The sequence below is a fragment of the Lysobacter sp. Root916 genome (assembly GCF_001429785.1).
Lineage (GTDB): Bacteria > Pseudomonadota > Gammaproteobacteria > Xanthomonadales > Xanthomonadaceae > Lysobacter.
The window spans coordinates 59,629-172,113 of record NZ_LMJF01000001.1 but is presented as its reverse complement, the minus strand read 5'-3'; the positions used below and the strand labels follow the sequence as shown (position 1 = coordinate 172,113).

The 112,485-nt window shown below is 68.4% G+C and carries 101 protein-coding genes and 1 pseudogene (1 of these 102 only partly in view); 38 read left to right on the top strand and 64 right to left on the bottom strand.

The features are described from left to right. Positions 1-411, top strand: partial view of a formate dehydrogenase accessory sulfurtransferase FdhD gene (gene fdhD / locus ASE35_RS00805; RefSeq protein WP_057162681.1) — the 3' portion only. The gene continues 390 nt to the left of window position 1, outside the view; the window shows 411 of its 801 coding nt (coding positions 391-801); the start codon falls outside the window, past its left edge; the stop codon is at positions 409-411. A 15-nt stretch (positions 412-426) separates the two neighbouring features. Here fdhD and ASE35_RS00800 read toward each other — a convergent pair whose 3' ends face one another. Then, a complete protein-coding gene (locus ASE35_RS00800) occupies positions 427-2,331 on the bottom strand; it encodes a S9 family peptidase (RefSeq protein ID WP_082611057.1) in 1,905 nt (634 codons plus the stop codon). Between the two features lie 166 nt (positions 2,332-2,497). Between ASE35_RS00800 and ASE35_RS00795 the strand changes: the two genes are divergently transcribed. Next, complete coding sequence (locus ASE35_RS00795) at positions 2,498-4,318, top strand: DUF885 domain-containing protein (protein ID WP_057163377.1); 1,821 nt, start codon at positions 2,498-2,500, stop codon at positions 4,316-4,318. A 232-nt stretch (positions 4,319-4,550) separates the two neighbouring features. Here ASE35_RS00795 and ASE35_RS00790 read toward each other — a convergent pair whose 3' ends face one another. Further along, on the bottom strand, positions 4,551-4,901 hold the full coding sequence (locus ASE35_RS00790) for a GFA family protein (protein ID WP_057162680.1): 351 nt from the start codon (positions 4,899-4,901) through the stop codon (positions 4,551-4,553). Positions 4,902-5,012: 111 nt separating this feature from the next. On the opposite strand from ASE35_RS00790, the gene ASE35_RS00785 reads away from it, so the two are divergent. From ASE35_RS00785 to ASE35_RS00775, 3 genes are all read left to right on the top strand, one after another. After that, positions 5,013-5,915, top strand: a complete 903-nt coding sequence (locus tag ASE35_RS00785; RefSeq protein WP_082611056.1) for a DUF72 domain-containing protein — start codon at positions 5,013-5,015, stop codon at positions 5,913-5,915. Between the two features lie 113 nt (positions 5,916-6,028). Beyond that, a complete protein-coding gene (locus tag ASE35_RS00780) occupies positions 6,029-7,012 on the top strand; it encodes an aldo/keto reductase (RefSeq protein WP_057162679.1) in 984 nt (327 codons plus the stop codon). A gap of 7 nt (positions 7,013-7,019) precedes the next feature. Continuing rightward, positions 7,020-8,339, top strand: coding sequence for an MFS transporter (locus tag ASE35_RS00775; RefSeq protein WP_057162678.1), 1,320 nt, complete (start codon positions 7,020-7,022; stop codon positions 8,337-8,339). 6 nt (positions 8,340-8,345) lie between these two features. On the opposite strand, the gene ASE35_RS00770 is transcribed toward ASE35_RS00775, so the two are convergent. From ASE35_RS00770 to ASE35_RS00755, 3 genes are all read right to left on the bottom strand, one after another. Continuing rightward, positions 8,346-8,978: a CatB-related O-acetyltransferase gene (locus tag ASE35_RS00770; protein WP_057162677.1), complete on the bottom strand. Its 633-nt coding sequence runs from the start codon at positions 8,976-8,978 to the stop codon at positions 8,346-8,348. Between the two features lie 58 nt (positions 8,979-9,036). Then, positions 9,037-10,422: a hypothetical protein gene (locus ASE35_RS00765; RefSeq protein ID WP_157489196.1), complete on the bottom strand. Its 1,386-nt coding sequence runs from the start codon at positions 10,420-10,422 to the stop codon at positions 9,037-9,039. A 638-nt stretch (positions 10,423-11,060) separates the two neighbouring features. Continuing rightward, positions 11,061-11,699 carry an NAD(P)-dependent oxidoreductase gene (locus ASE35_RS00755; protein WP_057162675.1) on the bottom strand — a complete coding sequence of 213 codons (639 nt, stop codon included), beginning with the start codon at positions 11,697-11,699 and terminating at the stop codon, positions 11,061-11,063. Positions 11,700-11,780: 81 nt separating this feature from the next. Between ASE35_RS00755 and ASE35_RS00750 the strand changes: the two genes are divergently transcribed. Then, the gene (locus tag ASE35_RS00750; protein WP_200956283.1) at positions 11,781-12,683 is read left to right on the top strand and encodes a LysR family transcriptional regulator; all 903 of its coding nucleotides are present in this window, start codon (positions 11,781-11,783) and stop codon (positions 12,681-12,683) included. Here the strand turns inward: ASE35_RS00750 and ASE35_RS00745 are convergent, their stop codons facing one another. Continuing rightward, positions 12,684-13,595: a cyclase family protein gene (locus ASE35_RS00745; RefSeq protein WP_057162674.1), complete on the bottom strand. Its 912-nt coding sequence runs from the start codon at positions 13,593-13,595 to the stop codon at positions 12,684-12,686. It abuts the gene before it with no gap. A 13-nt stretch (positions 13,596-13,608) separates the two neighbouring features. Continuing rightward, positions 13,609-14,505, bottom strand: a complete 897-nt coding sequence (locus ASE35_RS00740) for a DMT family transporter (protein ID WP_057161445.1) — start codon at positions 14,503-14,505, stop codon at positions 13,609-13,611. Between the two features lie 243 nt (positions 14,506-14,748). On the opposite strand from ASE35_RS00740, the gene ASE35_RS00735 reads away from it, so the two are divergent. Next, the gene (locus ASE35_RS00735; protein ID WP_057162673.1) at positions 14,749-15,633 is read left to right on the top strand and encodes a LysR substrate-binding domain-containing protein; all 885 of its coding nucleotides are present in this window, start codon (positions 14,749-14,751) and stop codon (positions 15,631-15,633) included. Between the two features lie 475 nt (positions 15,634-16,108). Here the strand turns inward: ASE35_RS00735 and ASE35_RS00730 are convergent, their stop codons facing one another. The 3 genes from ASE35_RS00730 to ASE35_RS00720 form a co-directional block, all read right to left on the bottom strand. Next, positions 16,109-16,477: a TfoX/Sxy family protein gene (locus ASE35_RS00730; RefSeq protein ID WP_056172659.1), complete on the bottom strand. Its 369-nt coding sequence runs from the start codon at positions 16,475-16,477 to the stop codon at positions 16,109-16,111. A gap of 120 nt (positions 16,478-16,597) precedes the next feature. After that, on the bottom strand, positions 16,598-19,015 hold the full coding sequence (locus ASE35_RS00725; protein WP_057162672.1) for a TonB-dependent receptor: 2,418 nt from the start codon (positions 19,013-19,015) through the stop codon (positions 16,598-16,600). 123 nt (positions 19,016-19,138) lie between these two features. Then, complete coding sequence (locus ASE35_RS00720; protein ID WP_057162671.1) at positions 19,139-19,831, bottom strand: Pr6Pr family membrane protein; 693 nt, start codon at positions 19,829-19,831, stop codon at positions 19,139-19,141. Between the two features lie 106 nt (positions 19,832-19,937). On the opposite strand from ASE35_RS00720, the gene ASE35_RS00715 reads away from it, so the two are divergent. Next, complete coding sequence (locus ASE35_RS00715; RefSeq protein WP_056172650.1) at positions 19,938-20,879, top strand: DMT family transporter; 942 nt, start codon at positions 19,938-19,940, stop codon at positions 20,877-20,879. 30 nt (positions 20,880-20,909) lie between these two features. Here ASE35_RS00715 and ASE35_RS00710 read toward each other — a convergent pair whose 3' ends face one another. The 8 genes from ASE35_RS00710 to ASE35_RS20880 form a co-directional block, all read right to left on the bottom strand. Beyond that, positions 20,910-21,611, bottom strand: coding sequence for a Sir2 family NAD-dependent protein deacetylase (locus tag ASE35_RS00710; protein ID WP_057162670.1), 702 nt, complete (start codon positions 21,609-21,611; stop codon positions 20,910-20,912). Positions 21,612-21,630: 19 nt separating this feature from the next. Then, a complete protein-coding gene (locus tag ASE35_RS00705; RefSeq protein WP_200956977.1) occupies positions 21,631-22,029 on the bottom strand; it encodes a hypothetical protein in 399 nt (132 codons plus the stop codon). Between the two features lie 60 nt (positions 22,030-22,089). Next, positions 22,090-22,434, bottom strand: a complete 345-nt coding sequence (locus ASE35_RS00700; RefSeq protein WP_057162669.1) for a hypothetical protein — start codon at positions 22,432-22,434, stop codon at positions 22,090-22,092. A gap of 232 nt (positions 22,435-22,666) precedes the next feature. After that, positions 22,667-23,221 (bottom strand): zinc chelation protein SecC, encoded by a 555-nt coding sequence (locus ASE35_RS20885; RefSeq protein WP_157489195.1) that lies wholly within the window; start codon positions 23,219-23,221, stop codon positions 22,667-22,669. A gap of 94 nt (positions 23,222-23,315) precedes the next feature. Beyond that, on the bottom strand, positions 23,316-23,534 hold the full coding sequence (locus tag ASE35_RS00695; RefSeq protein WP_057162668.1) for a hypothetical protein: 219 nt from the start codon (positions 23,532-23,534) through the stop codon (positions 23,316-23,318). A 63-nt stretch (positions 23,535-23,597) separates the two neighbouring features. Further along, the gene (locus tag ASE35_RS21430) at positions 23,598-23,984 is read right to left on the bottom strand and encodes a hypothetical protein (protein WP_162259003.1); all 387 of its coding nucleotides are present in this window, start codon (positions 23,982-23,984) and stop codon (positions 23,598-23,600) included. A 90-nt stretch (positions 23,985-24,074) separates the two neighbouring features. Next, a complete protein-coding gene (locus ASE35_RS00690; protein WP_057162667.1) occupies positions 24,075-24,356 on the bottom strand; it encodes a hypothetical protein in 282 nt (93 codons plus the stop codon). A 101-nt stretch (positions 24,357-24,457) separates the two neighbouring features. Further along, positions 24,458-25,120, bottom strand: a complete 663-nt coding sequence (locus ASE35_RS20880; RefSeq protein WP_157489194.1) for a HEPN domain-containing protein — start codon at positions 25,118-25,120, stop codon at positions 24,458-24,460. Between the two features lie 429 nt (positions 25,121-25,549). Between ASE35_RS20880 and ASE35_RS00685 the strand changes: the two genes are divergently transcribed. Then, complete coding sequence (locus tag ASE35_RS00685) at positions 25,550-25,945, top strand: DoxX family protein (protein WP_056172634.1); 396 nt, start codon at positions 25,550-25,552, stop codon at positions 25,943-25,945. A 9-nt stretch (positions 25,946-25,954) separates the two neighbouring features. Here the strand turns inward: ASE35_RS00685 and ASE35_RS00680 are convergent, their stop codons facing one another. Together ASE35_RS00680 and dbpA are read right to left on the bottom strand one after the other, a co-directional pair. Next, positions 25,955-27,016, bottom strand: a complete 1,062-nt coding sequence (locus tag ASE35_RS00680) for a sensor domain-containing diguanylate cyclase (RefSeq protein ID WP_057161454.1) — start codon at positions 27,014-27,016, stop codon at positions 25,955-25,957. A 109-nt stretch (positions 27,017-27,125) separates the two neighbouring features. After that, positions 27,126-28,508 (bottom strand): ATP-dependent RNA helicase DbpA, encoded by a 1,383-nt coding sequence (gene dbpA / locus ASE35_RS00675; protein ID WP_056172627.1) that lies wholly within the window; start codon positions 28,506-28,508, stop codon positions 27,126-27,128. A 148-nt stretch (positions 28,509-28,656) separates the two neighbouring features. On the opposite strand from dbpA, the gene ASE35_RS00670 reads away from it, so the two are divergent. The 6 genes from ASE35_RS00670 (at position 28,657) to ASE35_RS00645 (ending at position 33,212) form a co-directional block, all read left to right on the top strand. Beyond that, positions 28,657-29,229: a hypothetical protein gene (locus ASE35_RS00670; protein ID WP_057162666.1), complete on the top strand. Its 573-nt coding sequence runs from the start codon at positions 28,657-28,659 to the stop codon at positions 29,227-29,229. Between the two features lie 18 nt (positions 29,230-29,247). After that, positions 29,248-29,739 (top strand): hypothetical protein, encoded by a 492-nt coding sequence (locus tag ASE35_RS00665; protein ID WP_057161456.1) that lies wholly within the window; start codon positions 29,248-29,250, stop codon positions 29,737-29,739. A gap of 156 nt (positions 29,740-29,895) precedes the next feature. Then, complete coding sequence (locus tag ASE35_RS00660; RefSeq protein WP_200956976.1) at positions 29,896-30,879, top strand: acyl-CoA desaturase; 984 nt, start codon at positions 29,896-29,898, stop codon at positions 30,877-30,879. Further along, entirely contained in the window at positions 30,876-31,880 is a 1,005-nt protein-coding gene (locus tag ASE35_RS00655; RefSeq protein ID WP_157489193.1) for an SRPBCC domain-containing protein, read from the top strand. The genes ASE35_RS00660 and ASE35_RS00655 overlap by 4 nt, the downstream gene beginning before the upstream one ends. Before the next feature lie 116 nt (positions 31,881-31,996). After that, positions 31,997-32,494: a sigma-70 family RNA polymerase sigma factor gene (locus ASE35_RS00650; RefSeq protein WP_057163375.1), complete on the top strand. Its 498-nt coding sequence runs from the start codon at positions 31,997-31,999 to the stop codon at positions 32,492-32,494. Between the two features lie 43 nt (positions 32,495-32,537). After that, positions 32,538-33,212 (top strand): hypothetical protein, encoded by a 675-nt coding sequence (locus ASE35_RS00645; protein WP_157489192.1) that lies wholly within the window; start codon positions 32,538-32,540, stop codon positions 33,210-33,212. Between the two features lie 85 nt (positions 33,213-33,297). On the opposite strand, the gene ASE35_RS00640 is transcribed toward ASE35_RS00645, so the two are convergent. From ASE35_RS00640 to ASE35_RS00630, 3 genes are all read right to left on the bottom strand, one after another. Continuing rightward, complete coding sequence (locus tag ASE35_RS00640) at positions 33,298-33,612, bottom strand: metalloregulator ArsR/SmtB family transcription factor (protein WP_057162665.1); 315 nt, start codon at positions 33,610-33,612, stop codon at positions 33,298-33,300. Positions 33,613-33,837: 225 nt separating this feature from the next. Continuing rightward, entirely contained in the window at positions 33,838-34,278 is a 441-nt protein-coding gene (locus ASE35_RS00635) for a hypothetical protein (RefSeq protein ID WP_175489039.1), read from the bottom strand. Positions 34,279-34,575: 297 nt separating this feature from the next. Further along, on the bottom strand, positions 34,576-35,595 hold the full coding sequence (locus ASE35_RS00630) for a fatty acid desaturase (protein WP_200943917.1): 1,020 nt from the start codon (positions 35,593-35,595) through the stop codon (positions 34,576-34,578). Positions 35,596-35,722: 127 nt separating this feature from the next. On the opposite strand from ASE35_RS00630, the gene ASE35_RS00625 reads away from it, so the two are divergent. Continuing rightward, on the top strand, positions 35,723-35,986 hold the full coding sequence (locus ASE35_RS00625) for a GIY-YIG nuclease family protein (RefSeq protein WP_056172611.1): 264 nt from the start codon (positions 35,723-35,725) through the stop codon (positions 35,984-35,986). Positions 35,987-36,670: 684 nt separating this feature from the next. On the opposite strand, the gene ASE35_RS00620 is transcribed toward ASE35_RS00625, so the two are convergent. Further along, positions 36,671-37,669, bottom strand: coding sequence for a zinc-dependent alcohol dehydrogenase family protein (locus ASE35_RS00620; protein ID WP_057162664.1), 999 nt, complete (start codon positions 37,667-37,669; stop codon positions 36,671-36,673). A 130-nt stretch (positions 37,670-37,799) separates the two neighbouring features. Between ASE35_RS00620 and ASE35_RS00615 the strand changes: the two genes are divergently transcribed. Together ASE35_RS00615 and ASE35_RS00610 are read left to right on the top strand one after the other, a co-directional pair. After that, positions 37,800-38,021 (top strand): RNA-binding S4 domain-containing protein, encoded by a 222-nt coding sequence (locus tag ASE35_RS00615; protein ID WP_056172605.1) that lies wholly within the window; start codon positions 37,800-37,802, stop codon positions 38,019-38,021. A 91-nt stretch (positions 38,022-38,112) separates the two neighbouring features. Next, positions 38,113-39,039 (top strand): CPBP family intramembrane glutamic endopeptidase, encoded by a 927-nt coding sequence (locus tag ASE35_RS00610; protein WP_057162663.1) that lies wholly within the window; start codon positions 38,113-38,115, stop codon positions 39,037-39,039. 12 nt (positions 39,040-39,051) lie between these two features. Here the strand turns inward: ASE35_RS00610 and ASE35_RS00605 are convergent, their stop codons facing one another. After that, positions 39,052-40,029: a hypothetical protein gene (locus ASE35_RS00605; protein ID WP_057162662.1), complete on the bottom strand. Its 978-nt coding sequence runs from the start codon at positions 40,027-40,029 to the stop codon at positions 39,052-39,054. Positions 40,030-40,386: 357 nt separating this feature from the next. On the opposite strand from ASE35_RS00605, the gene ASE35_RS00600 reads away from it, so the two are divergent. After that, a complete protein-coding gene (locus ASE35_RS00600; protein WP_056172595.1) occupies positions 40,387-41,367 on the top strand; it encodes a CsgG/HfaB family protein in 981 nt (326 codons plus the stop codon). Positions 41,368-41,425: 58 nt separating this feature from the next. Here ASE35_RS00600 and ASE35_RS00595 read toward each other — a convergent pair whose 3' ends face one another. Then, positions 41,426-42,586 carry an AAA family ATPase gene (locus tag ASE35_RS00595; protein ID WP_057162661.1) on the bottom strand — a complete coding sequence of 387 codons (1,161 nt, stop codon included), beginning with the start codon at positions 42,584-42,586 and terminating at the stop codon, positions 41,426-41,428. A gap of 157 nt (positions 42,587-42,743) precedes the next feature. Between ASE35_RS00595 and ASE35_RS00590 the strand changes: the two genes are divergently transcribed. After that, a complete protein-coding gene (locus tag ASE35_RS00590; RefSeq protein WP_056172590.1) occupies positions 42,744-43,103 on the top strand; it encodes a DUF1428 domain-containing protein in 360 nt (119 codons plus the stop codon). Here the strand turns inward: ASE35_RS00590 and ASE35_RS00585 are convergent. After that, positions 43,081-43,785 (bottom strand): response regulator transcription factor, encoded by a 705-nt coding sequence (locus ASE35_RS00585; protein ID WP_057161464.1) that lies wholly within the window; start codon positions 43,783-43,785, stop codon positions 43,081-43,083. The two genes, ASE35_RS00590 and ASE35_RS00585, sit on opposite strands and share 23 nt — an antisense overlap. 470 nt (positions 43,786-44,255) lie before the next feature. On the opposite strand from ASE35_RS00585, the gene ASE35_RS00580 reads away from it, so the two are divergent. Both ASE35_RS00580 and ASE35_RS00575 read left to right on the top strand, forming a co-directional pair. Beyond that, positions 44,256-44,912 carry a carbonic anhydrase family protein gene (locus ASE35_RS00580; protein ID WP_057162660.1) on the top strand — a complete coding sequence of 219 codons (657 nt, stop codon included), beginning with the start codon at positions 44,256-44,258 and terminating at the stop codon, positions 44,910-44,912. 79 nt (positions 44,913-44,991) lie between these two features. Further along, entirely contained in the window at positions 44,992-46,458 is a 1,467-nt protein-coding gene (locus tag ASE35_RS00575) for a hypothetical protein (protein WP_057162659.1), read from the top strand. A gap of 61 nt (positions 46,459-46,519) precedes the next feature. Here ASE35_RS00575 and ASE35_RS00570 read toward each other — a convergent pair whose 3' ends face one another. Further along, positions 46,520-47,965: an MATE family efflux transporter gene (locus tag ASE35_RS00570; protein ID WP_082611053.1), complete on the bottom strand. Its 1,446-nt coding sequence runs from the start codon at positions 47,963-47,965 to the stop codon at positions 46,520-46,522. 532 nt (positions 47,966-48,497) lie between these two features. Here ASE35_RS00570 and ASE35_RS00565 point away from each other — a divergent pair. Beyond that, complete coding sequence (locus tag ASE35_RS00565) at positions 48,498-48,941, top strand: SRPBCC family protein (protein WP_056172571.1); 444 nt, start codon at positions 48,498-48,500, stop codon at positions 48,939-48,941. A gap of 198 nt (positions 48,942-49,139) precedes the next feature. Here the strand turns inward: ASE35_RS00565 and hutU are convergent, their stop codons facing one another. Beyond that, a complete protein-coding gene (gene hutU / locus ASE35_RS00560; protein ID WP_057163374.1) occupies positions 49,140-50,810 on the bottom strand; it encodes a urocanate hydratase in 1,671 nt (556 codons plus the stop codon). A gap of 144 nt (positions 50,811-50,954) precedes the next feature. Here hutU and ASE35_RS00555 point away from each other — a divergent pair, with 144 nt between their 5' ends. Next, a complete protein-coding gene (locus ASE35_RS00555; RefSeq protein ID WP_056172568.1) occupies positions 50,955-51,536 on the top strand; it encodes a TetR/AcrR family transcriptional regulator in 582 nt (193 codons plus the stop codon). 292 nt (positions 51,537-51,828) lie between these two features. Here ASE35_RS00555 and ASE35_RS00550 read toward each other — a convergent pair whose 3' ends face one another. Continuing rightward, positions 51,829-52,236: a hypothetical protein gene (locus ASE35_RS00550; protein WP_157489191.1), complete on the bottom strand. Its 408-nt coding sequence runs from the start codon at positions 52,234-52,236 to the stop codon at positions 51,829-51,831. A gap of 110 nt (positions 52,237-52,346) precedes the next feature. After that, positions 52,347-52,931 (bottom strand): DUF4440 domain-containing protein, encoded by a 585-nt coding sequence (locus ASE35_RS00545; RefSeq protein ID WP_235569973.1) that lies wholly within the window; start codon positions 52,929-52,931, stop codon positions 52,347-52,349. A gap of 112 nt (positions 52,932-53,043) precedes the next feature. Between ASE35_RS00545 and ASE35_RS00540 the strand changes: the two genes are divergently transcribed. After that, a complete protein-coding gene (locus tag ASE35_RS00540) occupies positions 53,044-54,294 on the top strand; it encodes an ectonucleotide pyrophosphatase/phosphodiesterase (RefSeq protein ID WP_057162656.1) in 1,251 nt (416 codons plus the stop codon). On the opposite strand, the gene ASE35_RS21425 is transcribed toward ASE35_RS00540, so the two are convergent. Next, entirely contained in the window at positions 54,291-54,713 is a 423-nt protein-coding gene (locus ASE35_RS21425; protein WP_057162655.1) for a protease inhibitor I42 family protein, read from the bottom strand. The two genes, ASE35_RS00540 and ASE35_RS21425, sit on opposite strands and share 4 nt — an antisense overlap. Positions 54,714-54,843: 130 nt before the next feature. Between ASE35_RS21425 and ASE35_RS00530 the strand changes: the two genes are divergently transcribed. Beyond that, the gene (locus ASE35_RS00530) at positions 54,844-56,436 is read left to right on the top strand and encodes a DNA-3-methyladenine glycosylase 2 (RefSeq protein WP_057162654.1); all 1,593 of its coding nucleotides are present in this window, start codon (positions 54,844-54,846) and stop codon (positions 56,434-56,436) included. Positions 56,437-56,497: 61 nt separating this feature from the next. After that, positions 56,498-57,025, top strand: a complete 528-nt coding sequence (locus ASE35_RS00525; protein WP_057161534.1) for a methylated-DNA--[protein]-cysteine S-methyltransferase — start codon at positions 56,498-56,500, stop codon at positions 57,023-57,025. Positions 57,026-57,245: 220 nt separating this feature from the next. Here the strand turns inward: ASE35_RS00525 and ASE35_RS00520 are convergent, their stop codons facing one another. Beyond that, complete coding sequence (locus ASE35_RS00520; protein WP_057162653.1) at positions 57,246-58,598, bottom strand: formimidoylglutamate deiminase; 1,353 nt, start codon at positions 58,596-58,598, stop codon at positions 57,246-57,248. Positions 58,599-58,711: 113 nt separating this feature from the next. On the opposite strand from ASE35_RS00520, the gene hutI reads away from it, so the two are divergent. After that, on the top strand, positions 58,712-59,995 hold the full coding sequence (gene hutI / locus ASE35_RS00515) for an imidazolonepropionase (protein WP_057162652.1): 1,284 nt from the start codon (positions 58,712-58,714) through the stop codon (positions 59,993-59,995). 33 nt (positions 59,996-60,028) lie between these two features. Next, on the top strand, positions 60,029-61,237 hold the full coding sequence (locus ASE35_RS00510) for a dipeptidase (RefSeq protein WP_057162651.1): 1,209 nt from the start codon (positions 60,029-60,031) through the stop codon (positions 61,235-61,237). Positions 61,238-61,997: 760 nt separating this feature from the next. On the opposite strand, the gene ASE35_RS00505 is transcribed toward ASE35_RS00510, so the two are convergent. Then, positions 61,998-62,189 (bottom strand): 30S ribosomal protein THX, encoded by a 192-nt coding sequence (locus tag ASE35_RS00505; protein WP_056172544.1) that lies wholly within the window; start codon positions 62,187-62,189, stop codon positions 61,998-62,000. Positions 62,190-62,329: 140 nt separating this feature from the next. Further along, on the bottom strand, positions 62,330-62,740 hold the full coding sequence (locus ASE35_RS00500) for a MerC domain-containing protein (protein WP_056176324.1): 411 nt from the start codon (positions 62,738-62,740) through the stop codon (positions 62,330-62,332). 105 nt (positions 62,741-62,845) lie between these two features. Between ASE35_RS00500 and ASE35_RS00495 the strand changes: the two genes are divergently transcribed. Next, the gene (locus ASE35_RS00495; RefSeq protein ID WP_057162650.1) at positions 62,846-64,867 is read left to right on the top strand and encodes a TonB-dependent receptor; all 2,022 of its coding nucleotides are present in this window, start codon (positions 62,846-62,848) and stop codon (positions 64,865-64,867) included. Between the two features lie 140 nt (positions 64,868-65,007). Here the strand turns inward: ASE35_RS00495 and ASE35_RS00490 are convergent, their stop codons facing one another. Then, the gene (locus ASE35_RS00490; protein ID WP_157489189.1) at positions 65,008-66,711 is read right to left on the bottom strand and encodes a hypothetical protein; all 1,704 of its coding nucleotides are present in this window, start codon (positions 66,709-66,711) and stop codon (positions 65,008-65,010) included. Between the two features lie 243 nt (positions 66,712-66,954). Between ASE35_RS00490 and ASE35_RS00485 the strand changes: the two genes are divergently transcribed. Then, a complete protein-coding gene (locus tag ASE35_RS00485; RefSeq protein WP_235569972.1) occupies positions 66,955-67,464 on the top strand; it encodes a MarR family winged helix-turn-helix transcriptional regulator in 510 nt (169 codons plus the stop codon). Then, positions 67,461-68,705: an MFS transporter gene (locus tag ASE35_RS00480; protein ID WP_056172535.1), complete on the top strand. Its 1,245-nt coding sequence runs from the start codon at positions 67,461-67,463 to the stop codon at positions 68,703-68,705. Before ASE35_RS00485 ends, ASE35_RS00480 begins: the two co-directional genes overlap by 4 nt. Positions 68,706-68,842: 137 nt before the next feature. On the opposite strand, the gene ASE35_RS00475 is transcribed toward ASE35_RS00480, so the two are convergent. Beyond that, positions 68,843-69,334 (bottom strand): transcriptional repressor, encoded by a 492-nt coding sequence (locus ASE35_RS00475; protein ID WP_056172532.1) that lies wholly within the window; start codon positions 69,332-69,334, stop codon positions 68,843-68,845. 32 nt (positions 69,335-69,366) lie between these two features. Continuing rightward, positions 69,367-70,767 (bottom strand): glutamate--tRNA ligase, encoded by a 1,401-nt coding sequence (gene gltX, locus ASE35_RS00470; protein WP_057161477.1) that lies wholly within the window; start codon positions 70,765-70,767, stop codon positions 69,367-69,369. A 173-nt stretch (positions 70,768-70,940) separates the two neighbouring features. On the opposite strand from gltX, the gene lpxH reads away from it, so the two are divergent. After that, the gene (lpxH, locus tag ASE35_RS00465; protein ID WP_057162648.1) at positions 70,941-71,675 is read left to right on the top strand and encodes a UDP-2,3-diacylglucosamine diphosphatase; all 735 of its coding nucleotides are present in this window, start codon (positions 70,941-70,943) and stop codon (positions 71,673-71,675) included. Between the two features lie 166 nt (positions 71,676-71,841). Here lpxH and ASE35_RS00460 read toward each other — a convergent pair whose 3' ends face one another. After that, a complete protein-coding gene (locus tag ASE35_RS00460) occupies positions 71,842-74,091 on the bottom strand; it encodes a TonB-dependent receptor (RefSeq protein ID WP_057162647.1) in 2,250 nt (749 codons plus the stop codon). Positions 74,092-74,492: 401 nt separating this feature from the next. On the opposite strand from ASE35_RS00460, the gene ASE35_RS00455 reads away from it, so the two are divergent. Further along, positions 74,493-75,935, top strand: coding sequence for a phosphatidylinositol-specific phospholipase C domain-containing protein (locus ASE35_RS00455; protein ID WP_057162646.1), 1,443 nt, complete (start codon positions 74,493-74,495; stop codon positions 75,933-75,935). A gap of 99 nt (positions 75,936-76,034) precedes the next feature. Here ASE35_RS00455 and ASE35_RS00450 read toward each other — a convergent pair whose 3' ends face one another. From ASE35_RS00450 to serA, 15 genes are all read right to left on the bottom strand, one after another. Continuing rightward, the gene (locus ASE35_RS00450; RefSeq protein ID WP_057162645.1) at positions 76,035-76,841 is read right to left on the bottom strand and encodes a ferritin-like domain-containing protein; all 807 of its coding nucleotides are present in this window, start codon (positions 76,839-76,841) and stop codon (positions 76,035-76,037) included. 95 nt (positions 76,842-76,936) lie between these two features. Further along, the gene (gene purF / locus ASE35_RS00445; protein ID WP_056172513.1) at positions 76,937-78,406 is read right to left on the bottom strand and encodes an amidophosphoribosyltransferase; all 1,470 of its coding nucleotides are present in this window, start codon (positions 78,404-78,406) and stop codon (positions 76,937-76,939) included. A 30-nt stretch (positions 78,407-78,436) separates the two neighbouring features. Continuing rightward, positions 78,437-79,213: a CvpA family protein gene (locus tag ASE35_RS00440; protein ID WP_057162644.1), complete on the bottom strand. Its 777-nt coding sequence runs from the start codon at positions 79,211-79,213 to the stop codon at positions 78,437-78,439. An 11-nt stretch (positions 79,214-79,224) separates the two neighbouring features. After that, positions 79,225-80,292 carry an SPOR domain-containing protein gene (locus tag ASE35_RS00435; protein WP_057162643.1) on the bottom strand — a complete coding sequence of 356 codons (1,068 nt, stop codon included), beginning with the start codon at positions 80,290-80,292 and terminating at the stop codon, positions 79,225-79,227. A 202-nt stretch (positions 80,293-80,494) separates the two neighbouring features. Further along, complete coding sequence (locus tag ASE35_RS00430; protein WP_057162642.1) at positions 80,495-81,415, bottom strand: DUF2167 domain-containing protein; 921 nt, start codon at positions 81,413-81,415, stop codon at positions 80,495-80,497. A 168-nt stretch (positions 81,416-81,583) separates the two neighbouring features. After that, complete coding sequence (locus ASE35_RS00425) at positions 81,584-82,981, bottom strand: c-type cytochrome (protein ID WP_057162641.1); 1,398 nt, start codon at positions 82,979-82,981, stop codon at positions 81,584-81,586. A gap of 3 nt (positions 82,982-82,984) precedes the next feature. Next, entirely contained in the window at positions 82,985-83,578 is a 594-nt protein-coding gene (locus tag ASE35_RS00420) for an SCO family protein (RefSeq protein ID WP_057162640.1), read from the bottom strand. After that, entirely contained in the window at positions 83,565-84,245 is a 681-nt protein-coding gene (locus ASE35_RS00415) for an SCO family protein (RefSeq protein ID WP_082611048.1), read from the bottom strand. Before ASE35_RS00415 ends, ASE35_RS00420 begins: the two co-directional genes overlap by 14 nt. Positions 84,246-84,267: 22 nt before the next feature. Next, positions 84,268-86,190 carry a PQQ-binding-like beta-propeller repeat protein gene (locus ASE35_RS00410; protein ID WP_082611047.1) on the bottom strand — a complete coding sequence of 641 codons (1,923 nt, stop codon included), beginning with the start codon at positions 86,188-86,190 and terminating at the stop codon, positions 84,268-84,270. After that, positions 86,187-93,131, bottom strand: a complete 6,945-nt coding sequence (locus tag ASE35_RS00405) for a hypothetical protein (protein WP_157489187.1) — start codon at positions 93,129-93,131, stop codon at positions 86,187-86,189. The genes ASE35_RS00410 and ASE35_RS00405 overlap by 4 nt, the downstream gene beginning before the upstream one ends. Positions 93,132-93,507: 376 nt before the next feature. Next, positions 93,508-94,797 (bottom strand): bifunctional tetrahydrofolate synthase/dihydrofolate synthase, encoded by a 1,290-nt coding sequence (gene folC, locus ASE35_RS00400; RefSeq protein WP_057162636.1) that lies wholly within the window; start codon positions 94,795-94,797, stop codon positions 93,508-93,510. A 91-nt stretch (positions 94,798-94,888) separates the two neighbouring features. Next, positions 94,889-95,692: a TonB family protein gene (locus tag ASE35_RS00395; protein WP_082611046.1), complete on the bottom strand. Its 804-nt coding sequence runs from the start codon at positions 95,690-95,692 to the stop codon at positions 94,889-94,891. A gap of 235 nt (positions 95,693-95,927) precedes the next feature. Further along, complete coding sequence (locus tag ASE35_RS00390; RefSeq protein ID WP_057162634.1) at positions 95,928-96,338, bottom strand: energy transducer TonB; 411 nt, start codon at positions 96,336-96,338, stop codon at positions 95,928-95,930. 69 nt (positions 96,339-96,407) lie between these two features. Then, positions 96,408-97,052 carry a histidine phosphatase family protein gene (locus tag ASE35_RS00385; protein ID WP_057162633.1) on the bottom strand — a complete coding sequence of 215 codons (645 nt, stop codon included), beginning with the start codon at positions 97,050-97,052 and terminating at the stop codon, positions 96,408-96,410. A gap of 1 nt (position 97,053) precedes the next feature. After that, complete coding sequence (gene serA, locus ASE35_RS00380) at positions 97,054-98,619, bottom strand: phosphoglycerate dehydrogenase (RefSeq protein ID WP_056172477.1); 1,566 nt, start codon at positions 98,617-98,619, stop codon at positions 97,054-97,056. 389 nt (positions 98,620-99,008) lie between these two features. On the opposite strand from serA, the gene ASE35_RS00375 reads away from it, so the two are divergent. Together ASE35_RS00375 and ASE35_RS00370 are read left to right on the top strand one after the other, a co-directional pair. Beyond that, positions 99,009-99,239 (top strand): DUF6289 family protein, encoded by a 231-nt coding sequence (locus tag ASE35_RS00375; protein ID WP_056172473.1) that lies wholly within the window; start codon positions 99,009-99,011, stop codon positions 99,237-99,239. 122 nt (positions 99,240-99,361) lie between these two features. Then, positions 99,362-99,589, top strand: coding sequence for a DUF6289 family protein (locus ASE35_RS00370; RefSeq protein ID WP_056172470.1), 228 nt, complete (start codon positions 99,362-99,364; stop codon positions 99,587-99,589). A 115-nt stretch (positions 99,590-99,704) separates the two neighbouring features. On the opposite strand, the gene ASE35_RS00365 is transcribed toward ASE35_RS00370, so the two are convergent. From ASE35_RS00365 to ASE35_RS00355, 3 genes are all read right to left on the bottom strand, one after another. After that, complete coding sequence (locus tag ASE35_RS00365; RefSeq protein ID WP_157489186.1) at positions 99,705-100,010, bottom strand: hypothetical protein; 306 nt, start codon at positions 100,008-100,010, stop codon at positions 99,705-99,707. Between the two features lie 133 nt (positions 100,011-100,143). Then, a complete protein-coding gene (locus ASE35_RS00360; protein WP_057162631.1) occupies positions 100,144-102,315 on the bottom strand; it encodes a S46 family peptidase in 2,172 nt (723 codons plus the stop codon). A 103-nt stretch (positions 102,316-102,418) separates the two neighbouring features. Beyond that, a complete protein-coding gene (locus tag ASE35_RS00355) occupies positions 102,419-104,572 on the bottom strand; it encodes a S46 family peptidase (RefSeq protein ID WP_057162630.1) in 2,154 nt (717 codons plus the stop codon). A gap of 144 nt (positions 104,573-104,716) precedes the next feature. Here ASE35_RS00355 and tdh point away from each other — a divergent pair, with 144 nt between their 5' ends. Next, on the top strand, positions 104,717-105,751 hold the full coding sequence (tdh, locus tag ASE35_RS00350; RefSeq protein ID WP_200943915.1) for an L-threonine 3-dehydrogenase: 1,035 nt from the start codon (positions 104,717-104,719) through the stop codon (positions 105,749-105,751). A 111-nt stretch (positions 105,752-105,862) separates the two neighbouring features. Beyond that, a complete protein-coding gene (kbl, locus tag ASE35_RS00345) occupies positions 105,863-107,056 on the top strand; it encodes a glycine C-acetyltransferase (RefSeq protein ID WP_057162629.1) in 1,194 nt (397 codons plus the stop codon). A 69-nt stretch (positions 107,057-107,125) separates the two neighbouring features. Here the strand turns inward: kbl and ASE35_RS00340 are convergent, their stop codons facing one another. The 7 genes and pseudogenes from ASE35_RS00340 to ASE35_RS21815 all read right to left on the bottom strand — a co-directional run. After that, positions 107,126-107,620, bottom strand: a complete 495-nt coding sequence (locus ASE35_RS00340) for a hypothetical protein (protein WP_057161496.1) — start codon at positions 107,618-107,620, stop codon at positions 107,126-107,128. 466 nt (positions 107,621-108,086) lie between these two features. Then, a complete protein-coding gene (locus ASE35_RS21825) occupies positions 108,087-108,587 on the bottom strand; it encodes a hypothetical protein (protein WP_162259001.1) in 501 nt (166 codons plus the stop codon). Positions 108,588-108,816: 229 nt separating this feature from the next. Next, positions 108,817-109,563, bottom strand: a complete 747-nt coding sequence (locus tag ASE35_RS00330) for a pseudouridine synthase (protein ID WP_056172446.1) — start codon at positions 109,561-109,563, stop codon at positions 108,817-108,819. A 67-nt stretch (positions 109,564-109,630) separates the two neighbouring features. Beyond that, positions 109,631-110,146, bottom strand: coding sequence for a hypothetical protein (locus ASE35_RS00325; protein WP_056172443.1), 516 nt, complete (start codon positions 110,144-110,146; stop codon positions 109,631-109,633). A gap of 224 nt (positions 110,147-110,370) precedes the next feature. Next, positions 110,371-110,962 (bottom strand): annotated as a pseudogene (locus ASE35_RS00320) (OmpA family protein); the annotation flags it as partial. 466 nt (positions 110,963-111,428) lie between these two features. After that, positions 111,429-111,854: porin family protein (locus tag ASE35_RS21820; RefSeq protein ID WP_235567119.1), on the bottom strand; the 426-nt coding region annotated here is incomplete at its 3' end. Positions 111,855-112,091: 237 nt separating this feature from the next. Further along, the coding region (locus tag ASE35_RS21815; RefSeq protein ID WP_235567118.1) for an OmpA family protein at positions 112,092-112,485 on the bottom strand (394 nt) is incomplete at its 5' end.

Genomic DNA, 112,485 nt, shown 5'->3' with positions numbered 1-112,485 from the left:
CTTCGCGTCGGTCGCGCCGAGATCCGCGCCGCCCTCGACGCGCTGGCCGCACAGCAACCCTTGAACGCGCGCAGCGGCGGCGTCCACGCCGCCGGCTTCGCACACCCCGACGGCCTGCTGGTGCGCGAGGACGTCGGCCGCCACAACGCCCTCGACAAGCTGATCGGCGCGATGGCGCGCTCGGCGCCCGCGCTGGACCCGCGCACGGGCTTCCTGGTCATGACCTCGCGCGCGTCCTACGAACTGCTGCACAAGGCCGCCACCGCCGGCATCGGCCTGGTCGTGGCGATCTCGGCCCCCACCGACCTGGCCATCCGCACCGCCGATGACGCCGGCATCACCTTGGCCGCGTTCGCGCGCGGGGACTCGTTGAACGTCTACACGCGGCCCGAGCGCATCGTCTCGGACTGAGGAGCGCGCACGGGCTCAGCGCAGATGCTTGTCGAGGAACCCCAACACGCGCTCGTAGTACTGACGCTTGGATTTCTCGCCGTAGAAGCCATGGGTTTCCTGGGAGGGGAAGTAGCCCTCGTAGGGCTTCCCTGCCTCCTCGAGCGCACGCTTCATCATCCGCAGATGCTCGGGCGACACGCGCTCATCGCGCATGCCCTGCACCAACATCAGATCGGCCTTGATCTTGGCCGCATGCGCGGTCGGCGACTGACGGCGCAATTCGGCCATGTCGTCGCCCAGGGTCCGATCCAGGTAGGCACGGCCCCAGCGCGAACGCTGCACGTCGCCCCAACGATGCATGGTGGGCAGATCGTAGGGGCCGGCGAAACCGATCGCGCAGCGGTAAAGGTCGGGCTCGCGCGCGGCCGCCATCAGCGCCGCATAGCCGCCATAGCTGGCGCCCCAGAGACAGATGCGCTCGGCGTCGACGCCGGCGTCCGCGATGGCCCAGCGGGTGGCGTCGTTGAGATCATCGATCATCTTCGCGCCCCATTGGCGATGGCCCGACTCGACGAAGTCGCGCCCCCGTCCTCCCGAACCGCGGAAATTCACTCGCAACACCGCATAGCCGCGCGTCGCCAGCATCTGTACCTCGTCGTCGTAGCCCCAGTCGTCCTGGATATCGAAGGGGCCACCGTGCGGCATCACCACTAACGGCAGCGGCGCCGCGTGCGACTTGGTGGGGGCGGTCAACCAACCGCGCAAGACCACACCGTCGCGGGTCTTGAGCTCGATCGCGCGCGTGGGCGCCATCTGCGCCGCCGTCAGCCAGGGCCGGCGCTTGGCGAGCAACTTCAGGTCGCCGCTGGCGGTGTCCAGCAAGTAATAGCGATCGGGTTCGCGCGGGCTGCTGACGGTGACCACCGCCGACCGGCCGTCGCGGGTAGCGCTGGTCACACGTGCGAATTCGCCCGGAAACGCGGTTTCCATGTCGGCGGTGAGCGCCGCATGCGGATGCGAGGCGTCGAAGAAGCGGGCCTTGGGATGCAGGCCGCCGTAGACCGCGCCGATCGGTTCATGACCATCGAACGACCAGACCAAACGCTGCGGGTCGCTGTCGGGGTCGCTGGCGACGACGCTGCGTTCGCCGCTGGCCAGATCGATACGTTCGATCACATCCGGCCCTTGTTTCCGCTCGCTCCACAGGTAGCCGTAGCGGCCGTCGTAGCTGGTGCCCACCGGCAGGACTTCGACGCCGCTGATGGTCTCGTCGTTGATCTGGGTCCATTCCTCGCCGCGCAGCAAATAGACCTGCTGGCGATCGTCGGTTTCCCAGGCCCAGCTGAAGCGCACCGTACCCTTGCGGTCGGCAAGGAAATCGGCGTTTGGGATCGGTGCGTCGACGATCTCCTCGCGCTTGCCGGCGCCGTCCTTGCTGACCCGGACCACGCGGGTCCAGCATTCCTTGATCGTGACCTTGCGGCAATCCGAAATCAGCATGCGCTCGGGATCGTCGACCAACGCGTCGATCACGTTGCCGGCGAAGGCGCGCCCCTTGCTGTTGTCCACGTCCAGCGAGCGCAGCACGCCCAGGCTGTAGGGCTGATCGCGCGTGCCCCAGCGCACCGAGGTGGAGGCGAACAAACGCGTATCCGACACCCAGGTTTCGCTGTCGACGAAACCGTCCTTGCCCGGATCCAGCTGAGCGGCGATCTGCATGTCGCTGCGACGCACCACAACCAGCACGGTGCGGTCGTCCAGAGGCACGCGCGCGGCCAGATAGTCTCCGCGTGGCGACAGGGTCAGCGACTCGTACTGCGGCCGGCGCAGGAACTCGCCCAGGCGATCGGTAGTGGAGGCCGGCATGGCGGGCGCGGCCCCGGCCATGCCCGCGGCCAGCGGCAGCGCGCAGGACGCGGCCAAGAGTAGTAGGCGCATCGATGTCCCCGTGGCCGCAGGTAGCGCGGCCGTCGTCGCGCACGATAACGCAGCCGCATCGGCAAAGCCCGGGGGCGACCAACGGCCTATGCGGAGCGCCCCGGGCGCGCGATATCCTGCGCGGATCGCGGCGTCCGCCGCCCCCTCGAGACCCCGTATGCGCCTGTTGCGTAAGTCGCCGCTAGCCCTGGCCCTGCTGGCCGTCACCCTGGCCGCCTGCCAGCCGAAGACGGCCGACGCGCCGCAGGCGCCCGCGGCCGCCGCCAGCGCCGCGGCGACCACTTCCGACGCCGCCGTCGACGCCCGCTTCGCCGAACTGTCCAAGCAGTGGCTGGACGGCTGGCTGAAGCTGAACCCGGTGTCCGCGACCCAGATCGGCGAGCACCGCTACGACAGCGAGGTCGACGACCTCAGCGAGGCCGGCCGCAAGGCCCAGGTCGATTTCGCCAAGAAGCTGCTGGGCGAGTTGGACACGGTGGATCTGAGCAAGCTCTCGCGCGAGAACCAGATCGACGCGGCGATCCTGCGCAACCAGCTGCGCTCGGACGTGTGGGGCATCGAAACCCTGCAGGGCTGGGCCTGGGACCCGCAGGTCTATAGCGGTCTGGCCGGCGGCGCGATCTACAACCTGATGGCGCGCGAGTTCGCGCCGATGCCGCAGCGTCTGAAGTCGGCGACGGTGCGCATGGAGAAGATCCCGCAGATCTTCGCCCAGGCGCGCGCCAACCTCGACCCGACGCGGGTGCCGAAGATCCACGCCGAGACCGTCGCCAAGCAGAACGCCGGTGTGCTCAGCCTGGTCGACACCTTCATCGTGCCCAATGCGGGCCAGCTGCAGGGCGCGGACCGCAAGCGCCTGGACGCGGCCGTCGCCGGCCTGCGCAAGGCCGTGGCCGAGCAGCAGAAGTGGCTGGACGAAACCCTGGTGCCGAACGCCAAGGGCAACTTCCGCATCGGCCAGACCCTGTACGACGAAAAGCTGCAGTACTCGCTGAACTCGTCGCTGTCGCGCGCCGAAATCAAGCAACGCGCCGAGGCCGAGCTGGTGCGCGTGCGCGGCGACATGTACGCGATCGCGCAGCAGGTGCTCAAGGACAAGCCAGGCGCGCCGGCGCTGCCGGACAAGCCCAGTGCGCCGGAGCAGCAGAAGGCGATCGAAGCCGCGCTGGAGCTGGCCTACGCCGAGAAGCCCGCGCGCGACAAGGTGGTCGATTTCGCCAAGCAGACCCTGGCCGACGCCACCGCGTTCACCCGCGCCAAGGACCTGGTCACGGTGCCCAACGATCCGGTCAAGATCATCCTGATGCCGGAGTTCCAGCGCGGCGTGGCGGTGGCGTACTGCGATTCGCCGGGCCCGCTGGATCGCGGCCTGGACACCTACTATGCGATCTCGCCGATTCCGGACGACTGGAGCGACAAGCAGGTCGACTCGTTCCTGCGCGAATACAACAACCGCATGATCCACCTGCTGTCGATCCACGAGGCGATGCCCGGCCATTACCTGGAAGGCGCGCACTCGGCCAAGTCGCCGTCGACGTTGCGCGCGGTGCTGCGCTCGGGCCTGTTCGCCGAGGGCTGGGCGGTCTACACCGAGGACATGATGGCCGACGCCGGCTATCTGGATAACGACCCGCTGTTCCGTCTGGTCCAGCTGAAGTTCTACCTGCGCACCATCGCCAACGCCATCCTCGACCAGGGCGTCCAGGTCGACAACTGGACCAAGGAACAGGCGATGGAGCTGATGACCCAGCAGGCCTTCCAGCAGGCCAGCGAGGCCGAAGGCAAGTGGGTGCGCGCGCAGCTGACCTCGGCGCAGCTGCCGACCTATTTCGTCGGCGCGCAGGAGCACTTCGACATGCGCAAGGCGGTGGAGACCAAGCTGGGCGCGCAGTTCAACGCCAAGACCTACCACGACCAGGTGCTGTCCTACGGCGCGCCGCCGGTGCGGTTCGTGCGGCAGATGATGTTGAACGAACCGATCAAGTGACGCGACGGGCCGTGCGCAATGCGCACGGCTTTGCCATCGCGTCATCCCCGCGAAAGCGCGGATCCATCGGCTTTAGTACGAGGCCAGCAGCGCATCGCTAGCGACACCGAAGACCGGCGCATTCATGCGCCGGTCTTTTTTTGCCCGTTCGATCGACGGCAGGGTCGGTCGGCGATTCCCAAAGCGCGACGGTGGCGGGGCGCTGACCGTCCCCGGCCCCGCCGATCGCGGCTCAATGATCGCGCCCGTTCCACGGCACGATCTTCAGCGTCGTCAGGTCGACGCCGTCCAGGCAGCGCACATTGATGCAGCCCATCGCCGAACCGTCCGGCCCCTTGCCTTCGCTGAAGGGCGAGATCCCGCAGTTCGGGCAGAAGTGGTGCGCGATCACACCGGTGTTGAAGCGGTAGGTACCCAGGTCGGCTTCGTCGGTGGTAAGGCGCAGCGCCGCGCGCGGCACGAACCAGAGCAGACCGCCGCGACGGCGGCACATCGAGCAATTGCAGTCCAAGGCCTGATCGATATCGCCGTCGACTTCGTAAGCGACCTTGCCGCAATGGCAACTGCCGGTGTGGGTGGTCATCCTGATACTCCCTGTGCCTGTCGCGCCACCGTCGGCGCGACGTGAGCTTAACGTTTCGGCGCTATGCTCGCCTGCGTTCCGCACCTATCACTCTCGGACGGCGAAACACCGATGAGCCCCACGCGCAGCAAGAAGCCCGCCCCCGCCGGCGATCTGTTCTCCGCGCCTCCCGCCGACGACGGCAGCGGCGGTGACACGCGTCATGTCCCGCCGGTGGACGGCATCCGCGTCGGCATCGGCGGCTGGACCTACGCGCCCTGGCGCGACAACTTCTATCCCAAGGGCTTGGTGCAGCGGCGCGAGCTGGAATACGCGAGCCGCGAGTTGAGCAGCATCGAGATCAACGGCACTTTCTACAGCGCGCAGAAACCGGCCACTTACGCCAAGTGGGCGGCGGAAACGCCGAACGTCTTCACGTTCTCGCTCAAGGCCCCCGGGCGGATCACCCAGTCCGGCGCACTGGCGCGCAACATCAAGGCCGCGCAGGCCTTCATCGACGGCGGCCTGGCCGAGTTCGGCCAGCGCCTGGGCCCGATCCTGTGGCAGCTGGCGCCCAGCCGCAGTTTCGACGCCGACGACGTCGCCGCCTTCCTCGACGGCCTGCCGCGCGAGCTCGACGGCCGGGCCCTGCGCCACGTGCTGGAAGTGCGCCACGACAGCTTCCGCGATCCCGCCTACCTGCGCCTCGCGCGCGAGCGTCGGGTCGCCACCGTCTACACCGACTCCAGCGACTACCCCTCGCTGGCCGACATCACCGGCGACTTCGTGTACGCGCGGCTGATGCGTTCGCGCGCCGAAGTCGCGACCGGCTATCCCGAATCCGAGCTCGACGATTGGGCGCGACGCGCGCGCGCATGGGCCGAAGGCGGCGATCCGGCCGACCTGGCGCATGTCGGCGCCGTCGGCGAGGCCGGCGCGCGCCCGCGCGAGGTCTATCTGTATTTCATCAGCGCCGCCAAGGCGCGCAATCCGGCCGCGGCGATGGCCCTGTTGCAGCGTCTCTGCGCGCGCTGAGTCCCGCGACGGCGACGCCGCCGCGGGCACATGGCTAACGGCACTGTCCGCAGCCCGCGCCACAGGCGAGGCTGCGGTCTGTCCACGTCTTCCCCGCAACGCGAGTACGCGCCATGGCCAGCCGTCGGGATTTCCTCGCCACCGCCACCCTCACTGCCACCGGATTGGCGCTGGCGCCTCTGGCTGCGTGCAGCCAGGATACGCCGCGCCCCCTGGGCAACGGCCCGAACAAACCGGCCGGCGCGCTCACCGCCGAGCAACCGTTCCGCGGCCCGCTGCTGAAACGCGCCATTCCCTCCAGCGGCGAGCCACTGCCCGTGATCGGCATGGGCACCTCGGGCAGCTTCGAGGTCGGCGCCGGCGCGGACGCGCGCGAGCCCCTGCGCGAGGTGCTCAAGCGATTCATCGATGCCGGCGCAACAGTGATCGACACAGCGCCGACCTATTCCAGCGCCGAGGACGTGCTCGGCGACCTGCTGGCCGAAACGCGGGCGCGACCCAAGCTGTTCCTGGCCACCAAGCTGTCCGGCGTGAGCGGCCGCGATGAAGGCCTGGCCCAGTTCGGCGAATCCCTGCGCCGCCTGAAGACCGACAAGATCGACCTGCTGCAGGTGCATAACCTGCGCGATACCCGCACCCAGCTCGCGCTCGCGCGCGAACTCAAGCAGCAAGGCAAGCTGCGTTACGTCGGCCTGACCCACTACCGCGACGATGCCCACGCGCAACTCGCCCAGGACATGCGCGCGCTCAAGCCCGAGTTCGTGCAGATCAACTATTCGCCGGTCTCGCGCGCCGCCGAACGCACGATCTTCCCGCTCGCGCGCGAGCTGGGCATCGCGGTGATCGTCAACCGCGCCTTCGAGGACGGCCGCTTGTTCGCGCAGGTACGCGACAAGCCGCTGCCGGAGTGGGCGGCGGAGGTCGGCGCCGGTTCCTGGGCGCAACTGTTCCTGAAGTTCGTACTCAGCGAACCGGCGGTGACGGTGGTGATTCCGGCCACCTCCAAGCCCAAGAACCAGACCGACAATCTTCAGGCCGGCGTCGGCGCCTTGCTGGACGCCAAGCAGCGTGCGGCCCTGATCGCGGCGATCGGTTGAAGCGGGCATGAGCGCGGCCGCGCCGACGCGTCAGCTGGCCCGCCTGTTCGGCATCGACCAACGCGAGGCCGAGCCCGCGGCGGCCGGCGCACTGTTGTTCTTCCTGCTGTTCGCCGGCTATTTCATGCTGCGTCCGGTGCGCGAGACCATGGGCATCGCCGGCGGCGTGGACAACCTGCAATGGCTGTTCACCGGCACCTTCGTCGCCACGCTGGCGGTGATGCCCCTGTTCGGCTGGCTGGCCACGCGCGTGCAGCGCCGGCGCGTATTGCCGTGGACCTTCGGCTTCTTCGCCCTGAACCTGGCCGGGTTCGCGCTGGGCTTCCACTGGGCGCCGGACAATCTGTGGTTCGCGCGCAGCTTCTACATCTGGCTGTCGGTGTTCAATCTGATCGCGATCTCGGTGGCCTGGAGCGTGTTGGCCGATCTGTTCCCGACCGCGCAGGCCAAGCGCGTGTTCGCGCTGATGGCATCCGGCGCGAGCTTCGGCGGCCTGCTCGGCCCCTTGCTGGGCGTGGTCCTGGTCGGCCGCATCGGCCATGCCGGATTGTTGTGGCTGTCGGCGGCGCTGTTGGTCGCGGCGATCTATGTCGCACGGCGCTTGCAGCGCTGGCGCGACGCCCACCCCCTGCATGCCGAAGCCAGCGCCGCGGCGCGCGCGCGTCCGCTCGGCGGCAGCCCCTTCGCCGGCTTCACCGACGTGCTGCGCTCGCCCTACCTGCTCGGCATCGCCGCCTTTGTGTTGTTGCTGGCCAGCGTCAGCACCTTTCTCTATTTCGAGCAGGCGCGGCTGGTCGAACTCACCTATCCCGACCGCGCCGACCAGACCCGCGTATTCGGCACCATCGACGTGCTGGTGCAGAGCCTGGCGATCCTGTCGCAGTTGTTCCTGACCGGTCGCCTGGCGCAGCGGCTGGGGATAGGCGTGCTGCTGGTGGCGGTGCCGGTGGTGACGGTGTTCGGCTTCCTGTGGCTGGCGCTGGCACCGACCTTCGCCGTGCTGGCGGTGGTGATGGTGGTGCGCCGCGCCGGCGAATACGCCTTCGTGCGGCCGGGCCGCGAGATGCTGTTCACCTCGGTGCCGACCCAGGCCAAGTACAAGGCCAAGAACTTCATCGACTCGGTGGTCTATCGCGGCGCCGACGCGGTCAGCGGCTGGGCCAAGGCCCTGGTCGACGCGGTCGCCCAGCAACCGGCCCTGGCCGCCCTGATCGGCGCGGCGATCGCGCTGGCCTGGGCCTGCACCGGCTTCGGGCTAGCCCGCGCGCAAGCGCGCCAGACCGCCACCGAGGCACTCCTGCCCCAGGACGCCTCGGCTACGCGCTGAGCGCACTCATTGCGCCGCTTCCAGCGCGTCCAGGTCGGCGCCCACGATCAACTCCAGATTGCGGCTGACCTTGTCCGCGCCCCAATCCCACCAGGCGATGCGCAGCAAGCGTTCGATCTGCGCCGGCTCGTAGCGCATGCGCAGCACCCGCGCAGGGTTGCCGCCGACGATGGCGTAAGGCGGCACGTCCGCGCTCACCACCGAGCGCGCGGCGATGATGGCGCCGTCGCCGACGCGCACGCCGGGCATCAGCATGGCCTGGTAGCCGATCCAGACGTCGTTGCCGACCACGGTGTCGCCCTTGTAGGGCAGCTCCTCGGGCAGCGGCGTGCTGCGCTCCCAGCCGTTGCCGAAGATGTTGAAGGGATAGGTCGAGAAGCCCGACATGCGGTGGTTGGCGCCGTTCATCACGAAGGTCGCGCCGCGCGCGATCGCGCAGTAGCGGCCGATGATGAGGCGGTCGCCGATGAAGGGGAACAGGTACAGCACGTTGCGGGCGAACCCTTCCGAATCCTCGGGATCGTCGTAGTAGCTGTACTCGCCGACCTGGATCTGCGGGTTGTCGACGGTATTGCGGATGTAGCAGATCTGCGGAAAACCGCGCATCGGATGCGGGTCGTTGGGATCGGGGCCGTGCATGCGGGCTCCTGCGTGCGTGACGAGGCGGAAGTATGCCAGCCACCTGTCGACACCGGATTCACCGCATTTCGTTCATACCGTAGACGTCGTAGCGTTCGATACGGCCCACGCGCGCGATCGCTTCCTGCACGCGCCTGCGCGCGATGAGTTCGGCCTTACCTGCGCACCAGGTGCGATCGCCCGGCAGAGGTTCGGCTTGGCGGTAGGCCTGCAGCCACTCCAGAATGTCGCCGCGCTCTTCCGGCGAGGCCAGCAGTTCCAGCAGCGCCAACTCGGCCTCGTCCAGGCGCGCGGCAATAAGCAGCGCATCCAGATAGGTCTCCTGCGAATCCTTGCGATGCTCGCGCAGATAGTTAAGCGCGCGCTGTACGCCATCGGCATCATGCTTTTGCAGCGCTCCGCGCAGTTGCACCGAGACCTGGACCATCCTCCCGTAACCGCTGATGTCGTCGCCCGCGCGCGCCGCCGCGGCCAAGGCTTCATCGGAGCGGCCCAGGGAGGCGTAGAAGTCGCCCAGGTTCAAGGTCTGGCTGACGTTGGCGCCGCCGTCTTCGGTGTGAAGCGAGGCGCGGCGCAATTCCAGCAGCGCCTCGTCTAGATGGCCGAGACGGCGCAGGGCGATGGCGCGGTTGTTCATCAGCCAGACTTCGTCACCCAGATTCTTATACGGCGCCTGGCCGGCCGGCGCTTCGGCGATGCTCGCCAACACTTGACTGGAATGGGTCAGCGCCGCCTCGGTCCGGCCCGCGGTCAGCAGGGCGTAGCTAAGCTGCCTGCTCAGTTCCAGCGAATCGGGCTGTACCTCGGATAGCGAGCGGTAGAGCTCCACTTCCTGCGCGGCCGCGTTTTCGACGTCGAACGCCCCGGCATCGCGATCCACGATCGCGTCGAAGCGCTTGTCGGCGCGCAGCTTGACCAGTTCGATCGGCGTGGACACGCGCCGGATCGCCGCAGTTGCGGCATCGGCCTGCCCACGGTCGATGCGCATCACCGCCAGCTCGTACCAGGCCAGACTTGCACCCTGCCCTTTGCGGCGCCAGTTGGCGTCGTACAAGGCCTGCAACAAATCCAGGCGCACCTGCGAACGCGGCTCCAGCCGGAAGATCAGCGGGAAGATATGCTGGTCGTCGAGGTTGTCCAGTAAGTCCGGCCAATGCTCGATCAAATGGATCAGCGATTCGGCCGCCGCCGTGTTGTCGCCCTGCATGCGCGCCAGGATCGACAGGCGAAACCAATCGTCGGCGTCGCCAGGATCGGTGGCGACGGCGCGCCGGTGCAGTTCCAGCGAATGCTGGTACTGCTCCAGGCGCCAAGCGTTCAGGCCGGCGATCGACAAGGTGCGGCGTTGCTCTTCGGCGGACAGGCGGGCGAACCGCCTATCGCCGATGGCCGCGCTCAAGGCACGGTCGGCTTCCTTGCGGTATGCGCATTCGGCCAGGGTCAAGGCGGCAATACGGCGCTTCTCGTAAGTCCGGAAGAAGAACGGCTTGCGTGCTTTCTCCGCGATGACGGCCTGTGCGCCAAGATGCTCGCATTCGCTTTGCGCGAACGCCGTCGGACCGAAGCACAAGATCAGAGTCAGTGCGACACCAGTCCTGCGAAGTGTGCCGCGCATGTCGTTCCCCTACCGGCGCGCTGCGCCGACGGCTCTCCAAGATACGGGCAGGTTAGCCGAAGTAGTACCGCCGTTGGCGGACCGCGCAGGACGTATACACGCGTCGGCACGGCGCCGGCGCGCTCAGCGATACATCGGCTGGCGCTCGATACGCCCCACTTTCGACACCGCTTCCTGCACATCTTTGCGTGCCCCCGATCTCCAGACCCTGCCCGCACCAGGCGCGCTCGGAAGGCTGCGACGCAGGCACCTCGAAGTCCTGCAGCATTACCAGCATGTCGATGCGGTCCGTGAGCGACCGCAACTGCTCGATCAGGACCTGCGCGATGCAACCGCACACTGGCCTGGACCATCTTCCCCTAGCCGCTCATATTCGATCCGGCGCGCACGGCCGTGGCCAGGGCCATGCTTGCGCGCTGCCTTCCAACGCCGACGCGCGGTGGGCGATCCACCGCGCGCCGTCAGGCTCAATACGCGATGCTGAAACGACGTCGGCTATGCGCCGGCTGCTCCAGTTCGTCGATCAAGGCCAGCGCGTAGTCCTCGACCGAAATCGCGGAATTGCCGGCCTCGTCGACCAGCAGTTGCTCGCCGCCGAGGCGGAAGCGGCCGGTGCGCTCGCCGGGCGAGATCAGGGCCGCCGGGCTGAGGAAGGTCCAGTCCAGGGTGGGCTCGGCGCGCAGCGATTCGAGCACGTCGCGGCCGCCCAAGGCGGCGCCCTTCCACTGCGCGGGAAAGTCCGGGGTATCGACCAGTTGCACGCCGGGCGCGACCTCGAGGCTGCCGGCGCCGCCGACCACCAGCAGGCGTGGCACGCCGGCCTGCTTGGTCGCGGCGACGATGGCGGCCGTGCCGCGGTTGAAGTAGTCGCGCACGTCGTCCTGGGCGTGGCCGCTGAAGGCGCTGATCACGGCCTCGTGGCCGGCCAGTTGCTGGGCCAGGCGGTCCTGGTCGAGCACGTCGGTGGCGAACACGCTCAGGCCAGCTTGCGCGCTCAGCTTTTCCGGGTGGCCGACCAGGGCGGTGACCCGGTGGCCGCGCGACAGGGCTTCGTTACGCAGCGCCGAGCCGATGAAGCCGCTGGCGCCGATCAGGGCGATGTGCATGGGAATGCTCCGTTGGGGTTAGGTGGCGCTAGTATTCCCACTGCAAGATCGCCCGATAAGACGCGTATATGGACTAGAACTATGAAGCTAGACTTCACGATAGACCGCCTCAAGCGTATGGCCCTGTACGCCCGCGTGGTCGAGCTGGGCTCGATGAGCGCGGCCGCGCGGGAGCTGGACATGACCCCGTCGGCGGTGAGCCAGCAGTTGCGGCGGCTGGAAGAAGAGATCGGCGTGGTCCTGCTGCACCGCTCCACCCGCAAGCTCACCACCACCGAGGCCGGGCAGGCCTACTACGAGGATTGCGCGGGCATGCTGCACGCCGCGCGCGCGGCCGAGCGCCGGCTCGGCGATCTGCGCGACGAACCGCGCGGCGAGTTGCGGGTGGCGGTGCCGGCGGGTTTCGCCAGCCATCTCGCCGGCGCGTTGGCGCCCTTGTTGCGCGCGCATCCGGCGTTGTCGCTGCGCCTGTTCGCCGAGGATCGCCAGATCGATCTGATCGGCGAGCGCATCGATCTGGCGGTGCGCGTGGGCCGGCTGGTCGACTCCAACCTGGTCGCACGCCGCCTGGCCGAGTGGAACTATCTGCTCGCGACCACGCCCGCCTACGCGCAGGCGCACGGGCTGCCGCGCACGCCGGAAGAGCTGGGCCAGCACCCGATGCTGATCCTGAGCGTGATCAATCAGCCCGAATACGTGGAACTGCACCGCCCCGGCGAGCCGATGCGGCGGGTGCGCGTGGGCGGACGCATCGTCGGCAACAGCGCTGAGGCCCTGAAACAGATGATGCTGCAAGGCCTGGGCATCATGCGCCTGCCCGGCCCCGACGCGGCGCCGCTGCTGGCCGACGGCCGCGCGCTGCGGGTGCTGCCGGAGTGGTCGATGGCACCGCTGGGCGTGTACGCGGTGACCGCCCAGCGCGATTCGCAACCGGCCAAGGTGCGACTGGCGATCGCCGCCTTGCAGGCCTATCTGGCCGAGTGACTAGTCCAACCGCGCCAGCGCGCGCACCGGGAAGGTACCGGCGCCGCGCACCTTGGGCGGCACCGCGCTGAAACGGAAGCCCTCGTCCGGCAGCGCGGCCAGATTGCGCAGGTGCTCGACGATCAGGATGTCGGCGCCCAGCAAGGTGCTGTGCACCGGTCGCGCGCGGCCGCGGGTGTCGTCGATGTTCATCGAATCGATGCCGACCAGCTTGACCCCGCACTCGCGCAGATACACCGCCGCGTCCTCGGTCAGGAACGGATGCCCGACCGCGTAGGCGGGATCGGCCCAATGCGCGTCCCAACCGGTGTGCACGAGTACGGCGCGTCCGCGCAATTCCTTGTCGCGGAACCAGGACGCGTCGATCGCGTTGACCTGGCGATGGTCGGCGCGCACCACGATGCCCTCCAGATCCGCGCAGGCCTCGGGCTTGAGCTCGGACAGATCGTGGCCGTGCGCATAACGGTGCGAGGGGCAATCGATGTAGGTGCCGGTGTTGGCGACCATCTCGATGCGCGCGATCTGGAACTCGGTGCCTTCCTCGTAAATCGCCCGCGAGGCCTCGCGGCTGAGGTAGTCGCACACGCGCGCGGCAGGCATGCCCGGATAGGTCACCAAACCGTCTTCGATGGTGTGGCTGAGGTCGACGTAGATACGCCGCCCCGGATCGGCCGCATCGGTCTTGCGCTTGTGCGCCTCGACGATGATCGCCTTGTTGAGGATGCGCGCCTGGCCGACCATCAGCAGGCGCAGATCCTGCACGATGTAATCGACCAGGGCGGCGTCGGCGATGTGGTCGCCGTCGATGTCGAGGCGGAAATCCTGGCCCTGGATGCCGCCGCCGTTGGTGAACTCGATTTCGAAATCGAAGCGGACGCGGTGCTGCACGGGATCGCGGTGGCTGTCGTTCATGTCCCAGGCTCCCTCAGCGCGCGCTGCGCTGGCTGATCGCGACGCTGCCCAGAATCATCGCGCCGGCGATGCCCATGGTCAGGGTCAGCGGCTCGTCCAGCAGCATCCAGGCCCAGGCCACGCCGAACACCGGGATCAGATACGTCACGGTGGACGCGCGGTTGGCGCCGATGCGCGCGATCAAGCGGTAGTACATGACGAAGGCCGCGCCGGTGCAGAGCACGCCCAGCATCGCCGCCGAGAACCAGGACTTCATCGGGATGTCGTGCGTGGGCCAGCTGCTGAGCGCGAACGGCAGGGTCAGCAGCGCCGCGGAACCGAGCGTGGCCGAAGCGACCGCCGCCGGCGGCAGGCCACTGAGATGACGGCGCACCAGGTTGATGCCGATGCCGTAGAGGAAGGCCGCACCCGCACCGGCCGCCACCGCCCAGCTGATGCTGGCGCCCGCGGTCTTGCCGCTGGCCAGCACCACCACGCCAGCGAAGCCGACCAGCAAGGCCACGCTGCGGCGCGCGCCGATCTTCTCGCCGAAGAACAAAAACCCGACCAGCGCGGTGAACAGCACCGTCATCGCATTGGCGATCGCGCCGATGCCGGCCGGCGCGCGCTGCGCGGCCCAGGCGAACAGCATGAAGGGCACCGCCGAATTGATCGCGCCGATCAAGGCGATCTTCGGCCAGATCCTGGCCGGGAACTGCGCGCGCGAGCGCCACAGAAACGGCAGCAGCACCAGCGAACCCAGGGCCAGTCGCACTTCGACCAGCGGCATCGCGCCGAAGTCTTGGACGGCGATGCGCATGAACAGGAACGAGGCGCCCCAGATCGCGCCCAGCACGCCCAGTTCCAGCGGGGTCAGCCAGGCCCGCGTCGCGGGGGTCGGCAAGGAGACGGCGGTGTCGATGGAAGGCATGACGGGGCTCGCGTGGGGGCGGAGGGAGGTGCGCGTGGTTCGAATGCCGAAACTGATCGATGCAGGCCGGGTAAGGCCGGTACGGGGATGCCTGCGGAGCCGCCAGGCGGTCCCGCCGCACCGTGCCACCGCGGCCGGCCCGGGCAACAGCCAAATTGCTGGCTGAGACCATTGTCCTCACCCGTATCGCCATCACAAGCGCATACTTTGGAGGTCAGGCACAAACAGGATTTGAGGCTAACCATGGCCCTGCGTTCCGACTTGCTGCCGGCGCTGGCGGCGTTCGAAGCCGCCGCCCGTCACCAGAATTTCGCCCATGCCGCCGAAGAGCTGCACCTGACCGCCAGCGCGGTCAGCCACCACGTGCGCAAACTCGAGGCGCGGCTGGAAGTCAGCCTGTTCCAGCGCCATGCGCGCGGGGTTTCGCTGACCGCCGAAGGCCGCCAGCTCGCCGACGCCGCGGGTTCGGCCATGGCCGACATGGAAGGCGTGCTGCGCAGCCTGCGGGTCGCGCGCGCCGAGCACGACAAAGTGCGCATCACCACCCTGCACTCGCTGGCCTACACCTGGCTGCTGCCGCGCCTGCCCTCGTTCGTCGCCGCGCATCCGCAACTGCGCTTGAGCGTGGACACCGAGATCGCGCTGACCCGGTTCGACGAAGGCGGCCCCGACCTGGGCATCCGCCACGGCCCCGGCCACTGGCCCGGCCTGACCGCGCATCACCTGATGGACGACTACCTGTTCCCGGTCGCCTCGCCCCAGCTGCCCGGCGTGTCCGAACTGGACGAGGCAGCGCATGTCGCGCGCCTGCCGCTGATCTCCGACCACGCACGCCAAGGCTGGCACGACTGGTTCCGCGGCGCGGAAGTACACGGCGTCAAGTTGGACGAACGCTACAGCTTCAGCGACACCACCGACGCGCTGGCCGCCGCGGTCCACGGCCTGGGCGCCGCGCTGGCGCGCCAGCAAGTGGCGGTGCCGTACCTGGCCTCGGGCCAGTTGGTGCGCCTGCCGGGCCCGGCAATCAAGGCGCGCTGGGGTTATTACGCGGTCTACCCCGCGCACCGCCGCCTGCGCGCCTCGGCGCGCTTGTTTCTGGAGTGGCTGCTGGCGGTGGAGAAGGACTGAGGCCGCGTCGCCGCATCTCGCTTCTACCCCAAGACCAGGCCCCAAGCTCGCGAGACCGCCACGCCCAGCTTCCTGTGGGAGCGGCGTGAGCCGCGATCGGACCCCACGTGCCATCGCCGGTTTCGTCGCAGGCGCGATGCGCGGTCGCGGCTTACGCCGCTCCTACCCCAAGGCCACGCCCCAAGCTCGCGAGATCGCCGCGTCCAGCTTCCTGTGGGAGCGGCGTGAGCCGCGATTGAAACCACACCCGCCATCGAAGGTTTCGTCGCAGCCATGCAGGCGCGGTCGCGGCTTACGCCGCTCCTACCCCAAAGCAACGCCCCAAGCTCGCGAGATTGCCGCCCAACTCCCTGTAGGAGCGGCGCAAGCCGCGACCCGGAACCCACTCGCCGTCGTTGGTCTCGTCGCAAGCGCGAATACGCGGTCGCGGCTCACGCCGCCCCTACCCCATGGCAGGCGCGAACGATCCTTGACGCTACCTAGCCGGACGCTTCGCGCGCGGCTTCTTCTTCGTCGGCGCATTCGCCTTGCGCAAGGCGGCGGCGTAGGCCAGGTCCAGCCACGGCCGCAGTTCCTCGGCCGAATCCAGCGCCGACTCCGGCACCGACCAATAGCTCAGCGCGACGAGTTCCTTCTGCTTGTGATAAACGAACGCCGCGCAGCCCGCGGCCTCGAACTGCGCGCGGCTGACGTCGTCGACCTTGACGTACAGCGCGTCGTCGTCGACCAAGGCGAAGATCACGCCGTCGCGGTACAAGCCATGCCCGCCGAACATGCGCCGCGACGTGACCGTGCCGAAGCCGGCCATCAAGTCGCGCAGATAATCGAGATAGTCGTTGCTCATGCCTGCTGCGCTCCTTCCGACGCGAACGTCGGAAGGATACGCCGGCCGGCGCCCCGGAATTGCGCCGATCGGGACCGATCGGCGCATGCCGACCGGACCCTGCCGATCAGACCATGCCTATTAAAACCGGTGCCACAGCCTCACGAAGTAGGCCGCGCCGTTGAGGCCGAACTGCACGCTGTCGAACACGTGGCCGTTGTCGGTCTCGTTCGGGTCCTGACGGGTCGGCTTGACGTCGAACACGTTGGCGCCGCCGACGGTGAGCTTGGTGTTCTCGCTGAAGGCGTAGGTCACGCTGACGTCGGCCGAGGTCTTGGCCTCGTAACGCGCGTTGGGCACGCCGCCGGCGGTGCCGGTGAAGGTACCCAGGGTCTGCGCACCGAAGTAGATCACCTTCAGGTCGCCTTCCCAGGCGCCGCGCGAATAATCGAAGCCGACCACGGCCTTGGACTTGGGCGCGCCCTGCTCGATGAACAAGCGCTCGCGCTCGGACAGCAGCACGTCCTCGCGCCCGACCAGGGCGGGCGGCGCGTGGATGCCGGTGACCTTGGTGCGGTTGACATTGAGGGCGACGAAGGTGCCCAACTTGCCGCCGCCCCATTCGGCCTCGTGATTGAAGGTCAGGTCCACGCCCTCGGTCTTGGTATCGACCGAATTGACGAAGAACTGGGCCTGGCCCACGCCCAGGGAATCCAGGATCGCGCCGATGGTGGGATCGCTGGTGTCGAAGCGGCCGCTGAGCACGATGCGGTCGTCGATGTTGATGCGATAGGCGTCGAGCGTGAACGAGGTGTTCGCGGTCGGCGACCAGGTCAGGCCGAGGGTGTAGTTCTTCGAGGTCTCGTCCTTCAGCAGCGGCAGGCCCGCGGCGTTGGCGATGGTGCCGCCGTTGGGCGCGATCACCACGTCGACCGGTTCGCCGTTGATGAAGTCGGTGATGGTCGAGGAGAAGTACTTCTGCTGCAGCGATGGCGCGCGGAAGCCGGTGCTGGCCGAGGCGCGCAGCATCAGGGTGTCGGTGGCGCGGAAGCCGGCGGCGAGCTTGCCGGTCAGGGTGTCGCCGAAGTCGCTGTAGTCCTCGTAGCGCAAGGCGAAGCCGGTGGTCAGGCGATCGCTGAAATCGGCTTCCAGGTCGACATAGGCGGCCCAGCTGTCGCGCTCGTGGCTGCCCGCGTCGCTGGGCTGGAAGCCCGGGAAGCCCTGGCTGCCCGCGTTGCCGCCCACGCCGACGCCGTCGGCGTCGATGTAGGAGCCCGGCTCGCCGGCGAAGATGCTGTAGCGCTCGTCGCGACGTTCCAGGCCGAAGGCGGCGTTGAAGCCGTGGAAGACCGTGTCGTAGTAGCGGCTGACGTCGAAGTTGTAGGTGTTCTGCCGGAACGAGAAACCGCCCGCATCGAAGCTGCTCGCGCTGATGCCGCGGCCGCCGTTGAGCAGGTCGAGGTTGGCGATCGAGGCGTTGAGGGTGTGGTTGATGTCGTAGCGCAGCTCGTTGTAGCCGTAGGTGGCCGACAGATCGGCCTGCCACTCGCCCATGCCCCAACGCAGGCCGACGGTGCCGAAGCGGTCTTCCAGATCGCCGTCGATGAAGGGCACGAAACCGTTCGGATACATCGCCTCGGAGTTGCGCGAAGGGATGTCTTCCGAACCGATGCCCTCGCGCGCGAACGCGGCCGAGGACGCATCGCGGTTCTGCAGGCCGGCGGTGAAGTACAGGGTCGCGTTGTCGGTCAGCGGCTTTTCGCCGTTGAGGAACAAGGTCTGATTGCGGATCTTGGAGTCGCCGATGATGCGCGGGCTGCCCTTGGGCTCGGAGCGGTCGGAACGGCCGCGGTCCTGATACTCCAAGGTGATGCCGAGCACGCCGTCCGTGCCCAGGCCGACGCCGCAGTAGCCCGACGCCAGCCAGTTCTCGCCGTCGCCGCGCGAGTACTGGCCCCAGCCGGCCACCGCTTCGCAGCCCTTGCGCTTCTTCAGGGCGATGTTCATCACGCCCGCGATCGCGTCCGAGCCGTACTGGGCGGCGGCGCCGTCGCGCAGGATCTCGACGCTGTCGATCGCCATCAGCGGGATGGTGTTGAGGTCGGTGCCGGTGTTGCCGCGATTGCGCGCGCCGAACAGGTTGACCAGGGCGGTGGTGTGGTGGCGCTTGCCGTTGACCAGCACCAGGGTCTGGTCCGAACCCAGGCCGCGCAGCGCGGCCGAGTCGATCAGGTCGGCGCCGTCGGCGCCGGTCTGACGGGTGGAATTGAACGAGGGCGCCGCGTACTGCAGCGACTGCGCCAGGTCGAACTGGGCGCCTTCCTCGGTGGCCTGCGCCATCGGCAGCACGTCCACCGGCGAGATCGAGGCGGTGTCGGACGAGCGCTGGCTGCGGCGCGAGCCCAGCACGGACACGGTGTCCAGAGTTTTGGCCTCGCTGGCCGGCTCGGCCGGCGTTTGCGCGTCCTGGGCCAGGGCCGGCGCGGCGACGGCGAGCCCGCCGGCCAGGCAGATCGCGTAATGGACGGCACGGAACAAACGAGTGCGGTGTTGCGTCATTGGCCTGACCCCAGGTACCGGAATTGGCACCTAGCCTAAGCCGACTCGCCCCCGAATGGCCAAAATTCGTAAAGATTCCGCTAAGAATCTGCAAAGCAGTTCCGGTATACGCGGCCGCCCGACTCAGTCCGACCCGCGCCGGCGCCCCAGCAGCCGGTCGACGCCGAGCAGACCGGCACCGAAGACCAGGAACAGGATCAGCACTCCGACCGAGTTGCGCAGCACCACCGGCCAGCCCAGCGCGCCCACGTCCAGGAACGGATACGGGTACTCGTGCACGACCTGCCCGCGCAGGAAGGCCCAGACCACGTACAAGGCCGGGAACCACAGCCAGCGCCCGAGATCGCGCCAGCCCAGGCCGCCGTGCGGCAGCGCCGCCAGCCACCAGGCCAGATACAGCGCCGGTGTCGCGTAGTGCAGCCCGCTGTCGACCCACCACTGCGCGCCCTGCGGCTGCCAGAGGTGGCGCAGGACGGTGACGTAGACCGTGCCGGTCACCCCGATCGCCAGCGCGATCCCGCCGCGCACGCGCGCGCTGGCCAGCCAACGCGCCAGGCCCGAGCCGCCGCCGAACACCGCCACCGCGCAGGTCGCGCTGACCAGCAGGTTGCTGAGGATGGTGAAGTAGCTCAGGTAGCGCACCGTCGCGAACGCCGGCCCCACCGTGTCCCAGGTGTTGGCTATGAGCAGCCAGTACTGGCCGACCAGGGAGGCCAGCGAGACCGCGCCGACCAGCGCGGCGAAGGCGCGCCCCGACGGGCCGATCGGAGGGGCGGCGCCGACGCCGGACGCGGAACGGGTATCGCTGACTGGCATGGCCGTGCGCTCTCCGCTGGTGTGCGGCGCAGCGTCGCATGCGCGCGCCCGCGGCGCATCCGCGCCGAAGGGCGATAATACGGCTCACCCCACGACCGCGAAACCGATGACCCCGACCGCCAAGGCGCAAGTCCAGATCCACTTCTGCGTGCTGCTGTGGGGCTTCACCGCGATCCTGGGCAAGCTGATCTCGCTGCCGGCGCTGCCACTGGTGTGGTCGCGCATGCTGATCGTGGTGGTCGCGCTGGCCCTGCTGCCCAAGGTCTGGCGCGGCCTGCGCGCGATGCCGGCGCGGCTGCTGTGGTCCTACGCCGGCATCGGCGTGCTGGTGGCGCTGCATTGGCTGACCTTCTACGGCGCGATCAAGCTAGCCAACGCCTCCGTCGCCGCGACCTGCATAGCGCTGGCGACGGTGTTCACCGCCTTGATCGAACCCAAGCTGGCCAAACGGCCGTTCTCCAAGCGCGAACTGGCGCTGGGTGTGGCGGTGCTGCCGGGCGTGGCCCTGGTGGTGGGCGGCGTGCCGCACGAGATGCGCGCGGGGATCGCGGTCGGCGCGGTGTCCGCGCTGCTGGTGGCGTTGTTCTCCTCGCTCAACAAGCGCCTGGTCGAGCACGGCGATCCGCTGACCGTGACCGCGCTGGAGCTTGGCGCCGGCACCCTCGCCCTGACGGTGCTGGCGCCGGTGATGCCGCTGCTGTTCCCGGCCTTCGCCGGCGATCTGCTGGTGCTGCCGGGCCTGCGCGACGCGGTGCTGCTGGTGATCCTGGCGCTGGTGTGCACGCTGCTGCCGTTCGCGTTGTCGCTGGTGGCGCTGCGCCACATGACCGCGTTCGCGGCCCAGCTCGCGATCAACCTGGAACCGGTGTACGCGATCGTGCTCGCCATCGCCCTGCTGGGCGAACAGCGCGAGCTCAGCGGCCTGTTCTATGTCGGCGTGGCGATCATCCTGTCGGCGGTGTTCGTGCACCCGCTGATCAGCCGCCCGCGCGCGGTCTCGCAGCCGGAGTTGCTGGGGACGGCCGAGGCCAAGAACCTGTCCGAGTAGGAAACCACGGTCCGTACTGGGCTCGCCCGCTCACTCGCGCTCAAGCCACGCCTTCGCCAAGCGCGGAACGGCTTGGGCCGCATTGCCGCGAATGAACTCGAATCCATAAGGTATCTCGTCCATCTCCAGCGAGATCAGCACTTTCTCTGCCGAGTCCGCAGCCGCGTCGACTAGCGTGGCGGCCGGATAGACCGTGAGCGAAGTGCCCACCACCATCACCTTGGCGGCGGTGGCGATGTGTTGCCAGGCTAGCTCGATGTGTTGGGTCTGTTCCCCAAACCACACGATATCCGGCCTGAACTGACTGCCCTCCTCGCACACCTGACCAAGCAGGATAGGAGCGTCCTTGATGCGATACCGCTTGGGCGTGTCCGAGGTGCTGCGCGCGTACGCGAGCTCCCCGTGCAGGTGGATGACCTGGCTGGATCCTGCGCGCTCATGAAGTTCATCGACGTTCTGGGTGACTACGACGACTTCATAAGCCGACTCCAGAGCGGCGATGGCGAGATGGGCCGGATTCGGCTCGGCTGCCCAGGCCTTGGCGCGGCGCTCGTTGTAGAAAGCCAGCACCGCTTCCGGGCGTTTCCTCCAGCCTTCGAGGCTTGCGACCTCCTGCCAGGAGTAGTTGTTCCACAGGCCCTTCGAATCGCGGAACGTGGGCAGACCGCTCTCCGCGCTCAGGCCGGAGCCCGACAGAACCACCACTTTATTCGCTTGAATCTCTGGCTTCATGGGGGCTGGAACACCTGATTTATGTCGTTCCACTGGACGGCTGGTCTACAAACGACCCGCCGCCGTCATGCCGGAAGGCCTCAAACGGCAGCTGTACCGGCGAAAGAAGGAAGGAAACCCCATCCTCTTCTTGTTTGACATGCCATAGCACCAGTCCCTCGGGCTTGATGCCGGCATCGAACCGGAATACGAAGGGCGGAAGCCAGAGCAACTCGATATCCCCGTCGCCCTCCCAGCCCATGGCCAGAAAACGGTCTTTGGCCGCTGCGGTGTAGGCCGCCGCCTGCGACCCGACGAACGCGGAAGGCGCCTGGGTGAAGTGCAGATTGTCGATCCACTCGAAAATGTAGCCGTGGAAGGAACGCAAGGCGTCGGGGCCGTAGGAGATCGCGTTCTGCTTTGGGATCGAATAGCCCACCGATGACACCCCCGCCCTTATCTACGCTTGACCGAATTCACGCTGCCGCTGGCGCGGGGCTCAAAGCTGCCACAAGCCATGGTCGTTGCCGCCCTGCAGATAGATGGCGAAGGTGCCATGGCCCGGTATCGGCGTGGGCTCGACCGCGACGAAGCCACCCGCCTGCACCACTGCGGCGACTGCTGCTTCGATGTCCGCCACCAACCAGTACGGTCGGACCACCGATGCTTCGTTCGCCCGCAAGGGCGTGCGTACGCCGACCAGGCCGCCGCCGGCCAGCAACGCGGTACGCGCGTAACCCAATCTGGCATCGGGCTCGCCGAATTTCACACCGTCAGCCGCCTCGTATGCAGCGCACACGGCATCCACGTCCGGGGTCACGACTTCGAGATAATGGATCTGCATAGCACTACACCTCTGACACCACAAATTGGGCCGAGCTAATGAATAGCTGGCCTCCAGAGCGCACCGTAGGCAGCGAGCGCGAGTCTTAGTAGACGACGACCGGTCGAGTTACCAAGTGTATATGAAGAGATCCAACTCCTTATTTAAACCGACCCGATTTGCGGCAGCGGTCGCACCACAATCTTACGAGAAACTGGCAACGCCGCGAAGCGCTGCCGGCTAGAATGAATTATTAGAAATCACTTGCTTTACACCGACGACTGAGCCTCTTGTGGAGCGCATGCATTTCTTTTTCGATGCGATTCAATTCTTTAACCTCGCTCTCACGCAACAAAATCGCGCCATGTTGATAAGCTCGCTCCCCACGATTGAATAAAGCAAATCTTTGCTTAGCGAGAAAGATAAATCTGACGATGTCATTATCCTTAGACAGTGGGTGTCGAACGTTATCAACCTGCCTTCCTTCGTACCGGGCGGCCGCGGAAGGGAGAAAGGTTATTTCGTCGAATGGAATAGGGCGTGGCGCCAAGCAAATAAGCTCTCCTTCCGGGCTCTTCCAGACGGAATGAAATTCAGCCTCCACCATTACGCTAGGCCACTCCCATATGGCCCAACCGATCACCTCTGATCCGCCTTGTTGCGATATGTGCTTTGAGACAATTTCAAAGCAATCATTGATATTTTCAGCATGGAGCGGCCTGCATGGGATAGTCGTAGGGCTTGATCCTGGCTCCACATCCCTGCATAGCAGAACTACGTGCTCATCTTGAATGATGCCGGCGCGCATAATTGTGGCTTCGAACGCTTGAATTAAGCCGATCCGCTAAGCAGCTTCAGCTTGAATGAATTGCTAGGCTTCAATGGGCCTGTCAGTAAGTCGCTCATGACGCCACGATGATTGCAATCACAGCAAGCGCCGTACTGATGATCCACTGCCAGTGCGCGAGGTAGAAGCGGCCAAGTGCGCCCAGCAGTTTGGCGAGGACTGGCTGTTCGTAGCGCCCCAGAGACAAGAAGAAAATCTGGTTACTTGGATCACTGGGTGGCGGCGGAATGTATCGCCCCCGACGCCATTCTTTGAGCTTCTCGATGATTGCCATAGTCTTCAACTTAAGGACTTGAATTTGGCCCCGCCGCGAGGCGGCGTCGCCTTGAATAAATTATTATTTTGCTTGCAGCGTTGCAGCGAACCACAGTAGGAAGCCAAGACCCGCCAAAAAACTGATAGCTGATAGCCAGAACAACCAGTCTAGAAGTCGCTCAAGGGCGCGAGCCGAGTGAACGGTAGTGCCGCCGTGAGCGTTCTTAAGCCACTTGGCAGATACGTACTGGAATAGAACTCCGAAGAAGATTGCTGCGCCTAGAAGCACCCACGAAGCGTATACAGCGCAGGTAAGGTATGGGAGGAGAGGCTTGCCGTCTCCGAGGCCAGCCAAGTCGCGAATAAAGAATAAGGGTAGTACGAGCGAGGCTGTGGAGAGCACTGTGACTGATGCAACAACTTTTTGATACTCGGCATTTGCCAAAGACTTCCAGTCTTGATCTGCCATGAACTCTCCCCCAGCAATCTAACGCCTGAATTAAGCTGACCCACGAAGCGGGTTCGGCTTGAATAAATTTTTAAGCCTCATTGCCAGACCTTACATCCCAACGGTCACTTCCGTGTAGTTACCGTCCTTTTGGCTGATCCGGATGGTCTTCTCTGCCACTGAAATCTCCATAGTCTCGCGGTGACCGACCAGATCAAGATCGTCTAGCCCAAAAAAGTCCTTCAATGTCTCCACATTGAGCGTGAAGTCACCAGCAAGCGAACCTAACGCTTTGATATCTGCGACAGACGAAATAGTAAACCCATATGCGACTCCTTCAAGCCCAGCGACCTGAGCCTGGAGCGCATGGGGCAGTTCTTTGAAATGCACCATATCGCCAAATGAAGTTAGTTGCGCGAATCTGTCATACGGGGGTCTAATACCTAAACTAAGCCACGCCACCAAGTGGCGTCTGCTCGAATTAATTGCTGCCGTCATGCCGTGGCCATGTAGGTCATTTCATCCCACGGATATCGGCTGACACGGGAATGAATAAAAGCCCTAATTTCATTGTTGCTGCGAATTGATAACCGGCCGACAAGATCGAATGCATTCATTACATCCTGCTTGCGGACACTTGCTGAGTGCTTGACCCGATGAGCGATGCTGCCGCGAAGTGTGACTAACGAATCTAACGCGGACACTGCCTGAGTAGAAGTTCTACCGGACCATCTCCAAGTCTTTGAAATGTCCTTGCGCCCAATGGTTTTAGCAAACAACTCGTCAACCTGTGCGGCTCTCGGTGTGTTTAGGGTTCCAGTAGTCTTTGCCAAAACTTCTGCAAGATTGTCGGAAAGTGCTTGCTTCCATCCATCGCCTGCCAAGGCCCAAGCCTTGAGTCCGTTGTTCTTTGAAGCGACACGCTCCAGCACAGAATCAGGGAAGGCATGATGATCCGCTGCGTGCTTGATCATGAATTCCAGAGAAGTCTTGGCAAGGTCTTCCACATACGCTTCCCAGCAGGCAACCACTAATACAATGGCGCTCTTATTGAGCACCTCGATTCCACGCCGTCTGCCGGGACCCGTTCCTCCAACTGAAGCGTGGATATCAAGAAGGCTTGCTGTCTCAGAGACATTGCTGAGCAACTCTTTCAAGTGTGGTGGCGGATTCGAGACTGACATTTGTGCCCCCCTGATGCGAGATTCCTACGCCTGATAGCTAACTAAGATTAGCCCCAAAAATGGGGCGTCGCACAGATTGTGGGCATGGCACCAGAACCCAGTCAATCAGGATTTTCAAAAGCCATTCAAGGGGTTATTAACAGGACCCCCAACCAGGCAGGAAGTGAAACATTGTGAATTTAACTGCGTGGCTACCGTCCGGCACCCAATACCGAATTCTTGCAGTCATAGGCACTTCGCGGGCCATGCCAACAAGGCCCCGGCTGTTCGAAAAATTCGACGCACCGGAAAGCTCCACGTTCGGAAGCAGGAAGCCGATACTCCCGCGCCCCGCAGACACGACCGCTTCCGCCGACTATCCTGCGGTTCGTCCACGCGCCCCAACCTCGTCCAGGAACCCCGATGAACCCGAATACCCAACAGGATCTCGCCCGACTGTTCATGCGCATCGTCCTGGGCGCGCTGATCCTGCTGCACGGCATCGCCAAGCTCAAAGGCGGCATGGGCGGCATCGTCGGCCTGGTCGAGTCGCACGGGCTGCCCGGCTTCCTCGGCTACGGCGTGCTGCTGGGCGAGGTGCTGGCGCCGATCCTGTTGATCGTGGGCTGGCACGCACGCGTCGGCGGCGCGCTGATCGCGGTCAACATGCTGTTCGCGATCTTCCTGGTCCACCTGGGCCAGCTGAACCAGCTCAACGACCAGGGCGGCTGGGCCCTGGAGCTGCAGGTGATGTTCCTGGTCTCCGGCCTGGCGATCGCCCTGCTCGGCCCGGGCAGCTTCAGCGCCAACGGCAAGTAAGCGCGGCGCTCATTCCTCGGACGCGACCACTCGGTTGCGTCCGCCGCGCTTGGCCGCGTACAGGGCCTGGTCGGCGCGGGTGAACAACTGCTCGGCGGTTTCGCCGGCGCGCGCCACAGCGACGCCGATGCTGGTGGTCACCGCCAGGGTCTGGGTGGTGTGTTCCACCGACTCGCGCAGGTATTCGCATTGCAGGGCCGCGTCGCTGAGGCCGCGGTCGTGGATCAGCCACACGAACTCCTCGCCGCCGTAGCGCGCGACCAGGCCGCTGCCGCCACTGGCCGAACGCAGCACGCGTGCGACGTCGCTGAGCACCTCGTCGCCGACCGCGTGGCCGTGGACGTCGTTGACGATCTTGAAGTGGTCGATGTCCAGCACCGCCACCGCGACCTGGCGCCCCGCCAGCAGGGCCTGCTCCAAGGCGACGCCGAACGCACGCCGGTTGGCCAGCCCGGTCAGGGCGTCGGTGCGGGTCTGCTCGGTGAGGTCGGCGTTCTGCGCTTCCAGTTCCTGCTGGTAGTGCTGTAATTGCTCCTCGTACCAGGCGCGCTCATTGAGCTGATGGCTGAGTTCGCGACTGACCCGGCGCAGTTCCATCAGGTGGGTGACCTGGCGCGACAGCGCCTGCAGCGCGGCGATCTGGAACGGCGCCAACTCGCGCGGCTGGTCGTCGAGCACGCACAGGGTGCCCAGCGCGTAGCCGTCGGAACTGACCAGCGGCGCGCCGGCGTAAAAGCGGATATTGGGGTCGCCGGTAACCAGCGGGTTGCCCTGGAAGCGCGCGTCGTCGCGCGCGTCGGGCACCACCATCACGTTCGACGGCTCCAGGATCGCGTGCGCGCAGAAGGCGTAATCGCGCGAGGTCTCCTCGGTCTCCAGGCCACGCCGGCCCTTGAACCATTGGCGGTCGGCGTCGATCAGCGACACCGTGCTCATCGGCGTGGCGCAGATCGCGCCGGCGATCGCGGTCAGGTCGTCGAAGGCCGAGTCCGGCGGCGTGTCCAGGATCGCGTAACGCTGCAGCGCGGCCAGGCGCTCGGCTTCGTTGGCGGGCTTTTGCGGCTTGATCATCGTCACTCTCGTAGCCAGTGGCGGCGTCGCGGCCGTGACGCGGCGACCGCCGCAGCTTCGCGCAAACGCGCGTGCCCCGCCAGTCTCCGCCGTTTCCCGTATCGGTTTCCTACAGTTTATGCACGCGGAACTTGCGCCCCTTGATCTTGCCTTCACGCAGACGCGCCAGCGCCTGCGCGGCCTGCGCGCGCGCGACGGCGACATAGGAGCGGGTCGGAAACACGTCGATCTTGCCGACCTGATCGGCCTTGAGCCCGGCATCACCGGTGAGCGCGCCGAGCACGTCGCCGGGGCGCAGCTTGTCGGTGCGGCCGGCGTCGATGCGCAGGGTCGCCATCGGCGCCACCGGCACGTTGCTGGCGCGGCCGGCCAGCGGCGCGGCGCGTTCCCAACGCAACGGCCGGCCCTGGCGTTCTTCGATCGGCTGCGCGCGCGCGATCTCGCGCGGGCTGCACAGGCTCAGGGCCACGCCGCCGCGGCCGGCGCGACCGGTGCGGCCGATGCGATGGATGTAGACGTCCGGATCGGTCGGCAGTTCGTAGTTCACCACCGCGGCCAAGTCCTGCACGTCCAGGCCGCGCGCGGCCACGTCGCTGGCGACCAGCACGTTGCAGCTGCGGTTGGCGAAGCGCACCAGCACTTCGTCGCGGTCGCGCTGCTCCATATCGCCGTGCAGGGCCAGCGCGGTGAAGCCGTAGTGGCTCAGCGAGCCGACCACTTCCTCGGTGTCGCGGCGCATGTTGCAGAACACCACGCAGGAATCCGGGCGGAACTCCAGCAGCAGCGCGGCCAGCAGCGGGGTCTTCCTGGCCGGCTCGACTTCGTAGAAATGCTGCTCGACCACCGGCTGCCCGGCGGCGCCTTCGACCGTGACCTCGACCGGCTCGCGCATCATCTTCGCGGCCAGGGTGCGGATCGCGTCGGGGAAGGTGGCCGAGAACAGCAGGGTCTGGCGCTTGCGCGGGGTCTTGCCGACCAGCTCGCGGATTGGCTCCTCGAAGCCCATGTCGAGCATGCGGTCGGCTTCGTCCAGCACCAGCACCGACACCGCATCCAGGCGCAGGGCCTGCTTGCGCACCAGCTCCTGCAGGCGGCCGGGCGTGCCGACCACCACGTGCGGTGCGTGCTCCAGCGAGGCCAACTGCGGGCCCAGCGGCATGCCGCCGCAGAGCACCGAGACCTTGAGGTTGGGAATCGCGAAGGCGAGCTTGCGCAGCTGGCGACCGACCTGGTCGGCCAGCTCGCGCGTGGGACACAGCACCAACGCCTGGGTGCGGCCGTCGGCGGGGTCCAGTCGGTGCAGCAGGCCCAGGCCGAAGGCGGCGGTCTTGCCGCTGCCGGTCGGGGCCTGCGCGATCAGGTCGCGGCCCTCCAACAGGGCCGGCAGGCCCTGGGCCTGGATGGGGGTCATGCGCTCGTAACCGAGCGCGGCCACGCCCTGCAACAAGGCGGGCGACAGCGGGAGGGAGGCGAAATCGTCGTTCTGGCTCATGCGCCATGATCGCAGCATTGGCCCGAGCCTGCGCTCCAACCTCGCCGCGCGGCCCCGGCGCGCCGTATGCTGCCGGCGCCGGCACGGCCCAGGGAAGGCCGCCGCCGGGAGACCGGCCGCAAGATCTGTCGCCACACGGAGCGCGCGCATGGAACCGCAATTCCTCCATATCCGGGTCCTGCTGGGCATCATCCTGGGCCTGGCGATCACCACCCTGCTCAAGGGCCTGGCGCGCTTCGTCCAGCACCCCGGCCGCGATCGCATCTACTGGGTGCACCTGGGCTGGGCGGTGTCGATGTTCATCCTGCTCATCCATTTCTGGTGGTGGGAGTTCCGCCTGATCCACGTGCATGCCTGGACCATCACCGCCTACGCGTTCCTGATCGTCTACGTGGTCGTGCTGTTTCTGTTGTGCACCCTGCTGTTTCCCGACGACATCGGCGACTACGGCGGCTGGCAGGATTACTTCCAGTCGCGGCGCAAGTGGTTCTTCGGGATCATGGCGCTGAGCTACCTGATCGATTTCATCGACACCGCGATCAAGGGCAGCATCTACTTCGAAAGCCGCGGCCCCGAATACCCGCTGCGCAATCTGGGCTTCGTGCTGATGTGCCTGATCGCGATGCGCACGCGTTCGGAGTGGTTCCACCGTGCGTTCGTGGTCGCGGGCATTCTCTACGAGCTGTCCTGGATCTACCGTCTGTACGACTTCGTCGACTGAAGCATCGGAGCGCAAGGCATGGATGCAGAAACCCTCAAGGTGCTCATCGCGGTGGTCGGCGCCAGCGCCTCGTTCTGCTGGGGCGTGTGGACCTGGCGCACCGCCCGCCGCGATCAGCTGCAGGCCATGCGCGAAGAAGGCGAGCGCAAGGCCGAGGCCCGGCGCATCGAGGCGACCCGGCCGTTCCTGGAGAAACAGCTCGAGCTGTACGCGGAAGCGGCGCGGGTGTGCGCGCGCATCGCGTCCGCGCACGACCACGGCGACGCGGTCGCGCGCTTCTGGGAGCTGTATTGGGGCGAGCTGGCGCTGGTCGAGAACCGCGAGGTCGAGGCCGGCATGGTGCTGTTCGGCCAAGCGTTGCAGTACATGCCCGAGGACCGTTCGGAGCTGCGCCATCGCGCGCTGGAGCTGGCGGCCGCCTGCCGCGCCTCTCTGGCCCGCTCCTGGGGCGTGGACGCCTGGGTCGCGCCGGACCTCGCCTCCGAGCGCGGCGCGCCGCCGCGGGCCTGACGCCCGCGGGCCCGCGAGCGCCGCATCGCCGCCTGTCGGCGGCCGCTTGACAAGCGTGGCGCTCGCAAATAAACATTTAGCAAATTAGTTAAATGCTGAATACCGCCGACGTCGCCCCAGCCTGGGAGCGGTCCGCGCCCAGACCAGGGGATCGCCATGAACGCACTGCCCGACAGCCTGAGCACCCATCGCGTGCGCGCTCACCCCGATGCCGAAGCCGCGGTGCGCGCGGTCAGCGCAGGGGCGGTGGTCTGGGAACCGGTGCGCTCGGTGTGGTTCAGCGCCATGGTGCTGGGTGCGATCGTCGGCGGTGCCTGGTACTTCAGCTGGTCGGCCCTGGCCCTGTTCGTGCTCAGCACCGCCACCGTGCTGCTGCTCGGCCACTCGCTGGGCATGCACCGCAAACTGATCCACGACAGCTACGACTGCCCGAAGTGGCTGGAGTACCTGCTGGTCTACTGCGGCGTGCAGGTCGGCCTGGCCGGGCCTTTAGGCCTGGTGCGCACCCACGACCTGCGCGACTACGCCCAACGCCTGCCGCACTGCCACGACTACCTCGCCCACCGGCAACCGTTCCTGATCGACGCCTGGTGGCAACTGCACTGCGAACTGCGGCTGGCCGATCCGCCGCAGATCGCGATCGAAGCGCGCATCGCCGACGACCGGTTCTATCGCTTCCTGCAGCGCAGCTGGATGGCTCAGCACCTGCCTTGGGCGCTGCTGTTCTTCGCCCTGGGCGGTTGGGGCTGGGTGTTCTGGGGCGTGTGTGCACGCGTGAGCGCGGGCGTGTTCGGGCACTGGCTGATCGGCTACTTCGCCCACAACCATGGTGGCATGCACCACGAAGTGCGCGGCGCCGCGGTGCAGGGCCACAACGTGCGCTTCGCCTCGCTGCTGAGCATGGGCGAGAGCTGGCACAACAACCATCATGCGTTCCCGGGCTCGGCGCGTTTGGGGCTGTATGCGGGCGAATGGGACCCGGGTTGGTGGACGCTGCGCGCGTTGGCGCGTGTCGGCCTGGTCGGTCGCCTGCGCGAGCCCGCCGACCTGCCGCCGCGTCCGGAGCTGCACCGGCTGCCCGAGCCCGCGCCGACGCCCTGCATGTTCTGCCAGGGTCTGCGCGCGCGGGGGCTGTCATGAGCGCGGCGCCGCCGATCGGGAAAGTTCGTTGGCTGTACGGCAATTGGTTATGGCCGCTGCTATGCGGTGTGCTGGTCGGTCTGGGCTTACGCTTGATCTTCAGCGCGGACGCCGGAGAGCCCTACGCGACCATGCTGATTTCGTTCCTGCTGCTCGCGCCGTTTGTGGTCGGCATGGTGGCCGTCTATGTGGTCGAGCGGCAAACCCGCAAGGACTTGGGTTTCCACTTCGGCATGGGCGCGCTCGCCAATGTGTTCTTCGTGATCGGAACCATGGCCGTGGGCCTGGAAGGCGCGATCTGCGTCGTCCTCGCAGCCCCTATCTTCGCGATCATCGGCGCGCTCGGCGGCTTGTGCATGGGCCTGATCTGCCGCCTGACCAAATGGCCGGGCACCTCGCTGTACGGGGCCGCCTTGCTGCCGCTGGTGCTGGGCGCCGTGGAGAACCCGCATCCCCAAGGCCGCATCGAACGTATCGAGCGGGAGGTTTTCGTGGCCGCGCCGCCAGCGGAAGTCTGGCGCCAGCTGATGACCGCGGACGCGATCCGACCCGATGAAGTCGATGCCGCCTGGACCTACCGCATCGGCGTGCCCAAGCCCCTGGCCGGCATCGTGCGCCAGACGCCGACCGGCCTGGTTCGCGATGTGCGCATGGGCAAAGGCATCCACTTCCAGCAGATGTCGACCGACTGGCAGCCGCAGCGCTACGTGAACTGGCGATACCATTTCGACGACGATTCCGTGCCCCCCGGCGCGCTGGACGATCACGTGCGCATCGGCGGCGAGTACTTCGACCTGCTCGACACGCGCTACACCCTGACCCCGCGCGACGGCGGCACCGAACTGGCGATGAGCCTGGACTACCGCGTCAGCACCGCCTTCGATTGGTATGCCGCGCCGCTGGGGCGCTGGCTGCTGGGCGGCCAGAGCGAGACCCTGCTGTCGTTCTATCGGCGCCGCGCCGAAGCCGGCCACCGCCCGGCCGCGCCGCCGCCCGGCTGACCGCCCCGCCCTCGGCCGCGCCCGGCTGTGATGTTTCGCCCCTCCCCGCGAATCATGTGTTCGACTAGGGCGGAAGCGGCGGCATCGGCATGAAGGGTTTGGAGGGGGCGGTCGGCATGGACAACGCACGGCAACGCTTCGGCGAACTGCTGGATGCGCATCGCAAAATCGTCTTCAAGGTCGGCAATACCTATTGCCGGCACCCCGACGATCGCGCCGACCTGGCCCAGGAGATCGCGACCCAGTTGTGGCGCGCCTATCCCGGCTACGACCCGTCGCGGCCGTTCTCGACCTGGATGTACCGGATCGCGCTGAACGTGGCGATCTCGTTCGTGCGCAGCGACGGCCCGCGCCAACGCAATGCGGTGCCGCTGGACGAAGACCTGCACGAACTCGCCGACGAATCCGCCGGCGACCACGAGAGCGCGCAGCGCGTGCGCGACCTGCACCGCTTCATCGGCCAGTTGGAACCGCTCAACCGCGCCTTGCTGCTGCTCTACCTGGAAGACCGCAGCTACCGCGAGATCGCCGAGGTGCTCGGCATCAGCGAGACCAACGCGGCCACCAAGATCAGCCGCCTCAAACAACGCATCCGCAGCGAAATGCCGGACTGACGGCGGCGCGCGCACTTCTTTCCACCACGCGATACACGACACGATGAGCGCAACGACGATGGAACTGGACGATCTCAAACAAGCCTGGCAGGACCTCGACCGCAAGCTCGAGCGCCAACACGCCATGGACCTGCTGCGCTTCCGCGAAGAACGCGGCAAGCGCCTGAAATCCGGCCTGTGGCCGCTGGTCGTGGGCCAGGGGCTGCAGATGCTGATGGGGCTGGCGGTGCTGCTGCTGGGCGTCGATTTCTGGACCAGCCACCGCGAGGTCCCCCACCTGTTCGTGTGCGGCCTGATCCTGCACGTCTACGGCGTGGCCCTGATCGCCTGCGGCGGCATGGTGCAGGCCATGATCGCGGCGGTGGACTACTCGGCGCCGGTGCTGGACATCCAGAAACGCCTGGCGCGGCTGCGCAAGTTCTATGTGCGCACCGGCATGGTCGTGGGCCTGGCCTGGTGGCTGATCTGGATGCCGTTCATGACCGTGGTCTTCATGGTGCTGTTCGGCGCGGACATGTACGTCAATGCGCCCTCGGTGTTCGCGATCGGCGGGGCGATCGGCGTCGTCGGCCTGCTCGCGACCTGGTGGTTGCACCGCTGGTCGCGCCACCCCAGCCGGCCGCGCCTGGCCAAGGCCATGGAAGACAGCATCACCGGCCGCAGCCTGCGCCGTGCCCAAGCGATCGCCGACGAGATCGCGCGCTTCGAGCGCGATTGAAGCAGGGTCGGCCGGCGCGTCGCGCCGGCCCGGATCGAATGCGATACCGCGCCGCGACAGCGGCGCCATTCCCCCAGCGGCCGGCTCAACCGGCCGCTTTTTTCGCGCGCCGGCTCTCGCGCTTGAGCGGGCCGCCGACCGGGCAGATCTCGAACGCGAACTGGGTCAGGGTATTGACCAGGTTGTCGGGCACCAGCTTGTACACCACGAACTGCCCGTGCCGCTCGCTGGAAATCAGGCCGGCGTTGACCAGCACCGACAGGTGGCGCGAGACCGCCGGCGCGCTCATGTTGAAACGCGCGGCGATGTCGCCGGCCGGCAGTTCCTGCTCGGACAGATAGGCCAGAATCTGCCGCCGCGGCGTGGACGCCAGCGCCTCGAAGATCTTGTCCTGTTTCATAACTGAGCGCTCATGGCTGGGCTTTCATGGTCGGAACGACGACGGCCCGCGAGGGCCGGCGCGCACGGTCGATGCGGTGCGGGAACATCATAGCCTTCCGCACCGCGCGGGTATGAGCGCGGGCGAAACCGGCCCCGCGCGGCGCCGCACGCGCGCAAGCCGCGGCGGGTGCGCGCACCCGTCGCGGCCTGGACTTGCGGCGTGGTCGCGCGTCGCAAGCCGGCCTCAACCGCGGCCCGGCAGCGGCGGCGGCGCGCCGCGCGCGGCGGCTTCGGCGACGCGCTCTTCGTAGCGCTGCTCGTTCATCCAGCCCGACACCACCCGGCCGTAGCGCGAAATCATCATCATGTTGAAGAAGTGCATGGCGCCCAGCATCAGCACCGACACGCCGATCTTGCTGCCGATATGGGCGATCGGGTTGCTGAGCAGGGCGTCGGCGTTCCAGCCGTCCAGGCGGATCGCGATCACGCCGATGTTGATCAGGTAGAAGCCCACCACGAGCAGATGGTTGGTGGACTTGGCCAGCACTTCGTTCTGGCCGAAGCACATCACCAGGAACACCTCGCCGTTGCGAGACAGGGTGCGGGCCACCCAGATCGTCATGGCGACGGAGATGGCCAGGTAGGCGAGCAGGCCGACTTGGGTGACTAGGGCTTCATCGATCATGGCGGTACACCTCTATGGTTTAGTCATTTGCTTATTTAACTAAAATGCTAAATCAATCGAAGACGAAGTCAAGCGCCGTTCGTCGGCCTGCGTCGGGCCGAGCGGCCGGGCCGTGGGCCTCGTGGAAGCGAAGCGCCGGTCGAGGCCGGGAGCGTGGGGCGGTACGCGAGGGACGGCGCTGAAGCGCTGGGGCGCCCGCTTGCGGGCGGCGACGCCCGCCGGATCGGTCACGGCGGAGCGCTGAGGGCAGGACGTCGCGCGCTGCGGACGCCCTGCCCGGTGCTTGCTAGACGCGGATCAGGCCCGCGCGCGCTTGGGGAAACCGACCATGCGCTTGAGGTCTTCGTCCCACAGCTTCAATCGCGCGCACTTCAGGCTGGACCACAGGGTCAGCTTGGGCGCGGCCTGCAGCAGCGGGCTGGACTCGTAGGCCTCGCGCAGACGGTAGTTGGGGATGCGGCTGGCGAGGTGGTGGATGTGGTGGTAACCGATGTTGCCGGTGAACCAATGCATCACCCGCGGCAGGTCGTAGAACGAGCTGCCGGCGATCGCGGCCTCGTGCGAGTTCCAGTCGTCCTTACGGGTCCAGTAGGCATCCTCGAAGGTGTGCTGCACATAGAACAGCCACACGCCCATCGCGCCGGCCAGCAGCACGATCGGCAGGTGCACCAGCAGCACGGTGTGCCAGCCGATGGTGAAGCCCATCGCGACGAAGGCCACGATCAGCATCAGGTTGTTGAGCAGCACGCTCGCCCATTCCTTCTTCCAGGTGAAGGGCAGATCGAACGGGAAGCGGTGCTTGAGCACGAACTGGTACAGCGGGCCGATGCCCAGCAGCACCGGCGTGCTGCGGTAGAAGCGGTAGCTCATGCGGCCCAGCCAGGAACGCGCGCGGTACTCGGCGACGGTCAGGGTCTCGATATCGCCCATCTCGCGGCGGTCGAGGTTGCCCGAGGTGCCGTGGTGCACGGCATGGGTCTTCTTCCAGTAGCCGTAGGGGAACAGGGTCACCAGACCCAGGCAGCGGCCGACGATGTCGTTGGCGCGGCTGCTGGCGAAGAAGGAGCCGTGCCCGCAGTCGTGCTGGATGATGAAGATGCGCACGTATAGGCCGGCGGAGGGCAGCGCCAGCAGCAGCGTCCAGCCGTAGCCCCATTGCGCCACCACGCTCCAGGCCATCAGGGTCCACAGTGCGGCGAACGGAATCAGGGTGTTGATCAGTTGCCAGACCGCCCGTCCCAGGTGCGGTTTGGCGAAGCGCGCGCACAGTTGGCGCAGGTTGGTTACGGCGGCGTGCGATTCGTCTGCGGCGCTCAAGCGGATTCTCCAGAGGAAGACCCATTGTCGGCGTCGCTACGTGTCCTAGCAATGACGTTCGTTGGCGTATGGTTGTGATGGCCATTCAGATTCGCGGCGCCGGCGCGATCGCCGCTACCCTATCGGCATGGCCGTCTGGCACGTCTACCTCATCGAATGCCGCGACGGCAGCGTCTACACCGGGATCGCGGTGGACGTGGACCGCCGTTACGCCCAGCACGCGGCCGGCAAAGGCGCCCGCTACACGCGCTCGCACCCGCCCCTGCGACTGCTGAACAGCTTCGCCTACCCCGACCGCTCGACCGCCTTGCGCGCGGAATACGCGATCAAGCAGCTCAGCCCCGAGCGCAAACGCGCCCTGGGCGCCGGCGCTCAGGCGCCGCCGGGCTGAACCTGGACCTGAACCGAACCGGGTCGGTCACTCAGACAACGCGGCGACGCTCTACCACCGAAACCACCGACACCCTGCTCCACTACGCCCTGAAGTTGATCCCCGCCTACACCGAGATGACAGCAAAAAGCCGCCTGCTGCCATTGCGGTCGCAGTTGCGGTTGCGGTTGCGGTTGCGGTTGCGGTTGCCGTTGCCGTTGCGGTTGCGGTTGCCGTTGCCGTTGCGGTTGCCGTTGCCGTTGCCGTTGCATTCAAATCCAAAAGCCCCGCACTCACCCGACCAACCGTAGACCCGAAGGGCGGCGCGCAGGACGCGCGCCGTTTTTCGAATGGACAGGGATGTCCATTCGAAAAANCCAAAAGCCCCGCACTCACCCGACCAACCGTAGACCCGAAGGGCGGCGCGCAGGACGCGCGCCGTTTTTCGAATGGACAGGGATGTCCATTCGAAAAATCCCGGCGAAAGCCTCGAATTCGCAGGGGAGGGTTGGTCACGCTAGCCCTTCTCTTTGGTTACTTTCTCTTGGGCTAGCAAGAGAAAGTAACCCGCATGCGCAGCAGGCGGAAGCCTTTGACTTCCGTAAAGAACCCACGCAAAGCAAAGCAACAGCAAATCCTCCCCAACCCTCCTTTTCCAAAGGAGGGAGTCAAAAGCAAACGAGCGGATCAAAGACGAAAGCGAACCTACTCGCGGTAGGACGCGTTAGGAATCAACACAATCTTCCCCGCCCGCTCCCCCGCGGCCGCCGCCGCAACCGCCTGCTTGATCTGATCGATCCCGTAGGTCGCCTGCACCCGCGCATGCAACTTGCCCTGCGCGATCAGCCCCGCCAACTCCGCGAACACCGCCGCACGCCGCTCCGGCGGCGCGGTGCGATACCAACGCGCCAACCAGAACCCGCGCAGCGCGACATCGCGGAATACCAGCGAAGCCGGCGACAGCGCACAGGCCTCCCCGCTCATGGCCCCGTAGTTGACCAACACCCCACCCTCGCCCAGCGACTGCGCCAAACGCTCGGTCGCGACGCCGCCCACCGCGTCCACGCCCAGCCGGATCGTCGCCCCACCGGTGACCTCGCGCACGCGCTTGGCCAGATCGTCGCCGTCGACCAGCACCGCGTCGGCGCCCAGCGCCAGCACGTCCTCGCGCGCCGACTCGCGCCGCACCACGTTGACCGTCTTCAGACCGCGCAGCGCCGCCAACTGCACCAGATAACCGCCGACCGCCGAATTGGCCGCGTTCTGGATCACCCACTCGCCCGGCGCCAGATCGACGAACTCGGACAGCAACAGGCTCGCGGTCGGCGGATTGACCGTGATCATCGACAGCTGCACCGGATCGGCATCGTCGGGCAAGGGCAGCAGCGCGCGCGCATTGACCACCATGTGGGTGGCCCAGGTGCCGCCGCTGGGCGGCAACAACACGGTGCGCCCGACCGCGGGCGCGCTCACGTCGTCGGCCAGGGCCAGCACCCGGCCCACGCCTTCGTTGCCGCCGACCGCCGGCAAGGGCGGCAGCAGCCCGTACTGGCCGGTCAGGGTCAGCAGATCGGAGGGATTGATCGGCGCGGCCAACACCTCGACCAGGGCCTGCCCCGGCGCCAGCGCCGGCAGCTCGCTATCCATCGCTTCGATCACGTCCTGCGGCACCGGGCCGCGCGTCGCATACCTGGCCTGTTTCATCGCCGCCTCTCCCAGTGATCGCCCGTCGAGGGCCGGAACGCTCACGTTACCGCGCCCGGCCGCGCTCGTGCGGCTTGCGCGCGGACGCCGGCGCTGCGACCCTGCCCGTCGTTCTCCAAGCACCGGTGCCATGTCCCCGATCGAATTCGAACTCGACCGCGATCACGTCGAACTCAACCAGTTGCTGAAGCTGGTCGGCCTGGCCCACAGCGGCGGCACCGGCAAGGCCATCGTCGCCAGCGGCGCGGTCAGCGTCGACGGCCAGGTCGAGCTGCGCAAGACCTGCAAGATCCACGCCGGCCAGGTCGTACGCCTGCAGGGCGTGGAAATCCGGGTGATCGCGCCGCGCTGAGGCGCCGATTCGGCACGCCGATCGCCCCCTGACTTTGGTTGGGCGACGAACGGCAGCGGACCCGGCGACGGCCATCGCGCACCATGCGCCGATGCACAGCCCGTCCTCGCCCGGCACCCGCCGCCGCCACGCCACGATCGCCCTCGCGGTCGCCGCTCTCGCCTATCTGGCTTCGCTGTACGTGTTGCAGCGATTGCCGGGCGCGAGCCTGGCCGATCCGCTGTTCCTGTTCGCCGTGATCGGAATCGCGTTCCCCGCGCTGGCCTGGGCCTTGACCCGCAAGCCGCGCCACCCGCCGCGTCCGCAGGGCCGCGCGCGCCTGCCGGGCGTGCTGGTCTATCTGGCGGCGTTCTCGCTGCTGATCCTGGGCTGGGGTTTCAGCGCGCTCAACCAGGCGGTGCCCGAGGATCCGGCGCAGTCGATCGCTAAGCTCGCCTTGAAGCTGCTGACCATGGTGGTGCTGCCGGCCTGGCTGTTCCTGCGTCTGCGCGAGCGCGGCCAGGCGCCGTTCGGCGCACGCCGGCTGTGGCTGGCGTTCGTGCTGATGTCGCTGGCCTATCTGGCAATGCAGGCGGTGTTCGGGCGCGGCCTGATGTCGCTGTCGCAGCTCGCGCCGGCCGCGACCACCTTGGCGTGGGCGATCCCGCTGTGCTTCGTCTGGCAGACCGTGGAAGCGGGACTGTGCGAGGAACTGCTGTTCCGGCGCGTGCTGCAGGAGCATTTCGCGCTCGCGACCGGCTCGCAGGTCGCGGCGATCGCCTGGGCCTCGTTGCTGTTCGGCCTGGCCCATGCGCCCGGCTTGTACCTGCGCGGCGCCAGCCTGCTCGAAGGCGTCGCCGCGCCGACGCCGGGCTGGGCCATCGCCTATTCGATCGTGATGATCGCGCCGGCCGGCATCGCCTTCGGCGTGCTGTGGGCGCGCACGCGCTCGCTGTGGCTGATCGTGCCGCTGCACGGCATGGTCGACCTGATCCCGCAGCTGGCGCCTTTCATCCGCGAGTGGACCGGTGCCGCCTGAGGAACGGCGGGCTCAGGCGATCGGCAGATCTTCGTCCGCGCGGCACAGGGCATCGTGCAGCTGGCGTATGTCGTCGGCCTTGGGATCGGCGACGCCGGAGCCGAACGTCGCCACGTAGCGGCAGGCGCCGTAATTCAAGGCGGCCTGCGCGTACTCGGCCAACCACGCCTGGCGTTCGCGCAGTTGCGCGTGCTCGGAGGTCCACACCGCCTTGGGCGGCACGATCTTGCGCTTCAGGCCCACGCGCCAGGGCTTGGGGCTGACTCGCGCGCGGAAACAGTTCTGCACCGCGCACATGGTCGCGTACACCGGGTCGGCGCCGAGCGCGCGGAAACTTTCGACGACTTCCGGCTCGCGCGGTCCGAACGTGCGGTGCAAGGCCAGCAGACGAAAACCCGCCGGAGTCCGATACAGGCGCAGCAGCCAGTCCGGGCGCGCGGCGACGAAGGCATCGATGCGATGACGGGCGCGCGCCTCCGGCCCGCCGTTGGCCGCGTGAGCGCGCTTGCGCAACCACCCGACGATGACCCTGGCGACGATGAAGCCGGCGAACAAGGCGCCGATGCCGTAGCCGATGGATCGCGTCCACAGCCCCAGCGCCAGCGCGACCGCGGCCACCACCGCCATCGTCATCTTCGACAGTCCGTCGTTGGCCGGCTCGTCGAAATCGACGTCCGCGAACAGCACGTCCGGGGTGTTGAGGCACAAGGCGCCGTAGCTGTTGCGGGTGATCACCGCGTCGCCGTGGCGGTCGACGATCTCTTCGCGGATCGGCAGGCCTTGGGCGCCGCCGTAGCCGACCTTGCGCTCCAGGCGCGGCAGGGGTTCGCCGGCGACGATGCGGTCGAAGGCCTCGCGCACGCGCGCATCGGCATGCGCCTGGGCCTCGGCCGGGCCGATGTCCGACCAGCCGAAGCGGCGCACGGTGAACTGGCGGCGGTGCGTGCGCTGCTGCAGGCGCGCCTCCGCCCAATAGGCTGGAACGATCATTCGTACTCGCGGTCCCCGGTTCGTTCGCCGATTCTAGCCTCGACGGGCGCGGTCACCGTGGCCACGCCCGAACCTGCATCGGATGGCACAGACTTTGCACGAACACGCCACAAGGCCCGGGCTGCGCCCCGAATCGATGCATTCGCCCCACGGACGCGTCCTGAATCCGACGCCGGTCACGTTATCATGGGCTAGTGAGTCGCCACGCCCGACGGTCCGCCGTCGGCACGCTCGCTTGGGGATCGACCCTCCGCCCGATGGCCCGCCATCGCGGCGACGGCCGGACAGGACGAACGGACTCCACTGGGTGCCGGCACACGCCGGCTTTTTCGTAGTCGTTGAAGGAATAACCGCACAATGAAGACCGCACACAGGGGAATCTCGCTCGGCAGCGCCTCGCTGCTGGCATGCGCGCTGGGCCTGGGCCTGACGCTGACCGCCACCCCCGCTTCGGCACAGCGCAAGAGCGCACAGGAACAGCGCGCCGAGAAGACCGCGCAGATTCCGACCTGCAGCAAGAGCCTGGGCACGATCTCGGTCATCGAACCGGAGGACTCGGTCAATTGGTGGACCGGCCAGCAGCTGCCCGCACCGAGCAAGCTGATCAAGGTGTTCGTGAACAAGTCGCGCTGCTTCACCCTGGTCGATCGCGGCGCCGGCATGGACATGGCCATGCGCGAACGCGAACTCGCCGCCAGCGGCCAGCTGCGCGGCCGCTCCAACGTCGGCAAGGGCCAGATCAAGGCCGCCGACTACGTGCTGGTGCCCGACCTGATCGCGCAGAACAACGACGCCGGCGGCAACGCCATCGGCGGCCTGCTCGGTGGCCTGATCGGCGGCAAGGCCGGCGCGGTCGCGGGCAACCTCAACTTCCGCAAGAAGACCGCGGACGTGGTGCTGACCCTGACCGACGTGCGTTCCTCCGAGCAGGTCGCGATGGCCGAAGGCCACGCCAAGAAGACCGATATCGGCTTCGGCGCCAGCGGCGCGCTGTTCGGCAGCAGCGGCCTGGGTGGCGCGGGCGTGTCGGGTTACGCCAACACCGAGCTGGGCCAGGTCATCACCCTGGCGTATCTGCAGGCCTACACCGACCTGGTCGGCGAACTCGGCGGCGTGTCCGGCAATGCGTCGGCATCCAACGCTCAGCAGGCCGTGACCGTGGTCAAGCCCGGCCGTCTGTACACCGATGCCAGCGGCAAGGGCAAGGTGGTGCGTTCGCTCGACGTCGGCATGATGCTCTACCCCACCGGCAACAAGCAGGGCGCGATGTGGGAAGTCGAGGACGAGATGGGCAACAAGGGTTGGGTGACCTCGCTGGCGCTCGAACTGTCCAAGTAAGTCCATCGCCGTCGCGATGAAGCAGGGGCCGCCGCGAGGCGGCCCTTTGCTTTGCGGCTCAGCGTTCCGGCCAATGCCAGGCCGGCGCGTCCAGCAGGCCCTGCCCGGCCAGGGTAGTGCGGCTCATCGCCTTCTCCAGCCGCAGGGTGTTGCAGCCGGGTTCCTGCTCCAGCGCGGCGATCAAACGGGTCGCGTGCGAGACCACCCAGACCTGAGTGCGGCGCGCGGCGTGCGCGATCAGACGCGCCAGCGCCGGCAGCAGATCCGGATGCAGGCTGGTCTCGGGTTCGTTGAGCACCATCAGCGGCGGTGGCCGCGGCGTATGCAGGGCCGCGATCCACAACAGATAGCGCAAGGTGCCGTCTGACAGCTCGGCCGCCGACAGCGGCCGCAGCAGGCCGTGCTGGCTGAACTCCAGACTGAAGCGGCCGTCGGCGCCGACCACGTTCACATGCGCGCCCGGGAACGCGTCGGCCACCGCGGCGTGCAGCGCCTGCGGATCGCCGATCTCGACGATGGTCTGCCAGGCCGCGGCGAGGTCGCGGCCGTCGTGACTGAGCACCGGCGTGCGCGTGCCCAGCTGCGGCAGGCGCGCCGGCGAGTCGCCGTCGGCGCGGAAATGATCGTAGAAGCGCCAGCCGCGGATGGTCTCGCGCAGGCTCAGCACCTCCGGCGCGCCGACCGGGTCGGCGATCTGGCCGTACAGGCTCTCGAAGGCATTGAGGTGTTCGGCGACCACCCGCCAGCCGCGGCCGTCGCGCACGCGCGCGGTCGCGCCGCGACGATCGACCAGCAGATTGGATGCGCGCAGGAACGGCCCGCTCCAGATCGCCTCGCGCTTGATTTCGGGATCCAGCGAAAACGCCGACAGCGACGGCGGCGGCAAGCCCAGATCGATCGCGTAACCGAATTCGTCGCCGGCGAAGCCCAGGCGCAGCGACACCGCTTTCTGGCGCGCCACGCCCTGCACCGGCACTTCGCCGCGCTGCATGCGCGCCGACAATTCTTCGGGCCCGGCCCAGAGCGTGGAACGCAGGCCGCCTTCGCGCGCCAGCGCCGGCACCACCCCGCCCTGCGCGGTCTCGGCGAGCAGGCGCAGCGCGCGGTACAGGTTGGACTTGCCGCTGCCGTTGGCGCCGGTGACCAGGTTCAGTCGCCCCATCGGCACGATCAGGTCGTGCAGGGAGCGGTAGTGGGCGATCGCGAGCGTGCTCAGCATGGGCGCAGGGTATCGAATCGGAAGGGCATTGGAGCCCGGCCGCATCTCAGGCCCTGCGACCTGCCGGCGGCGTTTCATCCGACCTTGAGCCCGGCGCTGGCATGATCCGCCGGCCAGTCGCCACGGCTGCGCACCTGTCCCCAGACACGGAGGATGTATGAGCTACGTCGATGGTTTCGTCCTGGCGGTACCGCGCAAGAACCTCACCGCCTACAAGCGCCTCGCGCGCAAGTCGGGCAAGGTCTGGCGCGAGCACGGCGCGCTCGCCTACGTCGAATGCGTCGCCGACGACGTCAAGCCGGGCAAGGTCACCTCCTTCCCGCAGGCGGTGAAGCTCAAGACCGACGAGGTGGTGGTGTTCTCCTGGGTGGTCTACAAATCGCGCGCCCAGCGCGACAAGGTGGTGGAAAAGGTCATGAAGGACCCGCGCCTGGGCGACACCATGGACCCGAAGAAGCTGCCCTTCGACGGCATGCGCATGTTCTGGGGCGGGTTCAAACCGATCCTGGAGCTGTGAACGCGCGCGCCTGCAGCCCCGCGCCCGGCGTGTCGGGATTGCGCGGCGGAGGCGCCAGCCCCAGCGCGGCCGAACGCACCGCGGCCTGGGTGCGGTGGCGCACGCCCAGCTTGGCGAGGATGTGCTCGACATGGGTCTTGGCGGTGCCGCAGGCGATGCCTAAGCGATCGCCGATCTGGCGGTTGGTCAGCCCTTGCGCCAGCAACGCCAGCACCTGGCCCTCGCGCTCGGTGAGGCGCTCGTCGATCGGAAAATGCGCGGCCTCGACATCGCCGCGCGGTCCCTTGCGCTGCGGACGCTCGCGCCACGCGCGCTGGATCGCGCCCAGCAGTTCGGTGCGCGTGGTGTCCTTGAAGACATAGGCCTGTGCCCCCGCGCTGCGCGCTTCGCGTACGTGCTCGAGGCTGTCGTGCAGGCTGATCACCACGATATCGCGCGTGAGCGGCTGCCAGGCCAGATGGCGCAGCACCTGGCAGCCGTCGATACCGGCCATGCGCACGTCCAGCAGGATCAGATCCGGGCGCAGGCGCTCGGCCAGTTCGATCGCGGCGCCGCCGTCGCCGGCTTCGGCGATCACCTGCAACCAGCGCAAGCCGCCCAACAGCGTGCGCAGGCCGGCGCGCACGATCTCGTGATCGTCCACGATCAACACACGCAAGGGCAGGTTCAAAACGATCGGCATGCGGCTTCCCTCCGGCAACCTCGGCGTGCGGACGCGCGCCCCGTCCGGCGTTACGCCGCGACGAGCGCACGGCCACCGACGTCCCCGGGTCGCGGCGGTCCGCAGCGGCCATCCACGCCAGCATCGCGCGAAACCCCGTCCGCAGCCGATCTTCCGGCCGCGCGATCGGCGAGAACAGCCAAGCGAATCACACTACGGTCGAGGACATGGCCCGGCATACGCCGATCGGCAGAGCCGCGCTCCGCTGTTCAGCGGGCGTAGGCGCCGCGGGCGGCGGCTAGTTTGCGGCGGCCGCGATGGGAATTTGGTGCGCGTCGCGGCGCCACCCAACCCTTCCGGAGCCCGAAATGACACGTCGTCTGATGTTTTTGTCCACCATTTGTGCGTCTTTTTTACTCACATCCGCGGGCGCTAGCGCTGCCGGGTCCACGCCTTGGGGCTACGAGCACGGCACCGTCGACTGGGGCAGCTTGGATCCCGACTACGCGCTGTGCTCCTCCGGCACGCGCCAATCGCCGATCGACGTGATCCGCGCCAACGCGCGCGTCATGAGCCTGCCCAGCCTGAACTTCAACTACTCGACCTCCGCTAACGTCACGGTCCACAACGACGGCCACACCATCCGCACCGGGGCGCCAGCCGGCAACACGCTGACCATCGCGGGCAAGAGCTACACGCTGGTCCAGTTCCACGTCCACACGCCCAGCGAGAACTACATCGACGGCGAGCAGTACCCGCTGGAACTGCATTTCGTGCATACCGCCACCGACGGTTCAGGCGCGATCGCGGTGGTGGGCGTGCTGTTCGACGAGGGCGCTCGCGATCCGCAGCTGGACAAGATCATCGCGGCGATGCCCGCGCACGAAGGCCAGTCGGCACCGGCCCAGGCCCTGAACCTGCGCGCGCTGATCCCGAGCGGACGCAGCTATCGGTTCAGCGGCTCCCTGACCACGCCGGACTGTCGCGAGAACCTCGCCTGGCACGTGATGGGCAGGGTTCGCACCGCCAGCCTGAGCCAGTTGGCCGCATTCTCGGCGCGCTTCAGCGGACCCGAATTCCCGGAAGGCAACCGCCGCCCGGTGCAGCCGCTGAACGGCCGAGTCGTCAGCACCGAAGCCGGCGACTAAGCGCGCTCGGCCGCGGCTTTACCCTGCGCGGCCGTGCTGAAACAATCGGGCGCATCCGCACTACCGTCGGGGAGGACGGATGCGCTCGAATCTCAGCTGGTGGCTGGCGTTGTTGGCGACACCCGGCCTGTCCTCTTGCGGCGAACCTCCGGCGGGCGCGCCCGCGGCCGACGGCACGGGCGCACGCGTCGCGTTCGCCGATCCCGCCGCCAGCCGCGTCAGCGTGGAGCGCGGACCGTTGCCGCCGCGCTACACCGCGGCGCTGCCGTCCACGGCCGCCGACCTGCAAGGCTGGTGGGAGGACCGCGGCCGCTTCCCACCGATCATGCATGCCAGCGACGGCATCGCCAGCGGCGATGCGGGCTGGATCGCGCGCCTGCGCCGCAGCGCCGACGAGGTGCCGGCCGCGGACGTCGCCGCCTGGACCGCGCAATGGCAGCAGCAGCTGCGCTATGGCGAAGCCACGCCGGCGTTCTGTACGGCCACGCGCGCGATCGCTGGCGAAGTCGATTCCACCTTGCGGCGCGCGCTGATGCCGAGCTTCGCCGAGCGCTGCGCCGGCCCCGCCGACAGCGCCGCGGTGCTGCGCGCCGACACGCCGGACGCGGCGGTGCTGGCCTACTACGACAGCCACAACGGCGGCACCGGCCCACGGCCACCCTTCAGCCCGCGTCTGGAGCGCACCGCGCGCGCGGCCATGCTGGGCGAGGACGAAACGATCGCGCGCCAGGCCGCGTTCGTGCTCGCGGAACTGCACCAGCCTGAGGCCACGGCCGCGCTGGAACGCCTGCACGCGCAGATCCGCGACCCGCAACGCGCCGACGAGGTCGCGATGGCGTTCGCGCGCACCGACCAGGGCAGCGGCCAGTCTCAATTGCAGGCGGCCTGTGCGCGCCGCGTCGACGATCCGATCTGCACCGGGCTGGGCAAACCGCCAACTCCGAAGGAGGCCGCGACGCCCAAGCCCGCCGCCCTGGCCCAGGTGCGCGCGCGCATCGACCAGTTGCAGGCGCTGGGCTTCGTGCGCGTCGGCGAGGTCGATCCGACCCAGGTCGAAGGCGCGGACACCGAGGCGGTGCTGCAAGCGGCCGGCTACGCGCACTGGTTCGATGTCGAGACCGGCCAGTTCCCGAACGCGCACGACAGCCTGCTGCGCGAACTCGCCGCGCTGGTGCGGCCGTCGCTGAGCGGCGTCGTGTTCGAGGAGCTCGCGCCCGAGGACGACGAGGGCCCCTACCAGCTGGTCGCCTACGCCGACGGCATGATCTACCGCACCCGCGCCGAGAACCAGGGCGATTGGTACGACGTCGATGCCGTGCTGCGCCTGCTGGACGCGCTGCTGCAGGCGCGCAAATCCCAGGACCGTTATCTGGCGCTGGACACCGGCGACCAGACCCTGATCGTGGTCGGCGGACCGCGCGCCGCGATCGACGCGGCGCTGCGGCAGAAGCTGCTCACGCCGGGCGACCCGGCCGAGGCCGAGCGCGCGGGCAAGGCGTTTGAGACGCAGGTACTGCAGCAGTTGCGCAGTAAATCCGCCGACTGAAAGCCCGGTGTCGTAAGCGCGAACGGCCCGCGAGCGCGGGCCGTTCGCGTTTGCGCTTGGATCAGACCTGCACCGTCTTCCAACGCCCGCGCGCGAACAACCACAGCGTGAACAGACCCACCGAGGTCTCCGATACGAATACCGCCCAGAACACGCCGGACTGCTGCCAGTTCAAGCTGATCGCCAGGAAATACGACAGCGGGATCTGGATCAGCCAGAAGAACACCACATTGATCTTGGTCGGGGTCATGGTGTCGCCGGCGCCGTTGAAGGCCTGCACGGTGACCATCCACCAGCCGTAGACGAAGAACGAATAGGACAGGATGCGCAGCCATTCGGCGCCGACCGCGATCACCTTGGCGTCTTCGGTGAACAAGCCGATCAGCTGCTGCGGGAACACGAAGAACAGCACCGACACGATCACCAGGTAGGCCATGTTGTACCAGCCGATGCGCCACACCGCGGCCTCGGCGCGCTCGGGTTGTTCGGCGCCCAGGTTCTGTCCCACCAGCGTCGCCGCCGCGTTGGACATGCCCCAGGCCGGCATCATCGTGAACATCATCAGTCGGATCGCGATGGTGGCGCCGGCCACCGCCTCGCTGCCGACGCTGGCCAGGATGCGCATCAGGAAGATCCACGAGGTCATCGCCACGATCATCTGGCCGATGCCGCCCAGCGAGGTGCGCACCACATGCCACAGCAGCGCGCCCCGCCAGACCAGTTGCGCGGCCACGACGCGGATGTGCTTGCCGCCGTGGAACAGCACCCACAACTGGAACGCCACGCCCGCGCCGCGGCCGATGTTGGTGGCGATGGCAGCGCCCTCGATGCCCAGCGCCGGCACCGGCCCCAGGCCGAAGATCAGCAAGGGGCACAGCAGGATGTTCAGGCCGTTGGACAGCCACAGCACGCGCATCGCGATGGCCGCGTCGCCGGCGCCGCGGAAGATCGCGTTGATGACGAACAGCAGCATGATCACCGCGTTACCGCCCAGCATCCATTGGGTGTAGCGGTAGCCGTGCTCGATGCTCCAGGCATCGGCGCCCATCAGCCGCAGCAGGTCCTGGGCGTAGACGATGCCGAGTATGGCCGGCAGCACCGACACCAGCACGGCGACGAAGATCGCCTGCACCGCGGTTACCGCCGCGTCCTCGCGCTTGCCCTCGCCGATGCGGCGCGCGACCAGCGCGGTCACCGCCATCGCCAGGCCCATCGCGACCGCGTACAGCAGGAACAGATAGCTTTCGGTCAGGCCCACCGTCGCCACCGCGGACGGGCCGAGCTTGGCGACGAAGAAGATGTCGACCACCGCGAAGGTCGACTCCAGCACCAGCTCCAGCACCATCGGCACCGCCAGCAGGAACACCGCGCGCCGCAGCGGGATCTTGGTGTAATCGGCGTTGGTGCCGCGCACGGCCTCGCGGATCTCGCTCCACAGCGAGCCGGTGGGCACGTGCGGCGCGGCGGCCGGATCGGATTCTGAAACGGTTGGGGTTTGCTGACTCATCGGGACCTATCCATGCACTGGAGGGACGGGAGTACGGCGGAGGCCGTCGTACCTGCTTACGGGTACGACGAACCAGGAGCGGCGAATTCGACATGCGACGAACGATTCATCGTCGCTCGCCCCCGCAGCCGACCCATCGTCCCGCGCATCCTGGCGCGCGGTCGTCTCAAAGGCTGGGACGGCGCCCCTATTCAGCCATGCCGCGACGAATACGGAAACTGTCGAAAAGTTCGAAACGTTGCGTCGCAAGGCGTCGATCAATGCGCGCACCGACGATCGGAGCACACCCAACGCCCGCTCATCGTGCTCTCCAGGTCGTCCGACCACACGCATCGGCGGCTGGTGCGTCACGAGAGCACGCAGCACCGATACGACAACCGCGCCGTTCTCACCCTCTTGCGATCCGCACGGCTACCGGAACCAGAATGCATACACCGGCCCCACGCCGAAAAAGGTATAGACGCGATGTCGATCCCAGCCCCGCTCGTTCGTCGGACACAGTGAGGGCTACACCTCGCCTAGGAGACTACCCATGACCGGCACCGTCCGTTTGCACCGCGTCTTCACCGCCCCGGCCGAGCGCGTTTATCGCGCCTTCCTCGATGCCGCGGCCCTGTCCAAGTGGCTGCCGCCCGACGGCTTCACCTGCACCGTGCACGAGCTGGACGCGCGCGTCGGCGGCAAGTACCGCATGAGTTTCAGCAATTTCTCGACCGATCAGGGCCACAGCTTCGGCGGCACCTATCTGGAGTTGGTGCCGAACGAGCGCATCGTCCACGACGATCGTTTCGACGCCCCCGAGCTGCCCGGCACCATGGTCACCACCATCAGCCTGCGCCCCGTGTCCTGCGGCACCGAGCTGCAGGTGGTCCAGGAAGGCATCCCCGATGCGATCCCGCCGGAGCAGTGCTATCTGGGCTGGCAGGAATCGCTGACCCTGCTGGAACGCCTGGTGGAACCGACGATACCGGGCTGATCGCGGCCGCCCGGCGCGAACGAAGACGGCCCGAACACCGGGCCGTCGATTCGCTCGCTGCTCCCCCGCAACCCCTGTAGGAGCGGCGCAAGCCGCGACCGCGCCAACCCAACTGCGGCGAAACTGACGCCGTGCGCGGTTACCTCGCGGTTGCGGCTCGCACCGCGCCTGCCAGAGGCAGCCGAGGCTGCCGCAGGCTCACAGCATCGGCAGCTTCAGGCCCTGCTCCTTGGCGCAGGCCTGGGCGATCTCGTAACCCGCATCGGCATGGCGCATCACGCCGGTGCCGGGGTCGTTCCACAGCACGCGCGCGATGCGCTTATCGGCCTCGACGCTGCCGTCGCAGACGATGACCACGCCGGAGTGCTGCGAATAACCCATGCCGACGCCGCCGCCGTGGTGCAGCGAGACCCAGGTCGCGCCGCCGGCCACGTTGAGCATGGCGTTGAGCAGCGGCCAATCGCTGACCGCATCGCTGCCGTCCTTCATCGCCTCGGTCTCGCGGTTGGGCGAGGCCACGCTGCCGCTGTCGAGGTGATCGCGGCCGATCACCACCGGCGCCTTGAGCTCGCCGTTGCGCACCATCTCGTTGAAGGCCAGGCCGAGCTTGTGGCGCAGGCCCAGACCGACCCAGCAGATGCGCGCCGGCAGGCCCTGGAAGCTGATGCGCTCCTTGGCCATATCCAGCCAACGGTGCAGGTGGGCGTCGTCGGCGATGATCTCCTTGACCTTGGCGTCGGTCTTGTAGATGTCCTCGGGATCGCCGCTGAGGGCGACCCAGCGGAACGGGCCGACGCCGCGGCAGAACAGCGGGCGCACATAGGCCGGCACGAAGCCCGGGAAATCGAACGCGTTTTCGCAGCCCACGTCCTGGGCCATCTGGCGGATGTTGTTGCCGTAGTCGAAGGTCGGGATGCCTTGGCGCTGGAACGCGAGCATCGCCTCCACGTGCACGCGCATCGATTGCTTGGCCGCATCGCGCACGCCCTCGGGATCGGTCTTCTGCGCGGCCAGCCACTGCTCGACGGTCCAGCCGATCGGCAGGTAACCGTGGACCGGATCGTGGGCGCTGGTCTGGTCGGTGACCGCGTCCGGCCGCACGCCGCGGCGCACCAGTTCGGGCAGCACTTCGGCGGCATTGCCCAGCAGCGCGATCGAGCGCGCCTCGCCGGCGGCGGTGTACTTGGCGATGCGCGCCAGCGCGTCGTCCAGGTCGCTGGCCTGCTCGTCGACGTAACGGGTGCGCAGGCGCATGTCGATGCTGCTCTGCTTGCATTCGATGTTCAGCGAACAGGCGCCGGCCAGCGATGCCGCCAGCGGCTGCGCGCCGCCCATGCCGCCCAGACCCGCGGTCAGGATCCACTTGCCCTTGAGATCGCCGCCGTAGTGCTGGCGGCCCATTTCGACGAAGGTTTCGTAGGTGCCCTGGACGATGCCCTGCGAGCCGATGTAGATCCAGCTGCCGGCGGTCATCTGGCCGTACATCATCAGGCCCTTCTTATCGAGCTCGTTGAAATGCTCCCAGGTCGCCCAGTGCGGGACCAGGTTGGAGTTGGCCAGCAGCACGCGCGGCGCGTCCGCGTGGGTAGGGAACACGCCGACCGGCTTGCCCGACTGGATCAGCAGGGTTTCGTTGTCCTCCAGCTCGCGCAGCGATTTCAGGATCGCGTCGAACGAAGGCCAGTCGCGCGCGGCGCGGCCGATGCCGCCGTAGACCACCAGCTCGGCCGGGTTCTCGGCCACTTCCGGATCCAGGTTGTTCTGGATCATGCGGTAGGCCGCCTCGCTCAACCACGACTTGCAGGTCTTGTCGCTGCCGCGCGGGGCGCGGATGACGCGGGTGGGGTCGTTGCGGCTGGCTGCGGACATGGCGGTTTCCGGCATTCGAGGGTGTAGGAAATTATCGCGCCGCGTTCCGAGCGCCCGCCAGCGCGGGCGACGCGAATGCGCGCCCGCGCCCGCCGATTTCGCCCCGATTTGCCACGCCAGAGGGAAAATGTATACGCTGTATACATGAGCGCGCCCGCCACCGCCGACCGGATCCTGCGCGCCGCCCGCGCCCTGTTCGAGCGCGACGGCGCCGCCGCGGTCAGCATGCGTCGGGTCGCCGAGGCGGTCGGAATCACGCCGATGGCGATCTACCGCCACTTCCCCAATCGCGAAGCCCTGCTCAAGCGCATCAGCGACGACAGCTTCCAGGAGATCGCGCACCACTGGAGCGCGCGCAAGGAAGGCGGCGACGTGATCGCGCGCCTGATGGCGATCCAGCGCATCTACCTCGACTACGCGCTCGCCCATCCGCATTTGTTCGACCACGCCTTTTCGATCCGGCGCGAGGACGCGCGCCGCTACCCCGACGATTTCCGCGCGCGCCGCTCGCCCACCTTGAACGTGGCCGCCGACGTGGTGATCGAGGCGCAGCAGGCCGGCCTGCTGAAAGCCGGCGACCCCTGGGACATCGCGATGACGCTGTGGGCGCAGTCGCACGGCCTGATCTCGCTCTACCGCGGCGGCCGTTTCAACTACGACGACCGTCAGTTCCGCACCTTCTACGAGGCTTCGCTGGGACGAGTGCTGGATGGGCTCAGGGCTTGAGCGTTGGCAGAAGTCCCTACGGGCCTCGCCCACGCAGACGCCGTTGCGCGGCCGTGGGGTAGGAGCGGCGTAAGCCGCGACCGCGCTGCTGCGCCTGCGGCGAAACTGCCCACTTATCGAGACAGGGAGGATCAGCTAACTGCATTGCGCCGGCCACTGTGAGATCACGGTCGCGGCTCACGCCGCTCCTACCCCAAAACCAAGTTCGGTCCGAAGCCTGATCGATACTGCGTGAACCAGATACGAAAACGCCCGGCCGGAGCCGGGCGTCGCGGAAATTGGCAGGCGCGTATCAGTGGATCGACGGATCCAACTGGCGCAGTGCCTCGGCGATGTCGGTCTGACCGGTGCGATCGATGTCCTCACGGGTGTAGACGCGGCCGTTGGCGGCGACGCAGCCCTTGCGTCCCTTGCCGTTGCTCGCCGAACGGTCGCGGATATGCGTGCCGGTCTGGCGCAGGCAGTTGCGATCGACTTCGGCCTTGGACTGGGTGTCGGCCTGGGTACCGGAGGTACCGTCGGTACGGACCTGCGTCGACACGTCGGTCCGTGCCGAAGTCGTTTGGCCCGAGGTCGTCTGGGCCGAAGTCGTTACGCCCGCCGTCGTGTGGCCGGACGTGGTCTGGGTCGGAGCGGTGGTCTGCGCCGAGGCCGCGAAGGCGCAGGCCGCGAGCAGGCTGGCGAGCAATACACGTTTCATACGACACCTCGAACGCGCTGGGGAGATCGACGGCCGTAGCCGTCGTAAAGCCACCATACGCCTCCGGGCACGCTGGGTGCGTGCTATCCCCGCCCGCGTTTAGGCGTTCGTCAGCCTCGCGGACAGGTCGTACGCCGGGCGTCGCGGAACGCCATCGCTTCGGCCGAGGTCACCGGCCGGCCTTCGATGCCGTCGTCGAACAGGACCCGCCAGACGCCGTCGCGATCGCGGTGCCAGACCGAGTGGAAGCTGCCGATCGAAAAGCGCTGCTTGGCGTCCGGTGCGCGGTCCTCGAACAAGGACGGCCCACTGGACCAGGCCACGTCCGCGGCCCCACCGATGGTCACGCGCGTGGGGTACCACTCCAGCCGCACCGCCTTGCCTTCGATGATGCCGGCCCAACGCTCGGCGATGGCCTTGCGGCCGCGCGTGGGCGCGCGACGACTGGCGCCGAACGCGGCCCCGGACTGCAGGTGCTCCGCGAATGCGGCCGCATCGTGGTCGGCGACCGACTTGGCGAAGCTGAACTCGCGCGCCCAAACCTCGCATTCCTTGGCACTGAGCTCGGGCAGCGTGCTCGGCGGCGGCGGAGGGTTCTCCATTACCACCGGCGCGGGCCCGGTCTGCGCCCAAACCGGCGCCCCCACGGCCAGGAATAGCGCCGCGACGGCGCAGCGAACGGCGGTACGGCGCATGGCGACTCTCCGGGCAAAGGGCCAGGCCACTATCGGCACAGGCGCCCGGCGCCGCCAGCGACGGAAGTCATGCCGACGTCTGGACGCAATCTGCGCCCGTTATGATCCGGCCATGCGCTCCTATCTGCCGGCGGCCGCGACCGCCCTGCTCGCCCTTTTCCTCGCCGCCTGCGCCACCCGCGCGCCGCAACCGGCCGCGGCCGAACCCGCACCGGTGCTGTTGATCTCGATCGACGGCTTCCGCAACGACTATTTCGAGCGCGGCATTTCGCCCAATCTCGAACGCATCGCGCGCGACGGCGTGCGCGCGGCGTGGATGAATCCCTCCTATCCCTCGCTGACCTTCCCGAATCACTACACCATCGTCACCGGCCTGCGCCCGGACCACCACGGCATCGTCCACAACAGCATGTGGGAAGACGGCCTGGGCGATTTCCGGGTCGCCGACCGCAAGGCCGTGGGCGACACCCGCTGGTGGGGCGGCGAGCCGATCTGGGTCGGCGCCGAGAAAGCGGGCCTACGCAGCGCGACCTTGTTCTGGCCCGGCAGCGAGGCGCCGGTGCAGGGCCGTAGGCCGACGCGCTGGCGGCCGTTCGACGAAACCGTCTCGGCCGATGCGCGCGTGGACGAAGTGCTGGGCTGGCTGGGCGAACCGGCGGCGACGCGGCCGCGCGTGATCACGCTGTACTTCGATGCCCTGGACAAAGCCGGACACGAGCACGGCCCGGATTCGGACGAGGCGCGCGACGCCATCCGCACGATCGACGCCGCGATCGGACGCCTGCTCGACGGCCTGGCTGCGCGCGACCAGCTCGAACGCGTGAACCTGATCGTGGTCTCGGACCATGGCATGGCCACGGTCGCGCGGGGCCACGCGATCGCGGTCGAGGACATGGTGTCGATGCAGGAGGCGACCGTGGTGTCGATCGGACAGTCGATCGGCATCGTGCCCAAGCCCGGCCAGGAAGCGACGGTGGCGGCGAAGCTGGTCGGCCACCACGAACAATACGACTGCTGGCGCAAGCAGGACCTGCCCGCGCGCTGGCACTACGGCCGCCATCCGCGCGTGCCGGCGATCGTATGCCAGATGCACGAAGGCTGGGACGCGATCCAGCGCTCGGCGCTGGCGAAACGTCCGAACGCGAACCGCGGCTCGCACGGCTACGACCCGGCGCTGCCGTCGATGCGTGCGATCTTCCTCGCCCGCGGCCCCGCGTTCCGGCGTGGCGCGACCCTGCCCGCGTTCGACAACGTCGACGTCTATCCGCTGCTGGCGCGCCTGGTAGGCATTCGTCCGGCGCGCAACGACGGCGACATCGCGCCGCTGCTGCCGGCCCTGCGCGACGACCAGCAGCGGCCTTAGCGGACCTCGATCGTCCAGGCCACGTTGCGCACGGGCGGCACGTCCTTTTCCCAGGCGCGGCGGTAATCCATGCGCAGCTCGCCCTGGCCCTTGGCGACGGCGCGGAAGCGCCAGGTCTGGGTCCCGCCACCGCCGACCGCGCCGGGATTCGACAAGGCCATCGCGGGCTCGCCGACCTGTTCCAGCGTGCCCGCCGCGGCGGCCTGATCGACGATCCAGCCGTAGCCGGTGCTGGGATTCGCCTCGACCTGGACCACGACGGTTTCGCCCACGCTCAACACCACCGGCGCGGCGCTGTCGGCGGCGCTGAGCACGCGCTCGGCGCCGGAGGCCGGCGCGGAGCCTGCGCCGTTACCGCTGGCGCAGGCCGCCAGGCTCAGCGCGAGCGCGCAGCCGACAAACAGATGACGAGAATTCATGGCGGAGCTCCCTGCTCGGACGGTGCCGCGGAGTATGCATCGCGGTCGCCGAAACCGCCGTGACGCGGCCTCCACGTCCATGTCCGAATCCGGCGAGTCCAGGCCCCGCGACGGTGCTAGCCTGGGTTCCATGCCGACCTTCCCCGCCCCCGTCGCCCAGGACAGCCTGCCGCACTGGCGCGTCTGCGAACAGGCGCGTCTGAGCCGCGACCCGCGCTTCGACGGCCTGTTCTTCACCGCCGTCACCAGCACCCGCATCTATTGCCGGCCGGTGTGCCCGGCGCCCGCGGCCAAGCGCGAGAACGTCCTCTATTACGGCAACGCCGCGGCCGCCGAAGCCGCCGGTTTCCGGCCTTGCCTGCGCTGCCGCCCGGAGCTGTCGCCCAGCGACGGCGCCTGGCGCCGCGGCGACGCCGCGGTCGCGCGCGCGCTCAAACTGATCGACCAGGGCCTGCTCGCCGAACACCCGCTGTCGGCGCTGGCCGAACGCGTCGGCCTGGGCGAGCGGCAACTGCGGCGCTTGTTCGTGGAGCGTCTGGGTGCGGCGCCGATCGGCGTGCACGGCACGCGCCGTTTGCTGTTCGCCAAGCAGTTGTTGACCGAGACCGCGCTGCCGATCACCGAAGTCGCGATGGCCGCCGGCTTCGGCAGCCTGCGCCGCTTCAATGCCACGTTTCTCGAGGCCTACCGCATGGCCCCGCGCGATCTGCGCCGGCGCCCGAACGAGAACGCCGGCGCCGGCGACGACGTGCTGACCTTGCGCCTGGGTTACCGCCCGCCCTACGACTTCGCGACCATGCTGGATTTCCTGCGCGGTCGCGCCCTGCCCGGCGTGGAAAGCGTCGACGAGCACAGCTACGCGCGCGTGATCGGCCCGATCGAACGGCCGGGCTGGCTGCGGGTGAGCGCCTGGCCCGGCGGCGAACACGCGCTGAAACTGGAACTGCACGGGCCGGCGCCCTCGCGGTTGTTGGAGATCATCAACCGCCTGCGTCGCATGTTCGATCTGGACGCCGATCCGAACGCGATCGCCGACGCGCTGTCGGTGGACCCGCGCCTGCGCCCATTGTTGAAGAAGCGCCCTGGGCTGCGCCTGCCCAGCGGCTGGGACGGTTTCGAAATAGCGGTGCGCGCGATCCTCGGCCAGCAGGTCAGCGTGGCCGCCGCGCGTACGCTCGCCGCGCGCCTGGCCCAGCGTTTCGGCCAGGCCCTGCCGCATCCGTTCGCGCCGGGGCTGGAGCATCTGTTCCCGACCCCGGACGCGCTGGTCGACGCCGACCTCAGCCAGATCGGCCTCACCCGCGCGCGCGCCGACACCGTGCGCACGGTCGCGCGCGCCCTGCTCGACGGCCGCGTCGACAGCGGCGTGGGTTTCGGCGCCGAGCGTACCCTGGACGATTTCGCCGCGCGCTGGGTCGCGCTGCCCGGCATCGGCCCCTGGACCGCCAACTACATCGCGATGCGCGCGCTAGGCCACCCCGACGCCTTCCCCGCCGACGACCTGGTGCTGCAGAAAGCCGTGCCCGAGGATGGCAGCCGCATGAGCGCGAAGGCGCTGATCGCGCGCGCCGAGGCTTGGCGGCCGTGGCGCGCCTATGCGGTGATCCATCTGTGGCGCGATTCCATGGGCGCGCCCAAGCCGGCCGCCAAGCCGATCGCGCCACGCGCACGCACGCGCAGCCGCGCGCAGGCCGCCGCCGAAGCGAGGAGCGATGCCGAATGATCCCGCAACGCCGCGAGCGCCCGTCGCGCCGCGCCGTCGCCGCAACCGCGAGGCCGCGCGCATGAGCCAGATCCGTCTCAAGGACGGCCCGATCACGTATCGGCACATCGACAGCCCGGTGGGCCCGTTGCTGCTCGCCAGCGGCGACGACGGCCTGCGCCTGATCGAGTTCGAAGCGCCCTGGCACCCGGCCGCGATCGATGCGCGCTGGCAGCCAGGCGACAACGCCGTGCTCAGCGAAACGCAGAAGCAGCTCGACGAATACTTCGCCGGCACGCGGCGCGCGTTCGACTTGCCGTTGGCGCCGCACGGCACCGCGTTCCAGCTGCAATGCTGGCGTACCCTGGCGCTGATTCCCTGGGGCCAGACCTGGAGCTACGGCCAGATGGCGCGGCACCTGGGCCAGGCCAGCGCGATGCGCGCGGTCGGCGCCGCCAACGGCCGCAACCCGCTGCCCATCGTGCTGCCCTGCCACCGCGTGATCGGCGCCGACGGCAGCCTCACCGGCTTCGGTGGCGGCCTGCCGACCAAACGTTTCCTGCTGGAACTGGAAGGCGCGCTCGCCCCGGCGAACGATTTGTTCGGCTAGTCACCGCGCGTCTCCGGCTCCCGCCCCCTGTGGGAGCGGCGTAAGCCGCGATAGCGAGACCGCACTGTCGACGAATGTCGCGCCACGTGACGAACGCCTCCTTGCGGGGGCGTTCTCGCTTGCAGTGCGTTGCGGATCGTCGGTTTCGTCGCGCGTTGCGGTTGCGCGATCGCGGCTCACGCCGCTCCCACAGCAAGCGGGTTGCGGGCGCCGGTCGCGATCAGGCGGTTTCCAACAACACCCGCATCGCGCGCCGGTACGCGGCCGCGACCGCGTCGCGATCTTTGTGGCGCCCATCGGCGACGACGCGGCGGCCGCCGACCCAGGTCTCGCGCACCGCCGGTCGGTTGCCGGCGAACAGCCAGCGGTCCAGCGCATCCTCGTCCTGCGCACCGGCGAAGATCGGCGCCTGCGCATCCAGCACCAGCGCATCGGCGTACTCGCCGACCGCAAGGCTGCCGATCGCGTGCCCGGTCGAATCCGCTGCGCTCGCGGCGACCCCGCGCATCAGGGTTTCGCCGACGCTGGGCACCGCCGCGTCCACGGCGATATTGCGCCGGCGCGTGATCAGGCGCTGGCCGTACTCCAGCCAACGCAGTTCCTCGATCGGCGACACCGAGATATGCGAGTCCGAACCCACGCCCCAGCACCCGCCCGCGTCCAGATAGTCGCGCAAGGGGAACAGGCCGTCGCCTAGATTGCCCTCGGTGGTGGTGCAGATCGCCACCGTCGCGCCGCTGCGCGCGATCGCCTGCGTCTCGTCCTCGTCCAGGTGGGTGGCGTGGACCAGGGTCCAGCGCTCGTCGACCGGGGCGTGATCGAACAGCCAGCGCACCGGCCGCGCCTTGCGGATAGCCAGGCAGTCCTCGACCTCGGCGACCTGTTCGGCGATGTGGATGTGCACACGGCTGTCGGCCGGCAGCGCGGCCAGCGTCTCGGCCATCGCCTGCGGCGGCACCGCACGCAGGCTATGCAGCGAACAACCCACGCGCAGGCCGTGACCGACGTCGCCACGCAGACGCTGCAGCAGGTCCAGATAGTCCTCGACCTGGTGGCCGAAGCGGCGTTGGCGTTCGCTCAGCGGGCGCTCGTCGAAACCGCCGGTCATGTACAGCACCGGCAGCAGGGTCAGGCGGATGCCGGTGTCGCGCGCGGCCGCGATCAAAGCGCGCGACATCGCGGCCGGATCGTCGTAGCGGCGGCCGTCGGGCGCGTGATGCAGGTAATGGAACTCGCAGACCGTGGTGTAGCCGGCCTCCAGCATCTCGACATAGAGCTGCGAAGCCACCGCATACAAGGTATCGGGCGAGAAGCCGGCGGCGAAGCGGTACATGGTCTCGCGCCAGGTCCAGAAGCTGTCGCGCGGGTCGGTCTGGCGCTCGGCCATGCCGGCCATCGCGCGCTGGAACGCGTGCGAATGCAGGTTGGCGATGCCGGGCACCAGGCGCGCCGCGTCGGCGACCGGCGCAACGCCGTCCACGGCGAGGATGCGGCCGTCGTCGTCCAGGCGCAGCCCGGTGTCGTGGCGCCAACCGGCGGGGGTCCACAGCGTGGTCGCGTCGAGATTTTCCATGCGCCGGATTCTACAGACCCGCCCTACGTGCGCGCTGCGCGCAGCGTGGCGACGCGCCGCAGGTGCCCGATCGCACGCGCTCCGCCAGACACCCGCTCCGTTAGAATCGAGCCATGAACCGCCCCAGCCCCCACGCCGCCTCCGCCGGCGACGCCCTGCCGCCGCAGCACCTGCCCCTGGATGGACTGATCGTCGGCGCCTCGCTGGCCACCTTGGATGCGGACGAAGGCTACGGCGAGATCGCCGACGCCGCCCTGGGCTGGCGCGACGGCATCCTGCGCTACGTCGGCCCACGCGCCGGCCTACCCGGCGACCCGGCCACGCTGGCCGCGCAGGTGATCGTCGCCGACGGCTGGATCACCCCCGGCCTGGTCGACTGCCACACCCACCTGGTGTTCGCCGGCGACCGTGCGCGCGAGTTCGAACTGCGCCTGCAGGGCGCCAGCTACGAGGAGATCGCGCGCAACGGCGGCGGCATCGTGTCCACCGTGCGCGCCACCCGCGCCGCCGACGAGGACGAGCTGCTACGGCAATCGCTGCCGCGCGCGCAGGCGCTGATCGCCGACGGCGCGACCACCCTGGAGATCAAGTCCGGTTACGGCCTGGACTACGAACACGAACGCAAGATGCTGCGCGTCGCGCGCCGCATCGGTGAGGTGCTGGGAGTGAGCGTGCGCACCACCTACCTGGGCGCGCACGCGCTGCCGCCCGAGTTCGCCGGCCGCGCCGACGACTACGTGACCGCGGTGTGCGGCTGGATGCGTCCGCTACACGAGGAAGGCCTGGTCGACGCGGTCGACGCCTTCTGCGAAGGCATCGGCTTCAGCCCAGCCCAGACCCGGCGCGTGTTCGAGACCGCGCGCGCGCTGGGCCTGCGGGTCAAGCTGCACGCCGATCAGCTCAGCGACCTCGGCGGCGCCGCGCTGGCGGCCGAGTTCTCCGGCCTGTCGGCCGACCATGTCGAGTACACCTCGCAAGCCAGCGTGCGCGCGATGGCCGAGCACGGCACGGTCGCGGTGCTGCTGCCGGGCGCGTTCCATGTGCTACGCGAGACCCGACTGCCGCCGCTGGACGCGTTCCGCGAACACGGCGTGGCCATGGCCGTGGCCACCGACTGCAACCCCGGCACCTCGCCGCTGCAGTCGCTGCGCCAGGCCATGCAGCTGGCCTGCACGCATTTCCGCCTGACCCCGTTGGAGGCGCTGCGTGGCGCCACCGTGCATGCCGCGCGCGCGCTGGGCTGCGACGACCGCGGCGCGTTGCGCGTGGGCGCGCGCGCCGACTTCGTGCGCTGGCGCATCGGTCACCCCTCCGAGTTGTGCTATTGGCTGGGCGGCGCGCTCGCGGGCGAGGTCTACGCCGACGGGCGCCGTATCGCCGGCAGTACGACCGAGTAAAGCGTCTCCTTTCCAAAACCTCGAGGTTTCCGCATGCGCTCTCTGCTCGTCGCCGCCTGTACCCTCGCCCTGTTCGCCGGCCACGCCCGCGCCGACGAGGCCCTGAGCCCGGCGCAGAAGCTCGCGCGCGCCGCGACCATCGTCGACACCCATATCGACGCGCCGACCGAACTGCTCAAGCATTGGAACGACCTCGGCCTGGATTCGCCCAAGGTCGAGTTCGACTATCCGCGCGCGCGCCAGGGTGGCCTGGACGTGGCCTTCATGTCGATCTACACCTCGCCCGAGCAGGACAAGGACGGCAGCGCCTGGCAGGTCGCCAGCACCCAGATCGACGCGGTCGAGGCCATGGTCGGGCGGCACCCGGACAAGTTCGCGATCCTGCGTTCGCCGCAGGATTACGCGCGCCTGATCGACGGCGGCCGCGTGCTGCTGGCGCTGGGCATGGAGAACGGCGCGCCGATCGGCGACGACCTGGCGCGCCTGAAGCAGTTCCACGCGCGCGGCGTGCGCTACATCACCCTGGCCCATAGCCACAGCAACCGCATCGCCGACGGCTCCTACAGCCTGGAGCGGCCGTGGAAGGGCGTGAGCCCGTTCGGCCTGCAGGTGATCGCGGAAATGAACCGCCTGGGCATCATGGTCGACGTCTCGCACCTGTCCGACGACGCCACCCGCGCCGCGCTGGCCGCCAGCCGCGCGCCGGTGATCGCCAGCCATTCCGGCCTGCGCCATTTCACCCCCGACTTCGAGCGCAACCTCAGCGACGAACTCGCGCTGGCGATCGCCAAGCAAGGCGGCGTGGTCCAGATCACCTTCGGCAACGCCTTCGTCGACCCCAAGACCGCCGCCGACACCACCGCTTATTTCCGCGCGCGGCCCGAGTTCGACCGCGCCCGCACCGACGCGGTCGCGCGCGGCGAAACGCCGCCCAGCGCCGAGGAATTCGATAAGGAATGGGAGCGCACGCACCCGGCGCAGCAGGTCAAGATCGACGCGGTGCTGGACCAGATCGACTACGCGGTGAAGCTGCTGGGCGCCGACCACGTCGGCATCGGCTCCGACTTCGACGGCGTCAGCGGCGCGTTGCCAGAAGGCCTGCGCAGCGTCGGCGACTACCCGAACTTGATCGCCGGTCTGCAGGCGCGCGGACACAAGGACGAGGACATCCGCAAGATCCTGGGCGAGAACCTGCTGCGGGTGTGGCGCGAAGTCGAGAAGGTCGCGGCGACGGGCAAGTAAGGCCAGTCAGCGCGCTGCGCTCCGATCCCGTAGCTAGCGGCCCTCACCCCAACCCTCTCCCGCCGCGCGGGAGAGGGGGCACATTCGCGACAGTCGACGTAACGCCGGAAGCGACGCTGCATCGCCACCGGTAAAGCGCCAGTCACGCCGTTTGCCGTTTGCCGTTTGCCGTTTGCTGTTGCTGTTGCTGTTGCTGTTGCTGTTGCTGTTGCTGTTGCTGCGGCATTCAAATCCAAAAGCGCCGCATTCACACGACCAACTGTAGACCCGTAGGGCGGCGCGCAGGACGCGCGCCGTTTTTCGAATGGACAGGGATGTCCATTCGAAAAATCCCGGCGAAAGCCCCGAACTCGCAGGGTAGGGTTGGTCAGGCTAGCCCTTCTCTTTGGTCACTTTCTCTTGGGCTAGCAAGAGAAAGTGACCCGCATGCGCAGCAGGCGGAAGCCATTGATCTTCGGTCAGAAAAGACGAAAGCGAAGCAACAGCAAATCCTCCCCGACCCGCCCGGCCAGCAGGCACAGCCCGCTGGCGTTCACCCGTGCACGAACCTACGGTTCGTAAGCCGCACGGCTTCACCCTTTTCCAAAGGAGGGAGCTAAGAGCAAGAGCTTGCTAATGACGAACAAGCGCGAAAGCCCTCCTGCGTAGTCACAAGCGAGCAGAGCCACGAAGGCCCGGCATCCCCATCACCCCATCCCACAGCCACAAAACAAAAAACCCCGCCGAAGCGGGGTTTTCAGCGCAGCGTCGGAACCGACGCTTACTCCTTGGCAGCGGCCTTCTTGGCCACGACCTTCTTGGCTACCGGCGCCTTCGCAGCCGGGGCCTTCGCGGTCTTCTTCGCGGCCGGCGCGGCGGCCGTGCCGGCGGCCTTGGTCACGGCCTTGCGGGCGTTGCCGTAGCTGGAGTTGTAGCGCTTGCCCTTGGCGGTCTTGCGGTCGCCTTTACCCATGGTCGTGCTCCTGAATTATTCGTTAGTGCGGTATGCGGTCGCGCGCCGGACGGGCGCGGTCGACGTAAGGATCCGGCCCACGCGTCGCGCGCGAGGCTGCGAAGCCTAGCACAAGCGGCTTTCGCGGTCCCGGCCGGCCCTCAGTGGGCGCAGCTGGCGTCGTGCACGTGGCCGTGATTGAGCCGCAGATTGGCCAGATGGGCCAGCCCGACCAGGGTACCGCCCAGGGTCATCACGATCGCGTGCGGCACCACCGAATGGTGCAGCGGCGCGTACAGCACGCCCAGCCACAGCACCAGCAGGCCCGGCGCCAGCAACGACAGGGCGCGCACGGCGTGGTGGCGGCGATAGCCCCAGACCACGCTGAACAGACCCAGCAGGGTCGCGAACACCACGAAGGCCAGCTCGAAACTGTCGTCGAACCAGCCGGCCACGCCCAGGGTGGGCAGGACCGCGATCAGCAGCGGCAGCAAGGCGCAATGGACCGCGCACAACAAGGAGCCGAAGGCGCCGAGGCGGTCGAGGAAACTGCGGGGACGTAGGGGAGGCATCAGCAACGCGAGCAAGGGCGGGGTGACTTCTGGGAGGGTGCAAATCGCATTTCGTTACTATATAACATTCCACGTCCTCCCGTCACCTGCCCGGATCATGCCCCCATGCTAGCCCGTCGCCCGCGCCGCAGCCTGCTTGCGATCGCCCTCACCCTCGCCCTGCCGCTCGCCGGCCCCGCCCTCGCCCAGCAAGCGCCCGACCAGGCCTCCGGCAGCGACACCGCCAGCGACAAACGCCACGACCAGCCCACCGACCTGGACTCGGTGGTGGTGACCGCCTCGCCGCTGCGCGCCAGCGCCGAGGATCTGGCCCAACCCGTCGAGGTGCTGTCCGGCGAGAAGCTGGACGAAGCCCGCGGCGCGACCCTGGGCGAAACCATCGGCAAGCTGCCCGGCGTACAGAGCTCCAACTTCGGCGCCGGCGTCGGCCGCCCGATCATCCGCGGCCTCGAAGGCCCGCGCGTGGGCGTGCTGTCCGGCGGCATGGCCACCCAGGACGTGTCGACCGTCAGCCAGGACCACAACGTTAGCGTCGAGCCCTTCCTGGCCGATCAGATCGAAGTCCTGAAAGGCCCGGCCACCCTGCTCTACGGCAGCGGCGCGATCGGCGGCGTGGTCAACGTGGTCGATGGCCGCATCGCCGAAAAACCGCTGGACGAAACCGTGTCCGGTCGCGCCGAGGTGCGCCACGATACGGTCAACGACGGCTTCACCGGTATGGCCCGCGTCGACGCCATGGGCGCCGACGGCGCGCTGGTGCTGCACGCCGACGGCGTGTACCGCAATAACAAGGATTATCAGACCCCGCTGGGCCGGCAGCGCAACAGCTTCGTCGACACCAAGACCGGCGCGCTCGGTGCGTCGCTGGTCGGCGACCTGGGCTTCCTCGGCTTCTCGGCCTCGCGCTACGAGGACAGCTACGGCAACCCGGGCGAGCCCGGCGACATCGCCGCGGGCGAAGCCGGCGTGCACCTGGAAATGAAGCAGAGCCGCTTCGAGAGCAAGGCCGGCATCAACCAGGAATTCGGCATCTTCAGCGGCCTGCGCGCCAGCGTCGCCCACACCGATTACGAGCACGTCGAATTCGAGGGCGAGGAAGTCGGCACCCGCTTCACCAACGAAGCCACCGAAGGCCGGCTGGAGCTGACCCACAAGCCGTTCGGCGGCTGGATCGGCGCGTTCGGCCTGCAGGGCTACGACCGCACCTTCGAGGCGATCGGCGAGGAGGCCTTCGTACCGCGCACCCGCACCAAGGGTTACGGCGCGTTCGTGACCGAGCAGAACGAATGGGATGCGCTGCAGGTCGAATTGGGCGCGCGCGTCGACCGCATCGAGAGCAATCCGGCCACCGGCTTCGATCGCTCGTTCACCCCGCTCAGCCTGTCGGCCGGCGCGATCTGGAAGTTCAACGAGGCCTGGCGCCTGAGCCTCAATCTGGACCGCGCCGAACGCGCGCCGGCCGAAGAGGAACTGTTCGCCGACGGCCCGCACGTGGCCACCGCTTCGTTCGAGATCGGCGACGCCGATCTGCGCAAGGAGCGCGCCAACCAGTTCGAACTCGGCCTGCATTACCACGGCGCGCGTTTCGAGGCCAAGCTCTCGGCCTACCAGACCAACTTCGACGGCTTCATCTACCTCAGCGACACCGGCCTGATCGAGGACGATCTGCCGGTGCGCCAGTGGAGCCAGGCCGATGCGCGCTTCCGCGGCTTCGAGGCCGAGGCGATCGCGCACGTGTTCGACGGCGACGCCGGCAAGTTCGACGTGCGCGTGTTCGGCGATCGCGTGCGCGCGACCCTGGACGAAGGCGGCAACCTGCCGCGCATCGCGCCGGCGCGTTTCGGCGGCGAGCTGCGCTGGAACGCGTCCTCGTGGCGCGCCTCGCTGGGCGCCACGCGCTACATGAAGCAGGACGACGTGGCCGTGGGCGAAACCCCGACCGACGGCTACACCCTGGTCGACGCCCACCTCGCCTACCACTGGGACACCGATCAACTGGGCTGGGAGCTGTTCCTGGACGGCACCAACCTGACCGATCAGGAAGCGCGCGTGCACACCTCCTTCCTCAAGGACACGGTGGTGTTGCCGGGCCGCGGCGTGGCCTTCGGCGTGCGCATGTTCTTCTGATCGCGAGTTCGCGTTGGCGATCGCCGCACGGATCGACGCGCGGCATCGCGGCCCGCGCATGAACTCGGACGTTTAGGCAGCGTGCCCGCCGCGTCGCCGTCCCGCTCCGCGGACGGCGACGCTGGCGGACACGTACGTCCTTAGCGCGAGGTCTTCCCGGCCTTGGCCGCGGGCTTCGCGGATTTGGCCTGCTTGAGCGCCTTGCCGGGCTTGGCGCCGGAGCGCGTGGGCCGCGACACCGGCTTGCCGGCCTTCACCGACTGAGCGCGCAGCGACTGCAGCTGCGCCGCGCTGGCTTCCAATGCCTTGCCCACGTACTCGACGATAACGCCCTCCGCCGCCTGCAGGCTCTCGGCGATGGCGTCGATCGCCAGGCCGTCGTGATCGCGCATGAGCGATGCCAGCTTCTGCTCGTCCTCGGGCAGCTTCGCGGCCAACAGATTGACCAGAGTGCCCGCCACCGCCCGACGCAGGTCCTGCAAGGGCAGCAGCGAGGGTGCGCCGCCCTCCTTGGCCTCGCCGCGCACGCGCGCACTGTCGAGCAATTCGGCCAGGCCCGAACCGCGACCGGCGGTGGCCAACATGCCGTCCACAAGGTCCGCCAACGCGCCCGGGCCCATACGCGCCAGCAACACTTCCTCCACCACCCGGCCCAGCTTCAACAGCGGATCCCAGGGACAGGGATGCGGCAGCGGCAGGCGCAGCTCGGCGATCTCGTAGTCGTAGCGGATCGCCGCGGCGGTCAGGAACGGCCAGCAGTAACGGCGGCCGATCGGCGCCAACCAACGCACGGTGTTGAGGTAGTAGCTGCGGATCTTCTGGTATTCCGGCGTCGGCATGCCGCCGGCGTATAGCCCGGTCCGCGGCAGCCCGGTGGTCGGGTCGTTGCCCGCGCCGGAACCGTTGAGGTTGATGTTCACGAAGTGGTGCCAGGTCGCGTCGCACACGATGCGGCCGGCGCCGGCGGGGTCGCCGTCGTAGGCCGAGATCGCGCCGAAGCTGCGCGGGTAGACCGGCGGCTTGGTGCCGCTGGAGGTCGGCGCGCCGCTGACGATGAAGCGCCCGGCCGACATCGAGACCGCCACCACCACCGGCGCGATCCGCGCGCCACCGCCGCTGGGCGCGGGCCATTCCTCGATGCCCGCGAAGTTGCCGGCGACCGGCGTCGGCGCCAGGCAGCGGCTTTCGTGCGGATGGTCGGGCAGATAGTCCACCGCGCCGGAACTGTGGCGCAGCACCGGATGCACCGCCCAGGTCGAGGCCACGAAGGGATCGCCGCCGTTGGAGAAGAACACCGGGAACATGCGCTGCGGAATCGCGTCGGCCTGATCGTTGAACTGCTTGATGCCGTCGGCGCCCGGTTCCAGCACGGTGTCGTGGCGGTCCACGGTCGCCATCGGAATGCTGGCCCAATCGCGCATCGAGCGGATCCGCGGCAGGTTGGCGCCCATGCCCGCGCCGATGGTGTCGTGGTCGCCGGTGGCGAACATGCCGCCGCCGTCGCGCATGAACTGGGCGATACGCTGCTGCTCGGCGGGCTGCAAGGCCGAGGTGCTGAAGGCGAACAGCCAGATCTGGTCGTAGTTGGCGACGGTCACCGCGGTGGCGGCGGTCGCGAAGTCGTAGCTGCCGGCGATGCTGAGGCCGGGGCCGGAGCCGGAGCGATGCGCGGTGGTCACGGTGTGGCCGGCGTTGCGCACCACCTGCACGAACTCGGACAACCCGAAACCGGCGGTGCCGAAGTCGAGCGAGCTGTCGGCGACCATCAGGATGCGTTGCGGACAGGGGAACTTGTAGAGGATATCGATGTACGGATTGCCGTGGATGAAGATATCGCCGGGCATGAACTGCTCCTTGTCGTGTCGACTGTAAGCGCGCTGTGCGCGTCGCCGGTGCAGCGGCCTCATGGCCGCATAACTCCCTGTGCGAAGGTGAACGCAACGCGCGTTGCGGATCGGCCAAGCCATGCCGATGCGCGCGGGCGCCCCACTCGCTGACCTCCCGGGCCCGCGCACCGCGTTTGGCGTCCATCCAGCGGCAGACGCTTGCGTCGACGCCCGAAATATGGGTATATGCACGTTAATCACATGCATATGCACTCAATGCCGGCCTCCCCCGCTTCGAAAGTCCGCAGCAAGCCCGCCGCCGGCGATGATCCGCGCGCGCGCGACAGCGCGATGTCGCCCTGCACCTGCTTCCGCGTGCGCAAGCTGACCCGGCTGATGAGCCAGCGCTACGACCAGGCGCTGGCGCCGGCCGCGCTCAACCTCAATCAGTATTCGATCTTGCGCCGCGTCGGTGGCGAGCCGCGCAGCATCGGCGAGTTCGCGCGCGAGCTCGGCATGGACCGCAGCACGCTCAGCCGCGATCTCAAGCCGCTGCTCGCCGCCGGCTGGCTCGCCAGCGTGGCCGGTGAGGATGCGCGCCAGCGCCGGGTCCAGGTCACCGCCGCCGGCAAGCGCGCGATCGCACGCGCGATCCCGCTGTGGCAGGCCGCGCAGGACGCCATCGAACGCGAACTCGGTCGCGAAGCCCTGCTCGCGCTGCATGCGCACCTCGATCTTGCGATCGCCCAACTGCAAGGACCCCGCGTATGAGCGCCGATGCCGCCGTTCCGTCCGCCGCCGCGCCTACGATCCGCTATTGGCCGCTGGTGCTGGCCGCCACCGCGATGCTGATGATCACCATGGGCGTGCGCCAGTCGCTGGGCCTGTTCGTGAAGCCGCTCGGCGCCAGCACCGGCCTGGGCATCGCCCAGATCAGCTTCGCGCTGGCGATCGGCCAATTCGTGTGGGGCGCGGTGCAGCCGGTGTTCGGCGCCATCGCCGATCAGCGCGGCCCCGGCCGGGTGCTGGTGTTCGGCAGCGTGCTGCTGGTCGCGGGCATGGCGCTGACGCCGATGTTCGCGTCCGAATGGGGTCTGCTGCTGACCCTGGGCGTGTTGGCCGCGGCCGGCGCGGGCGCGGGCAGTTTTTCGATCCTGATCGGCGCGACCGCGGCTCGGGTGCCGGCGCAGAACCGTTCCATGGCCGCGGGCGTGATCAACGCCGGCGGCTCGTTCGGGCAGTTCCTGTTCGCGCCGTTCGCGCAGGCGGTGATCAGCGCCGCGGGCTGGGCCGCGGGCATGTGGGCATTGGCGGTGGCGGCCCTGGCGACGCTGCCCCTGGCCTGGCCGCTGCGCCGGCGCGCAGCGCCCGCCAGCGCCGCGGCCGCGACGGCCGCACCCGGCATCGGCCTGCGCGAGCAGGTGCGCATCGCGCTACGCGACCGCAGTTACTGGTGCCTGCACATCGGCTTCTTCACCTGCGGCTTCCACATCGCCTTCCTGGTCACCCACCTGCCCGGCGAGATCGCGCTGTGCGGCTTGCCCGACAGCGTATCGGCGGTGGCCCTGGCCCTGATCGGCCTGTTCAACGTCGCCGGCAGCCTGGCCGCGGGTGCGCTGGGCCAGCGCTATCGCATGAAGTACCTGCTGGCGGCGATGTACGCGAGCCGCGCGGCGATGATCGGCCTCTACCTGGTGTCGCCGCCCACGCCGACCACCTTCTTCATCTTCGCCGCGGGCCTGGGCCTGACCTGGCTGGCCACGGTGCCGCCGACCGCGGGCCTGGTCGGCAAACTGTTCGGGCCGCGCTACCTGGGCACCTTGTTCGGCCTGACCCTGCTGTCGCACCAGATCGGCGGTTTCTTCGGCGCCTGGTTCGGCGGTTTGGCGATGGCGAAGTTCGGCGACTACACCTGGATGTGGTACGCCGACATCGTGCTGGCCCTGCTGGCCGCCGCCGCGAACCTGCCGATCCGCGAGGCGCGCGTGCAGCGCGCGCTGGCGACGGCCTGAGTCGTCGCGGTTCTAACTTGCCCCTGGGGGACGTGCGCTTTCTGTGGGAGCGGCGTAAGCCGCGATTAGCGCCACCGTACCGGGTAAGGCCATCGCGGCTTACGCCGCTCCCACAGGACAGGAGGCGAATTACGCGCTCAAGCCGCCTGCTTGGCCACGCAGTCCGCGCACATGCCATGCACTTCCAGGGTCTGCGCCTGCGGCGCGAAGCCCAGCGCGCGGGCGCGCGCTTCCAGCAGATCGACGATGCGCTCGTCTTCCAGCTCGGTCGCCGACTGGCAGCTGTCGCAGATCAGGAACGGCACCGCGTGCTGGGCGCCGCCCGGGTGATGGCAGCCCACGAAGGCGTTGATCGAGGCCAGCTTGTGGATGAAGCCGTGCTCGAGCAGGAAGTCCAGCGCGCGATACACCGTCGGCGGCGCGGCCGCGTCGTGGGTGGCCTTCATGCGATCGAGAAGATCGTAGGCCTTCATCGGCTTGCCGGCGTCGGCGATCAGGCGCAGGGCGTGGGCGCGGATCGGCGTGAGCCGCAGCCCGCGCTGCTCGCAGGCCCGCTCCACCTCGTGCACGAAGGCGTCGCCGTCGTGGACGTGGTGCTTGGGGTCGGTGCAGGCGGTGTGGCTGCTCATGGCGGGCTCCGGTGGCGCGGCGCTGACGCGTCCTAGGCTGGGATCTTAATGAGGGCGGCGTCGATGCGCTGCAAGGCCTGGGCCTGACCGGCCAGATAGACCGTGTGCGAGATGTCCGGGCTGACCTGGGTGCCGGTGATGGCCACACGCAGCGGCTGGGCGACCTTGCCCATGCCGATGCCCAGGGCCTCGGCGGCGGCATGCAGGGCCGCGGCCACGGCCTCGGCGGTCCAGGCCTCCAGCGCGGCCAGGCGCGTGCGCGCCTCGGCCAACGGGGCCTGGGCGGCGGCGTTGAGATGCTTGGCGACCGCGGCCTCGTCGTACTGCTGCAGCGGGCGATACCAGACTCCGGCGCGCTCGGCCATGTCCTTGAGGGTCTGCACGCGGTCGCGCAGCGCGATCACCACGTCGGCCGGCGCCGGGCCGGCGGCGAGGTCGTAACCGTTGTTCAGCAGATGCCACTCCAGGTGCTTGCCGACCTCGACCGGATCGTCGTTCTTGAGGTATTGCTGGTTCAGCCAGCCCAGCTTGGCCGAATCCAGGCGCGAGGCCTTGGAGTTCACGTCCTCGAGCTTGAACAGGCGGGTCATCTCCTCGATCGAGAAGATTTCCTGATCGCCGTGCGACCAGCCCAGGCGCACCAGGTAGTTCAGCAGCGCGTGCGGCAGATAGCCCTCGTCGCGGTACTGCATCACGTCGGCCGCGCCGGTGCGCTTGGACAGCTTGTTGCCATCCTCGTCCAGGATCATCGGCAGGTGCGAGAAATGCGGCACCGGCGCGCCCAGCGCGCGGTAGATGTTGATCTGGCGCGGGGTGTTGTTGACGTGGTCGTCGCCGCGCACGACATCGGTGATGCCCATGTCCAGGTCGTCGACCACGACCGCGAAGTTGTAGGTCGGGTAGCCGTCGGCGCGGAAGATCACCAGATCGTCGAGCTCGCTGTTGGCGATCTCGATGGTGCCCTTGACCTTGTCGTCGAACGCGACGGTGCCATCGAGCGGATTCTTGAAGCGGATCACCCGGTTCGGATCGTCGCGGTAGGGCGCGTTGCGGTCGCGGTAGGCGCCGTTGTAGCGCGGCTTCTCCTTGGCCGCCATCGCGGCGTCGCGCGCGGCCGCGAGCTCTTCGCGGGTCTCGTAGGCGTAATAGGCGGTGCCGGCCGCGACCATCTGCTCGGCGACCTCGCGATAACGCGCCAGGCGCTGGGTCTGGTAGATCGGGCCCTCGTCGTAGCCCAGGCCCAGCCAGTCCATCGCCTCCAGGATCGCGTCGATCGCGGCCTGGGTGCTGCGCTCCTGGTCGGTGTCCTCGATGCGCAGGATGAACTGGCCGCCCGCGCGGCGCGCTTCCAGCCAGCAGTACAGCGCGGTGCGCGCGCCGCCGATGTGCAGGTAGCCGGTGGGACTGGGAGCGAAGCGGGTGCGGCAGGTCATGCGGGGCTCGGATGGATCGGGGAATCGGGCATTTTAACGGAGTGGCCGTGGCGCTGCCGGCCGCGCCGCCAGCGCAGCGCCTCGAGGCGCGAACCGGCACGAATCCGGGCCTGGGCCGCCCGCGCGCGCCGCGCCCGGCCTGCCGCTCGGCGCCGGTGCCCTAAACTAGGCCGATGACGACCCTTTTCATTTCCGACCTGCACCTGGACGCGGAACGCCCGCAGACCACCGCCCTGTTCGGCCAATTCCTGCGCTCGGAGGCCCGCGGCGCCGACGCCCTGTACATCCTGGGCGACCTGTTCGAAGCCTGGGTCGGCGACGACGACCCCTCCGAGACCGGCGCCTACGTGGCCGCCGAGCTGCGTGCGCTGGCCGACAGCGGCGTGCCGGTGTCGTTCATCCGCGGCAATCGCGATTTCCTGCTCGGCGATGACTATGCGCGCCGCGCCGGCATGCGCATCCTGCCCGACCCGGCGGTGGTGGTGCTGTACGGCCAGCCGACCCTGATCCAGCACGGCGACCTGCTGTGCACCGACGATGTCGCCTATCAGCAGTTCCGCGCCCAGACCCGCGACCCGGCCTGGCAGGCGCAGTTCCTGGCCCAGCCGTTGGCCGCGCGATTGGCGTTCGCGCAGCAAGCGCGCGCGGCCAGCAAGGCCCACCAGTCCGGCCTGCGCGACGCCGGCACCATGGAAACCATCACCGACGTCTCGCCGGCCACCGTCGGCAGCGTGTTCGCGCGCTACGGCCTGATCCGCATGATCCACGGCCACACCCACCGCCCCGCCGTGCACGAGCTGGACGTGGCGGGCAGCGCGCGCCAGCGCGTGGTGCTGGGCGACTGGTACGACCAGGGCTCGGTGCTGCGGGTGAACCGCGATGGTCTGCAACTGCAGGCGCTGAGCTGAACTTCGCGGCGTCGCTCCGGGCGACGTAGGGTGCGGTGGCAACCGCACCATCGCGGGCGCCCGATCGGCGCTAAGGTGCGGTTCGCCCAGGGCTCACCGCACCCTACGATTTCGTCGCTGTGGCAGGTCGAAGCAAGCATCTCCCCCTAGGAGAGATGCCACCTCATCAGAACTTCACTTCCGCGGTCAGGAACATCTGCCGCGGCGCGCCCGATTGCAGCGTGTAGTTCAGACCGTTCGGGTCGGAGGTCACGAAGCCGTTGGTGCCGATGCTGCCGAAGTAGTCTTCGTCGAACAGGTTGGTGACGTTGAACTGCAGCTTGAACGCATCCGCCCAGCTCAGTTCGGTCCACTCGTAGGACACGGCGGCGTCGGCGACCCAGAACGAACCGACCTTGGAATCGTTGAGATAGGTCAGGTAGCGCTTGTCGGTGTACTTGGCGCCGATCTGGGCCGAGAAACCGTCGCGGCTCCAGCGCAGCTCGGTCGCGTACAGGCGCTTGGGCGCGTCGACCACGTCCTTGCCCCTGGCCGGAATCAAGGTGGTGCCGTCCAGGTAGTCCGAGGCGTATTCGGACTTGTTGAAGGCCAGCGAGTTGTACCAGCTCAGGCCCTCGATCGGCGTCCACAGCACGGTCAGTTCGGCGCCGCGGGTCTCGACGTCGCCGACGTTGGCGAAGCTGGACGCGCAGCCGACGATGCCGGCGCAGCGCGCGATCGCGAGCAGGCGGTTCTCGAAGTCGACGCGGTACAGCGCCACCGACGCTTCCAGGCCGTCGCGGCTGGTGCGCAGGCCGGCCTCGATGGTGCGCGAGGTTTCCGGTTCCAGCGTCGCCACGGCGGCATTGAACGCGGCCTGCGAGGTCGAATGCGGGCCGTTCACGCCGGTGCGGAACGCGGCCATGTTCTCGCTGTAGGAGCCGAAGATCTCTTCGTGCTCGCTGAACTGCCAGCGCGCGCCGACCTGGGGCAGGAAGTTGTCCTCGGCCTCCAGCTTGCCGCCGGCGCGGCTGCCGATCAGGTTCTTGCCGTCGGTCTCCACGCGCGTGCCCTTGAAGCCGGCATCGATCGCCAGGCGGCCGTCGATGAACTCCATGTGGTCGGTGACGTAGAACTGGCGGGTGTCGGTGTCGAAGCGCTGACGGAACACGCGCGCGTCGGGATCGCGCAGGAAGTAGATCCCGTCCGGCGCGGTGTCGCGGCGCAGGTTGTAGAAGTTGCGCTGCACGCCGTGGGCGTTGCGCTCCAGCCACAGGCCGGCCTGCAGGCGATGGTTGCCGATCTGCCAGGTCAGACTGGGGGTGATGCCGGTGCGCTCGATGTCGTACTCGGTGGTGCGCATCGCGATCGGCACGGTCGGCGAGGACGCGTAGGGCGTGGCCCAATGGCCCTGGCCTTCGTTGCGGTGGTAATAGGCGGTGGCGGCGAAGCTCAGGTCTTCGCTGGCCGACCAGTCGGCCGAGACGTACAGCAGGTCGTCGTCGCGCAGGCCGCGGGCGATGTAGTAGGCATCGTCGAGGCTGTTCACGCCGCCGCGGAAGATGCCGCCGGCGGCGTCGATCGCGCGCTGCCAGTCGCCGGCGTAGTTGTCCCAATCCATGCCCAGGCGGCGCGCCGAATCCAGCGACAGGTCGGCGTAGTCGGTCTCGCGCCGACGCGAGGTCGCGGCATAGCCGGTGAGCTTGAGGTCCTCGGTCGCATAGACCAACTTGGCGTTGAACTGAGCGTTGCGCTGCGGGCCCTCGCCTTTCCACTTGTCGGTGGTGTGGAAGGCGCCGCTGAGGTAGGCGCTGAAGCCGTTGTGGTCGCCGGTGTCGACGCGCGCGTAGCTGCGGCGGGTGGCGTCGCTGCCGAAGGTCTGGGCCAGGCGCACGCCGTAGTCGGCGGACGGGTCGCTGCTGAAGAAACGCAAGGTGCCGCCGAGGTTGCCGCTGGACGCGGTGTCGATCGCGCCGCTGCCCTGCGACAGCTCGGCGCCGGACAGGTTCTCGCTGATGATCGCGCGGCTGATGTGCAGGCCGTTGTGGTTGCCGTAGCTCATGTCGCCCAGCGGCACGCCGTCGAGGGTGAAACCCAGCTGCTGCTGCGAGAAGCCGCGGATGCTGAGCTTGCTCGACCATTCGTAGTTGCCCCAGGGATCGGAGCTCTGGAAATGCACGCCCGGCAGCTTGGCCATGACCTTGAGCGGGCTGGTGCCGGCGGCTTCGCGCTGCAGGTCGGCGCGGCCCAGCGACTGGACCTGACGGGTCTGGCCGGTACCCACCACCGAGACCGCGTCCAGCGTGGTGGCGTCGTCCATGGCCGCGGCGGACGCGGCGTCGGCATCGGGCTGCGCGGCAGGCGTCTCGGCGCGTGCGGCGGCGGTGTACAGGCACAGCAGAATCGAGGCGGCGAGGATCGTCGTCTTCGTCGTCATGTCGGGATTTCCATCAGGGAGGCCGCCGTGCATTGCAAATATCACTCCGGGCGGCATGCAGAGCGAAGCCGCGGAAGTCTGTCGATATCGTGTGTACGCGAGGTTGCAGTCAGAAGGCAGTTCGCCCGACAACGCTGCGCAGCGCACGCTCCCCAGCCCGATTCGCGCGCCAGCACCATGAATCTTTCACCCGCTCTGTGGGAGCGGCGTAAGCCGCGATGGAACCCGCTTGCGACGCGAGCCGGAAGCACGCCGGCAGCCGATCGCGGCTTACGCCGCTCCCACAGACAGCCGGGGCACGCGCGGCGGGGCGATACGCCTGCGGCCTACCTGATTTCGGCGATTGCCGCGCCCGATCGCGCGCGGAACCATCGCAGCATCCGACACCCCCGGAGTCCGCCATGCCCAACGCCTCGCGCGCCGTCGTCACCGATTGGATGCGGTACGTCGACGACAGCCGCTACCTGTCCGAGCTCAGCATCCCCGGCACCCACGACAGCGTGACCGCGCTGTACCGCAGCGACATCGGCATGAAAGAGGGCTGGACCCGCTGCCAGGACCTGGATATCGAAGCCCAGCTGCGGCAAGGCATTCGCTTTCTCGACATACGCTTGCGCTACGACAACGCGGTGTCGCCACCGGTGCTGCGGCTGTGCCACGGCTCGTCCGACATGGAGCGCACGTTCGACTACGTACTGGGCGTCTGCGAGCGCTTCCTGGCCGCGCACAACTTCGAATGCATCGTGATGTCGGTCAAGAACGAGCAGCCGGGCCATCACGACCAGGCCTTCGCCGACCTGTTCGCGGCCAGCATCGCCCATTCCGGTAGCCGCGAGTTCTGGCACACCGGCAAGACGGTGCCCAAGCTGGGCGAGGTCAGGCGCAAGATCGTGTTGCTGCGCCGCTACCAACCCGGCGCGATCGGCATCGACGCCACCTACTGGCCGGACAACTGCCCGTTCCGACACCTCAACGCCGACGGCGTCCTCTTCGACGTGCAGGACGAATACAAGGTCTACTCGCACTTCAACCGCGCCAGCAAGTTCGACGTCTACATCGAGCGGGCCTTGTCGGACGCGGTGCGCGACCCAGACAAACGCAAGCTGTTCATCAACTTCGCCAGCGGCACCGGCACGGTCTGGCCAATCACCCTGGCCGAAACCACCAACCCCAAGCTCTACCGGTTCTTTCGCGCCGCCGCGCCGGGACGCTATGGCATCGTGCCCATGGACTACCCGGAGCAGTTCACCGGCGGCATGTACCACGACTTGATCGCCGCCATCGTCAGCGCCAATCCCAGCGAAAGCCTGCGCGACGATGCCATCTACGAACTGCGGCCGCGGCTGGCGCTGAACAGCCGCCTGACCGTGCTGGTCGGCGGGCGCGATGTCGGCATATGCCAAGCCCTGACCGACCTGCCCCCACTTTGGCCGGGCATGCCCACCCTGCCCGGCATGGCGCCGATGCCGACCGAAAGCGGGCAGCGCTGGCGCGTGCACAACGTCGGCGGCGGCTACTATCGCCTGCATGCGCTGAGCGCTCCGGAAAAGGCGCTGACCGTGGTTGACGGCGGCATCGCCGACGGCAGCGCGATCGCGATCGAAGCCGTGAACGGCCGCAACGATCAGCTGTGGAAGTTCGAGCGCATGGGCGAGGACCCGGACAGCCGGCGCCTGGACGTCGGCCTGCTCCGGATCAGTCCCAAGCACGCGCCGCGCTCGGTACTGGACGTGTTCGGCGCTCGCCAGGAGAACGGCAGCCCGGTCAAGCTCTACCACTACTACGACAGCCTCTCGATCAACAACGCCTACGCGCAACGCTGGGTGCTGGTGCGGGTGGGCTGAGGCGCGCTCGGGTGGCCTCCACCATGACAGGCGCCCCCGCGCGCGCCCCTGTTGCAGCAGCGAGCCACTGGAGGGCCCGCGACGCGGATCAGGGCATGCTCAACGCTGGACGAAGGCCTCGAGCATGCGCAGCTCCTCGTCGTCGAAGCCGGCCGCGCTGCGCGCTTCGAAATTGAACGGGCCGTAGAGCACGGCGCGCGCGTACTCGGCCAGCAGTTCGCGGAAGCGCGGGCCGGGTTCGATGCCGTCGCGTTCGCAGTACCAGCGGAACCACTGCGAGCCGGCGGCGACGTGCGCGACCTCCTCGCGCAGGATCGTTTCCAGGATCGCGACAGTAGCGGTGTCGCCCAGCGAGCGCAGCTTGACGATCATGCCCGGCGTCACGTCCAGGCCGCGCGCCTCCAGCACGCGCGGCACCAGGGCCATGCGCGACAGTCCGTCGTGGGCGGTCTTCTCGGCCATTTCCCACAGGCCGTTGTGGGCGTCGAAATCGCCGTAGTCGTAGCCCAGCTCGCGCAGGCGCGCGCGCAACAGCGCGAAGTGGCGCGCCTCGTCCCTGGCCACGCTCACCCAGTCGGCGTAGAACCGCGCCGGCAGGCCGCGGAAACGGTAGACCGCGTCCCAGGCCAGGTCGATGGCGTTGAATTCGATATGCGCGATCGCGTGCACGAACGCCGCGCGTCCCTCCTGGGTACCGAAACCGCGCTTGGGCAGGTCGCGCGGATGCACCAGCCAGGGCCGCTCGGGGCGGCCGGGCATGCGGATCGGATCCGGCGCCGGCGCGTCGTCCGGCGTGGTCAGCTCGCCGCGTGCGTAGGCGTCGGCGGCGGCGAAGGTCGCGGCGACCTTGTCCTCGGGCGTGGCGGCGTCCAGGCAGGCGCGCGCGGCGTCGTACAGGCTGGGCATGGCTCAGCCGGCCGGGGCGGCGGTACGAGCAACAGCAATTCCCCCCTGCCCCCCTTTTGCAAAGGGGGGAAAAGCCGGAGCGAAAAGCGGGGGGCTCACGAGACCCGGCGGGTCTTCTTGGCGTCGTCGGAGCGCAGCTGCTGCAGACGCTCGAAGTAGCCCGGCTCGATACCGGTCACGTACTCGCCGTTGAAGCAGGACGAGTCGAAATGATCGATGCGGTGCTTCGGGCCCGACACCGCCTGTTCCAGCGCGTCCAGATCCTGGTAGATCAACCAGTCGCAGCCGAGCAGGGTCTGCACCTCGTCGTCGGTGCGATCGTGCGCGACCAATTCGTCGGCCGAGGGCATGTCGATGCCGTAGATGTTCGGGTAGCGCACCGCGGGCGCGGCCGAGGCCAGATAGACCTTGCGCGCGCCGGCGTCGCGCGCCATCTGCACGATCTGCTTGGAGGTGGTACCGCGCACGATCGAGTCGTCGACCAGCAGCACCACCCGGTTGCGGAACTCCAGCGGAATCGGATTGAGCTTGCGGCGCACCGATTTCGCGCGCTCGCCCTGGCCCGGCATGATGAAGGTGCGGCCGACGTAACGGTTCTTGATGAAGCCCTCGCGGTACTTCACGCCCAGCACGTTGGAGATTTCCAGGGCGGCGTCGCGCGAGGTGTCGGGGATCGGGATCACCACGTCGATGTCGTGGTCCGGACGCAGGCGCAGGATCTTCTCGCCCAGGGTCTGGCCCATGCGCATGCGCGCCTTGTGCACCGAGACATCGTCCATCATCGAATCCGGGCGCGCGAAGTAGACGAACTCGAAGATGCACGGCGCGTGCTGGCGCGGCTCGGCGCACATCTGGGTGTACAGCTCGCCGCGCGGCGTGACCACGATGCCCTCGCCCGGGCGCACGTCGCGCACGCGCTCGAAGCCCAGCAGGTCCAGCGCCACCGACTCCGACGCGATCGCGTACTCGTCCTGGCCGCCGCTGTGGCGCTTGCCCAGCACCAGCGGACGGATGCCGTTGGGATCGCGGAACGCGACCAGGCCCAGGCCGAGCACGATCGCGACCACGGCGTAACCGCCGACGCAGCGCCGGTGCACGCCCTCGATGGCCTTGAACGCGGCCTCCGGGGTCAGCCCGCGCTGCATGTCCAGCTCGTGCGCGAACACGTTGAGCAGCACTTCGGAATCGGATTCGGTGTTGACGTTGCGGCGGTCCTGCTCGAACACGTCGCGGCGCAGCGCGTCGGTGTTGATCAGGTTGCCGTTGTGGGCCAGCGCGATGCCGAACGGCGAATTCACGTAGAACGGCTGGGCTTCGTCGGAGCCCTCGCTGCCGGCAGTGGGATAGCGGCAATGGCCGATGCCGACCCGGCCATCGAGCAGGCGCATCGCCTTCTCGTCGAACACGTCGCTGACCAGGCCGTTGCCCTTGTGCACGCGCAGCTTGGCGCCGTCGGCGGTGGCGATGCCCGCCGCGTCCTGGCCGCGATGCTGGAGCACGGTAAGGCCGTCGTAAAGCTGGGCCGCGACGTCGTTATGGCCGACGATGCCAAGTATGCCGCACATGATTCTGAGTCCTAAGGCTGTTGCGTGGAGTTACATCACGAAGGCTTCGTCCTGCTCGACCGGCACGGGCAGGGTTTCGTCGCGCTTCGAGCGAGGCGCGACTTCGAGCGGATCGCCCTGCGGCGCATCCTGCGATGGCGTGCCTCCTGGCAGCGGGTCCTTCAGGCCCGCGCCCTTGAGCAAGGGCAGTACGCCGGCGTTGAGAATGGGCAGCACGTCCTGGCCATAAGACTGGCCGTTGCCGCTGCCCAGGCCCGGCAGGCCCTGCATGTTCAAATCCAGCTTGGGCAACGACGGCATCCAGGCCGGCGCGCCGCCGCTGAAATCCATGGCCCGGCCGGCCCAGTCGGGCATCCAGCTGCGCACCATGTGCGCGCCGGGCACGAACAAGGGCACCAGCGTTGCCGAGCGCCACTCGCGCCGGTGCGCGAGCGGGGTGAAACCGACCAGCATCACCAGCATGCTGGCGATCAGGGCGCCGCGCGCGACGCCGACCACGAAGCCCATCGCCCGATCGACGCCCGACAAACCGGACTCGTGGACCATGCGCTTGGTCACGTAGCCGACGACCCAGACCGTGACCAACACGCCCAGGAAACACAGCGCGTAGCCGCCGAACATCTCGCCCAGTCCCGGCGCGCCGTTGTCCGACAGCATCAAGGCGGCGCTGCCGCCGAAACCGAACGCGGCCCAGCCGGCCAGCACCCAGGCCGCCAGCGAAGCGACCACGCCGATGAAACCGCGCATCAGCCCCAACAGCGCCGATATCGCGACCACCGCCAGCAGAATCAAGTCGGCGGCGCCCATCGCGACCTCGCTCAGGGATGCGGACGGACGATGCCGTCGACGCCGATCTTGGCCGCGGCCTGGCTTTTCAGCTTGTCGGCGTCGGCACGGTTGGCGACCGGACCCAGGCGCACGCGGCTGAGCGTGCCCTTGTCGGTACGGACCTGTTCCACGAAGGCGCTGAACCCGGCCGCGCGCGCGCGATCGCGCAGCTTGTTGGCCTCGTCGGCGCTGCCGAACGCGCCCAACTGGACCGCGAAGCCGGTGTTGCTGGCGGCCGGCTTGGTTGGCGCCGGCGGGGCGACCGCGGGCTTGCCCGGTTCGACGGCGGGTTTGGCGGCCGCGACCGGCGGCTTGGCCGGCGCAACGACCGGCTTGGCCGGCTCAGGCTTGCTCGCGGCGGGTTTGGCCGGCTCGGGCGGCAACGCGGCCGGCTTGGCGGCGGTGCGGCTGTCGCTCAGCGGTACCGCGGCCGACACCGTCGGCGTTGCGGTCGCGACCGGCTGCGAGGCCGAGGCGCTGGCGGCCGGCGTCGCGTCGGCGTCCAGGGTCACCACCTTGGCGCTGATGTCGTTGCGCACCTTGGTCGAGGCCAGGCGCGCGGTTTCGGCGTCCGCGCGCGAGCCGTAGGGCCCGATGCGCACGCGATAGAGGGTGCGGCCGTTGCCCGGCACGGCTTCCTGATAGCCCGGCAGCTGCGCGCCTTGCAGGGCCGCGACCACCCGGTCGGCGTCGCCGCTGCTGGCGTAGCTGCCGAAGCTGACGGCGAAATCGCCGCCCGCGGTGGCGGCCGGCATCGCGCCGCTGGCGGCGGTCTTGGCGGCTTCAGCCGCGGTGTCCACGGTCGGCAGGGTCTCGCCCGGGGCGCCGGAGGCGGCCGGCGACAGGCCGAGGGCGCCGCCGTTGGGCGCATCGCCCGGCGTCACCAAGGGCAGTTCGCGGGTCTCGAACTGGCCTTCGGGCTGTTCGGGCAGATTGAGCGGGACGTCGGAGGCGCTGCTTTCCGGCGCCGGTCCCTTGATCAGCATGGGCAGGAAGATCACCGCCAGCGCGACCAATACCGCCGCACCGATCAGTCGCTGTTTCAGGGCAGGTTCCATCGCTACTCGATCGCTCGCTGAGTCGGGTGCCGGCGCGAATTATAGCGCCGCTTGGCAGTCGAGCCGGCGTTTACGGCACGCATGGCATTCAGGTAGCGCCCGCGCGCGGCCCGCGCGACCTGCCCGATTGCGTCGCCAAGCCCGTAGCGACGGGCTATGCGCATGCGCGGACCGGTCGGCCCGCGCATGCGCAGGCGTGGGGTCAGCTGACCGCGCCGCTGTCGCCGTCCTTCTTGCCGCGACGGAAGAAGCTCAGAATCTTGCCGAAGAAGGCGCCGATCACCAGCACCAGCGGGATCAACAGCTTCTTCAGGCCCAGCAGCAAGGCGCCGATCTTGCCGAACAGGCCGGCCTTGGCGGCGATGCCGCCGCCGACCAGCGCCGCCAGCCCGTAGGCCGCGGTCTTGTCGGTGCTGGCGTCGTAATCGGCGTAGCGCGCGCCCTGGTCGAATTCGACCGCGGGCAGCAACTGCTGCATGCCGGTGCGGACCTGGCCCAACTCGCCCATGCCGGCCACGGCGTTGAGGCTGAGATAGCCGCGACGGCCGAGCACGCGGATGTCGTAGTTGAGGGTGTGGTTCTGGCTGCCTTCGAACGCGAGTTCCTTGGCCCAGTACAGCTTCTTGGCGCCGGCATCGTAATGCGGCGGTTCGGCCCAGCCGACCAGCTCGATGCCGCCGTAGCCGGCTTCGCGCCGCTCCTTGCTGCCTTCTTTGGCCTCGTCCTTCATGTCCTGCAGCATCTGCGCGTAGTCGATCTTGGCCGCGTCCTCGTCGGACACGTAGCCCTCGTCGGCATAGGTCACCACCACCGCCCAGCCCTGATCGCCGAGCAGATCGCCGTCGCGCGGCACGACCATGCCCAGCACATCGGCATCGGGCGGATTGCCCCACAACTGCTCCAGCACCTTGCGCGCGTCGGCCGAGTCCAGATAGCGGAACTCCTTGCCCAGGTTCAGGTGCGCCTGCGCCTTGGCCACGGCGATCTGGCCGTCGTGATACTGCAGCGATTGCACGACCTGCGCGATCTGCTGCTCGGCCGCCTTACGCTCGGCGTCCGTCGTTTCCTGGGCATGCGCGCCCGCCGCGACGGCCATCAGGCCGACCAGCATCCACTTCCACATTCGAATTCCCCATGAGCGGGCGTCCCCACGCCCTCGGCGCTAGTGTCGCCGCTGCGCGCGCGTAGCGACAAGCCGAAACCGACCGGTTCGGCGCATACCGAACGCCTGGGCGCGGCAGACGCCTGCCGCCACGCAGCGACGGCCGCGGCCTCGCCTACCCCCGCAGCGCTACCGCGGTTCCTCAGAATCGGCGCGCTCGGGCCACTCCATCAACGCGACGCGGCCGACTTCGTCGTCGAAATCGGAACGTGCCGGCAGCTCGAACCAGGCGTCCAGCCGCAGCGGCGCCATCGCCGGGAGCTGCGCGCGCCACGCGGGCAAGGCCTCGCGCGAGCGCGGCATCGGCGGCAGGCGGGCCAGCAGTTCGCAGGCCAAGGCCGTCCAAGCCTGTTCGGGACCGATCCAGCGGCCCGCAAGGGCCTGGCTGCGCGGCGGATACGGGAACGCGAGGCGTACGCGCGCGCCGCGCGCCCGCCAGGCTTCCGCCGCGGATGGATCCATGAACAAAGCCGGCACCAACAGGGTCGTCGCGCGGTCGATAGCGGGTACCGGCACGGGTGCGGGCGCCGTCAACGGCATCAAGACCAGCACCGCATCGGCCGCCGACGCGGCTTGCGCGTCCGTCGTCAGGCCGACCCGCCAACCGCGCGCCTGCGCGGCATCGCCCAGCTCTTCGGCCAGGGCCTGGCCGGCGCCGGCCTGGATGATCAGCGTTCCGCCGCTACGCGCAGGCAAGGCGCGCAGCAAGGCGTGCGCTTGCGCGCGCAACGACGGCAGACGGAACAACAACGACGCGTCGGGCGCCGCCTCCAGACCGTCCAGGGCGATCGGCAGCAACGTCGGCAAGCTGCGCTGGAACGGCGCACGCGCATAGGCGGACTCCACCGCCGGCAAGTACGGTGCGAACACCGCCGCCACGGTACCGGCCTGCTCCATCGCCTGCAGCTGCGCGAGCGCGTCGTCGAAGCTCGCGTAGCGCAACACGGTCAGCGCCGGCATCCGCTCGCCTGCGACCGTGCAACGCCGCAACCCGTCCAGCAGGCGCGTCGCCGCACCCTGCCCGCGCTCCGGCGCCAACACGACCAGCGCCGGCGGCACCGGCGCCGATCCCGCGCCGTCCAGCGTGCGCAGGTGCGCGATCAGCGCATCGATTTCGTCCTCGGCCAGGTCGTAGCGCGGCATGGCGCTGTCCAAGGCGACGTCGTCCGGCGCGATCCCGCCGCGCAGCGCGCGCGCGAGCGACGCGCGATCGTAGGCGGGCCGGGTGCTGCCGTCGCTGCGCAGCCGGCCGTGCGGTTTGCTCAGCGCGAACCAGCGCAGATCGGGCGCCTGCAGCCAGCCTTCGCCGCCGCCACGGCCGTCCTGGCCGTGGCAGTTGCCGCACGCGACCGCGCCGCCCTGCATGCGCAGGCCGCCGTCCGCGCCGATACGGCCGCCGATTTCGCGACCGTCGCGGCCCGCGCCGATCGAATAGATCGCACGGCCCAGGTCGCTCTCGACGCACCAGGCGATGCCGAACCATGCGCTCAGGCCCGCCAACACTGCGAGCGGCAGGAATCGACGCATGCTTCAGGGGCCCGCGCGCAGGCGTTCCAGATCGGCCGCGATCCGTTGCGGCGACGCGTCCGGACGCAGTTTGGTCCAGTGCGCGCGCGCGGCATTGCCGGCGATCAGCAGGGTCGAATGGTCTTCGGCGTTGTCGGACCATTGACCGAGCTTGCCCAGGACCTGCTTCATGGTGTCCGGATCGGCGACCAGAAAGCGCCAGCCCGGCTCGTCCGCACCCTGCTTGGCGGCGAAGGCCTTCATCGCCGCCGGAGTGTCGTAGGCCGGATCGACCGACAGCGACAGGAACCGTATGTCCCTGCCGAAGCGGTCGCCGAGTTCGGCGCGCACCTGCTTCAGGCGCTGGGTCATGAGCGGGCAGGCGCTGGGACAACGCGTGAACACTACGTTGATCAGCACCACGCGATCGCCGAGCAGGTCGCTGTAGAAGCGCTGCCGTTTGCCGTCCTGGTCCACCAGCACGGCATCGCTGAAGTAGGCGCGCGCGCGTTCCGCCTTGGCCGCGTCCGCGCTCGCGTCGGCGCTGTGGGCGGACAGCGGCCACGCCAAGGCGATGCAAACGGCGGCCGAGGCCAGATAGCGCTCAAGGCTGCGCATGCGCGGTCCTCTGCGGCCCGGGCCGAGTTGCGGAGGCGCGCAAGGATGCGACCGCGGCCAGCAATTGCTTCGGCGACGGCATGCCGACCCAGCGCAGCCACTGGCCGCTCGCGGGGTGCCCGACCAGCACCATCGGCGCATGGTCCTGCGGCCTGCCGGGCGGCAAGCCGAATGCGCGCAGGCTGCGGTCGACCTCGCCGCCAGCGCCGGTCAACCACCACCAGTTGCGCCCGGCGCCGACATTGCGCGCGTAGGCATCCATGCGCGCCGGCGTGTCGTGCGCCGGGTCGACCGAGACCGACACCAGCAGCCAATCGTCGGCGCCGGGCTCCAGGCCGCGCTGCACCGACGCCATCACCGCGGTCAGCGCCGGGCAGATCGTGGTGCATTGGGTGAAGACGAAATCGATCACGACGATGCGGTCGTCGAAGCTGTCCGCTTGCAGGCGCACGGCGCTGCCGTCGCGCATGCTCAGTCGCGTTCCGGGCAAGGCCACGCGGGTCGGCGACGCCCCCTGCGCGCGTGCCAGCGCTGCGCGATGCGCGGCATGCGGATCGTCCTGCGCGGGCACCGGCAGGCAGACCGCCATCCAGCAGGCCAGCGCCCATCGCGCCACTCGCGCGCCGCGCCGCCGCGCACGGGCCGGTGCTCTCGTGGCCGGGTTCATTCGGTGTTTCCTCGCATATCGCTCACTCCACGATCAACGATGCCGGCAACGCCGACAGACGCGTCGCCGACCCCGCGGCGTCGCGCACGTGCACGTAGTAACCGCCGGGCGCGTCGACCCGGCCGGAAATCCGGTACTCGCCGGCGCGCGCGGTCGGCAACAAGGGCCATTGCTGGGCGATACCGCCGCCGCCGGACACGACCCAGGCCGAGAACCGGGCAGGATCCGGTACCTGCGCGCCGCGCGCCGCGCTCAGTCGCACCAGGAATTCGACCGCTTGGCCGCGGCGCACCCCGCCTGCCGGTTGCTCCAGCCATTGCAGCGACCACGCGGCCTCCTTCGCCGGCGCGCCAGCGGCGACCGTCCAGGCCAGGCATTCGCGCACGCGCGGCGATTCGGTCGCCAGCGCCAGCACCATGCGCCCTTGCGAAGGCACTTTGAAGCTCGTGGTGTAACGACCGCGCCCGGTTTCGCGCAGGCCGCGCCGACTGATCGCCACCGCCAACGGCGTATGGCCGTAGGTGCGGATACCGCTGTCGGGCGCGTTCATGCCTTCCATGTAGTGGTAGACAGTGCGCTCGCCGGGCGCGGCGATGAAGGCGCCCGCGCCTTCCATGTTCTCGCTCATGCTGGAAGCGACCGGCAACGCGGGGGTGGCGCCGATCCCCTTGGCACCGACCGGGATGTACTGCAGCACCGGCGCATCGCCCAGGGTGGACAAGCCGATCATCGCCAACTGCTCGATGTCGAGCGAACGTACATAGACGTAGTTGCGGCTGAAGAACAGATCGTAGGGCCGCCCGGAGATCGTCGGCGAATGCAGCACCGCGCCATCGGCGGCGTCGAGCACGTGCAGACGATGCTGCGAAGGATTGACGATCAGCACGTAACGGCCGTCCGGCGTCGCACGCGCCGGCCCCAGGCCGGGCTCGAGCGCGATGCGGTCGATCTGCGCGCCCTGTGCGTTCAGGCGATGCACCACGCCGCGCTCGCCGTCGATCGCCCACAGGCTCGACTGCCCGGGCAGATACGCCAGCGACAGCAATTGGCCGCCCAGCTCGACCTCGCGCAGGCGCTGGCCGGACGCGTTGTCGATGACCGACACGGTGCCTGTATCGCGGCTGCTGACATAGCCGTAGCGCCCTTCGTCGCTGAAGGCGATTTCGTGATGTCCGGGCGCGAGCGCCATGCCGCCGACGCGGCGGCCGTCGCCGACCGCGATAAGATCGATGCGCTCGCCTTCGCCGCCGGCCTCGCCGCGCTGCGCCACCCACAGGACCTGGCCGTCGGGCTGCAGCGCCAGGCGCGTGGGCTTCCCAGGCAGATCGATGCGTTGGCGGATCTTGAAGGTTTGCAGATCCACCACCGCCACCTGCCGGCGTTCGGGCAGCGCCACGAACAGCCAGCGGTCGTCGCCGCTCTTGACCCAATCGAACGGCACCCCGCCCAGTTGCACCGCGGCGTACAGGCTGGTTCGGCCGGCGAACTGGACCGCCGGATCGAGCGCCGAGACGCTGCCCTCGGCATCCAGCGTGAGCACGTAGTAACCGGTGAGATCCACCAGCGGGCGCTGCATCAGGCCGCCGCCGAGAATCGCCGAGACCCGCTGACCGCAGGCGGGTACCGCGCCGGACATCACCGAGGTCTCCCGGTCCAGCCAGGCGCCGATGCCCAGATTGGACAGCGCCTCGCCGTCGGCGAGGCGTTCGATGTCGATGCTCAGGCGCACGGTGTCGCCTGCCTTGGGCGCGGCCGCGGCCGCGATGCCGCGACGCGGGCCGGCGCCGGTCGGCGACCCCTCCGTCGGCTCGGGTTCGATCCGCACCCGCAACGACAGGCCCTCGCTCTCCAGGCTGCGGTCGAGGTAAGGCTCGGCCGCCTGCGCCGAGGAGCACAACAACAGGGCCAGCGCGTACCGCCAGCCCCTTCCGCGGACTCTCCTCATAAGCAACTTTCGCGCAGGGGCAAGGCGGACTGCAGCTTGGATTTTTCTGAAACTCGCAGCACGCCCCACAAGCCGTTGCTGATACCGAACCCGCCCATGTCGCGCCACAGGAAATCGCCGGTGGTTCTATCCTTGCCGCCCGCCGACGCCAGCACGACGTCGAAATGCGCCATCGGACTCACGCTCTCCTGCCCGCCCAGCGCCATCTGCAGCGGATTGTCGCCGATGCATTTCGCCGCGATTCCCCAGGTATTGGCCGAACCGCCCACGGGCAGTCGCGCGGCGTCGACGTTCTCGGCCAGGTAGGGGTCGCGCGGCCACGCATGTCCGTGCTGGCTGAAGGTGGTCGCGCGGCCGACGCCGGTCGGCATCAGCACCCGCAAGCGCGTCTCCGCGCCCGGACTGGTGAGCATGATCGGCACGTAGGGCTCGCCCACGGAAGCTTGCGCGGTGGCCGCGCTGCCGCCGTTGTCGCAGCACTGATTCGAGAATGCCTGCCAGGCATGGTCCACGCCGCCGAAGCCCAGGCGCCCGAATGGCGCATCCGGCGCCAGACCGAAGCGGAACCACAGCGGCTCGCTGCCGTAGTTGATCGCCATGTGACCGGAATCGTGCGCGTCCTCCGGCGCGGTCAGATTGGGCGATTGCAGGTCCTCGCGCTCGGCCGCCAGGTTGGCGACCGCATCGCCCTTCGCATAGCGGAAGTTGAGCCCCTTCTGATGCACGATCGCCATGTCGCGCATGCCGCGATAGATCGGTCGAAGGCCGCCGGCCACCGGATAGGTCACCGTCGCCGACGCGCGCGTGGCGCGCCGGTTCTGCTGGGTGGCGCCGGGGTTCTGGCGGTCGATCGCGGCGTCGTCCCGGTACTCGGACCAGCGCGAACCCTGCGGCTCGACGATCAGCGCGCCGACCGCGGCCTTCTGGCCCTGCTTGATACGGTCGGGCGGCGAGAGGTTGCTGCCGCCGAACTCGACCGGAACGAATCGGCAGCGCCCGCCCAAGGCCGCCAGGCGGGTGGTATCCGCGCTCAACGCCGGATAGACCTCGTCGCGCCAGGCGAAGGCGGCGGCGAAATCGCCGTCGTCGTCGGCTTCGGGCAATTGGTAGAGGAAACTCGCGGTCAACTTTTGCGACAACGCCTGCGCGCGCGACTCCAAGGTTTCCGGCGCCGTCGCCTGGGCCTGCGCGGTGCCGAGACTCTGCCGTTCGGCCGGCGGCGGTTGCAGCAGTTCGGCGGCGTCGGAGTCCTTGACCAGATGGTCGTAGATCGATGCCTGCATATCGCGCCCGACCTGCGCGCCAACGCAGGTCTGACGCGCCTGCAAGCGCGCGGAACGGTCGTAGACCAGTTGCGCCTTGGCTTGCGGATCCACGATCAACGGCGCTTCGTCGACCGGGTCGTCGGCGACGGCGGCGCTGCCGCTGGGATCGCGCAGCGACTCGAGCGACGCCAATTGCTCGTCATCGCGGGACGCACCCATCTTGGCCGCCGTCTCCGCGCTGGGCACGGTTTCGAGACAGGCCGCGACGCTCGGCAAGGCCCGCAGCTCGGCGCTGACCTTGCTCACCTCGGGCGCTTCGGGCGAAATGCTGCGGCTTTCGCTGCTGACGGTGTCGGCGATCAGGCTGCTGGCGATACGGTCGAAGGCGGGTGCGTCGTAGATCTGATTGAGCGGCCGCAAGGTCGGATTTTCCGGGAACACGCTCAGCTCGGCATAGTCGGCGCTCAGCGCTTCGGCCGGGCATTGCTCGGCCGAAGCCACCGTCTCGAGCTGGCCGGCGTACCACTGGTAGACATAGGACGTGCCTGGCTCGGCCAGCGAGGTCTTGTTCACGCCGACCGCGCTGCCGTCGTAGGCCTGGACGTCGTAATGGACCATCTGCGGATGCAGGCCGATGCGGTTCGACGGGCGCAAATGGTTGTTGTTGAAGGTGGTCATGTCGGACGTCGTCGAGCCCGGGTCCCGCGGCACGATGCCCGACAGCGAGCTGTAACCGTCCAGGTCCGGCATCGGGCTGGTCGAACGCAGCAAGCGGTTGCGCGGCAGACGGTTGCTCAACACCACCTGCACGCATTCGCCCGCGCCCGCACGCAACACCAACGGCTCCACCGGCACGCCCGCGCGCAGTTTGCCGCGCGCATCCAGATCCTCTTCGCGCACGAACATCACCGCGGTCGGGTCGTGCAGCGGACCGGTGCCGTAGCTATGCCTGAGACCGGTCGGATTGCCCTTTTCGTCGACCGCCGCGATCGTGATCGCGGTGGTGCGCGGGTTGTAGACCAAGGTCCCGCCGCTGCCGTTCAGGCCACTGGCGCTGCCGGACGGGAAGCTGGTGCTGCTGGGCTTGTCCAGGGCCTGATTGGCCAACACCGCCGCGACCCGGTAGATGCGCAGCGGGGCGTCGGACGGACAGTCGTTGTACCGCACCAGCCCCAGCCCGGGCCGCAACAGCGTCGGGCGCGGATTGCTGGGCAGGGTATGCAGGACGTCGCTGCGCGAGTCGCGGCGGTTGCCGCTGCGCAGCACCCCCCACACGCCGCTCCACAAGCCGTCCTGACTGCTGTCGATGGCGTACAGGCGGTCGGTGAGGTTGTTGATCGTCGCGTAGTCGGTGATCCGCGTCGCGAAGGTGAACTGCTCCGACAATCCGGCGTTCTGGGAACCGCGCCAGCCCGAGTGCGGCGCCTGACCGAAACCGGAGCCGCCCTGCAACCAGGTCAGTCCGTTGATGGTCGCGTTGTGTTCGTGCTCGTGCGAACCGGCCTGGACCTTGACCCGGATCAGGTCGCCCGAATACGCGCGCATGATGGGCGTGAACGGGTCGCCCTTGAGCACGTGGTTGGTCAGCGCCGGATACGGCGTGTTGCCCAGTTGGCTGTTGAGGTCGCTCCATCTGCGATCGGTGCGGGTCTGGAAGGCATAGGACAGATCGCCCGCGTAGCCGGCGGCCTGACTCTTGCTGTTGGGGTCGTACACGCGCGCGCCGACCGGCTCGTTGCGGTAGTTGACCACCATCATGCCGACGTCGTCGGCCGAGATGGCCTCCGGACACGGGCGCGGCACCTTGCCCTGGGCCGAGTACACCGCGCCGGGCAGGGTCTGCGAGCCCTCGCCACCCGGGCAATGCGAATCGTATTTGACGATGTCGCGCACGGTACTGGCCGGTTTGCGCACCGACGGGTGGATCGCCTGACGATAGTGCTGCGGGCCGACCGTGGCGCTGGCGTCGTACTTGTACGGCACCCCCTTGGCGGTGACGCCGACGTAGACGCCCTTCTGGTAGGCGTGCTGGAAATCGCCGAATTGCAGGAAGAATTCGCGGTGGGCGTCGTCGCGACCGTCCTTGTCGACGTCGATGCGGCCGCTCTTGGGCCCGGTGATCGTCGCCTGCCAGCTGGTCGGGCCGCCGTCGCTGTTGGCGCCGAACAGGGCGCCGGCCTTACGCGAACCCAACAGCACGCCGGTCTCGTTGTGGCGCCACTCCGACCCCGGCGGCTCGGTCAGCATGGTCGCGTACAGGCCCAATTGCTGGTGCGTGGACGGGCCGAGGTGATCGTGGGTGAAAGTGATGCCCAGCCCGCGATGCACGCCGGCGGCGTTGATCAGCGGGTCGGAGAACCAGCGCTGCAAGGTGGTGCGCGCGCCCAACCAGTCGCAAGCCTTCGGGTAGGCGCCCCAGTTTTTTTCGAAGGACTCGAAGTCGCCGCCCACGCTGAGCCATTTGGCGCGGCAATCGGCCAATTGATGGCCGCTGAGCGCGCCGAAATACGGATGAGGCTCCGGCACCAGCGGCGTGGTACTGCCGTCCGGCTTCGGCACCACCGGCTTGCCGGCCTTGGCCTGGGCCGCGTTCCATTGATTGATCGCGTAGACGCGCTCGCGCACGGCGCCGGGCGAGAAAGTACCGTCCTCGTAGTTCCAGCCGTTCGCGCTGCCGTCGGCCGAGGTCAGGTCCCATTTCGGCAGATGGATGTGCTGCCCGATCACATCGGTGGGCGTGGTGATCTGATAGTCGTCGGCGTAGAAATCCTTGGGCACCAGGTTGGTGTGCTGATACATGGCGCAATCGAACGTGTTCATACGCAGCACCAGCGGCTCCGGCGGCCGCTTGTTGTCCAGCGTCGGCACCACGTCGTCCCACAGGGTCAGGATGCGCTGCTGCGGGTAGTGATAGCCGACCTTGTTGAACACCACGTCGAGCTGGATGTTGGCGCCCTTGTACACGCGCGGATTCTTGGCGCCGTACTGGATCCCGCCGGGCAGCGCGTCGCCGACTTTGATCATCGCGTCGAACGTGGCGCCGCCGAAGAACTCGCCGCTGGCGTCGCCCGCGGTCAGCAGTTTGCCGCGATCGTCGATGCAGGGTTCGTTGTAAGGCGCGCCCGGCACCGCCGGGGCGCCGTTGACCACGAACGCGGCGGCGGAGGTCACGCCGTTGCGGTCGTAGCGATGGCTCGGGTGCTCGCGCGTGGCATGGAACTTCATCGCCACTTTTTCCAGATCGGTGCCGGTCTCGTCGAAGTAGATCGGCTTGGTCTGCTTGAGATGCTTTTCCGCGGTCAGCCGGGTCAGCTTGGACTCGTCCTTGCCACCCTCGGCGTAGCCGGCCAGGGCATGCCGCGGCAGACCGCCGTCGAAACCGCCGGCGCTGGCGCTCATGTCCAGCGGCGGCGTGGTCGGGCGATGGCCGATCGAAGACGACCAGCGCGAGTGCTCGGTCACGCCGGCGATCCAGAACGGATAGCCGGGATTGGTGGTCTTGCTGTCGAACACGCCGTCGAGCACCGCCTTGGATCCCAGGCCGGTCTGCTTGGGCGCCACGCTGACGGCGGCGGGCATCGGCGGCAGCGCCTTGCCCGGCAGCGGCACCACCGCCGGGATCGGCGTGCCGGCGACGATCTCGCCGTCGGGCAGCGCGCGCGCCTTACTCGCCGGCTCACCGTCCATCAAGGCATAGGGCTTGTCGTGGTACAGGCTGCCGGTCTGACTGACCGCGAGCGGCGTGCCGGTTTCCATGACGTCGTGGTTGCGCCACATGTACCACATGCCCTGGGCGAAATGCGGATAGAAGTGGCAGTGGAACACCGCATCGCCGACGGTCTTGTTGCGGTTGCCGGAACCGCCGAATGCGATTTCGTAGGTATAGCCCGAACCCGGACCCACGCCCTGCGCGTCGATGTAGTTGGAGTTGTCGTCGTTGGGGTTGAACAGCCACTGATGGTTGTGCAGGTGGAACACGTGCTGTTCCTTGCCCGCATGCACGTTGCGGAACTTGACGAAATCGCCGATGTAGCTGTGATGCACATTGGCCGGATCGTGCGGGTAATAGGCCTTCTGCGCGATCGCCGCAGCGCCCATACCCTTCCAGTCGCAGTGCTTCTGAAAGCCATCTTCATGGCTCTGGTCGTAGGACTGGCCCAGTTCCTTGCGCTTGCGCGCCTCGACGAACTCGGGCTGGCAACGGCCGATCGCCAGATTGACCGGCCTGTCGACCAGCATCGCCGGATCGCCCACCGCGAACGAGGACAGGAAGAACTCCTCGTAGGCGCAGTCGATGCAATCCTGCATCGGCCCGGCCTGCAGGCGGTTGGCGATGATCTCCGCGCCGATGCCGCCCGAACCGTAGTTGATCATGAAGGCGTCGCGCACGCCGTGCAGGGTATGCCCCAGCTCCGGGTGCTCGAAGAAGTACGGAAAGGCCTGGGTCGCGGCGTTTTCGTCGTGGTAGACGGAAACGAACTCGCGGAACGGCTCCAGCCGGTTGGGCAGCGAAGGATTGCGGCGCCCGGCCTTTTCCAAGGGATAGGTATCGGCGCTGAAACGGCCGTCGCTACCGGTGCCCATCACGATGGCGTTGGTGTCGGCGTGAGCCAGGCGACGCGGGTAGTAGATTTCCTCGAACGTGGCGATGCGGTCGCCCTGCGCGACCATGTTGAGGATCGGCTGACCGGCCTTGCCTTCGCGGCACCAGATGCCGTTTTGAGCGCAATCGTTGGGGTAAAGCGCCTCGTAGTCGATGATGGGCTGCCCGGTCGGCGTCGTGCCCTTGGTCGCCAGCCGCATTTCCTCTTCCGTGACCTGGGCGCGATAGAAGCTGGCGCCGCGCGGCTGCACCGCGATCGTGCCGAACAGGCCGACGCCGCTGTTGCCGGCCGAGCCTTCGCCGCCGAAGGCCGCGCCGGGGTTGGACACCAGGAACGCGCCCTCGGCGGGGGCATGGAAACAGTAGTCGCGGCTTTCGCCGGGCTTGACCAGGCTATCGGCGTTGCCGCCGACGTAAGAACTGTCGCTGTCGATGAACGGCGCGGGCTCCAGGCCCTGCGGATGGAAGCCGACGCTGCGGCTGGCGACCTGGTCGTCGATGTTGTAGATCACGTCGCCGCCGGGCGCGTCCTTGGCCGCGTGCTCGAGCGGATGATCCACGCCGGGCAAGGGATCGGGCTCGGAATTGAACGGCCCGCTGTTGGTCGAGCCCGAACCGCCCGGCTGCAGATTCTTGAGCTCGAGCAGGTTGGTGAACCGCACTAGCAGGTACTCGCCGGCCGCCACCCGCAGCACCAGCGGTCGCGGCCGCAGGTCGGGACGCAAGGCGATGCCGCGGCTGTTGCTTTTCTCCTTCACCGACGCGAACAGGGTTTCGCCCTGCTTGGTGTAGTCCAAGGGGTAGGCCGAAGAGCGCTCGATCACGTCGTGGCGCAGCGCATACATCATCCAGTTGACGTTCTGGGCGCCGATCCGGTTGAACACCATGGGGTGATCTATCGCGACCACGTGCGCGGTCAGGGTCTTGTCGCTGCAACCGATCTGCGTCGGCGCGCCGGGCTTGGTCGGCGAGGTCGCCACGGGGCCGCCTGTGCGCGGCTGCGCAATCGCCGGCGACGACACGGCGAACAACAAGACCGTGGACACGAACGCCAACCACATTCTGCAGGCCATAACTGTTCCCTCAGTCGCGTGCGATCGCGGGCCGACTAGGCGCCTGCCCTCGTGATGCTTCCGTGCGGAACACGACCGATGGTCACTAGCCCCTTCGCGTCGATAACGGATCGATTCCAGATCCCTGGCCGCACTCCCGATGGGCCAGACGCACGCTACGGCCCGATTACCCCACAGTGCGGTCGCGAAATCCAGCGAACGCGACGACGGTGTCTGGGCGCTTGTTTAGGGCACAGAAATTATGCAATTCGCACGTGATTTGAGCCATTTTCGGCGAATTTCGCCTGCAAGAACCGTCCGCCATGACGCAGCACAGCATCGATGTGCGGCTGCGAAGACCGCACCAGCCGACTCGGCTACACCGCCGCAGCCGACCTCAGCGAGCGCTCAGAAACTCCAGCGCGGCGGCGGCGGTGTGGAAGGAGCCGAACACCAGGATGCGATCACCGCTTTCGGCGCGCGCGAGTGCGGCGCTCAATGCGGCGGCGACGTCCGGATGACGCTCGCCCTCGCCCGCCGCGCCGCCTTGCAGACGCTGCGCGAACGCGTCCACGTCGAGACCACGCGGGCCGCTGTCGGCCAGACCGGCCAGATGCCATTCGTCCACGCCTTCGGCCAGCGCCGCGACCACGCCGGCAGCGTCCTTGTCGGCGAGCGCGGCGAACACCGCGCGCACGCGGCCCGCGGCGGGTGCGGCCGCCAGCCAGGCCGCGAGCTCGCGCGCGGCCTGCGGGTTGTGGCCGACATCCACCAGCACCTCCACGCCGTCGCGCTCGAACCGTTGCAGGCGGCCCGGCACGTGCGCACGCGCCACGCCCTCGGCGATCTGGGACTTGCTCGGCGCGCCGCCCAACGCGCGCAGCGCGGCGATCGCGACCGCGGCGTTGCGCAACTGCGCCGGCGCCGACAGCCGCGGCATCGGCAGATCGGCGCGGTAGCCGACTTCGCGCCAACGCCATTGCGGCTCGGCGTCGATCTGGGCCGGCAGCGGCTCGAAGAAGAAATCGCAGTTCGCGCGCACGGCCGAGGCACCGATCGCGTAGGCGTGGCGCAGCACGCTGGACGGCGGATCGTCGTCGCCCAGCACCAGCGGCTTCCAGCCGCGCGCGATGCCGGCCTTCTCGTAGCCGATGCTCTCGCGGTCGTCGCCCAGATAGTCCTGGTGGTCCAGATCGACGGTGGTGATCACCGCCACGTCGGGATCGACCAGGTTGGTCGCGTCCAGGCGCCCGCCCAGGCCGACCTCGAGGATGGCCAGGTCGAGCTTGGCGCGCTCGAACAGCCACAACGCGGCCAGGGTGCCGTACTCGAAATAGGTCAGCGCGATCTCGTCGCCGTCCAGGCGCGCGGCCTCGATCGCCTCGAACGCCGCTATCAACGCCGCGTCGTCGGCGTCGCGGCCGTCGATGCGCACGCGCTCGTTGTAGGCCAGCAGGTGCGGCGAGGTGTAGGCGCCGACGCGCTTGCCGGCGGCGCGCGCGATCGCCTCGATGAAGGCCACCGTGGAGCCCTTGCCGTTGGTGCCGCCGACCGTGATCACCTTGCGCGCCGGGCGTTTCAAGCCCAGGCGCGCGGCCACGGCGCGGATGCGTTCCAGCCCCATGTCGATGGACTTGGGGTGGATGCGTTCGATATGGGACAGCCAGTCGGCGAGCGTGCGTTGCATGGCGCTATTGTCGCCCAGAACCCGCCTCGGGGGGATCGCGGCGGCGGCCGCGGCCCACCGCGACGCACGCGGCAACGCCGCCCCCGAACGCTCAGGACTCGGGCGGAAGCGGCGGCGGCGGCGGCCGGGTTTCCTGACGCGGCATGCTGCGCATGAAGTCCTCGAAGCGCGCGCATTCGCCCGCGCGCTTGGCTTCGCACAGGCCGCGGCTGAGCATGAAGGCGTTGCCGCCATCGCTGACCAAGCGCTGCCGGATCAAGGCCGGCACGAACGCCCAGCCCTCGTCGAACAGCGTCCACTGGGTGATGTCCAGCCCGTCGGCGCGCACGTACACCCGCGTGCCCGGCGGCGAATCGGGCTGCAGTTTGGCTTCGCGCTCCAGCATCGCCAGGCTGGCGGCGATGGTCTCGTGCGCCAGCGGCTGCGGATCGGGGATGAATCCCTCGACCGTGCGATCGGCGCGCGCGGCCACGCGCGCAACCTGCATCGCCCGGTATTGCGCACGCAGCTTGTCGAGCGACGGCTCGGCAGCGCCGGGCACGGTCGACTCCTGCCTAGGCAAAAACTCTACCGGCACCCGCACCCGGCTCGGTCCATCGGGGGACGGATTGAATCGCCAACTCCTGGCGGCCTCGCTGGCCGCCTCGTCCAGGGCAGCGATGCCCGAACCTTGCTCGACCACGATTTCGCCGGCCTGGCCGCAACGGTCCAGGGCGATCACCAGCACCACGGTCTTGGGCTCCTTGATATCGGGGCGGGGCTGAGCCGGCGGCCGCGGCCGCTGCGATGGCGGCGGGCAGTCCGTCGGTATCGCCGGCGCGCCCTCATCGGCCAAAACCGAACCCGGCGCGAGCGCCGAACCTGCAATGCACAGCGCCGCGAACAAAGCCCGCATGAATCCCCCTGGACGAAGTCTGGCCGCACGCTCGCGGCGAGGCCTAATTGAAGCATGCGGCCTCGGGCGTGCCTACGAGACACGACGCACCGCTTGGTCGTACTGCGGGGCGTGGCGCCCGCCATGGTTGAGCCGAACCATGCGACATGCGGCAACCCGCCGGCGAATTTGCGTTGCCTGGCGCCGTAGCCGGGCCGGTCCGACGCGCCCCGCCGGGAATCGCAGCGTCCCGCGACTAGGGCAAGTCTTCCAGCAGTTCGAAGCGCACCGGCCGCCGCACCCGGCTGGCCACGGCCTCGCCGTCGCGATAGGCGGGCGTCATCCGCCAGCGCATCGCCGCCTCCAGCGCGGCCTGGTCGAATTCGGGATATCCCGAACCGCGCTCCATGCGCGCTTCCGCGATCCGGCCGCAGCGATCGATCGTCAGCACCAGCATCACCACCCCGGACAGGCCCTGCTCGGCCATCACCGGCGGATAGGTCGGGGGCTGCCTCGACGGCGCCGATGCCGGATCGTAGGCCGGGCAATCCTCCGGCATGGTCCCGGTCTCGCCTGGCGATTGCGAGACCGATGGCGCGGCCGGCGATTGCGCCGCGGCCGTCGTGGCCAGCGGCAGCAAGGCGACCAACAGCGGTCCTGATTTCATGACGCTCCCTATGTCGGCCCGGATGCGGAACGATGCCGCGCCCGAGCGGACGCGGCATCGGGCCCGAGCTTACAACGCGCGGTGCACCGCTTCGCCGAACAACAGGGTGTGATGGCTGCAATCGTTGAGCCGGACCACGTCCAGATGATCGACGTCGTTGCCTTCGAGCAGGTTGAGCGTGGTCGGCGCCTGGCGGAAGGTCCACAGCTTGGCCAAGGGAATGCCGAGCACCTTGCACAGCAGCACGCGGTTGACCGCATCGTGGGCGACCACCAGCAGGGTGTCGTGCTCGCCCAGGCCCTCGGTCGCGCGCGCGAAGGCGGGCCAGGCGCGATCGAGCACGTGCTGGATCGATTCGCCGCCGGGCATCAGCACCTCGTGCGGGGCATCGCGCCAGGCTTGCAGGCGTTCGCCGTCGCGTTCGCGGATTTCGCTGGCGAGCAGGCCTTCCCAAGTACCGTGGGCGATCTCCATCAGGCCGGGATCGAGCTGCAGGGTGGCCGCGCGCGCCTCGCCCAGCGCGAGCTCGGCGGTGCGGCGCGCGCGCACCAGCGGCGAGGCCACCGCGCGTGCGATCTCGACCTCGCGCAGGCGATCGCCCAGGGCGATCGCCTGCGCCTCGCCGATCGGCGACAGCGGAATGTCTTCCTGGCCCTGGTAACGGCCTTCGGCGTTCCAGGGGGTTTCTCCGTGGCGTGCTAGCAGGATGCGCATGTCAGACCTGCGCCAGCGAGAGGATGCCGGGGGTCGCGCGCAGCGTGGCCAGTTGCTCCTCGGTGACCGGCTTGTCGACCGTGATCGCGGCGCGCGCCTGGCCGTCGCCGGCCGCGCCCAGCGCGAAGTTCACGATGTTGACGCCGGCCGCGCCGAGCTGGCTGCCGACCAGGCCGATCATGCCGGGGCGGTCCTCGTTGCGCAGCAGCAGCACGTGCGCCTGCGGATCGAATTCGATCTCGACGCCGTCCAGCCGCACCACGCGCGGGCCGCGGTGCAGGGTCGCCTCGATCTCGCGGGTGCGGTTTTCGCCGACCACGCGCAGCTTGAGCAGGCGGTCGAAACCGTCGCCGTCGCCGCCCAAGGTTTCGGCCACGGTCAGGCCGCGCGCGGCGGCTTCCTGCAGGGCGTTGACCGGGGTGACGCGGCCGGAGGCGGTGCCGAGCAAAGCCGCCACCAGCAGGCGCGACAGCGGCCGGGTGTCGAGCGCGTCGGTGCGGCCGGCGTAGGTGATCTCCAGGCGCGTCGGCGCCGGCACCAGGCGCGCGGCCAGGCGGCCCAGCGAGGACATCAGCGGCATCCACGGCCCGACCTCGCGCGCGGCCTCGGCGGTCAGCGGCGGCAAGTTGACGCAGCCGGCGACCGCGCCGGTGGCGACGAAGTCGATGATCTGGCGGGCCAGGATCGTGCTCACCGCCTGCTGCGCTTCGCTGGTGGACGCGCCCAGGTGCGGGGTCAGGATCAGCTTGGCGTTCGCGCGCAGCGGCGAGTCGGCCTGCAGCGGCTCGGTGGCGAAGGTGTCGAGCGCGGCGCCGGCGATGTGGCCCTCATCCAGCAGGGTCAGCAGCGCGGCCTCGTCGACCAGCCCGCCGCGCGCGGCGTTGATCAGGTAGGCGCCCTTCTTCATCGCGCGCATGCGCGCTTCCGACAGCAGGTTGGTGGTTTCCTTAGTGCGCGGGATATGCAGGGTGACCACGTCGGCCCAGGCCAGCAGCTCGTCCAGGGTCTTGAGCGGCACGCTGCCCTTGCCGGCGGCGGACGCGGGCAGGAAGGGATCGTAGGCGGCCACTTCCATGCCGATGCCCTGGGCCTTGCGCGCGACCGTGCCGCCGATCCGGCCCAGGCCGATCACGCCCAGCTTCTTGCCTTCCAGCTCGAAGCCGGTCAGGCCGGCCTTGGGCCACTCGCCGGCCTTCATGCCGGCGTCGGCGCGCGGAATGTGGCGGGCCAGGGCGAACAGCAGCGAGATCGCGTGCTCGGCCGCGGCCAGGGTGTTGCCGTCGGGCGCGTTCATCACCGCGATACCGCGCGCGGTGGCGGCGTCGACGTCGATGGTGTCCACGCCGGCGCCGGCGCGGCCGATCACGCGCAGCTGCTTGGCCTCGCGCAGGGCCTGGGCCGGCACCGCGGTGGCCGAACGCACCAGCACGGCGTCGACATCGGCCAGCGCCAGGGCCAGCACGTCGGGATCTTTGATCGGGGCGGGGGCGACGACGACGTCCCAGCCCGCCTCGCGGAACAGGGCCAAACCGTCTTCGTGGATGCCATCGCAGGCCAGTACTTTCATCGCAAGCTCCATTCGTGGGATGGGAGCGCGGAAAGCCTATGAGCCGGCACTGCGGGAACAGGATGCGGCTACCGGCGGGTCCTGAGAGGCACGGACCTTGGGCGACGCGGCCGCGGTAAAGCGGCATCTGACACGGGTCGGGAGACGGGGCCGGCTGGCATGGGAATCCGCGACTGAAGGCGCAGAGTAGCAAAGCCGGGCGCGGTTGCAAGCGCCGCACCGGCGTCACCCTGCCGATGTGCCTGGCTAATCAATTCGCGATACTCATGCGGACCGCGGTCACAAAGTCACGAAATCTTAGTTTCGGCCTCACTGCGCGCAAACAATTTTCTGCCTACGGTCGCAGCGCCGGCAACGACGCCGGCGCATTCGACGACAGGGAGTGGAAGATGCGAAAGAAGACCGCCTGGACCCTCGGCTTGCTGGCCGCGGCGACCATGGGCGCGGCGATCGCCGCGGTCGGGCCGACCGGCCCCGGCCAGTTCTATTACTACTACGACGCCAATGGCGCGGTGGTCGGCTACCAGGCCATCAACTGCGATGGCAGCCATGCCTCCTGGGGCAAGTTCACCAAGAACTACGCCGACGGCTACTTCATCTGCGACCCGGATCCGCGCTAAGCCGATCCGCCGATCCGCCACCGCGCAGGCGCCGCGATGCGCATGCGTGCAGCCCACCACCGCCGTACCGGCGCCCCGTCGCGCAACCGCGTCGTCCGCGCCGCATCCAAGGAGAAACACCCATGCGTAAGCGCCTCGTCATCGGTCTGGGCCTCGCCCTGGCCGTCTACGCCACCGCCGCCCTCGCCCGCCCGCCGATCGCCGACGAGATCGGCGAGTTCTACGTCTATTTCGACGCCAACGGCCAGGTGGTCGGCGAGTCCTCGATGGACTGCGACGGCACCTACTACCAGTCCGGCGTGCTGACTTCGCGGTATAGCTCGGGGCATGCGTTCTGCCCGGGCGATTGAGGCCCAACCGTTGCGATGAAAGGAGGCCGGGCGATGCCCGGCCTTTTCGTTTCCGCGCCCGAATCCGCGGCGGGCCCATTCGCGACTCCGCCACCCGACGCGCGATCGGCCGCTGTCAATGCGGATACGGCACGATCGACAAGCCGGTGTCATCGTTGCACAGCAGCAGATAGCGTTTGCCGGCTTCGAAGCGATGTTCGATGTACGAGACCTGGTGACTGCTCGCCACGCCTTCCGGCAAGTTCGGGCATTGGCGACGGATGAGGTGGTTCCCAGGCAGCAGCCGGATCGCCTCGCGTCCCAAGCCTATGCCGTCGACATCGACGAGCTCGCCGGCGAATGGCGCGATCGGCTTGCCGTCCGCGCCGGCCACGTACAGCCGCGCCGATGCCGCCTCGAAATCGATATTGCCCGACGGCATATTCGCGCATCCGGTCATCGCCGTGGCCAGGAACGCGGCCGATAGCGCTCGATTCATCGTTCACCTGTTTCGCGAAGGACAATAAAAAAGGCCGGGCAATGCCCGGCCCCTGGTGCGAATCAATTGCAGCCGATTACTTCGGCGCGACGTTGAGTTCCTTCAGCAACTGCGGCGCCGGATAAACCTCTTGCATGATCCAGCGCATGTAGCGCTGATCGACCGCGATCATGCGGGTCATGGTCGGGTCGAACACCCAGTTCGAGCTCACCGATTCCCAGTTGCCGTCGAAGGCCAGGCCGACCAGCTTGCCGCTGCCGTCCAGCACCGGCGAACCGGAGTTGCCGCCGGTGATGTCGAGGTTGGACAGGAAGTTCACCGGCACCGTGCCCAGGCGCTTGTCGGTCAGGCCGCCGTAGCGCTTGGCCGCGATCGCGTCGAGCAAACTCTTGGGCGCGTCGAAGGGATCGGTGCCGGTGGCCTTGGCCGCAACCTCCTCCAGCTTGGTGAACGGCACCTGCTTGCTGCCGTCGGTCTTGGTGTAGCCCATCACGTTGCCGAAGGTGATGCGCAGCGAGGAGTTCGCGTCCGGATACACGAACTGGCCCTTGCTCTTCTTGTAGTCGGCGACCGCCTGCAGGTAGATCGGACGCGCGACCAGGGTGTCGCCGGCGCGGGTCTTGCCCTCTTCCTCCAGCTTGAGCACGGTCGGCATGATCGCCACCGCCAGTTGGATCGCCGGGTCCTTGCTCTTGTTGAACGCGGCTCGGTCGGCCTGCATCAGGCTCATGCGCTGTTCGGTGCCGCCCAGCTTGGTCTTGGCCAACTTGTCGAGCGCGCGCTTGACCGCCTTGTCGTCGTTGCCGCCCAGCCACTTGTCGAGCGCGGGAATGCGCTGCGCGGCCGGCAGCTTGAGGTACTCGGCCAGCCAGTAGGCCTGCAGCTGGCGGTCCATCTTGGGATCGTAGCGGCGCTCCATCTGCTTCATCGCACCTTCGAACGACGGCAGATCGCGCTGCTGATAGCCCTGCTCGCGCTCGGGATCGGGCTTGGCGCGTTCGATCGAAAGACGATAGAGCTGCAGCGCGGCGCCGATCGCGCCGGTGTTGCGGAACTGGCTGAACACTAGGTCGCGTTCGCGATTGGCGCGGGCCTGGTCGCCGATCTGGACCAAGGTTTCGTGCGCGGCCAGCGCCGGCTCGCCCTTGGCGCCCTGCTTGCGCAGCCACTCCAGCACCGCGGCGTCCTCGGCGTGCTTCTTCTCGCTGGCGCCGATGCGCTGGAAGCCGTCGAGCTGGCCGTCGTAGTTCTTCATCGCATTCTGCCAGCCGCGCACGGTGCTGGCGTACTTGACCGCGATGTCGGGGTTCTTGGCGCCTTCGGCCTGGACCATCGCGACCAGTTTCTTGTAGTGGCCGCCGACGGTGGGATAGGTCCACTGCGCGGTGTTATCGAAGTCCTCGGCCAGGGCGTAGCGGCTGGTCGAACCCGGGTAGCCGGCGACCATCACGAAGTCGCCCGCGCCTAGCGGCTGGGTCGCGATCTTCAGCCAATGCTTGGGCTGGTAGGGCACGTTGTCGGCGGCATAGGCGGCGGGCTTGCCGTCCTTGCCGACATAGGCGCGATAGAACGAGAAGTCGCCGGTGTGGCGCGGCCACATCCAGTTGTCGACTTCGCCGCCGTAGTTGCCGACGCTGCCGGGCGGCGCGTAGACCAGGCGCACGTCCTTGATCTCGAGATTGCGGAACAAACGATAGACGTTGCCGCCGGAGAAGCTGTAGAGGCGGCAGCGGAAACCGGCGTCGGCCTCGCAGGCGGCGACCAGGCTTTTCTCCACGCTTTCCAGCGCGCGGGTGCGGCCGATCGCGTCCGGGGCGGCGGCGATCGCGTCCTTGACCTGCTTGGTCACGTCCTGGATCGAGTCCAGCGCGTAGATGCGCGCGTTCGGGCCGGCGGAGACTTCCTGGCCCGGCGTGGCGGCATTGAAGCCGTCGCGCATCAGGTTCTTCTCTGGCGTGGAGTTGAGCTGGATCGCGCCGTAAGCGCAGTGGTGGTTGGTCACCACCAGGCCCTGCGGCGACACGAAGCTGGCGGTGCAGCCGCCCAACGAGACCACCGCGCCCATCGGGTCGCCGGTGAGGTCGGCCAGCTGCTTGGCGTTCAACTTCAAGCCGGCCTTCTTCAGCGGGCCGGCAATCTCCGGCAGCTGCTGCGGCACCCACATGCCCTCGCCCGCGTGCGCGAGGCCAGCCCCGACCGCGAACGTTCCCGTCATCGCCATGGCCGCAGCCAACGCCGTATATCGCATGCAACACTCCTTGCGCTAATCGACCGGCGAGTCTAGCCCGCCGGGGGTGGGCCCGGGCATGACGAAAGTCCTGCCCGGGCTGTTCAGGTTTTGCCGATGCGGCTTATTCGGCCGGCAACTGCATTTCCTTGAGCAGGTGCGGGGCCGGATAGACCTTGGCCAGCAGCCAGCGCAGGTAGCGCATGTCGACGTGGATCGCGCGCTTGTAGCGCGGATCGAACATCCAGCTGGCGCTCACCGCTTCCCAGTTGCTGTCGAAGTTCAGGCCGATCAACTTGCCATGCGCATCCAACACCGGCGAGCCGGAATTGCCGCCGGTGGTGTCCAGGTTGGTCAGGAAATCGACGGTCTGGGTCTTGAGTTCGGGGTCGGCCGTGCTGCCGAAATCGCCCTTGGCGATCGCTGCGCGCAAGGTCTGCGGTGCGTCGAACGGCTCCGCGCCGGTGTGCTTCTCGAGGATGCCTTGGACGGTGGTCAGCGGGCGATAACGCACGCCGTCGCGCGGGTCCATCGCGCTGACCTTGCCGTAGCTCACGCGCAAGGTGGAGTTGGCGTCCGGATAGACCGCGCGGCCCTGCGATTTGCGGTAGCCGATCAGCGCGCGCATGTAGGCGGGACGCAGGCGCAGCAGTTCGCCTTCGCGGCTCTTGCTGTCCTGTTCCAGGCGCAGCAGCGCCGGCATCAGCGCGGCGGCGGCCTTGAGCAGGCTGTCGTCTGAGGCCTGCAATTCGGCGGCCGGTGCGTTCATCAGGCGCAGGCGTTCGGCTTCGTCGCCGAGTTTGCTGCCGGCGTACAAGGTGTCGAGCGCGGCTTGCAGTCCGTCCGCATCGGCGCCCGCGAACACCGCGTCGAACTCGGCGACGCGCTGGTCCTTGGGCAGGCCCTGGTACTGGATCAGCAGGTCGCGCAGCAGTTGCTTTTCGACGCTCGGCGCATAACGGCGCTGGACCTGCTTGAGCTGGCCGGCGATCAGGGTTTCGTCGCGCTGCTGATAGCCGGACTCGCGCTGCGCGTCGGGCTTGGCGCGCTCGGCCGCCAGTCGCTGCAAGGTGATCGCGGCGCGCAGCAGCTGGCTCTGGCTGCGGATCGCGGTCAGCAGCTGGTCGCGCTCGGCGGTCTTGGCGGCCGCGTCCAGCACCTGCTGGGCGGCGTCGATGTCGGCGCGGATCGCCTTGGCATCGCGCTGCTGGCCCAGCCAGGCCAGCATCGCGGCTTCGTCCTGCGCGCGCACGCGCACCGCATCGCTGCGGCGCAGGCCGTCGAGCTCGCCCTGGGCGCGCTTGAGGGTGTTCTTGGCGCTGGCGACCTGGGCCGCGTACAGCACCTTGGCGGCGGGATCGTTCGCGGTCGCACGCTCGACCACACCGATCAGGCGATCGAACAGCGCCACCCGCGAGGGCAGCTGCCATTCGATCTGTTGCTTGAACTCGGAGGCCATGCGATGGCGGAAGGTCACGCCCGGATAGCCGGCCAGCATCGCGTAATCGCCTTCGCGCACCGGATCGGTGGACACCTGCAGATGGCCCGGCGGCTGGTAGGGCACGTTGTCGGGCGAGTAATCGGCCGGCTTGCCGTCGCGGCCGACATAGGCGCGCAGCAGGGTGAAGTCGCCGCTGTGGCGCGGCCAGACGAAGTTGTCGATCTCGTCGCCGTAGTTGCCGATGCTGTTGGGCGGCGCGTAGACCAGGCGGATGTCGCGCAGTTCGAGCTGGCGGATCAGGTAGAAGTCGGTGCCGTAGTACATGTTGGCGACGCTGCAGCGCACGCCCGGCTCGCGTTCGCAGTCGGCCACGGCGGCCTTGGTCGCGGCGTCGACCGCATCGTAGTAGGCGCGGCCGCGCTTGCCGCGCGCGTCGGCGAGGATGCGGTCGGTGATCTTGTCGAAGCCGGTGGTGACCAGCACGCGGTAGTCGGGATTGGCCGGCAACTCGGCGGCGCGGTCGGCGGCGATGTAGCCCTGGCCGATCAGGTCGCGCTCGGGCTTGGCGTTGTACTGGATCACGCCGAAGGCGACGTGGTGGTTGGTCAGCACCAGGCCGTCGGCGGAGACGAAGGCGCCGGTGGCGCCGCCGACCTTGACCACGGCGTTCATCGGCGGCTTGGCCAGTTCGGCCAGGTCGCCCGGCTGGCCTTGGAAGCCGGCCGCGCGTAGCTGTCCGGCGATCTCCGGCAGCTGCGAGGGCATCCACATGCCTTCATCGGAATGGGCGGGCGCGGCGCACAGGGCCAGGGACAGGGCTAACAGACGGGGGCGCATGGTCGATCCGGATCGCAGGGAAGCGGCGACGATAGGCGATGCGGACCGGACCGGGCAAACCCGGGCGGGCCCCGGCGCGGGTCCGGGGCGTATAATTTCGGCCTCTTTCCGCGCCTCCGCGCGGCACTCGAAGGCAAGCACCCCATGACGCAAACGATGAAGGCATTGGTCAAGCGCGAAGCCGGCAAGGGCATCTGGATGGAACAGGTGCCGGTGCCCGCGCCGGGCCCGAACGAGGTCCTGATCAAGCTCGAGAAGACCGCGATCTGCGGCACCGACCTGCACATCTATCTGTGGGACGAGTGGAGCCAGCGCACCATCCAGCCCGGCCTGGTGATCGGCCACGAGTTCGTCGGCCGCGTGGTCGAGCTGGGCGCCGGCGTGTCCGGCTACACGATCGGTCAGCGCGTCTCGGCCGAAGGCCACATCGTCTGCGGCCACTGCCGCAACTGCCGCGGCGGACGCCAGCACCTGTGCCCGAACACAGTCGGCATCGGCGTGAACCGCAACGGCGCGTTCGCCGAGTACATCGTGATGCCGGCCAGCAATCTGTGGCCGATCCCCGACCAGATCCCGAGCGAGCTGGCCGCTTTCTTCGACCCCTACGGCAACGCCGCGCACTGCGCGCTGGAATTCGACGTGGTCGGCGAGGACGTGCTGATCACCGGCGCGGGCCCGATCGGCATCATCGCCGCCGGCATCTGCAAGCACATCGGCGCGCGCAACGTGGTGGTCACCGACGTCAACGATTTCCGCCTCAAGCTGGCCGCCGACATGGGCGCCACCCGCGTGGTCAACGTCGCCAATCAGTCGCTGAAGGACGTGATGGCCGACCTGCACATGGAAGGCTTCGACGTCGGCCTGGAAATGAGCGGCAACCCACGCGCCTTCAACGACATGCTCGACTGCATGTACCACGGCGGCAAGATCGCCATGCTCGGCATCATGCCCAAGGGCGCGGGCGCGGACTGGGACAAGATCATCTTCAAGGGCTTGACCTTGCACGGTATGTACGGCCGCAAGATGTACGAGACCTGGTACAAGATGACCCAGCTGGTGCTGGGCGGTTTCCCGCTCGGCAAGGTGCTCACCCACCAGTTGCCGATCGACGATTTCCAAAAGGGCTTCGACCTGATGGAAGCCGGCAAGGCCGGCAAGGTCGTGTTGAGCTGGAACTGATGCAGGCCGGGATTTGGGATTCGGGATTGGAGATTCGCAAAAGCGAACTTCGCCGAACCCTCCCGCTTCGCTTTGCCCATCCCTAATCCCCAATCTCGAATCCCGGCCTCTATGTCCCTGACCCAGCGTTACGCCGACACCCTCGACGAAATCCGCGCCGCCGGGCTGTTCAAGTCCGAGCGCGTGATCACCAGCCCGCAGTCGGCCGAGATCACCCTCGCCGACGGCCGCACGGTGCTGAACTTCTGCGCCAACAACTACCTGGGCCTGGCCGACCATCCCGACGTGATCCAGGCGGCCAAGGACGCGCTGGACAGCCACGGCTTCGGCATGGCTTCGGTGCGTTTCATCTGCGGCACCCAGGACCTGCACAAGCAGCTCGAGAAGACCATCGCGGACTTCTTCGGCACCGAAGACACGATCCTGTACGCGGCCTGCTTCGACGCCAACGGCGGCCTGTTCGAGCCGCTGCTGGACGAGCACGACGCGATCATCTCCGACGCGCTCAACCACGCCTCGATCATCGACGGCGTGCGCCTGTGCAAGGCCAAGCGCTTCCGCTACGCCAATTGCGACATGGCCGACCTGGAGAAGCAGCTGCAGGCCGCCGACGCGGCCGGCTGCAAGACCAAGCTGATCACCAGCGACGGCGTGTTCTCGATGGACGGCTTCATCGCGCCGCTGGACGAGATCGTCGCCCTGGCGCGCAAGTACAACGCCCTGGTTCACATCGACGAATGCCATGCCACCGGCTTCCTCGGCGCCAGCGGCCGCGGTTCGGCCGAGGTCAAGGGCGCGATGGACGGCATCGATATCTACACCGGCACCCTGGGCAAGGCCATGGGCGGCGCGCTCGGCGGCTTCACCACCGCGCGCAAGGAAGTGATCGAACTGCTGCGCCAGCGCTCGCGCCCCTACCTGTTCTCCAATTCGCTGCCGCCGCACGTGGTCGCGGCCGGGATCAAGGCCTTCGAGATGCTGTCGGCCGCCGGCGAGCTGCGCGAGCGCCTGGCCGAGAACACCGCATACTTCCGCGAGCGAATGACCCAGGCCGGCTTCGACATCAAGCCCGGGGTGCACCCGATCGCCCCGGTGATGCTGTACGACGCACCGCTGGCGCAGAAGTTCGCCACGCGCCTGCTCGAAGAGGGCATCTACGCGATCGGCTTCTTCTTCCCCGTCGTGCCGCAGGGCCAGGCGCGCATCCGCACCCAGATGTCGGCGGCGCACACCCGCGAGCATCTGGACCGCGCGATCGCGGCGTTCGCGAAGATCGGCCGCGAGCTGGGCGTGATCGCAGCCTGAAGCGGCCATGGCGACGCCATAAACGCGTAACGACGGGCCGCCGCCAGGGCGGCCCGTCGCATCGGGCGCTTACTGCTGCGCCGCGATCATTTCCTGCTCGACCCGCAACATGCTCTGGGTGAGCATCAGCAGATCGATTTGCGCGCGCGACAGATAGACCTGCGAGGTCGGCTGCTGCTGCAGCACGGCGAAATCGATGCTCAACTGCTGCGAGTTGATGCTGGCCAGTTCGGTCTGCATCACCGCACGCTGCTGGGCCGGGCCGTTGATGTACTGACCGTTGTTGTAGGTCAGCTGGTTTTCCTGCTTCAGCTGCAGCAGCGACACGGTCAGCATCTGGCCATTGACGTTGGCCGCGGCGAAGGCCGCGCGGGCCTCGTTGATGCGGCCGGCGCTGGCATGCATCTGGCCGATCTGGTGCTGCAGTTGGACCTGGGCGAAGTTCAGCTTGGCCAATTGCAGCTTCTGGTTGGCGACGACCGGATCGGCCGAGACCAGCGGAGCCAACGCCAACATCAGCAGCATCAGCAGGGCTTGCAGGGCGGACTTGGGGGTATGACGCATGAATGCTCTCCATGAGATTGGGGGAAGCGCGCAATCGTGCGCGCGGTGAGGCGCCGGCGCCGCAACGGGCGGGCCGGGTACTGCATGAGTCGTCGATGCCGGTCTGATTGCGGATCGGGCGATCCGGGCCGGCGGCCACCTCCTTGTGCGGATAGCGCGCCCGTCATGGACGCGGCCGGCGCGGCGGCGCGGAGGCGCGACCGGGGCGGCGACGGCAGCCTAGCCGAAGCGCGTGGCGCGCGACCAGTGTCTGACGCCGCGAATGCGCGAATGGATCGTGCGCACGCCGATGCGGCGCGGGCCTAGTCGCGCCAGTCGAGGGATAGCGATCGCGCAGGGCATGCTTCGGCCACCCGCGTCGCTGCGACGCGTAGACACATCCGCCCTGGCCTACGGCGAGCGAACGCGGCCACTCGGCGTTCGAGCACGCGGCGCCTTCTGCGCGTTCTCGACGCGAGCGCCGCCGTCAACGTTCGCGCGCGATGCGGCGGCGCTTGTCTTCCTTGCGCACCGGCGCCGGCGCGCCCGTGGCCACGCGCACGCCCTTGGCCTTCATCCAGGCGTCAAACTCGTCGGCGGTCATGCGCTTGCCGTTCTGCTCCATGTTGAAGCGCCAGGGCGTGTTGTCGTAGCGGGTCTTGGGCTTGTAAGCCGTCGGTGCGGCGGCGGCGGCGCTGCCGCCGCGCTTGCGCTTGTCGCGGCGCGCGCTCAGCTGCGTGCAGGCGCCCAACGGCGAAGGCGCGAGCGAGGGCGACAGCGGTTCGACCCGGCCGAAAGCCTGCGCGAGCGGGCCGTCGGCGTGCGCGCTCGAGCGGCGCGCGAGCTTGGGCGAGGCCGCGGCCGTTTCCAGCAGCAACGCAACTTCGGCCTGCGCGGCCGGAGCATCGGCGCCGCGGCACGGCACCTCCTGCGCGCCCAGCCAGTTCGCGCACAGCAGCAGCGGCAGAGCCATCACGATCTTGCGCATGTCGCTCACTCCCCAAGTCCAGGTATCGGTCCCGGGGGAGTCTAGGTGCGCTGATCGCAACTCAAAGGTGGTAAACGGTGCGCTCCGCCACAATCCCGCGCATGCGCGCTCGGCGATGTCGCGATCGCGGCGCGCGCGCACGTAGCGATGCCGCAGCAGCGCACGTTTTTTTCGGGCAGGCGACGCGTCGGTTAAGTCTTCGCGGCGATTCGGCCGGCGCGAATGCGCATCAGCGCGAGAGTTGCGCGATCTCGGATGCGCCGAGCATGCGCCACTGGCCCTTGCCGAGTTCGCCCAGCACCAACTCGCCGATCGCCACCCGCAGCAGGCGCAACACGCCGATGTCGAACGCGGCCAGCAGACGGCGGATCTGGCGGTTGCGGCCTTCGTCGAGCACGATTTCCAACCAGGCGTTCTTCTCGCCGCTGCGCAGCAGACGCGCGGACTTGGCGCGCAGCGCCACGCCCTCCTCGATCACGCCGGCAACCAGGGCCGCGAGCGTCTCGTCGTCGGGAATCGTGTCGATCTGGACGTGATAGGTCTTGTCCGGCCCGTGCTCGGGATCGGTGATGCGCGCGGCCCACTCGGGGTCGTTGCAGAACAGCAGCAGGCCTTCGCTGGCCTGATCCAGGCGCCCCACCGGCGCCAGCCAGGGCAAGGGCGCGCCCTGCCATAGCGCGCCGTCGAAACACCGGTAGACGGTGTCGCGGCCGCGCTCGTCGCGGGCGCTGGTGACCAGGCCGCGCGGTTTGTTGAGCATCAGGTACAGGCGCGCGGCCTGATCGATATCGCGCCCGTCCACGGCGATGCGCGGGCGGGCGCGCGGGGCGCTGGCGATCGGGAACTCGGGATCGCGCACCACGCGGCCGTCGACCGCGACCCGGCCGGCGGCGATCCAGCGCGCGGCTTCGCTACGCGAGCACAGGCCTTGCTTGGACAGCACGCGGGCGAGGCCGTGACGGGGCGAGGTGGTCATGGGCACGGCCGCGCGCGTGGCGCGGCCTCGACGGCGAGGGAGAGCGAACCGCGCGCGGACGCGGGGCTTACTTCTTCTTGCCCTTCTTCTCGTCCTTGGGCGCCTCGACCACGGGGGCCGGCGCCGGGGCGGGCGCGGCGGCGCCCGGGGCGCCCTTGGCCACGCGCACGCCCTTGGCCTTCATCCAGGCGCTGAATTCGTCGGCGGTCATGCGCTTGCCGCCCTGGCTCATGTCGAAGCGCCAGGGCGTGTTGTCGAACTGGGTCTTGGGCTTGTACGCGGCCGGGTCGTTCGAGGTCGGCATGCCGCCCGCGGCCGGTTTGGCGTTGGCCAGGTTGCAGCCTTCGATGCGCATGCGCAGCAGCACGCGGTCCACCGACAGGGATTCGTCCAGGGCCTGCGAAAGCACGCCGGTGGGCGAGCCGAGCTGATAGCTGGGGGCGACCAGTTCCGGCGCGATCGGCGCGATCACGGTCGGCTGCACCGCCAGCGCGGGCGCGGTGATCGAACCGCAGTTGCCGACTTCGGCTTGGGCGATCGTAGCGATGAACAGCAGCGGCGCTGCAGCTAGGACACGATGCATGGCGAACTTCCTCCGGTCTGGCCGTCGCGATGTCCCGACGGGGTCCGGACACGACCTGGGCAGTGTAGGCGCGGGGGGCGGATCGGACAACCGCGCATGCGTGCGCTAGCCGCGGTTTCGCCGTTGCGATCACATTCCCCGCCGCCGCGCGCGAAAAAACGAAGCCCGGCACTGGGCCGGGCTTCGTGTGTTGCGGCGGGTTCCGAAGAACCGGCTGGCATCCCTTAGTTCTGGGAGTTCAGCTCGGTGCGACGGTTGGTCTCGCTCTTGCAGCCCGGGAACGCCTGACCCTTGTCTTCCAGCGGACGGCTTTCGCCGTAGCCGTTCGGACCGCCCAGACGCGACGCTTCCACGCCGTTGCTGGTCAGGTAGTCGTACACGGTCTGAGCGCGACGCTCGGACAGCTTCTGGTTGTAGGCGTCCTTACCGCACTGGTCGGTGTGACCGGCGACTTCGACGCGCAGCGACGGATTGCGCTTCAGGATCTCGACGGCCTCGTTGAGGATGGCGGTCGAATCCGGACGCAGCGTGGCCTTGTCGAAGTCGAAGTTCACGCCCTTCAGGTCGATCGAGACCGGCACCGGGCAGCCGTCCGGACCGATGGTCTGGCCAGCCTGCGAACCGGGGCACTTGTCGTCGCAGTTGTTCACGCCATCGCCGTCGTCGTCCTTGTCGGCGCAGTTCGGCGCCACGACCGGAGCCGGAGCGACCGGAGCGGTGGCTTCCGGGCCCAGCGGGACGATGATGCCGACCGAAGCCAGCACGTCGCCGAACCAGTCTTCCTGCGGAGCGGCATTGCTGGTGTCGTCGAAGTCGNGGACGCAGCGTGGCCTTGTCGAAGTCGAAGTTCACGCCCTTCAGGTCGATCGAGACCGGCACCGGGCAGCCGTCCGGACCGATGGTCTGGCCAGCCTGCGAACCGGGGCACTTGTCGTCGCAGTTGTTCACGCCATCGCCATCGTCGTCCTTGTCGGCGCAGTTCGGCGCGACTTCAGGAGCCGGCGGCGGCGGCGGAGCAGAGGCTTCCGGGCCCAGCGGGACGATGATGCCGACCGAAGCCAGCACGTCGCCGAACCAGTCTTCCTGCGGAGCGGCATTGCTGGTGTCGTCGAAGTCGGCGCGGTACGCCAGCTCGGTACGGATACCGACGCGGCCCAGGTCGCCCTGGATGCCCAGACCGACCTTGGCGGCCAGGTTGCCGTCTTCACGGCGGCCCGGCGAGTTCGGCGACGGGAACGCGTTGAACTCTTCTTCCGAACGCTGGTAGCCGATACCCAGCAGNCTTGGCGGCCAGGTTGCCGTCTTCACGGCGGCCCGGCGAGTTCGGCGACGGGAACGCGTTGAACTCTTCTTCCGAACGCTGGTAGCCGATACCCAGCAGSGCGTACGGGTTCCAGTTGCGGCCTTCGGTGATGAAGTGGCGACGGAAGTCCAGCGAGACGCCGTACTGGCTCCACGACAGGTCCTGGTCGGCGTCGAACTTCGGGTGCTGATAGTTCAGTTCGCCGTCGATCGACCAGGTCGGGCTGATGAACTTGCCCAAGCCCAGACCCAGGAACGGCGCGTTGCGCGTACCGCGGTCGTTGTCCTGAATATTCATACCGGTGGAACCGGTGATGTACCAACGGTCATCGAAATCCTGCGCGCTGGCCGCCTGGGCAAACGCCAAGCCCGCCAACAGTGCGGTGCTCAACAAACGGATCTTCATCTCTAACTCCTTCAGATCAGTAGGAACGGTTTGATTCACGGCGGAAACGCGTGACAGGGACCCGGTCTGGCACGGTCGCTCCGGCAGGCGGTCACTGGCGGGGCCGATCATACACTGTCAAGACGATTGTTAATACCACTTAACGTTACTTCTTAACAAAGGCACATAAACGAACGAAGCCCGGCACTAGGCCGGGCTTCGTGGGTCTTGCAGCGGGTTCCGGGGAACCCATCGTCCTTAGTTCTGGACGTTCAGCTCGGTGCGGCGGTTCTTCTCGCTCTTACAAGCCGGGAACGCCTGGCCCAGATCTTCCAGCGGACGGCTCTCGCCGTAGCCGTTCGGACCCGACAGACGCGCGGCGTCGACGCCGTTGCTGGTCAGGTAGTCGTAAGCGGCGCGGGCGCGACGCTCGGACAGGTTCTGGTTGTAGGCGTCCTTACCGCACTGGTCGGTGTGACCGGCGACTTCGACCTTCAGCTCGGGATAACGCTTCAGGATCTCGGCGGCTTCGTTCAGGATCGTCACCGCGTCAGGACGCAGCGTGGCCTTGTCGAAGTCGAAGTTCACGCCCTTCAGGTCGATCGAGACCGGCACCGGGCAGCCGTCCGGACCGATGGTCTGGCCAGCCTGC

Excerpts from the sequence above, each read along its gene's own strand:
- ASE35_RS00735 (WP_057162673.1), top strand. The coding sequence starts at position 14,749 with ATGGCCCTGCGTTCCGACTTGCTGCCGGCGCTGGCGGCGTTCGAAGCC.
- ASE35_RS00700 (WP_057162669.1), bottom strand. The coding sequence starts at position 22,434 with ATGCAGATCCATTATCTCGAAGTCGTGACCCCGGACGTGGATGCCGTG.
- ASE35_RS00680 (WP_057161454.1), bottom strand. The coding sequence starts at position 27,016 with ATGATCAAGCCGCAAAAGCCCGCCAACGAAGCCGAGCGCCTGGCCGCG.
- ASE35_RS00775 (WP_057162678.1), top strand. The coding sequence starts at position 7,020 with ATGAGCGCGGCCGCGCCGACGCGTCAGCTGGCCCGCCTGTTCGGCATC.
- ASE35_RS00440 (WP_057162644.1), bottom strand. The coding sequence starts at position 79,213 with ATGGGCGCCGCCGACTTGATTCTGCTGGCGGTGGTCGCGATATCGGCG.
- ASE35_RS00575 (WP_057162659.1), top strand. The coding sequence starts at position 44,992 with ATGCGCTCGAATCTCAGCTGGTGGCTGGCGTTGTTGGCGACACCCGGC.
- ASE35_RS00425 (WP_057162641.1), bottom strand. The coding sequence starts at position 82,981 with ATGCGTCGATTCCTGCCGCTCGCAGTGTTGGCGGGCCTGAGCGCATGG.
- tdh (WP_200943915.1), top strand. The coding sequence starts at position 104,717 with ATGACGCAAACGATGAAGGCATTGGTCAAGCGCGAAGCCGGCAAGGGC.
- ASE35_RS00555 (WP_056172568.1), top strand. The coding sequence starts at position 50,955 with ATGAGCGCGCCCGCCACCGCCGACCGGATCCTGCGCGCCGCCCGCGCC.
- ASE35_RS00505 (WP_056172544.1), bottom strand. The coding sequence starts at position 62,189 with ATGGGTAAAGGCGACCGCAAGACCGCCAAGGGCAAGCGCTACAACTCC.
- ASE35_RS00720 (WP_057162671.1), bottom strand. The coding sequence starts at position 19,831 with ATGCCAGTCAGCGATACCCGTTCCGCGTCCGGCGTCGGCGCCGCCCCT.
- ASE35_RS00715 (WP_056172650.1), top strand. The coding sequence starts at position 19,938 with ATGACCCCGACCGCCAAGGCGCAAGTCCAGATCCACTTCTGCGTGCTG.
- ASE35_RS00340 (WP_057161496.1), bottom strand. The coding sequence starts at position 107,620 with ATGCGTCATACCCCCAAGTCCGCCCTGCAAGCCCTGCTGATGCTGCTG.
- ASE35_RS00635 (WP_175489039.1), bottom strand. The coding sequence starts at position 34,278 with ATGATCGATGAAGCCCTAGTCACCCAAGTCGGCCTGCTCGCCTACCTG.
- ASE35_RS00755 (WP_057162675.1), bottom strand. The coding sequence starts at position 11,699 with ATGCACATCGCCCTGATCGGCGCCAGCGGCTTCATCGGCTCGGCGCTG.
- ASE35_RS00500 (WP_056176324.1), bottom strand. The coding sequence starts at position 62,740 with ATGCCTCCCCTACGTCCCCGCAGTTTCCTCGACCGCCTCGGCGCCTTC.
- ASE35_RS00695 (WP_057162668.1), bottom strand. The coding sequence starts at position 23,534 with ATGGCAATCATCGAGAAGCTCAAAGAATGGCGTCGGGGGCGATACATT.
- ASE35_RS00585 (WP_057161464.1), bottom strand. The coding sequence starts at position 43,785 with ATGCCGATCGTTTTGAACCTGCCCTTGCGTGTGTTGATCGTGGACGAT.
- ASE35_RS00405 (WP_157489187.1), bottom strand. The coding sequence starts at position 93,131 with ATGGCCTGCAGAATGTGGTTGGCGTTCGTGTCCACGGTCTTGTTGTTC.
- ASE35_RS00650 (WP_057163375.1), top strand. The coding sequence starts at position 31,997 with ATGGACAACGCACGGCAACGCTTCGGCGAACTGCTGGATGCGCATCGC.
- ASE35_RS00790 (WP_057162680.1), bottom strand. The coding sequence starts at position 4,901 with ATGACCACCCACACCGGCAGTTGCCATTGCGGCAAGGTCGCTTACGAA.
- kbl (WP_057162629.1), top strand. The coding sequence starts at position 105,863 with ATGTCCCTGACCCAGCGTTACGCCGACACCCTCGACGAAATCCGCGCC.
- ASE35_RS00645 (WP_157489192.1), top strand. The coding sequence starts at position 32,538 with ATGAGCGCAACGACGATGGAACTGGACGATCTCAAACAAGCCTGGCAG.
- ASE35_RS00485 (WP_235569972.1), top strand. The coding sequence starts at position 66,955 with ATGCATATGCACTCAATGCCGGCCTCCCCCGCTTCGAAAGTCCGCAGC.
- ASE35_RS00420 (WP_057162640.1), bottom strand. The coding sequence starts at position 83,578 with ATGCGCAGCCTTGAGCGCTATCTGGCCTCGGCCGCCGTTTGCATCGCC.
- ASE35_RS00640 (WP_057162665.1), bottom strand. The coding sequence starts at position 33,612 with ATGAAACAGGACAAGATCTTCGAGGCGCTGGCGTCCACGCCGCGGCGG.
- ASE35_RS00665 (WP_057161456.1), top strand. The coding sequence starts at position 29,248 with ATGGATGCAGAAACCCTCAAGGTGCTCATCGCGGTGGTCGGCGCCAGC.
- ASE35_RS21430 (WP_162259003.1), bottom strand. The coding sequence starts at position 23,984 with ATGGCAGATCAAGACTGGAAGTCTTTGGCAAATGCCGAGTATCAAAAA.
- ASE35_RS00540 (WP_057162656.1), top strand. The coding sequence starts at position 53,044 with ATGCGCTCCTATCTGCCGGCGGCCGCGACCGCCCTGCTCGCCCTTTTC.
- ASE35_RS00455 (WP_057162646.1), top strand. The coding sequence starts at position 74,493 with ATGCCCAACGCCTCGCGCGCCGTCGTCACCGATTGGATGCGGTACGTC.
- ASE35_RS00460 (WP_057162647.1), bottom strand. The coding sequence starts at position 74,091 with ATGACGACGAAGACGACGATCCTCGCCGCCTCGATTCTGCTGTGCCTG.
- ASE35_RS00670 (WP_057162666.1), top strand. The coding sequence starts at position 28,657 with ATGGAACCGCAATTCCTCCATATCCGGGTCCTGCTGGGCATCATCCTG.
- folC (WP_057162636.1), bottom strand. The coding sequence starts at position 94,797 with ATGCAACGCACGCTCGCCGACTGGCTGTCCCATATCGAACGCATCCAC.
- ASE35_RS00435 (WP_057162643.1), bottom strand. The coding sequence starts at position 80,292 with ATGGAACCTGCCCTGAAACAGCGACTGATCGGTGCGGCGGTATTGGTC.
- ASE35_RS00565 (WP_056172571.1), top strand. The coding sequence starts at position 48,498 with ATGACCGGCACCGTCCGTTTGCACCGCGTCTTCACCGCCCCGGCCGAG.
- ASE35_RS00415 (WP_082611048.1), bottom strand. The coding sequence starts at position 84,245 with ATGAACCCGGCCACGAGAGCACCGGCCCGTGCGCGGCGGCGCGGCGCG.
- ASE35_RS00730 (WP_056172659.1), bottom strand. The coding sequence starts at position 16,477 with ATGAGCAACGACTATCTCGATTATCTGCGCGACTTGATGGCCGGCTTC.
- ASE35_RS00780 (WP_057162679.1), top strand. The coding sequence starts at position 6,029 with ATGGCCAGCCGTCGGGATTTCCTCGCCACCGCCACCCTCACTGCCACC.
- gltX (WP_057161477.1), bottom strand. The coding sequence starts at position 70,767 with ATGACCTGCCGCACCCGCTTCGCTCCCAGTCCCACCGGCTACCTGCAC.
- ASE35_RS00545 (WP_235569973.1), bottom strand. The coding sequence starts at position 52,931 with ATGCGCCGTACCGCCGTTCGCTGCGCCGTCGCGGCGCTATTCCTGGCC.
- ASE35_RS20885 (WP_157489195.1), bottom strand. The coding sequence starts at position 23,221 with ATGCGCGCCGGCATCATTCAAGATGAGCACGTAGTTCTGCTATGCAGG.
- ASE35_RS00570 (WP_082611053.1), bottom strand. The coding sequence starts at position 47,965 with ATGAGTCAGCAAACCCCAACCGTTTCAGAATCCGATCCGGCCGCCGCG.
- ASE35_RS00525 (WP_057161534.1), top strand. The coding sequence starts at position 56,498 with ATGAGCCAGATCCGTCTCAAGGACGGCCCGATCACGTATCGGCACATC.
- ASE35_RS00605 (WP_057162662.1), bottom strand. The coding sequence starts at position 40,029 with ATGATCGTTCCAGCCTATTGGGCGGAGGCGCGCCTGCAGCAGCGCACG.
- ASE35_RS00410 (WP_082611047.1), bottom strand. The coding sequence starts at position 86,190 with ATGAGGAGAGTCCGCGGAAGGGGCTGGCGGTACGCGCTGGCCCTGTTG.
- ASE35_RS00600 (WP_056172595.1), top strand. The coding sequence starts at position 40,387 with ATGAAGACCGCACACAGGGGAATCTCGCTCGGCAGCGCCTCGCTGCTG.
- ASE35_RS00490 (WP_157489189.1), bottom strand. The coding sequence starts at position 66,711 with ATGCCCGGCGATATCTTCATCCACGGCAATCCGTACATCGATATCCTC.
- ASE35_RS00625 (WP_056172611.1), top strand. The coding sequence starts at position 35,723 with ATGGCCGTCTGGCACGTCTACCTCATCGAATGCCGCGACGGCAGCGTC.
- ASE35_RS00330 (WP_056172446.1), bottom strand. The coding sequence starts at position 109,563 with ATGACCACCTCGCCCCGTCACGGCCTCGCCCGCGTGCTGTCCAAGCAA.
- ASE35_RS00770 (WP_057162677.1), bottom strand. The coding sequence starts at position 8,978 with ATGCACGGCCCCGATCCCAACGACCCGCATCCGATGCGCGGTTTTCCG.
- ASE35_RS00530 (WP_057162654.1), top strand. The coding sequence starts at position 54,844 with ATGCCGACCTTCCCCGCCCCCGTCGCCCAGGACAGCCTGCCGCACTGG.
- ASE35_RS00355 (WP_057162630.1), bottom strand. The coding sequence starts at position 104,572 with ATGCGCCCCCGTCTGTTAGCCCTGTCCCTGGCCCTGTGCGCCGCGCCC.
- dbpA (WP_056172627.1), bottom strand. The coding sequence starts at position 28,508 with ATGAGCCAGAACGACGATTTCGCCTCCCTCCCGCTGTCGCCCGCCTTG.
- ASE35_RS00520 (WP_057162653.1), bottom strand. The coding sequence starts at position 58,598 with ATGGAAAATCTCGACGCGACCACGCTGTGGACCCCCGCCGGTTGGCGC.
- ASE35_RS00360 (WP_057162631.1), bottom strand. The coding sequence starts at position 102,315 with ATGCGATATACGGCGTTGGCTGCGGCCATGGCGATGACGGGAACGTTC.
- ASE35_RS00385 (WP_057162633.1), bottom strand. The coding sequence starts at position 97,052 with ATGCGCATCCTGCTAGCACGCCACGGAGAAACCCCCTGGAACGCCGAA.
- ASE35_RS00395 (WP_082611046.1), bottom strand. The coding sequence starts at position 95,692 with ATGCGGGCTTTGTTCGCGGCGCTGTGCATTGCAGGTTCGGCGCTCGCG.
- ASE35_RS00495 (WP_057162650.1), top strand. The coding sequence starts at position 62,846 with ATGCTAGCCCGTCGCCCGCGCCGCAGCCTGCTTGCGATCGCCCTCACC.
- ASE35_RS00450 (WP_057162645.1), bottom strand. The coding sequence starts at position 76,841 with ATGCCCAGCCTGTACGACGCCGCGCGCGCCTGCCTGGACGCCGCCACG.
- ASE35_RS00800 (WP_082611057.1), bottom strand. The coding sequence starts at position 2,331 with ATGCGCCTACTACTCTTGGCCGCGTCCTGCGCGCTGCCGCTGGCCGCG.
- ASE35_RS00610 (WP_057162663.1), top strand. The coding sequence starts at position 38,113 with ATGCACAGCCCGTCCTCGCCCGGCACCCGCCGCCGCCACGCCACGATC.
- hutU (WP_057163374.1), bottom strand. The coding sequence starts at position 50,810 with ATGTCCGCAGCCAGCCGCAACGACCCCACCCGCGTCATCCGCGCCCCG.
- ASE35_RS00550 (WP_157489191.1), bottom strand. The coding sequence starts at position 52,236 with ATGAAACGTGTATTGCTCGCCAGCCTGCTCGCGGCCTGCGCCTTCGCG.
- ASE35_RS00710 (WP_057162670.1), bottom strand. The coding sequence starts at position 21,611 with ATGAAGCCAGAGATTCAAGCGAATAAAGTGGTGGTTCTGTCGGGCTCC.
- ASE35_RS00325 (WP_056172443.1), bottom strand. The coding sequence starts at position 110,146 with ATGCATCGTGTCCTAGCTGCAGCGCCGCTGCTGTTCATCGCTACGATC.
- ASE35_RS00690 (WP_057162667.1), bottom strand. The coding sequence starts at position 24,356 with ATGGTGCATTTCAAAGAACTGCCCCATGCGCTCCAGGCTCAGGTCGCT.
- ASE35_RS00510 (WP_057162651.1), top strand. The coding sequence starts at position 60,029 with ATGCGCTCTCTGCTCGTCGCCGCCTGTACCCTCGCCCTGTTCGCCGGC.
- ASE35_RS00740 (WP_057161445.1), bottom strand. The coding sequence starts at position 14,505 with ATGCCTTCCATCGACACCGCCGTCTCCTTGCCGACCCCCGCGACGCGG.
- serA (WP_056172477.1), bottom strand. The coding sequence starts at position 98,619 with ATGAAAGTACTGGCCTGCGATGGCATCCACGAAGACGGTTTGGCCCTG.
- ASE35_RS00685 (WP_056172634.1), top strand. The coding sequence starts at position 25,550 with ATGAACCCGAATACCCAACAGGATCTCGCCCGACTGTTCATGCGCATC.
- purF (WP_056172513.1), bottom strand. The coding sequence starts at position 78,406 with ATGTGCGGCATACTTGGCATCGTCGGCCATAACGACGTCGCGGCCCAG.
- ASE35_RS00750 (WP_200956283.1), top strand. The coding sequence starts at position 11,781 with ATGAAGCTAGACTTCACGATAGACCGCCTCAAGCGTATGGCCCTGTAC.
- ASE35_RS00370 (WP_056172470.1), top strand. The coding sequence starts at position 99,362 with ATGCGTAAGCGCCTCGTCATCGGTCTGGGCCTCGCCCTGGCCGTCTAC.
- ASE35_RS00595 (WP_057162661.1), bottom strand. The coding sequence starts at position 42,586 with ATGCTGAGCACGCTCGCGATCGCCCACTACCGCTCCCTGCACGACCTG.
- ASE35_RS00475 (WP_056172532.1), bottom strand. The coding sequence starts at position 69,334 with ATGAGCAGCCACACCGCCTGCACCGACCCCAAGCACCACGTCCACGAC.
- ASE35_RS00375 (WP_056172473.1), top strand. The coding sequence starts at position 99,009 with ATGCGAAAGAAGACCGCCTGGACCCTCGGCTTGCTGGCCGCGGCGACC.
- ASE35_RS00620 (WP_057162664.1), bottom strand. The coding sequence starts at position 37,669 with ATGAAACAGGCCAGGTATGCGACGCGCGGCCCGGTGCCGCAGGACGTG.
- ASE35_RS00390 (WP_057162634.1), bottom strand. The coding sequence starts at position 96,338 with ATGAAATCAGGACCGCTGTTGGTCGCCTTGCTGCCGCTGGCCACGACG.
- hutI (WP_057162652.1), top strand. The coding sequence starts at position 58,712 with ATGAACCGCCCCAGCCCCCACGCCGCCTCCGCCGGCGACGCCCTGCCG.
- ASE35_RS00480 (WP_056172535.1), top strand. The coding sequence starts at position 67,461 with ATGAGCGCCGATGCCGCCGTTCCGTCCGCCGCCGCGCCTACGATCCGC.
- ASE35_RS00590 (WP_056172590.1), top strand. The coding sequence starts at position 42,744 with ATGAGCTACGTCGATGGTTTCGTCCTGGCGGTACCGCGCAAGAACCTC.
- ASE35_RS00785 (WP_082611056.1), top strand. The coding sequence starts at position 5,013 with ATGAGCCCCACGCGCAGCAAGAAGCCCGCCCCCGCCGGCGATCTGTTC.
- ASE35_RS00655 (WP_157489193.1), top strand. The coding sequence starts at position 30,876 with ATGAGCGCGGCGCCGCCGATCGGGAAAGTTCGTTGGCTGTACGGCAAT.
- lpxH (WP_057162648.1), top strand. The coding sequence starts at position 70,941 with ATGACGACCCTTTTCATTTCCGACCTGCACCTGGACGCGGAACGCCCG.
- ASE35_RS00725 (WP_057162672.1), bottom strand. The coding sequence starts at position 19,015 with ATGACGCAACACCGCACTCGTTTGTTCCGTGCCGTCCATTACGCGATC.
- ASE35_RS00615 (WP_056172605.1), top strand. The coding sequence starts at position 37,800 with ATGTCCCCGATCGAATTCGAACTCGACCGCGATCACGTCGAACTCAAC.
- ASE35_RS00430 (WP_057162642.1), bottom strand. The coding sequence starts at position 81,415 with ATGTGGAAGTGGATGCTGGTCGGCCTGATGGCCGTCGCGGCGGGCGCG.
- ASE35_RS21825 (WP_162259001.1), bottom strand. The coding sequence starts at position 108,587 with ATGCGCAAGATCGTGATGGCTCTGCCGCTGCTGCTGTGCGCGAACTGG.
- ASE35_RS00745 (WP_057162674.1), bottom strand. The coding sequence starts at position 13,595 with ATGAACGACAGCCACCGCGATCCCGTGCAGCACCGCGTCCGCTTCGAT.
- ASE35_RS21425 (WP_057162655.1), bottom strand. The coding sequence starts at position 54,713 with ATGAATTCTCGTCATCTGTTTGTCGGCTGCGCGCTCGCGCTGAGCCTG.
- ASE35_RS00660 (WP_200956976.1), top strand. The coding sequence starts at position 29,896 with ATGAACGCACTGCCCGACAGCCTGAGCACCCATCGCGTGCGCGCTCAC.
- ASE35_RS00365 (WP_157489186.1), bottom strand. The coding sequence starts at position 100,010 with ATGCCGTCGGGCAATATCGATTTCGAGGCGGCATCGGCGCGGCTGTAC.